We start from the raw sequence: 115,343 nt of genomic DNA on the forward strand, positions 1-115,343 counted from the left end.
CGGCCCGTACCCTAAACCGACTCAGGTGGTCAGGTAGAGAATACCGAGGCGTTCGGGTGAACTATGGTTAAGGAACTCGGCAAAATGCCCCCGTAACTTCGGGAGAAGGGGGGCCATTCTTGGTGATTGGATTTACTCCATGAGCTGGGGGTGGCCGCAGAGACCAGCGAGAAGCGACTGTTTACTAAAAACACAGGTCCGTGCGAAGCCGTAAGGCGATGTATACGGACTGACGCCTGCCCGGTGCTGGAACGTTAAGGGGACCGGTTAGTGATCTTTCGGGGTTGCGAAGCTGAGAACTTAAGCGCCAGTAAACGGCGGTGGTAACTATAACCATCCTAAGGTAGCGAAATTCCTTGTCGGGTAAGTTCCGACCTGCACGAATGGCGTAACGACTTCTCGACTGTCTCAACCATAGGCCCGGTGAAATTGCACTACGAGTAAAGATGCTCGTTTCGCGCAGAAGGACGGAAAGACCCCGGGACCTTTACTACAGTTTGATATTGGTGTTCGGTTCGGCTTGTGTAGGATAGGTGGGAGACTTTGAAGCGGCCACGCCAGTGGTTGTGGAGTCGTCGTTGAAATACCACTCTGGTCGTGCTGGATGTCTAACCTCGGTCCGTGATCCGGATCAGGGACAGTGTCTGATGGGTAGTTTAACTGGGGCGGTTGCCTCCTAAAGAGTAACGGAGGCGCCCAAAGGTTCCCTCAGCCTGGTTGGCAATCAGGTGTTGAGTGTAAGTGCACAAGGGAGCTTGACTGTGAGACCGACGGGTCGAGCAGGGACGAAAGTCGGGACTAGTGATCCGGCAGTGGCTTGTGGAAGCGCTGTCGCTCAACGGATAAAAGGTACCCCGGGGATAACAGGCTGATCTTCCCCAAGAGTCCATATCGACGGGATGGTTTGGCACCTCGATGTCGGCTCGTCGCATCCTGGGGCTGGAGTCGGTCCCAAGGGTTGGGCTGTTCGCCCATTAAAGCGGTACGCGAGCTGGGTTTAGAACGTCGTGAGACAGTTCGGTCCCTATCCTCTGCGCGCGTAGGAATATTGAGAAGGGCTGTCCCTAGTACGAGAGGACCGGGACGGACGAACCTCTGGTGTGCCAGTTGTCCTGCCAAGGGCATGGCTGGTTGGCTACGTTCGGAAAGGATAACCGCTGAAAGCATCTAAGCGGGAAGCCTGCTTCGAGATGAGTATTCCCACCCCCTTTGAGGGGTTAAGGCTCCCAGTAGACGACTGGGTTGATAGGCCAGATGTGGAAGCCCGGTAACGGGTGGAGCTGACTGGTACTAATAGGCCGAGGGCTTGTCCTCAGTTGCTCGCGTCCACTGTGTTAGTTCTGAAATAACGAACGACCGTGTTGTATCCGGTGTTGGTTAATTTCATAGTGTTTCGGTGGTCATTGCGTTAGGGAAACGCCCGGTTACATTCCGAACCCGGAAGCTAAGCCTTTCAGCGCCGATGGTACTGCAGGGGGGACCCTGTGGGAGAGTAGGACGCCGCCGAACAATTTTTAGCCTCAACCCCGAGCTGTAATGGCTCGGGGTTGAGGCATTTTTGCGTCCACGTGCAGTTCACTCCCAGGCCGGCATCAGGCCACTGACCCCTGTGACTTGGCAGGTCGCCGCTGAGGGTAAGGTCAGGGAGCATCGTTCGTACGTTCCTCACAGGAGGCCCCCGGGTGGAGGTCCAGGAGACCCGTGTTCAGACCGACCGGGTACTCACCATCCCCAACATCCTCAGCATGGCCCGCCTCGTCGGTGTGCCCATTTTCCTGTGGCTGATTCTCCGTCCTGAGTTCGGCGGGCCCAAGAGTGATGGCTGGGCATTGCTGGTGCTCATGCTCAGCGGTGTGAGCGATTATCTCGACGGCAAGCTGGCTCGCCGCTGGAACCAGATCAGCAACCTGGGACGGCTGCTCGACCCTGCCGCGGACCGTCTCTTCATTCTCTCCACCCTGGTTGGTCTGACCTGGCGGGAGATCCTGCCGATTTGGTTGACCGCGGCACTATTGGCCCGTGAGCTGATGCTTCTGGTCATGGTCGGAATCCTGCGCAAGCACGGCTATCCGCCGCCCCAGGTGAACTTTCTGGGCAAGGCAGCTACCTTCAACTTGATGTACGCGTTCCCGTTGCTCCTGCTCAGCGACGGTAGCGGCTGGCTGAGCACCCTGGCGTCGATTCTCGGATGGGCGTTCGCAGGGTGGGGTACAACGCTCTACTGGTGGGCAGGAATCCTGTATGTGGTACAAGTCCGCCGGCTTGTGAAGGCGGATGTAGCAGCCGATTGAACTCGTCGATGCGCACCGCGCAGCGTGGCCGGATTGCGTATGACGCCCGAGTGTCCTCACCGGACGGGTGAAGTCGGCTGGACTGTCGACATCTCAAGGAGGGCGCTTCCGACATGAAGGCCGTCGTGATGGCTGGTGGCGAAGGCACACGTCTTCGCCCTATGACCTCAAGTATGCCCAAGCCGCTCCTGCCGGTGGTCAACCGACCGATCATGGAACATGTGCTGCGGCTGTTGAAGCGGCACGGGCTCAGTGAAACCGTCGTCACCGTGCAGTTCCTCGCGTCCCTCGTCAAGAATTACTTCGGCGACGGTGAAGAGCTCGGTATGGAGCTCACATACGCCAACGAGGAGAAGCCGCTCGGCACCGCAGGAAGCGTAAAGAATGCGGAAGAGGCCCTCAAGGACGACACCTTTCTGGTGATCTCCGGGGATGCGCTCACCGACTTCGACCTGACGGATCTGATTAATTTCCATAAGGAGAAGGGCGCACTTGTCACTGTGTGCCTGACCCGTGTGCCGAATCCGTTGGAGTTCGGCATCACCATCGTGGACGAAGAAGGAAAGGTCGAGCGCTTCCTGGAGAAGCCGACCTGGGGCCAGGTTTTCTCGGACACCGTGAACACGGGTATCTATGTGATGGAACCCGAGGTCTTCGACTACGTCGAGGCAGATGTGTCGGTCGACTGGTCCGGTGATGTCTTCCCCCAGCTCATGAAGGAGGGGAAGCGGGTCTACGGCTATATCGCCGAAGGCTACTGGGAGGACGTGGGCACTCACGAGAGCTATGTAAAGGCCCAGGCGGACGTCCTCGAAGGCAAAGTCGAAGTGGACATCGACGGGTTCGAGATCTCTCCCGGTGTCTGGGTGTCCGAAGGTGCCGAGGTGCATCCCGACGCCGTACTCCGAGGTCCGCTCTACGTCGGCGACTACGCCAAGGTGGAAGAGGGCGTGGAAATACGGGAGCACACCGTCGTCGGTTCCAATGTGGTCGTCAAGACCGGTGCTTTCCTGCACAAGGCTGTCATCCACGACAACGTGTACATCGGCCAGCAGTCCAACCTGCGCGGCTGCGTGATCGGGAAGAACACCGACATCATGCGGGCCGCCCGCATCGAGGACGGCGCCGTCATCGGGGATGAGTGCCTCGTCGGTGAGGAATCCATCATCCAGGGCAATGTGCGGGTGTATCCGTTCAAGACCATCGAGGCGGGTGCGTTCGTCAACACCTCGGTGATCTGGGAATCCCGGGGCCAGGCGCATCTTTTCGGTGCTCGCGGAGTCTCCGGAATCCTGAATGTCGAAATCACCCCGGAGCTGGCCGTACGGTTGGCCGGCGCGTACGCCACCACGCTCAAGAAGGGCTCCACCGTCACCACCGCGCGTGACCACTCGCGTGGTGCGCGTGCCCTCAAACGGGCGGTGATCTCCGCCCTTCAGGCCAGCGCCATCGACGTACGGGACCTGGAGAACGTGCCGCTGCCGGTGGCCCGGCAGCAGACCGCCCGCGGCAGTGCGGGCGGCATCATGATCCGGACCTCGCCCGGTGTGCCCGACTCGGTCGACATCATGTTCTTCGACGAGCGCGGGGCGGATCTCTCCCAGGGCAGGCAGCGCAAGCTGGACCGGGTGTACGCACGCCAGGAGTACCGCCGCGCCTTCCCCGGTGAGATCGGGGACCTGCACTTCCCGGCGAGCGTCTTCGACTCGTACACCGGCTCCCTGCTCCGCAACGTGGACACGACGGGGATCGCGGACGCCGGGCTCAAGGTCGTGGTCGACGCGTCCAACGGCAGTGCCGGTCTCGTCCTGCCCAGCCTCCTCGGACGGCTCGGTGTCGACGCTCTTGTCATCAACCCGGGACTGGACGAGTCACGGCCGACGGAGACCGCCGACACCCGTCGCGCCGGGCTGGTCAGGCTCGGTGAGATCGTGGCCTCGGCGCGGGCGGCGTTCGGAGTGCGGTTCGACCCGGTGGGCGAGCGGCTCTCCCTCGTGGACGAGCGTGGACGGATCATCGAGGACGACCGCGCTCTGCTGGTGATGCTGGATCTGATCGCGGCCGAGCGGCGCAGCGGACGCGTCGCGCTGCCGGTCACGACCACGAGGATCGCCGAACAGGTCGCCGCCTACCACGGGACGCAGGTGGAGTGGACGACCACTTCGCCCGACGACCTGACCCGGGTGGGCCGCGAGGACTCCACCATCTTCGGCGGCGACGGACGCGGTGGATTCATCATCCCCGAGTCCACCAGCGTCTTCGACGGCACCGCGGCCTTCGTCCGGCTCATCGGCCTGGTCTCGCGTACGCAGTTGACGCTCAGTCAGATCGATGCCCGGATTCCGCGTGCCCATGTGCTCCGCCGTGACCTGGCGACGCCCTGGGCCGTCAAGGGTCTGGTCATGCGCCGGGTGGTGGAGGCGGCTGCCGACCGGTCCGTGGACACCACGGACGGGGTGCGGGTCGTCGAACCCGACGGCCGCTGGGTGATGGTGCTGCCGGCCCCGGCCGAAGCCGTCACTCATCTGTGGGCGGAAGGGCCGGACGACGCGTCCGCGCAGGTGCTGCTCGACGAGTGGTCGGCGATCGTGGACGGCGCAGGTCAGTGAGGTCGTAGCGGTGTACCGGACGGCCTGACCCCGGGCCGTCCGGTACACCGATGGGGCCATTGGGAGCCTGTGGCTGCGACGTGCGACGATGTGCGGCATGCCGAAGCAGCCCCCCGTTCGGAGCGCAGCCTCCCCGCCGCCGCGCCCCGATGCGTCGATGTCGCTGCTCAACAACGTGATGGACCACAGCCTCGACGACGGCTACGCCGAGGCCACCGCCCGGCGGCGGGCCGAGGGCAGTGTGGGGATGCCGCGTTCACTGCGGGCCAAGCTCGGTCTCGCCGCGGGTCTTGTGCTCGCCGCGGTCGTGGTCACCGTGGGCGCCGCGCAGGCCAGAGTGACTGCGCCGGTGGTCGCGAAGGAGCGCCAGGAGCTCATCGACCGTATCGACTCGGAGACTTCGTCCGCCGATGCGGAGCAGAAGAAGGTCGACGGGCTGCGCGACTCGGTGGGTGAGCAGCAGCGCAAGGCACTCCAGAAGCACGGGGGCGACCAGGGCGGTCCGGTGGCGCTGCTGTCCGGAGCGACAGCGGTGCACGGGCCCGGAGTGAAGCTGGTCATCGACGACGCCAAGGACAGTTCCCAGAGCGACGGCGGGGGGCCGCGCGAGAGCCCCGGGTTCTCCGACACGGGGCGGGTACGGGACCGGGACATGCAGCAGTTCGTCAACGCGCTGTGGCAGTCGGGCGCCGAGGCGATCGCCATCAACGGCCAGCGCCTGACCGCTCTGTCGGCGATCCGCGCCGCGGGTGACGCCATACTGGTCGACAACAGGCCGCTGGTACCGCCGTACACGGTGCTGGCGGTGGGGGACGGGAAGCAGTTGCTCAGCGAATTCGATGACAGCGTCGGCGGACAGTACCTGAAGGTCCTGAAGGACAGCTATGGCATCCGCACCAGCAGTTCCGACCAGGCCGACGTGCGCCTTCCTGCGGCCGCGAGCCTGATCGTACGTACAGCAAAGCCGAAGGCCGCCGGCACCGACCAAGGCGCGGCCGACACAGGGAAGGGCACATCGTGATCGCCGTACTGGGCCTCGTCGTGGGAGTCGTGGTCGGACTGTTGGTCCGGCCCGAAGTGCCGGCGATGGTCGAGCCGTACCTCCCCATTGCCGTCGTGGCCGCCCTCGACGCGGTCTTCGGCGGTCTGCGGGCCATGCTCGACGGAATCTTCGTGGACAAGGTCTTCGTCGTGTCCTTCCTGTCCAACGTCGTGGTGGCCGCGCTGATCGTCTTCCTCGGCGACAAGCTGGGCGTCGGCGCGCAGTTGTCCACCGGCGTGGTCGTCGTCTTCGGCATCCGTATCTTCTCGAACGCCGCGGCCATTCGCCGGCATGTGTTCCGGGCGTGAGGCCGATGGGTGACGAGCCGATGAGCAACGACGAGAATCCGCCCGACCCGCGGGATCCGGGTGACCCTCGGAGCCCACAGGAGCCACCGCGCGATCCCGGCGGCAGGTCCGGGCGCTTCCCCGGCGCGCTGCCCGCGGAGAAGCCCGCGCAGACACCGCAGGGAGACGCCACGGGGGCGACGCCCGCGGCGCAGCCGAGGCAGGCCGGACGGCAGCGGCTGATCGCCGCCCTCTGGCCACCCCGGGTCACCAGGGCGCAACTCGTCGTCGCCCTGCTGCTGTTCGTACTGGGTCTGGGACTTGCCATCCAGGTCCGCTCCAACAGCGACAACAGCCCGCTGCGCGGCGCACGCCAGGAGGACCTGGTGCGGATCCTCGACGAGCTCGACAACCGCACCCAGCGCCTGGACGACGAGAAGCAGCGTCTGCAGAGCCAGCGCAGCCAGTTGGAGAGCAGCTCGGACCAGGCCGAGGAGGCCCGCAAGCAGACGGACGAGAAAGCACGTCAGCTCGGCATCCTGGCCGGCACGGTGGCCGCCCAGGGCCCCGGCATCACCCTGCTCGTCAACGACCCGCACAAGACGGTCGAGGCGGACATGCTTCTCGACACGGTCCAGGAATTGCGGGCGGCCGGTGCCGAGGCGATCCAGGTCAACGGTGTCCGGGTCGTGGGGGACACCTACTTCTCCGACGCGGGCGGCGGGATCCAGGTGGACAAGGAGAAGATCAGTGCGCCGTACACCTTCAAGGTCATCGGGAAACCGGCCGACTTGGAGCCCGCGCTGAATATTCCGGGCGGAGTGGTGCAGACTCTGGAGAAGGAGCAGGCCACAGCCACTGTGACGCCTGAACAGAAGATCGTTGTGGACGCCTTGCGACCAGCGAAGCGGCCTGACTACGCTCGGTCTTCCGGGCAGTGAGGCGGGGGCGCGTGAGAGCCGCGGGACAAGGCCATGAGGTTGCGGGGGGTCGGCGCACCGATAGCGGGGTGCGTGGTGGAAACTGTCTGGGGGGTACGGACGTTGTAAGGATGTCCGGTTCGGCAGGTGTGTTCATCGAGAGTTCGTCCTGCCCCACGGGCGGGTCTGTTTCGGTCAAGGGGAATCGCCCGTGAAGTTGTTTGGGAAGTTGTTCGGCAAGAGTGCACGTGAGGACAGCGCACGGCACCGCGCCCCACGCCACATGGAGGGCGAGGACCAGGGTGGTGACCGCCCGCTGTTCCGGGACGAGGTGGGGCGGTCCGGTCGCGACATTTCGGGTGATCAGGGTGCGTCGTCTGTTGACCCTGCGGGTCAGGGCCGCATAGGTTTTGGTGAAGCATCAACCTCAAGTACGAGTCGAGGGTTGCCCTCCGATCCGTACGCAACCAACGCCCATGCAGGGCAGTCGCGGCAGGAGGATGCGTCCATGCCGGTTTGCACGAGGTGCGGCCACCACAATGCCGAGGACAGTCGGTTCTGCTCCAACTGCGGAGCGCCGTTGCGCGCCGGGGTGCCCGAGCGGCCCTCGGAGACCACTTCGACGATCTCCATCTCCGGGCTGGAGGCGTACGAGGCGGAGGTGACAGGTCAGACCGCTTCGCCGTCGCTCTCTCCGGAGGCCCAGGCGGCCGTCGACGCCCTGCCCCTCGGCTCGGCGCTGCTCGTGGTCCGCCGCGGTCCGAACTCGGGCAGTCGCTTCCTGCTGGACGGCGATCTGACCACGGCCGGCCGGCATCCGCAGAGCGACATCTTCCTCGACGACGTCACGGTGTCGAGGCGGCATGTGGAGTTCCGCAGGGGCGCCGACGGCGGATTCACCGTCTCGGACGTCGGCAGCCTGAACGGCACGTACGTCAACCGTGAGCGCATCGACGCCGTCGTGCTCTCCAACGGTGACGAGGTGCAGATCGGGAAGTACCGGCTGGTCTTCTACGCGAGCCAGCGGGGCGTGTGACCCGTCAGGGAAGGCCCATGCTGCAATCATCGACGGGCGGTGCCGGCGACGGCACCGCCACCGGGGACGACCGGCTGGTCAGTATCGGCACGGTCCTGAATCTGCTTCGGGAGGAATTTCCCGAAGTCACGATCTCCAAGATCCGTTTTCTGGAGGCCGAGGGGCTGGTCGAGCCGCAGCGCACGTCGTCCGGGTACCGGAAGTTCGGTACCGCGGACGTCGAGCGGCTGGCTCAGGTCCTGCGGATGCAGCGTGACCACTATCTGCCGCTGAAGGTCATCCGGGACCATCTCGACGCACTGGGCCGGGGCGAGCAGATCCAGCTCCCCGCGCCCGGTGCCGTCCGCGAGCCCGAGGACGGAGCTCCGGGCGGCGGCGCGGGTGAACCCACGGCGTCCCGGGTGGGCCGGGACGAGCTCCTCGCGGCCGCCGGGATCAGCGCGGACGACCTCGCCGAGTGGGAGTCGTACGGTCTGCTGTCGCCGCTCCCGGAGGGCGGATACGACGCGGAGGCCGTGAATGTGGCCGGGCTTGTCGCGGATCTGGGCCGATTCGGTCTGGAACCGCGGCATCTGCGCGCCATGAAAGCGGCCGCCGACCGTGAGTCCGGGCTGATCGAGCAGGTCGTCGCCCCCCTTCGGCTGAACCGCAATCCGCAGACCAGAGCGGATGCGGAGACCACCACGAAGGACCTGGCAGCACTGACCGTGCGGCTTCACGCGGCGCTCGTGCAGACCTCTCTCAGGGTCCGGTTGCACTGATCATGGGGGTGCCCGACTACCCAAACCTGCCGGGCACGTCCTAGGGTTGCTGTGTGAACGAGCTCGACGTTGTGGGTGTCCGGGTGGAAATGCCCTCCAACCAGCCGATCGTGCTCCTGCGTGAAGTGGGAGGCGACCGGTATCTCCCTATCTGGATCGGCCCTGGTGAGGCGACTGCGATCGCCTTCGCCCAGCAGGGCATGGCTCCAGCAAGGCCGCTGACCCATGACCTCTTCAAGGATGTCCTCGAAGCGGTCGGCCAGGAGCTCACGGAAGTGCGCATCACCGACCTGCGCGACGGGGTCTTCTTCGCGGAGCTGGTCTTCGCGAGCGGGGTCGAGGTGAGTGCGAGGCCCTCCGACGCCATAGCGCTCGCCCTGCGCACCGGGACGCCGATCTACGGCAGCGACGGGGTGCTCGACGATGCGGGAATCGCCATTCCTGACGAGCAGGAGGACGAGGTGGAGAAGTTCCGCGAGTTCCTCGACCAGATCTCTCCGGAGGACTTCGGGACCAACAGCCAGTGACGCTCCGCTCGGGTCGTCAGCGCATCCGGCAAGCCTTTCCCCGAAGAGGGGCACGCGAAACCACTCTTAGGGTGATTATCACTCGGCGTGCCGAGTGTGGCGATCGTTGACGCACCTCAAGTGACTGCCTACCGTCGAGTGGGCAGTTCAAGGACGGAGGTCGGCGTGAGAAGCACCGGCGAAGATATGGCAGGGGATTTCCCCGGACTGGGTCCGGGGGACGGAGTGCCGTATCCGCTTCACGGCTCAGCGGCCGAAACGACGACCGACACCGTCGGCTACCGGGGACCGACCGCCTGCGCGGCGGCCGGGATCACCTACCGGCAGCTCGACTACTGGGCGCGTACGGGACTGGTCGAGCCGAGTGTGCGGCCCGCCCAGGGGTCGGGTACCCAGCGTCTCTACAGCTTCCGCGACGTGGTCGTCCTCAAGATCGTGAAGCGGTTCCTGGACACCGGTGTGGCCCTCCAGAACATCCGGACGGCGGTCCACCACCTCAGAGACCGCGGGGCCGGCGACCTCGACCGTATGACGCTGATGAGCGACGGTGCGACGGTGTACGAGTGCACCTCGCCCGACGAGGTGGTCGGTCTGCTGCAGGGCGGACAGGGGATCTTCGGGATCGCCGTCGGGGTTGTGTGGCGGGATGTGGAGAGCGCCCTCTCACAGCTGCACGGCGAGCGGGTCGACACCGGCGAGACCCTCATCGGCCACAACCCGGCCGACGAGCTGGCCAGGCGCCGCAACCGCGCCGTCTGACGGGCCTCCGCGCTGCGGGGGCCCGATTGTCAGTGCCGTGAGGCAGCATCGGTGGTGTGAGAGCCGCGCCCACCATCCTGCATCTGGACATGGATGCCTTCTTCGCCGCCGCGGAACAGGCGGCGAAGCCGAGCCTGCGCGGGAAGCCGGTGGTGGTGGGCGGGCTCGGGCCGCGCGGAGTCGTGTCGACGGCCTCGTACGAGGCCCGGGTGTTCGGGGTGCATTCGGCGATGCCGATGGCCCAGGCCCGCCGGCTCTGTCCGAACGCCGCCTATCTGGTGCCGCGCTTCGCGCTCTACCGCGAGGTGAGCGGCCAGGTCATGGAGCTGCTCGGGCGGCTCTCGCCGCTGGTCGAGCCACTGAGCCTGGACGAGGCCTTCGTGGACCTGGAGGCGGGCGGAGTCGCAGACGGCAGGCGATCGGCGAGGCGCGCCGGTGAGCAACTGCGCAGGGACATCCTGGCGGTCACGGGGCTCAGCGGGTCGGTGGGTCTCGCCGGCTCCAAGATGCTGGCGAAGATCGGCTCGGAGCGTGCCAAGCCGGACGGCCTGGTCCTGATAGAACCGGGCACCGAGCGCGAGCTGCTCGCGCCCCTCTCCGTACGGATCCTGCCGGGCGTGGGGCCGGCGACCGGCGAGCATCTGCGCAGGGCCGGGATGACCACCGTGTCCCATCTGGCCGAGGCCGGTGAGGACGAGCTCGTCCGGCTGCTGGGCAAGGCGCACGGCGCCTCGCTCTACCGGATGGCGCTCGGTCACGACGACCGGCCCGTGGTGTCCGAGCGGGACGCCAAGTCGGTCTCGGTGGAGGACACCTTCGACGTCGACCTGCACGACCGGGTGCGGGTGCGGGCGGAGGTGGTGCGGCTGGCCGGGCGGTGCGTGGAGCGGCTGCGGGACGCCGGGCGGTCCGGGCGGACGGTGGTGCTGAAGGTCCGGCGGTACGACTTCTCGACGCTGACCCGCTCCGAGACGCTCCGGGGGCCCACGGACGACCCGGAGGTCGTCCGCGAGGCCGCAGGTCGGCTGCTGGAGGCCGTGGACACCACGGGCGGCGTGAGGCTGCTCGGGGTGGGGGTCACCGGCCTCGCGGACTTCACCCAGGAGGACCTTTTCGCGCAGGCGGCGACGGAGCGGGCTGCCGAGCTGGAGCACGCGGCGGCGGAAGAGGCGGCGCCCGGTCCCGCGGCGCCGCCGGAGCCATCCGCCGACGAGCCGCCGCCCGGCACCGGTCACCGCTGGCTCGCCGGGCACGATGTGCGCCACGACGAGTACGGCGCTGGGTGGGTGCAGGGCAGCGGCGTGGGCCGGGTGACGGTGCGGTTCGAGGATCCGTACGCGACCGTGCCCGGCCGGGTGCGGACCTTCCGGGTCGACGACCCCGCGCTGAGGCCGTCGGATCCGCTGCCGTTGGTCCGGGCTGCCCCGACTGCCCCGACGGGATCCGATGGCCCGTGCGGTGCGGATGGATCCGGCCGACCGGGCGGACCGGACGGGACAGCCGTGGGGGAGGAAGCGGACACCGGTGAGAGGCCCGGAAAGTCCGGGGAAGCAGTGCCTGGCGGGGCGGAGCCGGGTGGTCAGGCGCGTTCTTCTTCGCCCGCGAGCCGGCCGAAGTCCCGGTCGGGGGGCGGCGGCGTGGGGGCCGAGATACCGAGCCCGTAGTGGTGGTAGAGCTGGAGTTCCTGCTCGGGTGAGAGATGGCGGCCGACACCGAAGCCCGGTGCTTCCTTGATCAGCGTGCGGTCGAAGGGCACCCGGAGGGCTTCGCTGACCAGTTCGCTCGGCTTCAGCGGGACGAAGGCGTCCCGGGTGAACAGCCCGGTGCGTACCGCGGCCCACTCGGGCACTCCGGTGGCGTCGTCGAGGTAGACCTCGTCAACCGTGCCGATCTTGAGGCCATTGCGGTCGAACGCCTTGCGGCCTATCAGGCTGCGCGGATCTATGTCGGTCTGCACGGTCCCTCCAACTGATCGCAACGGATCACGATGTCTCCCGCCCCCTGCGAAGGTCTCCCCCTCAGGGAAGTCCAGATCCGGGGCATCGGCCACTCGAACACCGTGCGAAGTGGCTCGCTGGTACGCTGGCCAATGGCTGCTGACCCCGCGCGGGAGAGCCCTTCGGACGCGATGTCCGGGGGCGCCGAAGGAGCAAATCCTCCCCGGAATCTCTCAGGCACACGTACCGCGCGGACGAGGTCACTCTGGAAAGCAGGGCGGGCGTCGGGCGGGCACGTCCGGATCCCTACCTCACCGACGGTGAAAGCGGGCACGTCGAGCGACGGGCCGGTGAAACTCTCAGGTTGAGATGACAGAGGGGGAGGCCGTCCGGGTACCCGTGCCGTGGTACCCCTCGCAGGTCGTTAAGACCAGGAGGCCTCCGCCATGACTGCTCACCGCATTCCGCTCTCCCAGCTGGAGCGTGGCATCCCCTTCGAACAGCGCCACATCGGGCCCGACGCGGGGGCCCAGGCCAAGATGCTCGCCCATGTCGGTTACGGATCGCTCTCGGAGCTCACCGCGGCCGCCGTCCCCGAGGTGATCAAGAGCGCCGAGGCGCTGAACCTCCCGGACGCGCGCACCGAGGCCGAGGTCCTCGCCGAGCTGCGTCTCCTCGCCGACCGCAACCAGGTCCTCGCCCCGATGATCGGGCTCGGCTACTACGGCACGTTCACACCGCCGGTCATCCTGCGCAACGTCATGGAGAACCCCGCCTGGTACACGGCGTACACGCCCTACCAGCCGGAGATCTCCCAGGGGCGCCTGGAGGCGCTGCTGAACTTCCAGACCGTTGTCGCCGATCTGACGGGCCTGCCCACCTCGGGCGCATCGCTGCTGGACGAGGGCACCGCGGCAGCCGAGGCGATGTCCCTCGCGCGCCGCGTCGGCAAGGTCAAGAACGGTGTCTTCCTGGTCGACGCCGACGCCCTTCCGCAGACCGTCGCGGTGATCGAGACGCGCGCCGAGCCTGCCGGTGTCGAGGTTGTCGTCGCCGACCTCAGCGACGGCATCCCGGCCGAGGTGGCCGAGCGCGGCGTCTTCGGCGTACTGCTCCAGTACCCCGGCGCCTCCGGCCGGGTCCGGGACATCGCGCCCGTCATCGAGCAGGCGCACGAGCTCGGCGCCGTCGTCACCGTCGCCGCCGACCTGCTGGCGCTGACGCTGCTCACCTCGCCCGGCGAGCTGGGGGCGGACATCGCGGTCGGTACGACCCAGCGGTTCGGTGTCCCGATGGGCTTCGGCGGTCCGCACGCCGGGTTCATGGCCGTACGTGAGAAGTTCGCACGCAGCCTGCCGGGGCGGCTCGTCGGCGTCTCCGTCGACGCCGACGGAAACAAGGCGTACCGGCTGGCCCTGCAGACCCGTGAGCAGCACATCCGCCGCGAGAAGGCCACCAGCAACATCTGCACCGCGCAGGTGCTCCTTGCCGTGATGGCCGGGATGTACGCGGTCTACCACGGCCCGGACGGCCTGCGTGACATCGCCCGGCGCACCCACCGGTACGCGGCGATCCTCGCCGAGGGGCTGCGCGCCGCGGGCGTCGACGTTGTGCACGGCGAGTACTTCGACACCCTCACCGTACGGACAGCGGGCAAGGCCGCCGAGGTCGTCGCCGCTGCCCGCGAGGGCGGGGTCAACCTGCACCAGGTCGACGCCGACCTGGTCTCCGTCGCCTGCGACGAGACCACCACGCGCACCCAGCTGGCCGCCGTCTGGGCAGCCTTCGGCGCCGATGGCGACATCGAGGCGCTCGACGGGCGGACCGCCGACGCGCTGCCCGCGGGGCTGCTGCGCCAGGACACCGTCCTCACCCACCCGGTCTTCCACCAGCACCGTTCCGAGACGGCGATGCTGCGCTACCTGCGCAAGCTCGCCGACCGCGACTACGCGCTGGACCGCGGCATGATCCCGCTCGGCTCCTGCACCATGAAGCTCAACGCCACCACCGAGATGGAGCCGGTCACCTGGCCCGAGTTCGGTGCGATCCACCCCTTCGCCCCGGTCGAGCAGGCGCAGGGATATCTGACGCTCATCCGCGAGCTGGAGGAGCGGCTGGCCGAGGTCACCGGATACGACAAGGTCTCCCTCCAGCCCAACGCGGGCTCGCAGGGCGAGCTGGCCGGTCTGCTGGCCGTGCGCGCCTACCACCGGGCCAACGGCGACACCGCACGCACCGTGTGCCTCATCCCGTCGTCGGCGCACGGCACCAACGCCGCCAGCGCCGTGATGGCCGGGATGAAGGTCGTCGTCGTGAAGACCCGCGAGGACGGCGACGTCGACGTCGAGGACCTGAACGCCAAGATCGAGCAGTACCGCGACGAGCTGTCCGTGCTGATGGTCACCTACCCGTCGACCCACGGGGTCTTCGAGGAGCACATCACCGACATCTGCGCCGCCGTGCACGACGCGGGCGGTCAGGTGTACGTCGACGGCGCCAACCTGAACGCACTGGTCGGCCTCGCCAAGCCCGGCAAGTTCGGCTCGGACGTCTCGCACCTCAACCTGCACAAGACCTTCTGCATCCCGCACGGCGGCGGCGGCCCCGGTGTCGGCCCCGTCGGCGTACGGGCCCACCTGGCGCCGTACCTTCCCAACCACCCGCTCCAGCCGGCCGCCGGCCCCGCGACGGGTGTCGGTCCGGTCTCGGCCGCCCCGTGGGGCTCGGCCGGCATCCTGCCGATCTCCTGGGCGTACGTACGTCTCATGGGTGGCGAGGGGCTCAAGCGGGCGACGCAGGTGGCCGTGCTGGCCGCCAACTACATCGCCAAGCGCCTCGAACCGCACTACCCGGTGCTGTACACGGGCCCCAAGGGGCTGGTCGCGCACGAGTGCATCGTCGATCTGCGGCCGCTGTCGAAGGCGACGGGTGTGAGCGTCGACGACATCGCCAAGCGCCTCATCGACTACGGCTTCCACGCGCCGACGATGTCGTTCCCGGTGGCCGGGACGCTGATGATCGAGCCCACCGAGAGCGAGGACCTGGCGGAACTCGACCGGTTCTGCGACACGATGATCGCGATCCGTGCCGAGATCGAGAAGGTCGCTTCGGGCGAGTGGGCGGCGGACGACAACCCGCTGTGCAACGCCCCGCACACCGCGGCGGCGCTGGGCGGTGAGTGGACCCACGCGTACACCCGCGAGGAGGCCGTCTTCCCGGCCGGCGTCTCGCCCGCCGACAAGTACTGGCCGCCGGTGCGCCGGATCGACGGGGCCTTCGGCGACCGCAACCTCGTCTGCTCCTGCCCGCCGCTGGACGCGTACGACAACTGACGGACATGCGGGAGGGCCGGTTCGGGGATGTCACCCGGGCCGGCCCTTCGTCGTCTGTGCCAGTGCTGTCGCTGTGGCTGTGCAGTTCTGTTTCTGCGGACGTAACAGGGTCAGGCCGCGGTCGCCAGTCCCGAACCCAGGGGGCGGTGCGGCGCGATGATCTGGCCGTCGGGCAGCAGTTCACCGGTGTCCTCGAAGATGAGAACGCCGTTGCACAGCAGACTCCAGCCCTGCTCCGGATGGTGCGCGACGAGGAGCGCGGCCTCCCGGTCGGCGGAGGTGGCAGACGGGCAGGTGGGCTGGTGCTGGCACATGGATGCGTTCTTTCGCTGCGTTGTAGTGAGTGTCCTGCGGCTCGATGCGGATTTCATGGCCGCCCCCCGATCAGTCGGTGATCCCAGTGTTGCCCTACGGACGTCAATCCGCAGGTATTTCACGGCAGCACTTGCTACAGCATAAGGACGCATCACCCGTGCGGACGGTTCAGCTCAACTTGACTGCCTGTTCGGGTGGTTCGGAGGTGGCCCGACCGGGCTAGACCGGATGGGCAGGAAGAGCGCCGCGCCCCGCGACCTGATGTGGTCACGGGGCGCGCGGTGGTGCTCGGCAGCTGTCAGGCGGAAGAGCTGAGCAGCGGGGGTGACAGCCTCATCGTCATCACCGGGAGCAGCTCCGACACCCGGTGCGGGCGGTGCGCGGCGATGCCGGGCGGTGCGGGTGCGAGGGGCACCAGCAGGTCCGTGGGGGCCGGCATCGTGCCGGAGACCGAGGCGTCGGCGCCGGTGTCACCGTGCAGCCACAGCGTCAGCATGTAGAGCTCGGGCACGGACAGCAGCCGGGGCTGGAACGGTGTGTCCATCGCCTCGGCCCGGCGCAGCGCGCTTCCGGTGGCGGTCGCGTACGGGCCCTCGAAGAAGTGCGAGAAGGTCCAGCCGTCGGCGGTGAGTGTGGTGTCCGCGGCGGCCACGGCGCGATCGCCGCTGCGGATCAGGAAACGCCAGCCGGTGAGCCGGGTACGTGGGGTCCCGCCGCTCGGCATGATCTGGTCCAGTACGTAAACAGGAAGGGGCAGTTCGGGGGTGAGCGGCCCCGGGGCGGAGCGGAGAGCCGGGGTTCGGGCCTCGCGTACGGCAGTGGGGGAGCCGAGTGCCGCGAGGACGCTGCGCAGGGCCGGCGCGGGAGCCGGAGGGACATACAGCGGCATGATGTGGTCGCCTCTCACTTCGGAGACACGTTGATGCGTGGGCTGTGCGGACAGCACTGTCAGCAGGCAGGGGCAGAGGGGGGCCGTGGGGCGTGGAGGGGTACCGCACTCTCCGGGGGCCGGGGCGCCAACTCTCTGCCTCGTCTGCGGAGTTTATACGACACGTGTTCACGCGGGGTTTCAACTAGCTGACGCGGATATTGCAAACAAGTTGCTATTCGGTCTTTCTCCTGCGGAGATTATCCCGGTTTAGCGTAGGCGCGCTCCTGTGGCCTCACGGTTCCCCGTGCGAGTGGTCGGCCGAAAACCGTCGGTCGTTTTCATCGGGTCACGGAGTCGCACAGGCTTGGAAATTGCACCGGGCGTCTGCCCGGCGAATGTGCCAAATGTCATGTGCCACACGTCATCTTCTCGTCACCTTACTCGCTCCGGAATCCGGGCGGGGGGAGTTACGGATCACCGGGTGTGGGCATTATCGACCGTGACCCGGGCGGCCGTTGCCGCCGCACACGCGTGGAGGGGTGCCCCGATGGGGGAGAAGCTGGAGGCGGACGGTGTCGATCCGTCGGGCAGGCAGCGGTACCGGAGGAAGCTGCAGCAGTGTCTGGAGGTACTGGAGAGACTATTGGAGGAGAAGAGGTTCGACCGCCCGAGAAATCTCATGGGGATGGAGATCGAACTCAATCTCGCGGGCGCCGACGGCATGCCCCGGATGATGAATGCCGAGGTACTCGACCGCATCGCGAGCCGTGATTTCCAGATGGAACTCGGGATGTTCAATCTCGAAGTGAATATTATCCCGCACCGGTTGGGCGGCCGTGTCTTCGACCAGCTCGCCGAGGAGCTCCGTACCGGTCTCGCATACGCGCACAGAAAAGCGGCCGAAGTCGACGCGGGGATCGTGATGATCGGAATCCTGCCGACGCTGGAGCTGCAGGATCTCGGCGCCGCGAACCTCTCGTCGGCCGACCGCTACACCCTGCTCGACGATCAGATGCGCGCGGCCCGCGGTGAGGACTTCGACCTCGACATCACCGGCGTCGAACGGCTGACCTGTTCCTCGTCCTCGATCGCGCCCGAAGCGGCCTGTACCTCGGTGCAGTTGCACCTGCAGGTCACCCCGGCGCGGTTCGCCGATGTGTGGAACGCGGCGCAGGCCGTCGCCGCCGTGCAGGTCGCGCTGGGTGCCAACTCGCCGTTCCTGTTCGGCAAGGAGCTGTGGCGGGAGTCCCGGCCCCCGCTCTTCCTCCAGGCGACCGATGTGCGCCCGCCGGAACTCCGGGCCCAGGGGGTGCGGCCGCGTACCTGGTTCGGTGAGCGCTGGATCGACTCGGCGTACGACCTCTTCGAGGAGAACCTCCGGTACTTTCCGCCGCTGCTGCCGCTGTGCGACGACGAGGACCCGCTGCGGGTGCTCGACGACGGCGGGGTGCCGGGCCTTCAGGAACTCGTCCTGCACAACGGGACCGTCTACCGCTGGAACCGCCCGGTCTACGACGTGGCCGACGGCGTGCCGCATCTGCGGGTCGAGAACAGGGTGCTGCCCGCCGGCCCCACCGTCACGGATGTGATGGCCAACGCGGCCTTCTACTACGGGTTGGTGAGGGCGCTCGCCGACGACTCCCGCCCGGTGTGGCGCCGGCTGCCCTTCGAGGCCGCCGCGCGCAACTTCGACGCGGCCTGCCGGTACGGGATCGACGCCGAACTGGAGTGGCCCGGGCCCGGGCGCTCAGGTGGCGTCACGGCGGTGCCCGTGGTGCGGCTCGTCAGGGACGAGCTGCTGCCGCTGGCCGCCGCCGGGCTCGACGCCTGGGGGATAGAGGCCGCGGACCGCGACCGCTGCCTGGGTGTCATCGAGGAGCGGTGCAGGCGCCGTACGAACGGCGCATCCTGGCAGGTGGACACGTTCCACCGGGCGCTGGAGACGGGGCTCGGGCGGCGCGAGGCGCTGGCGCTCACCACCCGGCGGTACGCCGAGCTGATGGCGGGCGGCGAACCGGTGCACTCCTGGCCGGACGGTGTTCCGGCAACCGCGAGGGCTCGCGGGCGGTGAGCGCGCCGGGGACGGTGACGGCTCGCGGGCGGTGAACGCGCGGCGGGGCGCTGCCCGCCGATGCCCGGCCGGCCGGTCAGCGCCCGGTCGGTGCCCGGTCAGCGCCCGCCGACCGCCATGACCGCTTTCAGCAGGACCGAGTTGATCTGAGAGGGGTCGCTCACCTGGTACCCCGCGCCACCCGTCGCCCTGGCGACCTGCTCGACCTCGGTCCTGTCCGTGTCGGGGCCCACCGCGATCATGATGAGCGGCACGGGGCGCTCGGGATCGGTGAGCTCCCGGAGCTTGGCGATCAGGGCGCTGCGGGAGATGCCGTGGTCGTCCTCGTTGACGCCGTCGGTGAGCACCACCACCGCGTTGAACTTCCCGCGGGCGTAGGTCTTCCGGGCATCCTGGAACGCCGCCAGCGTGGTGTCGTACAGACCGGTGGCGCCACCTGGCACGGGCCGCAGCGCGGAGAAGGCCGCGGCGAGCCGGTCGCGCTGGGTCCCGCCGCCCCGGGCCGGACCGCCGAGGCGGACCGTCGGTACGCGCTTGCGGTAGTCGCGCGTTCCGTCGAGGTGTGTGGCGAAGTCCCAGAGCCCGATCTCGTCCTCCGGCGTGAACTGGTCGAGGGCCTTGAGCAAGGACGCTCTGGTGATGTCCATCCTGGTCTGCCCGCCCTTTCCCGGCACCGGGGTGGACATCGAGCCCGACGCGTCGACGACGGTGGTCAGCCGGGCACTCTGGACCGTGATGGTCCACATGCCGAGCGTCTCGTCGAGAACGTCCTCGGACGGCGGCTCCGGGGAGGCGTCGGTGTACGGCTGCGGGGTGCGCCCGCCCGCCGCCTCGACCCGGCTCGTCGTCGCGGGACGGTCCGGGATCCTGAAGCCCTGCCGGTCCAGCACGGTGCGGCTGACGCCCTCGCCGAGATAGGTCATGAACCGCATCGCTGCCCGGCTCTGATCGGTGGTCAGCGCCGCCTCGTCGACCACTGTGTACGGGTAGTCCAGCTGGGGTGTGCCGTCCTTGGGGTAGAAGAGCCGCAGCTTCCGGGCGCCGCCCCGCGACGTGTTGTGCGCGAAGGCCGCCTGCTCGGACAGGACCAGGGCCTGGTTGCGGTGGGGGTCGTCCTTCTCCGTACCGGACCCGTCCTGCGCGAGTGTGGCGAGCACCTTGGAATCCGCGTCCGAGATGCGCCGGGACAGCACCTTGGCGGTGGCGGCGACCTGGGTGTCGCCACTCGCTGCCTGGCCCGGTGACTGGGCGATGCTGCTGAGGGCGAGCAGCCCGGTGGCGCTGCGGGCCGGGTCGGCCGCGCCGATATGGATCTTGCCCGAGCCGGTCGCAGCCGCGGTGAGCCCGGCCCAGGTGTAGGTCTTCTCCGGCCAGCCCAGCGCCTTGGCGGCCGAGGGCACCATGGCCAGGGTGACCGGGGACTCCGCGATGCTGGACGCGGGTGTGAGCGGGACGTTCTCGCCGGTGTCCTGGGCCCGGTCCACCCATGCCCCGGAGTCCGGCAGCCATATCTGGTACCCCGGCTCGGCGCTGCTGGTGCCCAGATCGTGCGCGACCTTGTACGAGTCGCGTGCTGTGACCGTGATGTCCAGGCACTGGCCGTCCGACTGCACATGGTCCTCGCGGGCCCGCTCGGCAGCCGTGCGTACGGCCGGGGTGATATCGGGCGATGCCACCATGCGCAGTTTCACCGCGGAGCCGTGGCAGGGACCGGAGAGCCCGAACACGCCGCGCTCGACAGCCACGCCCGTGCCCGCTGCCGCACCGAGGACGAGCACGGTGGCGATGGCGACGGTACGACGCCGCCGTGCACCGGAACGGGGCCGGGTTGCCGGTGCCGTGAGGTCATCGGGCAAGCTGTGACGTCCCATGCGGTGGTGCTCCTCCCCTGAAGGACGAACAAGGAAAAGGGGGAGCGCGCCACCGAATTGGCGCCCGTCCCCCGGCCTGTCGTGCACGATCTTCGTACCTGTATTCGAGACCCTAGTGGCACGGTGGTGGGGATGAGGCGCGATTGGCCAACTGGAGGCAGGTGTGCAGGCGGAGGGCGAGCGCGTGGCTGATTTTGTTCCCACACAGGGGGTGCCGCAGCGGTTCTTGCGGTCCGAGACGGTGCTGGTACTCGCACTCTCGCTCGGCGCGAGCGGCGTTTCGGCACTGATCAGCTTTATCGGGGCACTGACGAAACCAGGAGGGCTCAAACACCAGGCCGCCAATCTCAACGGGTCGTACGCGCCGGGGCGGCCATGGCTGGATCTCGCCTGGCAGCTCTTCGGGATCGCGACGGCCCTGGTGCCGGTCGCGCTGGTGGTGCATCTGCTGCTGCGCGAGGGGTCGGGCCTGCGTGCGATCGGCTTCGACCGGACACGGCTCCGGGCCGATCTCGGCCGTGGGGTACTGATCGCGGCGGGGATCGGCAGTGTGGGCCTCGCTTTCTATCTGGGCGCGCGGGCCACCGGGTTCAACTTGACCGTGGTGCCGGAGTCGCTGCCCGATGTGTGGTGGAAGATCCCGGTACTGATCCTCTCGGCGGTGCAGAACGCCGTACTGGAGGAAGTCATCGTCGTCGGGTATCTGCTGCGCAGACTGGGGCAGTTCGGGTGGACCCCGATCGCCGCTCTGGCGGCGAGCGCGGTGCTGCGCGGTTCGTACCACCTCTACCAGGGGGTCGGCGGGTTCCTCGGAAATGTGGCGATGGGCGTGGTGTTCGTGCTGCTCTACCGGCGGTGGGGGCGGGTCGGACCGCTGGTCGTCGCGCACTCGCTGCTCGACATCGGGGCGTTCGTCGGATACGCGCTGCTGGCCGGGAAGGTGGGGTGGCTGCCCACCGGGTGAGCGGCCACCCCACTGCGGATCGGCGCTGCGGCGGCCGGCCCTCTCGCGGTGCTGCGACGGATGGCCCGTCCCGGCGCTGTGAGGGGGCCGGCCGTCCTTCTCAGACGTGCAGTTCGCCGTCGATGACGGTGACCGCGCTGCCGGTGAGCAGCGTCCGGTCGCCGCGCAGTGCCGTCCGTACGAGACCGGAGCGGGCCGAGGCCTGGAGGCCCGTCAGGTCGTCGCGGCCCAGCCGGGCCGACCAGAACGGGGCCAGTGCGGTGTGCGCGCTGCCGGTCACCGGGTCCTCGTCGATGCCGACGCGGGGGAAGAAGCAGCGCGACACGTAGTCGTAGCCGAGCGAGGGGTCGTCGGCCTCGGCGGTGGCGATGATGCCCCGCCGGGAGTGGGCCTTCAGCGCCGCGGAGTCGGGCGACAGTGAGCGGACCGTCTGCTCGTCGGCGACCTCGACGAGCAGGTCCCCGATGTGCGGCCCGGTGTCCCTCACCCCGGTGATCCGGGCCCCGAGCGCCTCACTGAGACCGGCCGGGACGGCTTCCTCGGTGAGCTGCGACGTGGGGAAGTCCAGCGTGATCGCGCCGTCCTCGCGGGCCGTCGCGGTGAGCAGTCCGCAGCGCGCCGCGAAGCGGACGGTGCCGGTCGCCGCGCCCGATGTGTGCAGGACATGGGCGGTGGCCAGGGTGGCGTGGCCGCACATGTCGACCTCGGTGGCCGGGGTGAACCAGCGCAGCGCCCAGTCGGCCTCGCCGCCGGCGGGCAGCGGGTGGGCGAATGCGGTCTCGGAGAGGTTCACCTCCGCCGCCACGCTCTGGAGCCAGCCGTCGTCCGGAAAGGAGTCGAGGAGCAGCACCCCGGCCGGGTTGCCGGCGAAGGGGCGGTCCGTGAAGGCGTCGACGATTCGTATGCGCATGGGACAGACCGTAGGCGCGGGGCAACACCGCAGGCCAAGGCCACTCGCGGGGGAGTGGCCCGGAAAAGATTGCTAAACGAACAGTCCCGATATATCGTTGACGCATCGCGACAGATCAACGATGTAAGGAAGTGAGTGCGATGCGTTCCCATGGACACGCACACGGACATGGACACGGCGGCCCCGGCCGTCACGGCGGGGACTTCGAGGAGCGCCGCGGCGCCTTCGGGTCGTTCGGTCCGCCGTTCGGCGGCCCGTTCGGCGGGCGCGGCGGCAGAGGCGGACCCCGGGGGAGGGCGCGCCGCGGTGACGTACGCGCGTCGATCCTGGCGCTGCTCAAGGACCGGCCGATGCACGGTTACGAAATGATCCAGGAGATCGGCGAGCGCAGCGGCGGGGCCTGGCGCCCGAGCCCCGGCTCCGTCTATCCGACGCTCCAGCTCCTTGAGGACGAGGGGCTGATCGCCAGCGAGAGCGAGGGCGGCAAGAAGCTGTTCACGCTCACGGAGCCGGGGCGCACGGCGGCCGACGAGGGTCCGGACGCTCCCTGGGAGGGGGCCGGACGCGGCGGTGACTGGGAGACGGTGAACGAGATCCGTCAGGCCGGCTTCGGTCTGATGGAAGCGTTCGGCCAGGTGTTCCGGACGGGTACGCCGGAGCAGCGCAAGAAGGCGATGGCCGTGATCAGCGAATCCCGGAAGAAGCTCTATCTGATTCTGGCCGATGAGGATGAGGACTGAGACCGGTCCAGCGACCGAGGCGGCGCCCCCACGGACATCCGTGGGGGCGCCGCTGTCGTACGGGGCCTGCCGGGCTCAGGTCACCAGGCCGGCGAGTTTGCGCAGGGACTCCTGGAGTGCGGCGGTCGCCGAGTCCTTGAGCTTGCCGGCCATCAGCGACACGGCGGCCCCCGTGAACTCGCCGTCGATCCGGACCACAGTGGCGTCGCCCTCCGGGGTGAGCGAGTAGCGCATCGCGAGGCTGACACCCATCGGGCCCTTGCCGCGGGTGACCAGCAGGGCCCCGGGCGTCAGCTCGTCGACCGTCCAGTTCACCTCCGCGGGGAAGCCCATGAGCTTCATGTTCTCCTCGAAGGTGGCCCCCACGGCGAGGTTGGCCGGGCCGCCCTTCGGGAAGCTGGTGTGTGTCGCGTTCCACTCGCCGTACGCGCTGAAGTCGGTCAGCTGGGACCAGACCTTCTCGGCCGGTGCTTCGATCCGAGCCTCGGCGCTGACTTCGGCCATGCGACCACCCCTTCTCGTCGGGTTGTGATGTCGCGGAACGTAGCCCCTGGGCCCGGAACATTCAATACTGATGAACCGTCAGGTCTCATCGGCCGGTCCGCGGGTGGACGGAGGGGCGGGCCGGGGGAGCCCGGCGTGTGCGGACACAGCGGCCCGGGTGTGCGGACACAGGGGGGCGTGCGCCCGTTTCGCGCGCAATCGCCGTCTCATCCGTAAGGAGGAGAGTCCCGGCGGGCGTGCCCAACTTCCGTCGGACGGGTAAATGCTCCCCGGCGGGGATGTTCCGGGCGCGGGTGGCTGATGAGCTGGGAGATGTGCATAGCCCTACCCAGCCGGACGACCAGCCCGCCCCGTCCCGAGCCGACATCGAAGCCAGGCTCACCGTGGAACTGGCGACGGTCGTGGCGGGCGCACGCCGGCGTGCGCTGCGTGACGGCGACCGGCAGATCGACACGGCCCATCTGCTGCACTCGGTGATCGAGACCGACCCCGAGGTGCGGGCAGCCTTCGAGGGCGGCCCCCAGGTGGCCAGGGTGCTCGGCTATCTCGTGCAGCGCAGCATCGGCTACGGGCTGCGCTGGCAGGGGTCGGTCGAGGACTCGGGGGCCGTTCCGGTGGTGACCGAGCCCGGGGTGGCGGGCTGGTCGCCTGCCGCTGTCGCGGCCATGGAGGGCGCCCTGGAGAGAGCGGGGAAGGACGGGAACCGGCGGGCGAGCGGGCTCGATCTGCTGGCCGCGCTCGCCCGCGACCGCGAGTGCCGCGCCGTGGAGGTGCTGGGCCGCGCAGGAGTGGACGCGGAGTTCCTCGCGGGGCGCCTGGAGGGCGGCATCCGGCAGACCCGTCGGTGGTGACGCGCCCGATCCCACCTGCGATGATGTGCCGATGCGTGCGTCTCGGGGAAAGAGCGTCGGCCTGGGACTCGCCCTGGTGTCGGCCTTCGCGTTCGGTGGATCGGGTGTCGCGGCCAAGCCGCTGATCGAGGCGGGTCTCGACCCGCTGCAAGTGGTCTGGCTCCGGGTGGCCGGGGCCGCCCTGGTGATGCTGCCCGTCGCCTGGCGCCACCGCGACCTCGTACGGCGCAGGCCCGCGCTGCTCATCGGCTTCGGACTGCTCGCCGTCGCGGGCGTCCAGGCCTGCTACTTTGCGGCCCTCTCCCGTATCCCGGTCGGTGTCGCCCTGCTGGTCGAGTACCTGGCGCCCGCGCTCGTCCTGGGCTGGGTCCGGTTCGTGCAGCGCAGGCCGGTGACGCGCGCCGCCGCCCTCGGGGTGGTGCTCGCGGCCGGGGGGCTCGCCTGTGTGGTCGAGGTCTGGTCCGGGCTGAGCTTCGACGCGATCGGGCTGCTGCTCGCGCTGGGCGCCGCCTGCTGCCAGGTCGGCTACTTCGTCCTGTCGGACCACGGCGGCGACGGCGACGACCGGACCGACCCGCTGGGCGTCATCGCGTACGGACTCCTCGTCGGCACGGCCCTGTTGACGGTGGTCGCCCGCCCGTGGCGGATGCACTGGTCACTGCTCGCGAGTCAGGCGGACATGAACGGGACGCGGGTGCCCGCCTGGCTGCTGCTCGGCTGGATCGTGCTGATCGCCACCGTCGTCGCGTATGTCTTCGGCGTGGTCTCGATCCGCAGGCTCTCCCCGCAGGTGGCCGGGGTGGTCGCCTGTCTCGAAGCGGTCATCGCGACCGTGCTCGCCTGGGTGCTGCTCGGGGAACATCTCTCCGCGCCGCAGATCGCGGGCGGGGCGGTGGTGCTGATCGGTGCGTTCGTCGCCCAGTCCTCGGCGCCGAAGCCCCCTTCGGGCCCGGTGGCGGGCGCAACTCCCGCCGTGGGGGCCGAGTTGCCCGCAGCGGAGCGGAGCGCGAACCCGTGAACGAGGCCTTCGGCTAGGGTTTGGCCATGCATCTCACCGTACTGCCGCCCCCCGCTGCATAGCGCGGGCGGCCGCATCCACTGACGGAGACCGGGCTCGGGTTGTTCCCGAGCGGCTCGTCGCTGCCCGCGCACGGAGTTCAGCGACCGCCCTTTCTCAGTCTTCCCTCATGGAGCACGTACATGACGCATACGCCGAACCCTGCCGCCGGGCTGTCCGTCCGCCGGAGTCTCATCTATCTGTCCGTGGCCGGAGCGGCCTGGGGCACCGCGGGGGCCGGGGCCTCGCTGCTCTACCGGGCCAGTGATCTCGGGCCCGTCTCCCTCACCTTCTGGCGCTGCGCCGGCGGCCTGGTGCTGCTGCTCGCCGTGCGGGCCGTGCGCCGCCGACCGCGCGGTGTGCCCCGCCCCGCCGAACCCCGCACGCGTCCGGCTCTGCGCACCGCTGCCACCGGCCTGGCGTTCACGCTCTTCCAGGTCGCCTACTTCGCCGCGGTCCAGCTCACCGGGCTCGCCGTGGCCACCGTCGTCACCCTCGGCGCCGGGCCCGTGCTCATCGCCGTCGGTGCCCGGCTGACCCTGGGGGAGCGGCTGGGCGCCGGCGGGATCACCGCCGTCGCGGGTGCGCTCGGCGGACTCGTGGTGCTCGTCCTGGGCAGTGGCAGCGGAGCCGTACGCCCCGCCGGGGTCGGCTGGGCGCTGCTCTCCGCCGCCGGATACGCGGCGATGACCCTGCTGACCCGGTGGTTCGGCCGGAGCGGTGGCGGCGACCCGTTGTCGACGACGGCCTGGTCCCTCGCCGTCGGTACCGTCGTCCTGCTGCCGCTCGCCGTGGCGGAGGGGCTGTTCCCGCACACCGTCGATCTTGGCAGGGTGGTGGGCCTGCTGGCCTATGTGGCCGCGGTGCCCACCGCGCTCGCGTACGCCCTGTACTTCACCGGGGCCGCGGTCGTCCGGTCCGCCACGGTCTCGGTGATCATGCTGCTGGAACCGGTGAGCGCGGCGGTCATCGCTGTCGCCCTGCTCGGGGAGCGTCTCACCGCGGCCACCGTCCTCGGCACGCTGCTGCTGCTCGCGGCCGTAACCGGTCTCGCGTACGGGGAGATGCGGGCGGCCGCGGCGCGGCGCCGCCCGGTACCGGTCTGAGCCGGTCCGGGGCGGCGGCAGCGTCTCGCCCACGCTTCCCGGAGCGGGGTCAGTGCCGGTCGAGGTAGTCCGGCAGGGCGATGGCGGGGTCCAGGTCGTCCGACGGGACCGGTGCGCCGTATCCGCGGGTCAGCGGTACGACACCCGACCAGTACGGGAGGCTGAGGTCCTCGGGCTCGTCGTTGGGGCCGCCGGCGCGGACCTTGGCGGAGACCTCGTCGAGGTCCAGGCGGACCACAGCAGTTGCCGCCAGCTCCTTGGCGTTCGCCGGGCGTGAGTCGTGCGACCGGCCGGGCACGGCCTGCTCGACGATCGCGTCGAGAGCGGTGCGCCGTTCGTCGGCGCCGGTGACCTGGCGGGCCGTGCCGTGGACCACCACCGAGCGGTAGTTGATCGAGTGGTGGAACGCGGACCGGGCCAGGACGAGACCGTCGACATGGGTGACCGTCAGGCAGACCGGGATGCCGGGGTCCGCGTCGCCGGCCGCCCGCAGCGGGCGGGAGCCCGTCGAGCCGTGGATGTAGAGGCGCTCGCCGACCCGCGCGTACAGCGTCGGCAGCACGACGGGCGCACCGTCGCGGAGGAATCCGAGGTGGCAGACGTATCCCTCGTCCAGTACCGAGTGCACCAGTTCACGGTCGTACGAGGCCCGCTCCCGGGAGCGGGTGGGCACGGTCCGCGCGGTCGGTACGTAGGGCGCGTCCTGCTGCCGGGGAGAGGCCGGAGGGGTCTCGGACATCGCGTTCTCCATGTTGCGTACTCCATTGCATTAGTGCATAATCTCGTTTGTGCTAGGAGAATATGGGATCGAAGGGCGCCGTGCAACGGACATCGCGGCGAGCGTGGAGCGGGCGGTCAGCTCCGGTGCGCTCGCGCCGGGGCAACTCCTGCCGCCGTTGAGGGAGTTGGCGGAGCAGTTGGGTGTCAATCCGAACACCGTCGGCGCTGCGTACCGGACCCTCCGCGACCGCGGAGTGATCGCGACGGCGGGCCGCAGGGGGAGCCGGGTGCGGCCCCGGCCGGCCAGCACGGCGCGTGAATCGATCAGGGCCGACATCCCCGCCGGCGTGCGGGACCTGGCGTCGGGCAATCCCGACCGCGCCCTGCTGCCCCCGCTCGCCGGGGCTCTGGCGGTCGCGGCCGCGCGCAGTGACGAGCGGGCCGTGCTCTACGGGCAGGCGGGCGTCGACCCGGAGCTCGAACGGCTGGCGCGCGCGGCCCTCGCCGCCGACGGCGTGCCCGAGGGGCCGGTCGCCGTGGTGTCCGGTTCGCTCGACGGGATCGAACGGGTGCTGGCCGCGCACCTCAGGCCGGGTGACTCCGTCGCCATCGAGGATCCGGGCTGGGGCGCCCTGCTGGATCTCGTACCGGCGCTGGGGCTGCGCGCGGTGCCGATGGGGCTCGACGGCGAGGGGCCGCTGCCGGGAGAGGTGGAACGGGTGCTGCGCGAGGGGGCGCGCGCGCTCGTGGTCACCGCCCGTGCGCAGAATCCCACCGGCGCCGCAGTGAGTTCAGCGCGCGCCGAGGTACTGCGGACCGTCCTGCGTGACCATCCCGGCGTCCTGCTGATCGAGGACGATCACGGGCACGGGATCGTGGATCTGCCGCTGAGCCCGCTGGCGGCGGTGGCGGACAACTGGGCTTTCGTACGGTCGGTGTCCAAGGCGTACGGGCCCGATCTGCGGCTCGCCGTGCTGACCGGTGACGCGGTCACCGTGGACCGGGTGCTGGGCCGTCAGCGGCTCGGCCCCGGCTGGGTCAGCCATCTGCTCCAGAGTGCGGTGGTCCAGCTGTGGAGCTCGGGGGCCGTCGATGTCTCCGCGGTCTCGCTGTCCTACGGGCGGCGCCGGGAGTCGCTGGTCAGGGCCCTGGCCGAGCGGGGCATCGACGCCTGCGGCCGGAGCGGGATGAATGTGTGGGTGCCGGTGCCGGACGAGACCGGGGTGGTGGCGCGGCTGCTGCACTCCGGCTGGGCCGTCGCCCCCGGCGCCCGCTTCCGGATGGCCGCGCCGCCGGGGGTGCGCGTCACGGTCTCCACGCTGGGCCCGGACGACATCGGTCCGGTCGCGGACGCCGTCGCGTCGGCGGCCGGACCCGCGCCGGGCAGGCGCTACGACTGACCGTGCCCGGCAGGCGCTACGGCTGGCTGCCCCCGGCCGACGTCACAGCTGACCGGCCCCGCCGCCCGGCCCGGCGCCTCATCGGCCTGCTCTGTGTCAGGGCGGCGCCGGCCAGCACGATCACCGCGCCGACCGGGGTGTTCCACCCGATGTTCTCGCCCAGCACTGCCACGCCCGCCGCGGTGGCGATCACCGGGATGAAGTACGTGACCATCTGGGCGGTGGTCGGGCCGACCTCGGCCACCAGGCCGTACTGCAGCAGCAGGGCGACACCGGTGCCCAGCGCGCCGAGGGCCGCGACGGCGAGCAGCGGCACCACCGGGAAGGACCTGGGCAGCGCGGTGAACAGCGGGGTGACCAGGGCGAGTTCGACGGTCGCCACCAGGAGCTGCGAACCGGTGAGGGTGAGATGGGAGCTGCCGGTGCCCGCCAGGGTGCGCCGTACGTAGATCCAGCCGACCGGGTAGCAGAGGGACGCCACCAGGGCCATCGCGGTGCCTCTGAAGTCCAGTCCGGAGAAGCCCTGCCAGACGCCGAGCACCGTCAGGACACCGAGGAATCCGACCCCGAGCCCGGCGACCCTGCGGCGGGTCGGGCGGTCCTCGGAGAGCGCGACGAGAGAGAGCGCCATGCCCCACAGCGGGGAGGTGGCGTTGCAGATCCCGGCGAGCGTCGAGGGGATCGTCTGCTCGGCGTAGGCGAAGAGCGAGAACGGCGCCGCGTTCAGCAGCAGGGCGGCGACCGCGAGATGCCCCCAGGTCCGCGCCCCGCGCGGCAGTCGCTCGCGCCTGAAGGCGATCGCCGCGGCCAGCACGGCGGTGCCGAAGAAGAGGCGGCCGAAAGTGACCTGGAACGGCGCGTAGCCGCCGGTGCCCACCTTGATCAGCAGAAAGCTGAAGCCCCAGATGAGCGAGAGCAGGGCGAAGCGGATGCGCCAGTCGACAGCGGGGCGGCGGGTGGTGGGCGGCGGTGCGATGACCGGTGCTGACACGGTCCTGGCGGGAGTCGCGGTGCTCATACGGACCACTCTGGACCGCGCTATCTCGTAGCACAAGCGAGATTACGTGGAGTGGTTGCCTTAGCATTGCTTACATGTTGAATCTGGAGCGTCTACGCATCCTCGACGCGGTGGCCCGGCACGGCTCGGTGAGCGGAGCGGCCGACGGGCTGCACGTGACCACCTCGGCCGTCTCCCAGCAACTGGCCAAGCTGGAGCGGGAGGCGGGGCAGCCGCTGCTCGCCAAGAACGGCCGGGGGGTCCGCCTCACGGACGCGGGGCGGCTGCTCGCCGACCACGCCGCCCGGATCCTCTCCCAGGTGGAGCTGGCCCAGTCCGATCTGGAGGCCCAGCGCGGCCGGGTGGTCGGGGAGCTGCGGATCTCGGCCTTCCCCACCGCTGCCCGCGGGCTGCTCCCCGGAGTGCTCGCCTCGCTGCGGGCCGGCCATCCCCAACTGGCGGTCTGCTCCCAGGAGCTGGAGGGCGAGGACGGTGTCCGGGGTGTGGTGCGCGGCGACCTCGATGTGGCCGTGGTGCTCGACTGGTACAACAAGCCCACGGCGATGCCCGAAGGGATGGCCAAGCGTGCGCTCTTCGACGACATCGCCGATATCGCGGTGCCCGCGGACCATCCGCTGGCCGGCGCGGCCGAGGTGGAGCTGGAGGCGTTCGCGCAGGACGAGTGGATCACCTGGCCGGAGGGCGAGTTCTGCCGCGAGTGGCTGATGTTCACCCTGGGGGGCAAGGGGTTCGAGCCGCGGATCTCCCATGTCGCGGGTGAGCACCCCACGCAGATGGCACTGGTCGCCGCCGGGCTCGGGGTCGGTGTCGCGCCGCGGCTGGGGCGGGGCCCGGTGCCGGACGGCGTGCGGGTCGTCACCGTACGGGACGCGCTGCGGCGCCATGTGTACGCGATCTGGCGCGCCGACGCCGACCGCCGGCCCTCCATCCGGGCGGCGGTCGACGCGCTGTACGCGGCCGGTACGGGTCTGGAGGGCGCTGGCCCGGACGGAGCCGGTGGCTGAGCGAGGCCGGGTGGCGCGCGGGCTCAACGGCCCACCGGTCAGCCGAGTTCGCCCAGCCGGGTTTGTCAGCCGAGTTTGCGGAAGTCCCAGGAGACCACCGCGTCCGGGGTCAGCCGCAGCCAGGCGTGGCGCCCGTCGTACGGCATGAGGTCCATCCCGAAGTTCTTGCGCGCGAACAGCTTCTCGGGTGCGTCGAGTTCGGGGCAGGGCTCTCCCGTACGGGGCGCCTCGCCGACCGTGACCGCGCTGCCGGAGAGTTCCACGCCGCGCAGCTCGCCGTACTCCTCGCCGTCGTCGACCACCACGGCCAGGCGCGGGTCCCGGGACAGCTGCGACCAGCGGCGGCTGCGGGTCAGCGAGTAGAGCCAGAGCGATGTGCCGTCCCAGAGGAACCAGAGGGCGCCGACGTGCGGACGGCCGTCGGCCGAGACGGTGGCCACCCGGCAGGTGCGCCGCTCGCCGAGGAAGGTGTCGCGCTCCGCGTCCGTCATCATGATCCTGCGGCCTCGGCGCTGGGTGTCGGTCATGGGGCGTCTCCCGCCGTTTCGGCTGTATCTGACTGTGTGTCAGGAATCAGGTGTCAGAAATCATGGAGTCTCTTCCTTCATGACGCAATGGGCGTTAGCCTCGCGCGCCCGGCCCTGCCCGGTGGGCCGCGTTCCACGAGAGGTGAGGGCCCATGCCGTCGTCCGAACAGCTTGCGCAGCAGCTCGACCCCGCCACGGCGGTGCTGCTCACCGTCGAGTGCCAGGAGGGCGTGGTCGGCCGGGACAGCGCCCTGCCCGAACTGGCCGCCGAAGCAAGGTCGTCGGGGGCCCTGGGACGCGTCGCCCAACTGGTCGCCCGCGCACACGAAACAGGGGTGCAGGTGGTGCACGCGGTGGCGGAACGGCGCCCCGACGGGCGGGGCGCCAACCGGAACGCCCGGCTCTTCCGGGCGGCCGGCCGGCTCCCCGTCCAGCAGCACACGGGCTCACCGGCGGTCAGGGTCGCCGAGCCGGTCGAGGTGGCGGACGAGGACCTCGTCGTACGGCGGCTGCACGGACTCTCGCCCATCGCCGGCACGGACGTCGACGCGCTGCTGCGCAACATCGGCTGCCGCACACTGGTCGTCACCGGGGTCTCCGCCAATGTCGCCATCCCCAACGCCGTCTTCGACGCGGTCAATCTCGGCTACACGGTGGTGGTTCCGGCCGACGCCATCGCGGGGGTGCCCGCCGACTACACCCCCGCGATGATCCGCAACACCCTCGCGCTCGTGGCGACGATCACCACGACCGACGACGTACTCGCGAGCTGGAAGCAGTCCGGGATTCCGGCGGGAGACTGATCAGGACGCGTCGGCAGTCCGTGCCAACGCCCGCTGGATGAAGTCGAGTTCCAGGGCCAGCAGCCGGTCCGCCACGCCTTCTGCATGGACGAGGTGCCCCGCACCGGACAGCGGCAGGACGGTGTGCGGCCGGCCTGCGGCCAGCAGTGCGGCCGACAGGCGCAGCGTATGGGCGGGCGCCACATTGTCGTCGGCGAGTCCGTGCACCAGCATCAGCGGCCGGGAGAGCCGGTGCGCGTGGGGGAGCAGCGAGGAACGTTCGTACCCCTCGGGCTGGACGTCCGGGTGGCCGAGGAAGCGCTCCTCCCAGTAGCTGTCGTACAGCCGCCGGTCCGCGGGTGCGGCGCCCGCGACCGCCGCGTGGAACACATCCGGGCGGTGCAGCACCGCCCCGGCGGCGAGATAGCCGCTGTACGACCAGCCCCGGATCGCCACCCGCCCCAGATCCAGGGCGTCGTACCGTTCCGCTGCCGCGTGCAGGGCGTCGACCTGGTCGTCGAGCACCGGCCCCAGCCGGTCGCCGACGATGGCCCGCTCCCAGGCGATGCCCCGGCCGGGGGTGCCGCGTCCGTCCGTGGCCAGTACGGCGAAGCCCTGCTCGGCGTACCACTGGCAGACGGCGGTGTACCAGCCCCGCCCCCTGGTCACCACTTGCAGGCCGGGCCCCGCGTAGGGGCTGAGCAGCACCGGCAGCCGTTCCTGCCCCGGCGCGTACCAGGAGGGCAGATGCAGGCGGCTGCGCAACTCGCGTGCGCCGAGGGTGAGATGGACCGGCGCCGGGATGACGAGCGGCTCCTCGGTGAGCACCGCGATCCGCCCGTCCGGGCGCCCGGCCCGGCGCACCGTCACCGACTGGCCGTTCTCCGTCATGCTGTCGACGACCAGCGTGGAGCCACCGGCGGCGGCCGTGTGCACACCGGGGTCCTGCGTCAGCCTGACGAACCCGGGCCCCTCCTCGTACGTCCAGACATGGACCTCTGTCGGCTCCTCGCTCGCGGTGAAGAAGACCCGCTCGCCCACCGAGCCCACCACTTCGCGCACATACAGGCCTTCGGGACTGATGGCGTCGCCGATCCGGATTCCGCGCACATTGCCACGGACCCAGGGCAGGATCCGGACACCTCCGGGGGTGTGCGGCGGTGTGCCGGGCTGGAATCGCACCCAGTTCTCGTCGGACATCCGGGACAGCACCTCGTACCCGCCGCCCGCCGGGTCGGCGGCGACGACCCACACCGTGCGCTGGTCCCGGGTCTGGAGGACGGCGACGGGCCCGGCACTTCCCCAGGACGCGGAGACCAGGTACTCGAAGACGGGGGCGGTCCAGGCACCGGGCGGGGTCTGCCCTTCGGGCACCGCGTGGGGCAGCGGGAGGGGGGTGCGGTCGCCCCCGGTGCTGATCACGAGCAGCGAGGTCTCGGCGTTGGGGGTGCCGGCCGCCGGGTAGCGGATGGCCACGGGGGGCTTCTCCGGGTCGGCGGGGTCGGCGATGTAGCGGCGGCGCACCATCGAGGTGTCGACCCGGGCGACGAGCAGCGCGTCGCTGTCCGGGGACCACCAGTACCCGCGCGACCTGCCGATGGAGGCGGTCGCACAGTAGTCGGCGAGACCGTAGCCGACATCGGCGTCCTCGGGCGCGGCGAGCAGCCGGTCGGCTGTCCCGTCGGTCCGTACGACGTGCAGGGCGCCGCCGGTGACGTATGCGATCAGGGTGCCGTCCGGCGAGGGCCGGGCGTCGGTCACCGGTCCGGCGGTGCGGATACGGAACGGGGCGGCGGTGGCCGACGCGTGCTCCGGGGCGTCCGGCGGGCTGTCGGGACGGCGCTCCGGGCCGGACTCCGCGCGGACGGTCCAGAGTTCGCCGTCCGCGGCGTAGGCGACGACCCGTGCGTCCCGGTCGGCGGCGTACGCGGTCACGCCCCCCGAGGGCGCAGGGTGACCGGCGAGAAGACGCTCCTGCCCGTCCTCGTACATCCAGAGGAGACCGCGTGCGTCGGTGCCGGACGCGGACCGTACGAACAGCACGCGTTCGCCGTCCGGGGAGACGGTGAACTGCCGGGGGGTACCGAGGGTGAAGCGGCGGGTCCTGGCGAACTGGCGGGGGAATCCGTTGATGTCCATGGCTCCATGTGCTTTCCGTGGGTGTGACCGGGAGGAACAGAAAGAACGGGCGGGAACAGAAGAGGGAGGGAACTGAAGAGGGCGAGAACAGAGGAAACAGTCCGGAACAGAGAAAGATCGTCGCCCTCTGTCCCCCGGAGCGACCCGGCGGAATCGCGCCGAAATCACAGCAGCCCCTCTCACGACGGTGCGTGGGAGGGGCGCTTCCGGGGACCGTCGAGGCCGACGATCTCGGTGTGTACGTCTTATCGCTGTATGCCTTGGGGGACCGGGCTGCCGGGTGCGAGGCGCCTGAACGGCAGGCTCTCCCCGCGCCGGGCCGCGGGTCTGTCCTGGGTGTGCCGGAAAACCTATCAGTGGGGCTGCCCGGCGAGGTGACCGGGTCCGCCAGGAGGCAGGGTGTACCGGGTGCCGGTCAGCTGAGCGTGCTCAGCGCCGCCGGGTCGTAGGCGGCCAGCTCACCGAACCGCCCCTCCAGCACCTTGGCCGCCCACTGGGGGTCGTGCAGCAGCGCACGGCCCACGGCGACCAGGTCGAACTCGTCGCGCTCCAGGCGGTCGAGAAGGTTGTCGATCCCCTTGACCTGCGAGCCCTCGCCGCGGAAGGCGCTGCTGAACTCGTTGTCCAGGCCGACCGATCCGACGGTGATGACCGGCTTGCCGCTGAGCTTCTTCGTCCAGCCGGCGAGGTTGAGGTCGGAGCCGTCGAACTCCGGCTCCCAGTAGCGGCGCGTGGAGGCGTGGAAGACGTCCACCCCGGCTCCGGCCAGCGGGGTCAGCAGGGCGTCCAGCTCCTCGGGGGTCCCGGCGAGCTTCGCCTCGTACGACTGCATCTTCCACTGGGAGAAGCGGAAGATCACCGGGAAGGTCGGCGAGACCGCCGCGCGGACCGCGGCCACGATCTCGGCTGCGAACCTGGTGCGGGCCACCGCGTCACCGCCGTACGCGTCGGTCCGCCGGTTGGTCCCCTGCCACAGGAACTGGTCGATGAGGTAGCCGTGGGCGCCGTGCAGTTCGACCCCGTCGAAGCCGATGCGCTCGGCCGCGGCCGCGGCCTCCGCGAACGCGCCGATCACGTCGTCCAGGTCCTGCTGCGTCATGGCCTTGCCGTCGTCCCCGGTGCCTTCGGGGAGGCGGAGGCCGGAGGGGCCCATGGCCGGGGCGTCGGGGAACGGGGGCCGCCCGGCGGTGCGGGCCATACCGATGTGCCACAGCTGCGGCACGATCGTGCCGCCCGCCGCGTGCACGGCGTCCGCGACCTTCGCCCAGCCCGCGAGCTGGTCATCGCCGTGGAAGCGCGGAACGCGGTCGCTCTCCCCGGCCGACGCGTGTCCGACATAGGTGCCTTCGGTGACGATCAGGCCGACACCGGCGGCGGCCCGGCGCGCGTAGTACGAGAGCACGTCATCGCCCGGTATGCCGCCGGGCGAGAACTGCCGGGTCATCGGCGCCATCGCGATCCGGTTGGGGACGGTCAGGCCGTTCAGGACGACGGGCCGGGACAGGATCTGCGCCGCACGGCTGGCGGAGGCGGTGGTGGTCACTTTGACGGGCTCCTCGGGAAACGGCTGACCGGAACTGGCACGCGGTGTGCCGTCGGGGTCAACCGGAGACAGGCTCCGGTCATTCCGCCATTCTGTTGTGACCCCGGATACGTCTGCGAACCCGGCGTTCCGCGGTGGCCCCGAAGCCACCGGGGAACAACGTCCATGACCCCGGATGCTTCCGCCGATGCCCGTACCCCGTCAGCCCCGTACCCCGTCAGCCCCGCGCGCCGGAGCCCTCGCCCAGGGTGGCGCCGAGCGCCGCACGGTCGACCTTGCCGTTGCCGTTCAGCGGCAGGGCGGCCAGCCGGGTGAGGACGGCGGGCACCATATAGGCGGGGAGGCGGTCGCGGAGCGCCGCGCGGACGTCGTTCGCACTGTCGGCGGCCCCTGTGTAGGCGGCTGCGATCTCGGTGCCCGCCCGGGTCGCCAGCGCGACGGCCGCCGCGTCGCTCACGCCCGGCTGACCGCGCAACGCCGCTTCGACCTCGCCCAGTTCGACCCGGTACCCGTGCACCTGGACCTGCTGGTCGCTGCGCCCGATGTGCACCAGCGGCAGGTCACGCGACCCGGCGCCTTCGTCGGGCGGCAGCAGGGCGACGCGGTCGCCGGTGCGGTACCAGTGCGCGTCGGTCAGCGCGGTGGCCGGATCGTACGGGGCTCCGTCGGCTTCGAGGAACCGGCCGGCGTTGTTGTCCGGGTCGAGGTAGCCGGGGAAGCGCTGCGGACCCCGTACGCACAGCTCGCTCCCGAACAGACGGTGTTCCATCCGGGGGTTCAGGGTGCCGATCGGCACGGTGCCGTTGGCGGGAGCCGGCCAGCGTTCCGGGTCGTTGGGCAGCCGGTACGCGGTGCACGTGACGGTCAGTTCGGTCGGACCGTAGGCGTTCTCCAGGGAGCTGCCGGGGGCGGCCCGCTGCCACGCCCGCGCCTGCTGGAGTGTCAGCGGCTCCCCGCAGAACATGCTGGCCCGCAGCGTCGGCATGCTTCCCGGGCCGAGCGCGCGCAGCCGCTTCGCGAGCGAGATGACCGACGGCACGGAGTTCCAGTGCGTGATGGCGTGCCGGTTGACGAAGCGGACCGGCGCCAGCAGATCGGCGCGGGCCGGTACGACCAGGGCGGCGCCGCTTCCCCATGCGGTGTACATGTCGAAGACGGAGGGGTCGAAGGTCAGCTCGAAGGTCTGCGAGAAGCGGTCGCCGGGGCCCGCCGCGCAGCGCGGTACGGCGTGGGCGAGGTAGGCGCAGATGTTCCGCTGCCGGATGGGGACGCCCTTGGGGACCCCGGTGGACCCTGAGGTGAACATGATGTACGCGAGGTCATCGGGACCCGCCCCCGCGGCGGACGGCTCCGGCGCGGGGGAGTCCAGGCGGCGGAGCAGCTCACCGTCCGTCATCTCTGTTGTCCGCACGCCCAGTTGGCCGGGGTGCTCGGCGGTTCCGTCACTGAGGACCCTGTCCAGCGACGCCTGGCGCACGATCCCGGCGTTGCGCTCGGCGGGGAACGCGGGACCGAGCGGAACCACGGCGGCGCCGATGCGCTGGATGGCCAGGTATCCCGCGTACGCGACGACGCTGCGCCCGGCCAGCAGCCCCACCCTGCGCGGCGGCGCCCCGTCCCCGCCACTGACGAGCGCCGAGGCCAAGTGGTCGGCGAGAAGGGAGAGTTCGGTGTACGTCAGCTCGGTGTCGCCGGTCTCCAGCGCCGTACGGTCGCCGTGGGCCGCGACCGATGCCGCGAACCAGTCGTCGAGGGTGTGCCGTGGGGCGGGCATGTTCACGGTCTGTCCTTGTCGGATGTCGGGGTCTCGCCGGATGCCGGGGTGCTGCCGGACGTATCGGTTCCGCACACGCCCGGTGCGGGGCGCGTGGAGAACGCGCAGCTGAACGGGGTCTGTGACCGGTCGCGCAGACTGATCCAGCGGTACGCGCCCCAGTGGCCGTGCCGGGAGCCGGGACGTACGTCGATGGTCCAGGGGCGGCCGGAGACACCCGCGCCGCTGGCCTTCACACAGGCCTCCTGGACGGTCCACACCCAGGCGACCTCCTCGGCGGCCCGCTCCGGCGGCAGCGCGGTGACCCGGTCGGCGTGGCCGTGCAGCACCCGGCGGGCGAACGGGGCCGACACGGATTCCGCGGGCTGCTGGAGATCCACCCCGACGGCGCGCCCGACGGCGACCCCGGCCGCGACCGCGCCTCCGCTGTGCGACACGCTGATCCCCACCCCGGGCAGTCCCGCGATACGGGGTCGGCCGCGCTCGTCCGCAGCGATGCGGGCCCCGTCGGCCGCCGGGTGGACGGCGGTGATCAGCCGGCGCAGCAGCCCGCGCCCGGCGAGGAATTCACGGGCGCGCCACTCGGGCAGCAGGGCCGCGCGGCGCAGATCGTCCCGGTGGGTACTCGGCGGGGTCCGGTCGGCACCGGCCTCGGCCACCCAGACCCGGTCCGCGACCTCCAGCACGGTGTTCACCGCAGTACGTCCGGCCGCGCGGGCTCGGCCAGGATGCTCTCGGCGGCGTCGGCCAGCGCGCCGAGCACCACCTCGTTCGCACCGCCGCCGATCCCGAACAGCGCGGCCTGGGCGCGTACTTCCTGGATGCCGCCGGTGGTGAAGCCCGCCGCGCCCCACAGCTGACCGCATTCGGCCAGCACCTCGCTGACGGTGGCGCCCGCGGCCGCCTTGAGCGTGGCGGCTGCCGTCGTGTCGTACCGGGACACCACGGGCTCCCCGAACTCCGCCACCAGCGCCTGGAGTTCGCGCAGCCGCAGCAGGCAGCGCGCGAACCGCTGGCGTACGGATTCCAGGTCCCACAGGGTGCCGTCCCCGTGCGCGCGGGCGGCCAGATGGCGCCGGGTGTCCCGCAGGGTGCGGCGGCACAGGGACACGCCCCACTGTGCGCCGGCGAGCCGCTCGGTGGCGATATGGCGGGCGAAGAGCGGCAGTCCGAAGCCGGCCCGGCCCACCACCTGGTCCCGCCCGACCCGTACACCGTCGAAGGTGAGGTGGCCGGCGCCCGAGTCCGCGAAGAGCGCCGAGTCCGCGGGGGTCACCGCCACGCCCGGTGCGTCGGCCGGCACCAGGACCCAGGTGAAGTGGGTGAAGTGCCGCCCGGGGCGGTGCCGGGCGAGGACGAGGTGGTGACCGGCGGTGGTGGCGTTGGCGATCCAGTTCTTCCCGCCCGTCACCACCAGGGCGTCGTCCTCGGTCCGCACCTCGGTGCGCAGCGCCGTGAGATCGGTCCCCGCGGTGACGTCACTCGCTGCCAGCGAGACCGCGGTCCGGCCCGCGAGCGCCTCCTTCAGGGCGGACCGGGCCGCGGGCGCGGTACCGGCCGCGAGGACCGGCAGCGCGGTGGCGAGCTGAACGCTCACCGACAGCGTGGCGGCGATCGAGAAGCGGGCGTCCACGGCGGCCAGCAGCCCGTCGAGACCGTCGAGATCGGCCCCGGCCCCGACCGAGCCGTCACGGTAGGCGCGGGGGGTCAGACCGCCCCGGCCCAGCGCCGCCCAGACCCGGTCGCCGCTCGCCGTGGCGGGCAGCGCGTCGAGCGCGGTCCAGTCGGGGTCGCCCGGCCGCTCCTGGCGGGATGTGTCAGGCAAAGTTCACCCCCTGGTCCCGGAGCGCCAGCCGGCCGTCGGCGAGGTGCAGCCGGTCGTTGCTGTAGTTCAGCGCCGCCGAACGCAGATCCCGCAGGGCGCGTTCGAGGTGGGTGGGGGAGTCCTTGAGATAGCCGTGCCGCAGCCCGAGCGCGGTGACCAGGCCGTCCACCGCCGCGTGGCACTCGTCGGCAGCGGTGATCTTCAGCGAGTTGAGCAGCAGCTGACGTGCCGGCGCCGAGAGGTCGCCGCCCGACTCCACCACCCCCAGCGCCCGGGTGAGCAGCGCGTGCACCGCCTCCAGACGCTGCCGGGACCGGGAGATCCGGGAGAGCAGGAGTTCCGACGTCAGGTCGAAGCGTTCGCGGCCCGCCGGGCTGCGCAGCAGTCGCAGGACACGGGAGAGGGCGCCGGCCGCCGTGCCGAGCCACACGGCCGACCAGCCCAGATGGGCCAGCGGACCGAAGACCTGGGCGGCGATCTCGTGGAACCCGCCGTGCTCGCCCACCACTTGGCGGGCCGGCACGCTGCCGGACAGCTTGAGCGCGCCGCTGTGGCTGGCCCGCATCCCCATCGGCTGCCACTCCCCTGAGCCGCTGATGCCGAGCTGGCTCCGGTGCGCGTACACCAGGGACACATCGCTGTCGGTGACGGCGCCGGGGCTGCGCATCGTGATGAGGAAGCCGTCGGCGTACCCGCCGCCGGTCACGACCGGCGCGAACCTGTCGATCACCAGCTGCCCGTCGCCGCCGGTCAACTGGGCCTGAGCGCTCAGCAGATGACCGCCCTTGCCCGCCTCGGTCGTCACCGACGCCAGATAGATCCCGCCCTTGGCGATGTCCGGCAGCAGCTCGTCGCGGAGCGCCCGGTCGCCGTACCGGACGATGGCCTCCGCCTGCTGGCAGTGCATCGCGAAGATCATGCCCACCGACATGTCGCTGCGCCCCAGCGTCTGCGCCGCTGCCACCAGGTCCGCCACGGTGCCGCCGAGCCCGCCGTGCGCGGCGGGCACCATGAGTCCGAGCAGACCGGTGCTGCGGAGGGCGTCCAGGGCCTCGACGGGGAACTCCGCGTCCCGGTCGGTCCGCGCCGCGTGCTCGCCGGTCACCGCGGTCACCTCCGCGAGCGCGGCCGTCAGGTCCAGCGGGCCGTTCGCCGCGGGCTCCGTGCTCATGCGCCCACCTGGCCGGCGGATCCGTCGGAGAGCTGCGCGGAGATCACGTGCCAGAGGCTGCCCGCGGTGGCGAACGTCGTGTCGTTGAGCTCCTCGTCGGGCAGGGATATCCCGAAGGTGTCCTCGACGGAGAACAGCAGCTCGATGGCTTGCATCGAGTCGACGCCGAGCCTGCGCAGATCCGTGCCGGGGGTGATGACGACGTCGGGTCCGGCGTTCTTCAGGAAGGGGCGGAGCAGTTCGGTGAATCGGGAGTCCATGGCGGAGCCTCTCGGGTGGGACGGTGAGACGAAGGGGCTTACGTTCGGATCAGGCCCGATCAAGGAGCGGGGCGTGGTCAGTGGGCGATACGGCACAGGTCGTCGACCCGGCGGAGGTTCTCCGGTACGAGGTCGGCGGCGGCGAACTCCGTCCCGAGGTCGTCCTCAAGGCGCTCGATGATCTCGATCAGCCGGAAGGAGCCGAACGAGGCGAACGAGTCGAAGGCAGCACCCGCCAGCAGTTCGGCCTCGGAGACGCCGAGCACGGCCCCGGCCACGGCAGCCACCCGCAGGCGCAGCGCCTCGTCCGGCGGGGCGGGGGACGCGGACGGTTCCGGGTGGATTGCCAGGTCGGCCGCGAGTACTTCGCGCAGGCGCTCCACGAGCTGCGGCGGTTCGGCCCTGCCCCGCGAGACCCGGCGGTGGGCGAGATACGTCTGCTCGACGACCTTGTCCCAGGCGCGCAGCTGCGCCTCCTCTGCGTCGCTCGCCGAGGACCGGCCGGAGTAGAGCTCGCGGTATTTCGCGTGCAGCCGGCGGCTGCGGGCCAGCAGCCAGGTCTCCACCGTGAGCTGCTCGACGGCGCGCGCCCGGTCCGGCCAGGTCTCGTACGCGCCGAGGTACTCCCGTACCGCGTCGTCGTCCGCGGTCAGCACGGGCGGCAGCGCGGTGAGCGGCGGCAGGTCTCCCGGGCCGATCCCGACCGCGTCGGCCGGTCCGATGCCCGCCAGATCCGCGTCGGAGAGGACCCAGCGGCCGGGCACCGCGGGCCCCCAGGTCGTCTCGCTGCGGTAGGCATCCGTGATGTGCCAGCCGTCCGGCCCGGCGGTGAGCAGGAAGCTGTGCTCCATGTGCGCGTGCCCGTGGTACGGCAGCCAGGGCAGCCGGAACGAGTCCGCGATCACATAGTGGGTGGAGCCGCGCCGGGCGACGGCGGCCGGCAGTTCGGACCCGGACAGCCGCTCACGCCGTTCCGCGCGCAGTCCCAGCAGGCCGGGCAGCGTGCTGAGTTGCTCGTCCGGCGGGGGTTCCACTGTCGGCAGCCCGTCGGGCCGCTTCCAGGTACGGAAGTCGAGGGCCGCCCCCGCCCGCAGATGGGTCCCGGCGCCGTGGTGGTGGTCCGCCAGTACGGCCAGATTGACCTGCACACAGTCCAGCAGGCCGGTGTGGACCGAATCGAAGTCGAAGTGCTCCGGCCCACCGGGGCGCGGGGCGCCCGTACTCGGTATGTCCGTATCCGCCATGTCCGCTCACATTCCTTGACTCATCGGTCCCTGCTGCGCCGGCCCGCGCCCTGTTTCCCGTCCGCCGCCAACGGTCAGAGCCACGGCGGGAGTACGGGCAGTCCGGCTGTCGACGTGAGGCCCGTACCGCCCGACCGGCCCGCCAGCCAGGCGAGCGCGTCCGCCGGCGTACCGGTGACGTCCGGGCCGCCCGTGCCGAACCGGCCGAGGACATCTCCTCCGGTGTCGCGCAGGGTGAAGTCCGGTACGCCGTCGGCCTCCGCGTAGTAGCCGAGCACGTCGGCCAGGATGATCTGCCGCGCCGACGCGGGGATGTCGTCCCATCCGTAGCCGATGTCCAGGTCCACATGGTGCAGTTCGAGTTCGCGCAGCCGGATCACCAGAATCCGCTGCGGGGTGCAGAGTTCCCCCGTGAAGGGCCTGACCGTCGCCTGCCACGCGGCGGCGGGCAGCGTTTCGATCGTGTGCTGGAAGTGCTCGGCGCTCTCCCGGACGTCGGTCAGCTGGACCGCGGCGGGACGGCCTGCGCCCGCCTCGATCTCGGTGTCGCGGGCCCCGCGGTTCGCGTACTGGGGTGTCTCCACCCCGGTCCGCGCCCACTCCAGCAGCCGTTCCAGTGCTGGGGCCTGGCGTGCCAGATGGCTCAGGACATGGCCGCGGGTCCAGCCGGGCAGCCGGGACGGCTCCGGGACGTCCTGGTCGCGGAGCCCGGTCAGCCCGGCCAGCAGCCGGTCCGCCGCGGCGGCGATCTCCTGGAACGACTCCCGGGTGGGGGCGATCTCCTTCAACGGGACTCCTTCTGCGTCTGCGTCTGCTTCTGCATCTACGTGGACGTGCGGTTCGGTTCCGGGCTCAGCTCTGTTCCGGGCTGCTCTCCGCTCGGAGTGGTCTGCCGCTGTCCGGCCGGGTGAGCCGGGCGAACCCGTCGGCGATGGTGGACAGCGTGGCCGCGATGTGCGGGAGGCGCGCCGGATCGTCGGCCAGCAGGGCCTCTTCCTGCTGCCGCTCGTCGCCGTACAGCAGGCTGGTGGCCGCCTTGAACCGCAGCGCGTGCGGCCGGTCACCGAGCAGATGACCGCCCAGGACGACGATCCCGGAGTCGTCGAGCAGCCGTGCCGCGAGGGACGCCGAGTCCGTGATGCCGCGCGCGGCCAGCCGGTCGCGCAGCGGCTCGAAGTCCGGATAGACGTAGAACCCGCCGGCCGGCGGCCGGCACTCGGCCCCCGCTTCGACCGCGATCCGGTGCACCGCCCGCGCCACCGCACCGTGCAGCCGGGCGCTCGCCCGCTTCCTGGCGACGATCTCCGGGGGCTCCGCGAACGCGTACTCCGCGACCTGCTGCATCGGCCCCGCGAGCGTCGACCACAGCTCGCTGGCCGCCGCGACCACGGAGTCCCGCAGCAGTTCACCCGCCTCGCCCGCGGGGAACCGCGCGGCGCCGATGCGCCAGCCGCCCAGCCCCAGCGTCTTGGAGAGACCGGTGGTGACGACGGTGCGCTCCGGGGCCACATCCGCCGGGCTCAGGAAGGGCGTGGCCCGCGGGTCGTGGACGATGTCCCGGTAGATCTCGTCGGAGACGATCAACAGGTCCTCGGCCTGCGCGACCGCACAGATCTCGCGGACCGCGGCGGGCGGCGCGAGCGTCCCGGTCGGGTTGTCCGGCAGCGTCAGCACCAGCAGCCGGGGGTCGCCGCCGGTCCGTCTGGCCCGCCGGATCGTCTCGCGCAGCGCACCGGGCTCCGGCATACCGCCGTACTCCCGTGGGATCGGCACCCCGAAGACCTGCTTGCCCGCGTACGCGGCCTGCGGCGCATAGGTGTTCCAGGCGGGCTGCGGCAGCAGCACATCGCCGGGGACGGCGAGCTGTACGGCCATCAGCAGCGGCTTGCTGCCGGGGCCGACCACGATCCGGTCGGCGTCGGTCGGCAGCCCGCGGCGTGCGAAGTACCCGGCGACGGCCGCCCGTACGCCCTCGGCGCCCGCCACCGGGCCGTACGCGGAGCGGGACGCGCCGATGGCCAGCTGTTCGGCGAGCTGCGGCAGCACCGGCAGTCTGGCCTCGCCGAACGCGAGGTGGATCAGGGAGTCCCCCCGGGCCCTGCGCCGGTCCACCAGCTGGTTCAGCGCCAGGTTCGGGGAAGGCGGTGCGAACGTCACTGCGGTCATGTCCGGTTCCTCTCCGGCAGCCCGTGCGCGCCGTCACCCGCGGGGCCGGACGTTCCGGCACCGCCCGGGGCGCCGCCGCGCACGGCCGCCGCGATGTCTGCGGGGGTCGAGGGGTCGAGTTCCAGCTCGTCGAGCCAGGCGGCGTCCGGCGAGTAACGCGCCCGGAACGGCCTGCCCACCAGTGCGGGATCGCGAGCCTGGAGCATCCGCAGCCGGAAGAACGCGCCCTCGGCTGTCTCCTCCACCCCGTCGACCACGACCTTGCCCGGCGTCGCCGACATGACGGGCCCCCGCACCGTGCGAGCCAGGCCCGGCAGTGTGCGGTACGCCTCGGTGAAGATGTCCGCCGCCCTGGCGAGCGGCACCTTGAAGTAGTCGTACGGTCCGGTGTCCCGCTCCACGAACAGGTAGTACGGCACCGCCCCGGCCGCCAGTTCCGCACGCCACAGCGCGCTCCACACCCGGGCGTCGTCGTTGACGTGCCCGATCAGCGGGGCCTGGCAGTAGACGACCGCGCCGGTGGCCCTGATCCGGGCCACGGCCCGGCGCGCGAGGTCGCTCTCCAGCTCCCGCGGGTGGCTGAAGTGCGCCATCACGGCGAGCTGCCGCCCGGACGCCACCACGGACTCGAACAGCCGCAGCACCTCGTCGGCGTCCGGGTCGGTGACGTACCGCTGCGGCCAGTAGGCGACGGACTTGGTGCCGATCCGGACCGTACGGACGGACTCGACGCCCAGCAGCGGTTCGATGTGGGCACGCAGCCGCTCCGTCGACATCACCATCGGGTCGCCGCCCGTGACCAGGACGTCGTGCACCTCGGGATGGCCGCTCAGGTACTCGATGAGCCCCGACGGGTCGGGGGCCGCGAAGCGCAGATCGGCGTCGCCGATGAACTGCGCCCAGCGGAAGCAGTACGTGCAGTACGCGTGGCAGGTCTGCCCCTGGCCGGGGAAGTAGAGCACCGTCTCGCGGTACTTGTGCTGGAGCCCGGGGAGCTGGACGCCCTCCTGGCTCGGCACGTTGAGCTGCTGCTGGCCGGACGGATGCGGATTGAGCCGCTCGCGGATGTCCCGTACGGCCTCGCGCAGCAGGAGCTTGTCCGACGGGTCGCCGGAGAGCTTGGCGAGCTGGTCCTCGTCGGAGCGCGCCAGCATCCCGCTCTGCGGGAACGTCAGCTGGAACATGGGGTCTTCGGGGACCCGGTCCCAGTCGATGAGGTGTGACAGCACATATTCGTTGACCCGGAACGGCAGCACGAGCGACACCCTGCGCACGGTCTCCGTGATGTGTTCGGGCAGCCCGAACCGCCGGGCGATGTCGTCGATGTGGCGCGGCCCGAACGCCCGGAACCTGTCGGGATCCCGCTGTCCGGCCGGCATCAGTTCGGGCCTCCTGTCCGGTTCGGTTTGCGGTACAGCTCGTCGCCCAGGACCAGGAAGTCGAGGTCCATGGAGCGGAACGCCCGCACCGCGTCGGCCGCGGTGTTGACGACGGGTTCGCCCTTGTCGTTGAAGGAGGTGTTGAGCAGCACCGGTGGCACACCGTCCCGCCGCAGGCCGTCCAGGGCCGCCCCCACCGCCGGTGCCTCGTCGCCGTGCAGCACCTGCGGGCGGGTGGTGCCGTCGACGTGCACGACACCGGGTGCGACACAACGCCCGAGTTCGGTCGCCCTGGCCGCGCCGAGCATGTAGCGGCTCAGATGCTCCTGCTGCTCCCAGAGCAGGGCGCCGTAGTCGGGCCGGGTGACCCCCGCGAAGGGGCGCCACTGCTCGCGGTTCTTGATGGAGTTCACCCGGGCGTGCACCGCCGCGGTGTCCGGTACGGCGATGATCGACCGGCGGCACAGCGCACGCGGCCCGACCTCCGCCCGGCCCTGGGCGACCGCCCCGACCTGGCCGTCGATGAGCAGTGCGGTCAGCTCGTCGGTGTCGAGGTCGCTGCGGAGCAGTCCCGAAGTGTCCGGCCTGCCGGGTCCGTTGGTGTGGTCGTAGCCGTGAATGTCGGTGCCCAGATAGGGGCTGAGCGCCCCGGTCCGCCGCTTCGGCGGCCGTACGGTCCAGGCGGCTCCGAGCGCGACGCCCGCGTCGTGCGGCACCGGCGGGACGTACAGCGGTCCGGGCAGCGTGCCGTTGGTGCTGCAGTTCAGCGCCACGCCGCCGCTCATGCAGAGCTGTTCGACACCGGACGTCTTGCGGGTCAGCGCCGCGAGATGACTGACGGTCTCCTCGATGAGCCGCTGTGCGGTGTAGGCCACGAGAATCGCGCGGGGGTCATCGGTGAGTGCCTCCTCGGGGGCGCTCGGCGCGTCGGCGCCCGCGATCCGGGTGTAGCGCTCCCGCCACCGGGCGACCGTCGTGTCGTACTGCTCCCTGATCTCGTCGGCGGTGGCGTGCCCGGTGCTCTCCGCCAGCGGCTCGACGGCCAGCCGGAAGTCGTCGGCCCGGATGTCGACCAGGGACTCGACGTCAAGACCGGCGGCGCGGCCGTACGCGGCGAGACCCATGGTCTTGCCCGCGTTGAGGAAGGAGAAGCCGAGCCAGGTGGACGCGGCGTCGTAGGCGTAACCCAGCGACGCGGTGCGCTGCCAGGTCCGCTCCAGGCGCGGTTCGGCGCCGTCCTCGTACGTCCAGATGGTGGAGGACTCGTTCTCGCCGTGCCCGTCGACTACCAGGACCCCGGCCCTGGAGAAGGGCGAGGCGTAGAACGACGAGGCGGCGTGCGCCTGGTGGTGGGGTACGCGGACGACCTCGGGGGTGCGATCGCCGAAGTCCAGGCCGACGGCGTACGCCAGGAACTCCGCGTCGGTCGCGAACCGGCGCGGGTACAGCTGCTCGCTGTCCCAGCCGAGCGCGACCATATCGATGTCGGCGGCGGAGATCCCGGCCTGTTCCAGACAGAACCGGGCCGCGCCCAGCGGTTTGCGGTAGAGCGAGTGCCGGCGCCGGTTGCACCGCTCCTCCTCGGAGAAGGCGACGATCTCACCGTTCCCGTCGATGAGGCAGGCGGCGCTGTCGTGCCACCCGGCGGGAGGGGCGTTGACTCCAAGAATCCACGTCATGCGCGTCTCTCCTCGTTGGCTGTGGTCAGTCACGGAAGTCGGGTGAGGGTGTGGCGCACGGCACGCTGGGCGCGGCCGAGCGCGGCCGCGCACTCGTCCGGGCTGTCGCCGACGGCGATCAGCGCGGCGAGGCGGGGCACGATGCCGCGTGGGGGCAGCAGCAGTTCGCTGCCCGGGGCGACGAGCGGGACCGCTTCGACGATGCCGGGTTCGGCAGCGGCGGCGGTCAGATCGAGGGAGTCCACAGTGCAGTCGTGCTCGGGGTAGACGAAGCGGACCTCGGCGCAGCGGTCCCGGGTTTGGGTGAGGTCGGGGGTGCGGCCGAGCGCGATGTCCACGGCGGCCGTGACCGGGCAGACGCCGGTGGCGAGCGTCCCGAGCAGCGGGATGAAGTCGCCGCCGAGCCGGCCGTTCACCTCCACGACGCGCGGCCCGGTGCGGGTGAGGCGCAGCTCGGTGTGGGTCAGGCCGGTGCGGACACCGAGGACCGTATGGGCCCGCGCCACCACGGACCGCACCTCGTCGGCCCAGGGCTCGTCGCGCCAGGGGGCGACCCGGTGGCCGGTCTCCTCGAAGTACGGGGCGAATCCGAGCTGCTTGTGCGCGACGTTGACGATGCGGACCGCCCCGTCGGAGACCGCGCAGTCCACACTGATCTCCGGGCCCTCCAGATACTCCTCGACGATCGCGCCGTCCAGGGCGCTGATGCCGGGGAACGAGGAGGTGCGCGCCTGCTCGAAGGAGCGGGCGAGCTGTTCGGGGCCGTCCACGAGGCTGACCCCGATGCTGCCGGCAAGCCCGCGCGGTTTGACCACGACCGGCCAGCCGAGCGCCTCGGCGGCCTCCGCAGCCTCCGCCCGGCTGTGCACATGGCGGTACGCGGCCGAGGGGACCCCGGCCGCGCCGAGCAGCCGCCGGGTGGCCAGCTTGTCGCGGCAGCGCCGGGCCGCCTCGGGGCTCATATGCGGCAGCCGCAGCAGCCGTGCCACCTCGGCGGTGGTCTCCAGGAGGGTCTCGTCCCAGGTCAGTACGGCGCCGGGTCCTTCATGGCCGTCCAGCAGTTCCGCCACGGCCCGCGCGGTGGCCGTGGCATCGGAGGTGTCCGCGGTCCGGAACCGGTCGCCCACATAAGGGCGTTGCCAGTCGACGGCGGTGCTCTGGACGAGGGCGGCCTCGACCCCTGCGGCGACGGCGCTCAGCGCGTACGAGCGGTAGGGCGGATTGCCGCAGCCCACGACGGCGAGCCGGCCGGGCCGCCGGACGTCGACGGGGGCGCACACCAGCGAGGCTTCCCGGATCGTGCGGCGGACGGCCTCCGTGACCCCGGCGCTGTCCCGCCCGCGGAACCGGAACCGGATGCCGGCGTTCTCGTACCCGCCCTCGCTCAGCAACGCCCCGTCGTGCGGGCGTACTTCGGCGTACGGTCCGGGCGCCGCGTCGGAGGCCCGGGGCCCGGTCGCCGAGAGGACCCGGCAGGGCATCGGCACCGAGGGCGGCACCAGCAGCCAGCCCGCCACATCGGCGGGTCCTTCGAAGGCGGGCGCGGATCCGTTCCCGATGCCCGTCTGCTGGGCGACGGCCACCGCCATCAGGTCGATACCGTGCACCTCACGCCAGATGAAGGGCACTTCGGCGCCGCCCGGCCTCGCCCCGATCTCCAGGACGGTCAGTGCGCCGCTCCCGCTCTCGAAGAGCTCCAGATGGAAGACCGCGGGCCCGGCGAAGAGGGCACCGGCCGTCGCCGCGGCGATCTCTCCGATCCGGCCGAGGAGTACGGGGTCGTCGATCTCGACGGAGCCGAGTGCGGCGCCTGCGGTGAACTCCAGACAGGTGCTCAGATAGCGGGACGCCCGCCACGCGCCGAGGCCGTCCCCTGCGTCCCCCGTGTACACGCCGTCGACGTGCAGCACCTCGTCGGGCAGCCACGGCTGTACGAGCATCTCGGTGTCGCGCGGGAACGCGTACGCCCGGAGCGCGTCGGGGGAGTCGAGCCGCCGGATTCCGGCACTGGCCGTGCCCCGCCGCGGTTTGACCAGCACCGGCCAGCCGTGCCGGGCGGCGAAGGACCCGACCGCGGCGTGGTCCGGCGCGTCGGCCGTCGCGGGGACGGGGACGCCCGCGGCCGTGAGCCGCTGGGCCATCAGCAGTTTGTCCCGCAGGGGTTCCAGGTCCTCGCTGCGCTGTCCGGGCAGGCCGAACTCGCCGCGCAGATCGGCGGCCAGATCGAGATCGGTCTCCTGGAGCGCCACGATGCGGGTCGGCGGCCCGGTCTGCTCGGCCAGCGAGCCGATCGCGTCACGGACCTGTTTGACGTTCTCCGTGCTGTCCACGAGCCGTACGCCCGCGGCCTGTTCGTGCGGCAGATGGCGGGCGGCCCGTTCGGTGGTGACGTAGCTGACGCGGTGGACGGCGTGGTCCAGATACGCGGCGTAGTCGGCATACCGGTCGGTCCAGCGGTGGATGACCATCACGTGTTCGGGCACTGAGATGCCTCCTGGGGCAGGAACGAGCACGGGCGGGGCGGGGAAGGCGGTACCGGGGCGGCGGGCCGTCCGGCGCGTGGTCGGGGTGGGGGCGGCGGCGCCCCGCCGGGCCGACGGCGGTGGCGCGTCCGGGTGCGCCGGGCGTTCCGTGCCGGACGGCGGTTTCGCGGTGCTGACCGTGGGCCGGTCAGCACTCTCCGGCGGCGGACAGGAGCGTGTGGTGCATGTCCCACAGCAGTTCCGCACACTGCTCGCGGCCGATGTCCTTGGCGGTGAGCCGCGCCGACAGACCGGACGCGCTCTCCTGGACGCGGGCGTAACAACGCGGGCCGATCGAGGTGAAGGGCTCCTCCCAGGTGATGGCGGGCTCGTCAATGGGTGCCGGTTCCCCGGAATCGGGAGGCTGCCGCTCCGGCAGGGTCACGTAGTTGAAGGCACAGGCGGGTTCGGGCGCCCCGGGTCTGCCGGCGAGCAGCGCGGCCACCGCGGTGACGTCGTGCGCACCGTGGCGGAAGGCACCGAGGCTGCTCCAGTGCGTGGCGGATGCCAGCTTGCGCAGGTCGTCCTCGCGGGCGCCCTCGATCAGGGCGGGCACCCACTGGTTCATCGAGGTGACCACGTGCTTCCAGCGGGCGGAGAAGCGGTTGGCGCTCATCAGCTGCACCAGCAGGGCGTCGGTGCCGCAGATCCTGGCCACGCTGCGGGCGTAGGCGGCGAGGACGACGCTGGAGGGGGACACCTCCGCCGCAGCCGCGACCGTACGGGCGGCGGCGCGGGCGGGTCCGGAACGCAGGGTGGCCTGGACGGCACCGGCACCGGCCGTGGCCGGCAGGGCGACGGGCGGTGCCCGGTCGAGAAGCCGGTCCCAGTGGTCGAGTGCGGCGCTCTGCCGGCGCAGGCCCGCGGGCGTGAACTGGTCGGCGGCCAGCTCGGCGGGGCCGGGTGCGGGGGCAGGTCCGGCTCCGGACGGGTCCGTGAGCGCCCCGGTGAACTCCTGGTGCAGCACTTCCTCGGCCCAGGCGTCAGCGGCGATGTGGTGTTTGACGAACAGCAGGTGGGAGGCGGTCCCCGCCCGGGTCAACAGGGCGGCCCGCCAGCCGTGTTCATCGCCGAGGCGGAAGCGCAGGGAGGCCGGGCCCGTGACGAAGTCCCCGGGTGGAGTGCCACCCGTCTCGACCACCAGCAGCGAGTCGGAGAAGTCATCGTCGGGCGTCAACTGACCTGGTGAGCCGGGATCCTGGAGGTCGTAGCGCGTCCTCAGCGACGGATGGCGGGCGACAACGGCCCGCAGGGCCGTGCGCACCTTCTCCGTGCCGACGCCGTGGGGGAGCGCCCAGAGCGCGGCGTTGTTCGCCTCGTGCCACCGGGCGCTCGGCAGATCCCGGATGTCGTGCCAGACCGAGAGCTGGCCCAGCGAAAGCGGTCCCGCCACAGACATCCACCCCCTCCATAGACATGGGCCAAGACTTTCGCATCGTGAAATCAACTTTCCACGCACCGCTGACGCTGCCACACACTGTTGAAGCCTGTCCAGGTTGAACGGCCCCCCGCCGCCCCTTCGCTCACCGTTCATCACCCCACAACACCGGTCTGGAGAAAGGGAGTTGGGACTTCGTGAAAATTGACCGCACTCGCACTCCCGCGCGTGGCGCGCCCCTGTACCGGTCGCGGAGTGAGCCACATCACATGCCATCCCCGGCGTCTCCGTGAGAGTCTGGGCCCGCCTTCGGAAGTAGGTTTCCGCGATGCGAAATATGCGGAGTCGGATACGAGAAGAGCGCGACGGTAACCGTCGGCCGGGTCCCGCGCGGCGCGCTCCCGCGCCCGGCCGACCTGCCGGAGAGGCGGAAGGGCCGGCCCGCCCCCGGACCATCGTTCCCGCACCAGACGAGGGGCCTCAGCAACGTGACGCAACAGCCGTACCACCAGGCCGGTGACGCCGGGGAGTTCCTGCACGACTTCCTGCTTCGTGCGGTGGGGACGACCCCGGACCGCCCGGCCGTGGTGGAGTCCCCCCGGCCCGGGCAGACCACCGTGACGACCTACGGCGAACTCGGCTCCCTGGTGCACACCTACACCGCGGCGCTGGATGAACTGGGCATCGAGACCGGCGCCCGGGTGATTCTGGAGGCCGAGACGACCGCGCTGTCCGTCGCGATGTTCCTGGCCTGCTCACGGGCCGGCCTCACCTTCATCCCGGTGAGCCCCGAAATGCCGGGCCGGCGGCTGCTGTCCATCATCGCGACCGCGCGGCCCGCCCTCCACCTCCAGGCGGCGGACGGCGAACGTGCGGACATCCCCCACGAGGTCGGGGCGGCCAGGTTCGGGCCCGGAGGGCTGGCCGTGGAGCGGATGCCGGACTGGCGTACCCCCCGGCGGCGTACCCCCTGTGTCACCGACCCCGCCTACATCATCTTCACGTCCGGTACCACGGGGCGGCCCAAGGGCGTCGTGATGAGCCACCGGGCCGTGGTCGCCTTCTACCGGGGCATGCTGGCCCACCGCCTCGCCACCCCCGACGACCGGATCGCCAGCACCTCGCCCCTCCAGTTCGACTTCTCGCTGCTCAACATCGGCCTGGCGCTGGGCAGCGGAGCATCGGTCGTCCCCGTCCCGCCGCGACTGGTGCGCTGGCCGAGGCACTTCCTGCGGGTGCTCCGGGAGACCGGGGCGACCCAGGTCAACGGCGTACCGTCGATCTGGCGCCAGGCGCTGCGGTACGAGCCCGCGCGGCTGGCCGCGCTCCAGGGGCTGCGCCGCGTCCTCTTCTGCGGCGAGGTGTTCCCACCGGCCGAGCTGCGCCGGCTCCAGGAACTCCTGACACGGGCGGAGTTCACCAACTGCTACGGCAGCACCGAGTCGATGGCCTGCTCGTTCGAGCCGGTGCCCCGCCCGCTCCCCGAGACGGCGGACCAGCTCTCCATCGGCATCGCCCATCCCGGCGCGGAGCTGCTTCTCGTCGACGGCACGGGCGAGATCGTCGAGGAGCCCGGCGTACCCGGCGAACTCCATCTGCGCAGCCCCGCGCTGTTCACGGGGTACTGGGACGACCCGGTGGCCACCCGGGCCGCGCTGGTGCCCGATCCGCTGTCCCCGCAGTCGGGCCAGCTGGTCCTGCGCACCGGCGATCTGGGCGTACGGGGCAAGGACGGGGAGTTCTACTTCTGCGGCCGGACCGACTCCCAGGTGCAGATCAACGGCAACAGGGTCGAACTGGGCGAGGTGGAGCAGCAGTTGCAGGCGTACCCGGGTGTCACGGCGGCCGCCGTGCTGGCGCTTCCGGGGCCGGACGGCGGGCAGCATCTGACGGCGTTCACCGTGCCGGCCACGCGCCGGACCTCCACTGACGGGCCCCACGGCGAGGCGAACGCGTGGGACGCGGGCGCCCTGCGGGACTTCTGCGCGCGGACGCTGCCCCCGTACATGGTCCCGCAGGAGTTCCACCTGGTGGACACGCTGCCCACGACGGCGAACGGCAAGGTCGACCGCGTGGCGCTGGCAGCGGGTGTCGGTGCCGTACCGGAATCCGGTGGCGGCTCCGTAGAGGGCTCACCGGGCTCACCGGATTCAGCAGGCGCGCCGGATTCCACAGGACGGCCGCCCGGGATTCCCGTCCGGGCCCCGGCCGTTCTGCGCGGGTGCGGTCGCTGAGTCCGCCCGGTCCGCGGTGATCCGGCACCGAACCCGCCCCGTAGGAGAGAACTTTGAGCAGAACCGACATGCCAGCGACCCGCCCCGCCGAGCAATCGGAGAGCCGGCTGCGCACCTTCGTACGGGTCCGCGCGGGCGGGCTGCCCGGGGCTTTCTGGGTGCTGTGGGGCGGGACCCTGGTCAACCGGCTCGGCTCCATGGTCAATCCGTTCCTCAGCCTCTATCTGACCGGGATCCGCGGAGTCCCGATCGGCACCACCGGGCTCATCCTCGCCACGGCCGGCCTGGGGTCGGTCATCTCGCAGCCGCTCGGCGGGTTCATCGCCGACCGCTTCGGCCGCCGGGTGGCCCTGAGCGGCGGCATGCTGGCGAACGGCGCGACGCTCCTGACGCTCGGACACGCCCACAGCCTCGGCGTGCTCGTCCCGGCCTGCTTCGTGCTCGGCATCACCATCGACTTCTTCCGCCCCGCCGCCCAGGCCCTCGTCGCGGACACCGTCCCCACCGCCGACCGCACCCGTGCCTTCGGTCTGCTGCTGTGGTCGGTCAATCTCGGGTTCTCGATGGCGATGGTGCTGGGCGGCTACCTCGCCTCCCACGGCTACCAGTTGATCTTCTGGCTGGACGCCGGAGCCTGCTCGGTCTTCGCCGTACTGGTGTGGCTCGCCGTCCCCGAGACCCAGCCACCCGCCGGCGAGCACAGCCCCGGCGGATTCCTCACCCCCGTGCGCGACCGCGCGATGCTGGCCTTCGCCGGCATCATCGTGGTCTACGCGACCGTCTTCCAGCAGGCTTTCGCCACGCTGCCCCTGGCGATGCGGGGCGAGGGCCTGTCCAGTACCGCGTACGGCACGGTCATGGCGGTCAACGGGCTGGTGGTCATCGCCGCGCAACCCCTGATCGGCCACCGGCTCGGGGCCTTCGACAAGAGCCGGGTGCTCGCCACCGGCTTCGGCGTCGCCGCCGTCGGTACGACCGTGATGGTGTTCGCCTCCACGACCCCCCTGTACGGGCTCGCCATCGGGGTGTGGACGCTGGGGGAGATCCTGGTCTTCGCGATGACCGCGTCCGTCGTCGCCGACCTGGCACCGCCTCATCTCCGTGGGAGATACAACGGGTTGATCGGGATGGCCTGGGGTACGGGCTTCCTGCTGGCGCCGGTCGCGGGCACCCGGCTGCTGCTCGTCGGCCCGACGACGCTCTGGCTGACCAGCGCGTGCCTGTGCCTTGTCGCGGCGGCGGGCCAGCTCTCGCTCGCTCCGGTCCTGCGCCGCAGAACGGCGCAGTGAGCACTCACCTCACCGACCTCCTCGAAGGGGACCCCACCGTGCAGAAGGTGCTGCTGATAGAGGCCGACGTATCCGCGGGCGAGGACATACTGACCGCGGCGGCGGAGCTCGGCGTCGAGGCGCATGTCGCCACCCACGAGGACGTGTTCCGTTCCTACCGGCCCGAGTTGAAGGCGAAGATCAGCGGCACCGTCTTCACCGACTTCGCCGATCCGCAGACCGCTCTCGACGACCTCGCCCGTTTCTGCCGGGAGACGGGTATCGACGGGATCGTGGCCTGCTGGGAATTCCTCTCGCCGCTGGCCACCCGCCTCGCGGACCGGCTGGGGCTCCCCGGCCATCGCCCGGAACTCGCCGACGCCTGCCGCAACAAGCGCCTCATGGCCGAGGTGTTCGCCGCCCACGGGGTTCCCGCCCCGCGCACCGTCGTGGCCCGGGACCCCGGGGAACTGGCCCGGCGCGTGGCGGAGAGCGGTCTCGGCTTCCCCCTCGTCGTCAAACCGGCGGAGAACGCGGCATCCATCGGGGTCTCGGTCGTACGCTCGGCCGCGGAACTCCCCGAAGCCGCCCGGCTGGCCCAGTCGCAGACCCACAAGACCTCGCACGGTCTGGCCCTCGACATCACGCTGCTGGCCCAGGAGCACGTGGACGGCGACGAGTTCAGCGTCGAGTCCGTCATCTTCGACGGCGAGATCCACCATCTGACGATCACCGAGAAGCTCACCACCGGAGGGACGAGCCGCGCCGAACTGGGCCACACAGTGCCCGCGGACACCGCACCCGCCGTCGGCGCGGCGCTGTACGCGGCGGCCACCGCCGCGATCCAGGCGCTGGGGCTCCGCAACGGCGTCGCCCACACCGAGGTGAAGGTCAGCAGCGGGGGAGCGCCCAAGGTCATCGAGGTGGGCGCGCGGCCGCCGGGTGACCACATCATGCGGCTGGTCAGGGAAGCGCTCGGCATCGACGAGGCGCGTGCCTGCCTCCAGACGGTGCTGGGCCGGCGGCCGGATGTCGCACCTCGGCGCCGCGCGGCCGCCGCCATCCGGTTCATCACCGCTCCGGGGGCCGGAGTTCTCCGGTGGACCAGCGCGCTCCCCTGCGGCGACCACGTGATCGCGACGGCCATGTCGAAGATGCCGGGTGACGAAGTGGGCGGCCCGTACGACAACATGGGCCGCATCGGACAGATCATGCTCCGCGGAGCCACCGCGGCGGAGGTCAACAAGGTGGCGGCCGAGGCCATGGAGGCGATCACGGTGGAGATGGTGACCCAGTGGTGAGGGGCACGGAGCCCTGCACGGTGCCCGGTGCCCGTCCGGCCGGGTACAGCACCGTTTCCACGTCTCTGGCCCTGCACAGTGACCGGCGACTGAGCGAACGCGTGGCCGCCGCCGCGCCGCTCGGCTCCGGCATCGGCGGAAGCTCGGCACTGCTGGAAGTCGCCGGTACACCGGTCTTCGTGAAGCGGGTGCCGCTGACTGAGCGGGAACTCCGTCCGGATCACGTCCGCTCCACGGCAAACATCTTCGGTCTGCCTGCCTTCTGCCAGTACGGCATCGGTGGGCCGGGTTTCGGGGCCTGGCGCGAGCTCGCCGCTCACACCATGACCACCAACTGGGTGCTCGCAGGGCAGTACCAGGGCTTCCCGCTGATGTATCACTGGCGCGTACTGCCGGGCGCGGCCCCGGCCCTTCCGGAGGAACTCGCCGACGTGGAGCGGGCCGTGGCCTATTGGGGAGGCGGGCCGGAGGTGCGCGCCCGTATCGAGGCCCTTGAGCAGGCCCCGGCGAGCCTGCTGCTGTTTCTGGAGTACATCCCACAGACGCTGCACGCGTGGCTCTCCGAGCAGGTGCGGGCCGGTGACGAGACCGCCGGCCGGGCCTGTTCCCTGGTCGAGAAGGAGCTGGTGGCCGGCACCTCCTTCATGAACGACCGCGGGCTCCTGCACTTCGATGCCCACTTCGAGAACATCCTGACCGACGGCCGTCGCCTCTACTTCGCGGATTACGGCCTGGCTCTCTCGTCCCGGTTCGACCTGTCGCCCGGCGAGGCGGACTTCTTCGACAGGCACCGGACGTACGACCGCGCCTACACCCTCAGTTACCTGGTGAACTGGCTGGTCAGTGGCGTGTACGGGTGCGCGCGGCCGGAGCGGGAGGCCATGATACGCGCGTGTGCCGCAGGGGAACGTCCCCCGGCGGGCCCGCCAGAGGTGACGGCGGTCCTCACCCGCCATGCGCCGCTGTCGGCGGTCGTGACGGACTTCTACGGCAGGCTTCAGGACGAGAGCCGGGACATTCCGTACCCGGTGGAGGCGATCCGCCGGATCCTCGATTCACGCGTCTGCTGAGAGCCCATGCCCCGAGAGGGTGGCCGGTACACGAAGCCGCGGAGTTGAAGCGGACCCTGCGGCGGCGCATCCTGGACACGGCAGGCGCAGGGGAGCCATCCGATGCCGTCGGCAGCCTCCAGCCATGAGACGGGGCGTATGAACATCGACGACGCCGTTCCGGAGCAGGGACAGGCCGGAGGACACCCGTCCCAGTGGGCCGTGATCACGGTTGACGAACAGGGTGTCGTCACGGGATGGAGCCCGGGTGCCCGGCATCTGCTCGGTTACGCCGACACCGAGGCCGTCGGAGGGCCGATGGCGCGCTTCCTCGATCCGGCCACGGCTCCCCGCTTCTGGACATTCCCCGCGGACCGCAACGACTGGGCGGGTGAGATCACGGCGCAGCGGCAGGACGGCGGCCGGCTGACCCTGACCGCCTCCGGCCACCGGTTCGCCGGCCACGGCGCACGCCGGCAGTGGGTCCTGCTGCTGGCCCTCCCCGGGCCGCCGCACCCCGCGGAGGAGGAACGGCCCCTGCTCGACTGGGTGTTCGCGGGATCACCGTTCGCGCTGACGGTCTACGGCCGGGACCTGCGGTGCAGGCAGCAGAACGCCGCCATGTCCCGTCTGACCGGAGAGCCGGAGGGTGACCGGCGGGGCAAACGCCCCTCCGAGTCGTTCTCCGGCCCCGACGTACAGGACTGGGAGAACCGCCTGCGCCGGGCGATCGAGACCGGTGAACCGGTCCCTGACACCGAGCTCCACGCCCACGTGCCCGCCCACCCCGGCCAGGACCGCATCTACACCGCCTCCGCCTTCCCCCTCCATGACCGGCACGGAGCCGTTCTCGGCATCTGTGCGACAGCCACCGACATCACCGAGCAGCACCGGGCCCGTCAGACACGGGCCCTGCTCAATCAGGCCAGTACCCGCATCGGCAGCACCCTGGACGTCATGCGCACGGCTCAGGAACTGGCCGACGTCGCAGTCCCCGGGATCGCCGACTGGGCCAACGTCGACCTGCTGGAGACCCTGCTCCAGGGCGAGGAACCCACGCCTTTCACCGCCGGGGTGGAACTGCGCCGGGCCGCGAACCGGTCCGTACACGAGGGATCCCCGGAAGCGCTGCACCAGGTGGGAGACGTGGGCTTCTACCCGGCGGACTCACCACCCGTCCGCTGTATGGCCACCGGAGAGTCCGTCATCCACCGGATGACGGACCGCGCCGCCGTCTCATGGCTGGCGCAGGACCCGGTGCGTGCCGACAGCTTCCGCCGGCACCGCTTCCAGTCGGTCATGGTCGTCCCCGTGCGTGCGCGGGGGACCGTCCTCGGCATCACCGTCCTGCTCCGGCGCTCCGGAGAACCTTTCACGGACGACGACCGCCGCCTGGCGGAAGAACTCGTGGCGCGGGCCGCCGTCTGCCTGGACAACGCACGGCGCTTCCAGCGTGAGCGCACCGCCGCCCTCACACTCCAGCGAAGCCTTCTCCCGCACCGGCTGCCCCCGCAGACCGCGGTCGACACGGCCTGGCGCTACCTCCCCGCAGGCAGCCAGTCCGGCGTCGGCGGCGATTGGTTCGACGTCATCCCGCTGTCCGGCGCCCGCGTCGCCCTGGTCGTCGGCGACGTCGTGGGCCACGGCATCGCCGCGGCCGCCACCATGGGCCGCCTCCGCACCGCGGTACGCACCCTCGCCGACGTCGACCTGCCCCCGGACGAACTGCTCACCCACCTGGACGACGTGGTCACCCGCCTCGCCACCGAGGGCCGCACCCCCGACGCTGCCGCCGGGCTCGCGGCCACCTGTGTCTACGCCGTCTACGATCCCGTCTCCCACACCTGCTGCATCGCCCGCGCCGGGCACCCTCCGCCGGCCGTGATCGCGCCCGACGGCACGGTGGAATACCTCGAACTGCCCCTGGGAGCCGCACTGGGACTCGGCAGCCAGCCCTTCGAATCCGCCGAGGTCGACCTCGCCGAAGGCAGCCTGCTGGCCCTCTTCTCGGACGGCCTGATCAACTCCCACGAGAACGGCACCGACGACGGGCTCCGCCTGCTGGGCCGCGTGCTCGCCCAACGCACGCCCTCGCTGGACGAGTTGTGCGACAGCGTGCTCAAGGACCTGCTCCCGGCCCGCCCGGCCGACGACGTAGCCCTCCTGATCGCCCGGACGCGAGCCCTCGCCGCGGACCGTGTCGCGGTACTTCCGGTGCCGGCCGACCCCGCGTTCGTGACCTCGGCCCGTTCCTGGGCCACCCGTCAGCTGAACGAGTGGGGACTGGACGATGAGGCCTTCGTCATCGAACTGGTCGTCAGTGAACTGGTCACCAACGCCATCCGTTACGGTCGGGTGCCCATCGAACTCCGGCTGATCCGGGACCAGTCGCTCATCTGTGAAGTGTCCGACAGCAGCAGCACCACCCCCCATATGCGACGGGCCCTGCTCTCCGACGAGGGGGGCCGCGGTCTGCTCCTGGTCGCTCAGCTCACTCAGCGCTGGGGCACACGCCACTCCCACGAAGGGAAGACGATCTGGTGCGAACAGCCGCTGCCCGCGGACGCCGCCGCACACTGAACCACTGGGTTGCCTACAGATGAGCCCGGTGAGGATGAGGGACCTTATTTGGTCACATCCCGCAGATCCACACGGGCTTTGTCCCAGGTCAACTATAATGGGCCGCAGAAAGAGTGCTCTCTATGCACTGCGGTGTTGCCAAGGCAATGATTCTCAGACAGGGCAGATCTTCTCCATGACGGGTGACCCGAAGAGCGACGCCGCACCTGCCGGGCGCGGGAGCCGGCGACTCGCCGAGACTGTGGCGGGGCTGATCGAGAAGGACATCGTGAAGGAGGGCTGGCGCACCGGGTCGGTCCTCGGATCCGAACGGGAACTGATCGAACGCTACGGCGTGAGCCGCGCCGTGTTCCGCGAAGCCGTGCGGCTCATCGAGCATCACCAGATGGCGCGTATGCGTCGTGGTCCGGGTGGTGGCCTCGTCGTCACCGAACCGGATCCCGGCATCGTCCGCGATGCCGCGCGGGTCTATCTCCGGCACGCGGCCGTCAGCCGGCGCCAGCTGTTCGAGGCGCGGATGGCCCTCGAACTCGCAGGTGTCACCACGGCGATCGAGAACCTGACAGAGTCCGGAATCGCCCGCCTGACGGACGCGCTGGCGACCGAGCAGGAGCTGATCGACCGCGGTGTGACACTCGGGCACGCGCGGAACCTCCACAGTGTGATCGCCGAGTTGGCGGGCAATCCGGCGATCACCCTCTTCGTCGAGGTGCTGGCCCAGCTCGACCAGGACATGGTGCAGGACGAATGGGAGTCCGGCGACCAGCCGGACGAGGGCAGCCGCGATGCCGCGGTCAAGTCCCACCAGGCGCACAGGGCGATGGTCGCGGCGATCGTGGCGGGCGACGCTCCGCTCGCGCAACACCGGATGCGGCGGCACTTGCAAGCCGTGGCGGAGCTCCTGAAGAACGAGTCGTAGCCACAAGTCCCCTGGGAACCGCCCGAAGACCCTCGTCGTATAAAAAGTGCACTCTTTATCGGCGAGGGGGAGGGGTTGTGCTCACGTCATGCTCCCGGCTAGGCAACTTACGTCTGATCCACTGCCGGGCTAGACCTTGTTCGAGTAATGAGTACACTGAACTGAAGCTGAGCAGAACGGGATACGCGGAGCGCAGTTGTGTCGTGGGCTCCGGTGCGGACAGCGGGATCGGCGATGGGGTCGATCGGTGTGCGGCCGGCCACGTCGCGATGCCGCGGATGAACCAGCACTCGCGAAAGGGACGTCCTCATGAACTCGCAGACCGGGCCGCACCACCAGGCAGACGACCTTCTCCGCAACCTCGGCGTTCCCACCAGGGGCGCGGTGTACGACCTGTCCTCGGGCTGGTGGCGGCACATGCCCACCTTTGACGGCTATCCGCGTTTCGAGGTCCTCACCTACAGCTCGCCGCAGGGCCAGCGGGCGTCGCAGCGGTTCCCGTTCGACAACCCCGATGAGAACCAGGTCCAGATGGGCTATGTGTCCGAGCTCATGTCGGGCAGCCTGCACACCGGGACCCATATCGACGCGCTCTGCCATGTGACGTGCGGGGAGAACGACGAATGGCACGGGGGCGTGTCGGCGAATGAGGCGCTGGGCGACTACGGCGCCGAACGCGGGGACGCCTCCGAGTTGGCTCCCATCATCGGAAGAGGCGTTCTGCTGGACGTCCCCCGAGCGCTCGGCCTCGATGTACTGCCGCCCCACTTCGCGATCGGTGAGCAGCATCTGCGGCAGGCCGCGGACGCTGCCGAGGTGACGATCCAGGCCGGGGACATCGTGCTGGTGCGGACGGGGCAGATGAAGTTCTGGCCCGACATCGACCTGGTCCGCAAGCACGGCGACGGCAGTGGTGTGGCACTGGACGGAGCGCAGTGGCTCGTGTCGCAGGGCGCCGGTTATGTGGGCGCGGACACCATGTCCTTCGAAGTGAGGCCGTCGACGGTGCCCGGGAACCAGCTCCCGGTGCATCTGTACCTGCTCCATGAGCAGGGCATCCACATCATGGAGTGGGTCAACTGCGAGGGCCTGGCGGCCGACGCGGTCTCCAGCTTCCTCTTCGTGGGCCTTCCGCTGACCATCCGCGGCGGCACAGGGTCGCCGCTCCGGCCGATCGCCGTGGCGTAACCGGGCGGGGAGGCGCGTCAACATGCACGGGATGGTCTTCTCCGAGCTGACTCCGGTGGCGTTCGCCGCGCGCGCCGCCAAAGTGTTCGCCGACCGCCTCGCGGTCGTCGACGGTGACATGCGGTACTCCTATGCCGAGCTCTGGCAACGGGCACAGGCGCTGGCCGGCGTGCTGGACGGGCACGGAGTGCGGCCGGGGGACCGGGTCGCGGTACTGGCCCCCAACACCCATGTGCTGCTGGAGGCGCACTACGGAGTGCCCCTGGCCGGCGCGGTCCTCGTGGCGCTCAACACCAGGCTGGCGCCCGCCGAGATCGCCTACATCCTCGACCACAGCGCCCCTGGCGTGGTGATCGTGGACGCCGCATGCCGTGACCTGCTGACCGAGGCGCTGAAGCACAGCGAGATCCGGCCGGCAGTGATCAACTCAGGGCGCCCGCAGGACGAGTACGAGTCCTCGCTGGCGGCCGCCACCCCGAGGGCGGTGGCGGTCACCGACGAGAGATCCCTGCTCTCGATCAACTACACCAGCGGTACGACCGGCCGGCCGAAGGGAGTGATGTACCACCACCGTGGTGCCTATCTCCAGGCGCTGGCGATGGCCTACCACGCCAAGTTGGACACATCGGCGCGATATCTGTGGACGCTGCCGATGTTCCACACGAACGGCTGGTGCTTCCCGTGGGCGGTGACCGCGGCCGGGGCGGTGCACCACTGCCTGCGCAAGGTGAACCCGTCGGACATCTGGCATGCCATCCGCGAGAGCGGTGTCACCCACTTCTGTGCCGCACCCACCGTGCTGGCCATGCTGGCCGAGGACCCCGCCGCGGCAGCACCGGTCTCCCACCCGGTACAGGTGTTCGTCGGGGGTGCGCCGCCGTGGCCCGCACTGCTTGCCAGGATGAGCGCGCTCGGCATCGGGATCCGTCATCTCTACGGACTCACCGAGACGTTCGGGCCGGCCGTCGTGTGTGACCCGCAGCCCGAGTGGCGGGATCTGCCGGCCGAACAGCGCGCACCGCTGATGGCACGACAGGGCATCGCCAACATCATCGCCGAACCGCTGCGGGTGGTCGATTCCGACGGTGCCGATGTGCCGGCTGATGCCAACACCCTCGGCGAGATCGTGCTGCGCGGCAACGACGTGATGCTCGGCTACTACCGCGACGACGAAGCGACCGCGGCCGCGGCGACCACCGATGGCTGGTTCCGCTCGGGCGACCTGGGCGTCATGCATCCGGACGGCTATGTCGAGCTGCGTGACCGGGCCAAGGACGTCATCATCTCCGGCGGCGAGAACATCACCTGCGTCGAAGTGGAGAGCGCGCTCGCGGAGCACCCAGCGGTGGTCGAGGCCGCGGTCGTCGGCACGCCGCACCCGAAATGGGGTGAGGTTCCGATCGCGTACGTCAAGCTCCGTGCCAACGCGTCGGTCACGGAAGCAGAACTCGTCACCTTCGTGCGGGCCAGGATCGCGGGGTTCAAGGCACCACGCCAAGTGGTCTTCGGCGAGCTGCCCAAGACGTCGACGGGAAAGATCCAGAAGAACCTGTTGCGGCAGCGGTCCGCTCATGCCGCGACCGATCAAGCCCCCTGCCAGTGACGTGACGGCATCCGGGATCCCGCAGCTGGGCCGCGGGCCGGAAGAACATGATCAAGAGCAGTGAATCAGGAGAGTCATGATCAAGACCAGGAAATCGCTCGCGTTCGCGGCCGCCTTGGTGGCCCTGGTCGCCGGCGGTTCGGTGGCCACGGCTGCTGCGAGTACGACCGGCGGCCGGGGTGCCGTCGCCACCTCGGACGCGGGGCGGGGGACGCCACAGCCGCGGGTCATCCGGGCGACTCAGGATGCCAGGGTGGCGCCTCTGGACCCGCCGTCGGCGTTCGGGCACGCGACCGTGCTGGAGGGGCCTGCCCTCGGACCCGACGGGCAGCTGTACTTCGTCGACTTCACCGCACCTGCGGGAAAGCCCAAGATCCTCCGGTACGACCTGCGGACGAAGGCCGTCAAGCCTCTCTACACCGACGCCACGAGCCGGTTCTCGTCCCTGCAGTTCAGCCCGGCCGACGGGAAGATCTACGTCACCGACTACGACCACGGGAAGATCGACCGGCTCAACCCCGACGGCACCGGCTTCACCACTGTCTTCTCGGGTCCGGTGGACGGCCGGTCGATGGTGCCCGACGACATCGCCTTCAACAAGGCGGGGGACATGTACATCACCGACTACCAGGGCTCGCTGAAGAAGCCCGACGGCCGGGTCGTACGTCTCGACGCCGACGGCAGCAACCCGATCGTCCTGCAGGACGGCCTGTCCGATCCCAACGGCATCTCGTTCACCCCGGACTTCTCCGGCCTGTGGGTGGGCGAGTACAACCTCGGCCGGGAGAACTACTTCACTCTGGCGCCCGACGGGAAGAGCTTCACCGGAGGCGGAGTCGGGATGTCCGCCAATGTCGGCACCGCCGGCTTCGACTCCAACACCGTCGACTCCGCGGGCAACGTGTACCAGGTGGTGCTCGGCGCCGGGAAGATCCTCGTGTGGAACCGGACCGGAGACCTGATCGCCACGATCGCCATTCCGCAGAAGCCGAAGCCGGAACTCCTCGTCAGCAACCTGGTCATCAAGCCGGGCACCACCCACGGGTACATCACCGTGGGCGGCGACAACGGCGGCTACATCTATAAGTTCCGTGCGCTCGCACCGGGGATCCCGCAGTCCAACGGCGGAGGCGCCTGAGAGCTCCGCACACCATGCCTGCGCGGCCGGCGACGGTGAACACGTAGCCGGCCGACGCCGGATGGACGCTTCCGCATGAGCCGACGGCGGCATCGCTTCCCGGGCCGGACACTGTTGCAGTGTCCGGCCCGGGAAGCGATGCCGCCGTTCGACGATGTACGGGTACGGGCGGGGCGACGCGTTATCCCTCAGCGCCGTGGCCCGCGGTTTCGGCCAGCGCTTCCGCGCGCACACGCCGGCGATCGGGCTTGCTGTTCGGGGTGAGTGGGATCGCGTCGAGCAGGCGCAGGTTCTTGGGGATCTTGTATCCGGCCAAATCCGCCCGGCAGAAGCTGCGCAGCTCCTCCAGATCAACCGTCTTGTCCTGGACGGCCACGATGCCGGCTTCGACGCGCTCCCCCCAGTGCCCGTCGGGCAGGCCGTACACCACGGCGTCGGCCACCAGCGGGTGACGGAGAATCACTTCCTCCACCTCCCGTGGGTAGACGTTCTCACCACCGCTGATGATCACCTCCTTCGTACGCCCGGCGATGAACACCCAGCCGTCCTCCGTCCGTGAGGCACGGTCACCGATGTGCACGCCATCGGCCCGGAACGTCTCCTCGGTCTCCTCCGGCATTCCGTAGTACCCGTGGGCCTGCCAGGGGCAGGCGACCACGAGGTCGCCGACGACACCTGCGGGGACCTCGCGGCCGTCCCCGTCGAGGATCCGGACGACCGCGCCGGGGAGCGGCCTGCCCACACCGGTGAACCGGCCGGCCAGCAGGTCTTCGTGGTCGAATCCCATGACCGAGCCGAATTCGGTGGCGCCGAATCCGGCACGAATCCTGGCGTTGGGGAAGTCACGCAGCAGACCGCGTACGAAGTCGTCCGTGGACGGGGCCGACCCGAAACGGATCGCCGTGACGTTCTCGCGGCGGGTGGTGGCGAAGTCGGGGTGTCCGCGCAGCGCGGCGAACATCGTCGGCGCACCCATCAGACGGCTGGCGCCACGGTCGATGGCAGCGAGCGCGGAACCGGCGTCGAACCGCCGCTGGATCCAGACCTCCCCACCCGCGAGCAGGGGGGCCAACAGGTTCGTGCCCAGCGTGATGTGGAAGAACGGGGAGAAGAACAGCTCGATATCGGTGACCGTTCGCGGGTTCCCGTGTGCGCAGGTGTTGAGCCAGAGCCACAGGCTGCGATGGGTGTGGAACACGCCCTTCGGCGTTCCGGTCGTGCCGCCGGTCGCGAAGATGACGGCCGGGGCGTCCTCGGCCGGGGGTGCGAGAGGCTCGCCGTGGGCCGCCAGCGGGGCGGTCCGGTCCGCGATGGGCATCCGGTCGGCGGCGGCCGGCAGCTCGATGACCCGGCAGCCCGTCTCATGAGCCAGGGACGTATGGGCGGGGTCCGCGATCACGGCACTCGGGCGGAGTGTGGCGAGGTAGGAGCGTGCTTCCGGCCCGGTCAGGCGGTCGTTGAGCGGTGCGGCCACCAGGCCGGCGGCCATGGCGCCGAGGATGACCACCGTGTGCGGTATCGACGGCTCCATGGCCGTCACGACCCGGTCGCCGGGGTGCAGGCCGGCGCGCCGCAGCCCCAGGGCAACGGCATCCATCGCCCCGACCAGCTCGGTAAATGTCAGTTCGCCGGAGTCGTCACGCAGCGCTCGTCCATGGGCCCCGTGCGGCCCGGCGCCGATCGTGCGCAGCCAGTTCGGCAGTGTCAGTACATCAGCCACGGAGTTGCTCCCTTGGTCGTCAGCCGGCGCAGTCAGCGCGAGAGTTTCCGCCAGGCTATCGGCTAAAACGGCAATTGAGTGCCATCTTCTTACATTGATTGGTCAGTTCGCGCTCGGCTCCGGACTCCCGGCGTGCGCGTGTCGGGACCGCCTCCGGGCCCCTGGTGGGTCGATCGATCCCTCGCCGTAAGTCCTGCGTGCTGACGTGGCACTGCCGATCACCGGGCCGAGCGGGCCGAAGCTGCGACGCCCCGCCTTCGGTCGTGCGAGAGGCCTTGCCGCTGGCCCAATAAAGTGTACTCTTTTCTCTAGAGCGCCTTGCTCCTCGGATGGGAGCGACCGACGTGGCACCACGGGATGCGCTCGCTCCTCAAGGTGCAGCGCGGGAGGCGCACGACCGAACACGGGGAGGGACTGATGGAATTCGCTTTGAGTGAGGCCGACACGGCGTTTCGGAGCGACCTCGTCGGCTTTCTTGACCAAGAACTGGCCGACGGATGGAACCGCTCCGAGCACGGTCTCGGCAGCGCGGTGTACACCGACTTCTCAAGAGGCTTCGTGCACACCCTGGCGGCCAAGGGGTGGCTCACCCCGCACTGGCCGCCGGAGTACGGCGGCGGTGGCCAGGGGGCGTGGCAGCACTTCGTGCTCGGCGAGGAGATGTGGAAGCGGGGGGAGCCCCGCGGCCCGCAGTACATGAATGTGAACTGGGTCGGCCCCTCGATCATCAAGTACGGCACGGAGGAACAGAAGAAGGAGCTCCTGCCGCCGATCACCCGGGGCGAAGTCTTCTGGTGCCAGGGCTTCTCCGAGCCGGAGGCGGGTACCGACCTGGCGTCCCTGCGGACCCGCGCGGACCGCGACGGTGAGGACTACGTCCTCAACGGCCAGAAGATCTGGACGTCGTATGCGAACGCGGCCGACTACTGCTTCCTCCTGGCGCGCACCGGTTCCGTGTCGGACGGCCGGAACGGGATCTCCGTCTTCCTGCTGCCGCTGAAGACGCCGGGCGTCGAAGTCAGGCGCATCGACGGGTTCGTCGGGGACCACTCGTTCAACGAACTGTTCCTCACGGACGTCAGGATTCCCAGGAACTGCCTGCTCGGCGAGGAGAACAAGGGCTGGGACATCGTCCGCCGGACACTCGCCTACGAGCGCGTCGGCGCCCCGCGTTACGCGCGTGCGGCTCTTGTTCTCGACGGGCTCGCCGACTGGTGCCGAACGGCCGGCCTGCTCACGGATCCCGGCGTACAGGAGCAGTTCGGCGATGCGCGAGCGCTCTGTGAGGCTGCTCGTGTCCTTGTCTACCGAGTCATCGACGAGCGGGCCAAGGCGAAGGAACCCTCGCCGCTGGCCTACCAGGCCCGCGCGGCGATGGTCCAGGCCGAGCGTGCGGTCGGCGACCTCGCGCTCGATGTCATGGGAAGCGAAGCCCTGGTCGAGAAGTCGCCCGGCGATGCGCAGTTCCGCAACTCGCTCGGCGCCGGCATCGCCGCAGGGAGCTACGAAGTCCAGCTCAACCTGATCAGCCGCCTGATCCTGAAGCTGCCGAAGGAATAGACGTGGATTTCGAACGATCGGATACGCAACACGCGCTGCTGGACGCACTGGGCACCCTGCTGAGCCGGCACGCCGGCACCCAGCGTTGCCGAGAGCTCGCCGAGCGCGGGGCATACGACCACGAGCTCGAATCCGAGCTGCGCGCGGCCGGCTTCCTCGACGTGTTCGGCGAGGACGGCGCGGGGCCGCTGGAAGCCACCCTCGCGGTCGAACAGATCAGTGCCGAACTCGGCGCGATCACTCCGGTACCGCATCTGCTCGTGCTGCCCGCGCTCGGGCTGCCGGTACCCGAGGGCCCGGTCGTCCTGGCCGGCGGCGACGGGTCGGGCCCGGTGCGGTACGGCAGCGAGGCCAGGCAGATCCTCACCGCCGGGGCTGATCGGTGCGCTGCGGCGGAGCTGAGTCCTGACGACGCGGAGCCGGTTCCGTCGGCGTACGGCTATCCGCTGGCCCGGGTGGTTCCGCGCCGCGCCGAGGACCTCGCTCCCGGGACGTCACAGACGATGATGAACTGGTGGCGTGTCGGGGTCTGTGCCGAGGCTCTCGGGATGATGCAGAGGGCGTTCGACCTCACCGTCCAGTACGCGAAGGACCGCACCGTGTTCGGGCGCGCCCTCGGTTCGTTCCAGGCGTTGCAGCACCGTCTCGCCGAGGTGAGCGTGCTGGTCGAAGGGGCGCGCTGGCTCACCTACGAGGCGGCGTTCCGTGGCGCCACCACGGAGTCGTCGGCTGTCGCCGCCGCGCACACGATGGCCGCACTGAACCGGCTGACGCGGGAAACACACCAGATCACGGGTGCTGTCGGGCTGACCAGGGAACACGACCTCCACCTCTGGACGCTTCGCCTGCAAGCGCTCAGAGCGGAGCTCGGTGGACTGCGCGCGCACCGGCGTGCCGTGGTGACATCTCGCTGGGAAGTCGCGGCGGCATGAGCGAACCTGTCACGTTCACCCCGGATCAGGAAGCGCTCGCCGGGTCCGTCCGGAGCTACTGCGCGGCCCGGTGCCCCGAAGAAGTCCAGCGTGCGGGTTCGGATTCGTTTCCCTGGCCGTTCTGGTACGGGCTGGCCGAACTCGGCGTGCTGTCGTTGGCGGTGCCCGGTGAGGAGGGCGGGGCGGGTGAGATCTCCGCCGTCGCCATGGAGCTGGGACGTGCCTTCGCGCCAGGGCCGTTGGCGGCCACCGTCTTCGCGGCACATACGCTGCCGTCCGCGCACTCGCTCCCCGTGGTCTCCGGCGACAGCCTGGTGTCCTGGGGATGCCCCCCGCTGATGCCCTGGTCGCCGGTCGCCGACGTCTTCATCGAGACGGACGGCGAGCGGGCCTGGCTCGCGCGTCCTGCCGGTGAGGTGAACCCGCTGGAGACCCTCGGCAACGAGCCATGGGGACGTGTTCCGCTGGAGCGCGTTCTCCCCCTGGAAGGCGTTCGGGAGGGAACGGACCTCTCGAACATGGCGCTCGCCGGGTATCTGTGGGGCGCGGGGAAGCGCGTGCTGGACGCCGCGGTCGAGCACGCACGTACGCGAGTCCAGTTCGGCCGCGCCATCGGCACCTTTCAAGCCGTCGCACATCCCATCGCGAACGCCGGCCTCGGACTTGAGGCCGCGGAGAAGCTGATCAAGGTCGCCGCGCGGGCCGTCGACCACGGTCACCCCCAGGCGTCCGGCCTCGCGTCCGCCGCGCGGCTGTCCGCATCGAGAGCCGCCATGGACGCGGCTTTCGTCTCCCACCAGACGCACGGTGCCATGGGCTACTCCGTGGAAGGGCCGGTCGGCCACATCGCGCAGCGCATCCGGCAGCTCTCCATGTTGCCGTCACATGCGAACGAAACAGGCGAACAGGTATTGGCGATGTATTCGGAGAGTGGTCGGGAATGACGCAGGACCAGGATCATCCGGCGGACGTCGAAGAGCCGGAGGTGCTCTTCGAGAAGCGTGAACACGTCGCGTACATCACGCTCAATCGACCGCACAAGGGAAACTCCCTGACCGGCACGATGATGCCGCAGATGAAGGCCGTATGGAGTGAGGTCAGGGACGACCCGTGGATCCGGGCGGCCATCGTCACCGGCGCAGGTGACCGGCACCTGTGCACCGGCGCGGACGTGAACGTCGTCGCCGGCCGGGGCGGCATGAGCACCGGCACGGGGCCGCTGACCGACGAGGTCTTCTGGTCGCCGCGGCAGAACCGGGTGTGGAAGCCGGTCATCTGCGCGGTCAACGGCCTGGCGGCCGGAGCCGGGCTGCACTTCGTGGTCGACGCCGACATCGTGGTCGCATCGGAGCAGGCGAGTTTCATGGACACCCATGTCAATGTCGGCCTGGTGGGGGCGATGGAGAACATCGGTCTCGCCAAGCGGCTGCCGCTGGGCTCCGCGCTGCGGATGACCTTGATGGGCAAGGGCTACCGGATGCCGGCCGAGCGCGCGTACCAGCTGGGGCTGGTGGACGAACTGGTCGCCCACGGACAACTCATGGACACAGCCGAAGAGATGGCGCAGTGCATCGCCAAGAACTCGCCGGCCGCGGTGTCGCTCTCGCAGCAGGCGATCTGGGGGTCGCTGGAAATGGGATACACCCAGGCGTGCGAGTACGGATGGTCGCTCCTGCGGATGCACTGGGCACACCCCGACTCGAAGGAAGGCCCCCGGGCGTTCAGCGAGGGGCGCGAACCGAAGTGGACCACCGCGGCCGGCAAGGACGACTGACATGGACTATGGATTCACCCCCGAGGAGGAGGCGTTTCGCAGCGAGGTACTGGAGTTCCTCGCCGACTTCCAGGGGCTGGACGGCTACTTCCACCGCCGTGAGGGCACGGGGGAGGGCGTACGGAGGGTCTACCGGGCGCTCGGGGAGCGCGGTTGGCTGTCACTGTCCTGGCCCGCGGAGTTCGGTGGCGGGGGGTTGTCACCCGCGTACGAGTTCATCCTGTGGGACGAGATGGCCTATGCGCGGGTCGCCCGGCCGCCGATGGGTCCCGGCCTCGTCGCCAAGGCGCTCATGACCCACGGGACGGCCGAGCAGTGCGAACGCTTCCTCCCGGGGCTCCGGCTCGGACAGATCAACTTCGCGCTCGGCTATTCGGAGCCGGACGCCGGTTCGGATCTGGCGGCAGTGCGGACCCGGGCGACGCGAGCCGGTGACGACTACGAGATCAACGGCGCGAAGTGCTGGACATCCAACGCCCACTGGGCCGACTGCATCTGGCTGCTCTGCCGGACCGGAGCCCCCGACAGCAGATCGCGCGGACTCAGTGTCCTGATCGTCCCCCTGGACCAGCCCGGCGTCTCGGTCTCCCCGATCCCGACCCATGACGGCGGTCGCCTGAACGAGGTCCGGTTCGACGGCGTACGGGTCCCGGCCGGGAACCGGGTCGGCGGCGAGAACGACGGGTGGCAGGTGGTCGCGTCCGCGCTCGCGGTCGAACGACATGTCCAGTTCCCGCCGAAGCGGCTGCGAAGGGACCTCCAGGACCTCCTCACCTGGACGGAGAAGTCGGGCCTGAGCCACGATCCCGTCGTCCGCCGGCGGCTGTGCGACCTCGCTGTGAAAGTGGCGGAGGCCGAGGCGCTGGCGCTGGCGCTGCTCGGCGAGATCATCAGCGGTGAACCCTCGGCGGTCCCGGCGGCGTACCACAAACTGGCCGGCACCCTGCTCGCCCAGGAGATCGCGCGTTCGGCCATGGAGTTCGGATCGGGCGAGGCGCTGATCAGGGACACCGATGTCGAGTTCATGTGGCGGCAGGCGATCCTGGAAACCGTCGGCGGCGGAACATCGGAAATGATGCGCGGACTCATCGCACGACAGGCGTTCGGGCTCGACAGCAAAGGCTGAGAGCCGTCGCGCAGTTGCCGGTCACAGGAAAACTGATCCAGGTCTCGCTCATGTGAGGCCCGTTCTCCCGGAAATCACCGAGGAGAACGGGCCCTGCACACACCGCGGAAACCGCTCATCGTTCACCAACCCGCAACATCCCTCACGCTCAAGGGAGTCAGGCATGTCCGCTGCACCCTCCGCGTCGTCCCCGGAAAGCCCCGAGAGATCCGCAGGGTCCGGGATACCACCCACGGCAACGGATCCCGCACTGCTGCGCAAAGTGGCACTGTCGAGCCTGCTCGGCACCGTCATCGAGTACTACGACTTCCTGCTCTACGGCACGATGGCAGCCCTGGTCTTCGGCCCGTTGTTCTTCCCCGAGTCGAACTCCACGGTCGGCACGATCGCCTCGTTCGGGACACTGGCCGCCGGCTATGTCGCGCGGCCCGTCGGGGGCGCTGTCTTCGGGCACTTCGGCGACCGGCTCGGACGCAAGACCGTGCTCATCGTGACGATGGTCCTCATGGGCGCGGCGAGCTCCCTGATCGGACTGCTGCCCACGTACGCGACGATCGGCGTCGCGGCTCCCGTGCTGCTGATCCTGTTCCGTATCGTCCAGGGCATCGCCATCGGCGGTGAATGGGGCGGCGCCACGCTGATGGTCGTCGAGCACGCCGACGCACGGCGCCGCGGCCTGTGGAACGGCGTGATGCAGATGGGGTCACCGATCGGATTCCTCCTGTCCAGCCTTGTGGTCACCGCGATCACGCTCCTTCCCCAGGACCGGTTCATGGCGTGGGGCTGGCGCATCCCGTTCCTGTTCAGCGCGCTGCTGGTCGGCATCGGCCTGTATGTGCGCATCAGCGTCACGGAGAGCCCGCTGTTCCAGCAGGCGGCGCGGGCCCGGGATGAGCAGGCCGCGGCACAGCCACCCCGTATCCCCCTGGCACAGGTGCTGCGCGCGCCGCGTGTCCTCGTCCTCGCCTGCGCGGTCGGCATCGGCCCCTTCGCCCTGACCGCCCTGATCGGGACCTTCATGCTCACCTACGCCAAGGCCGTCGGGTATGAGACGTCCGACGTGATGACCGGCCTCACGGCCACCTCGATCACCGGGCTGGTGGCCATCCCGTTCTTCTCCGCGCTGTCGGACCGCGTCGGCCGCCGGGCGGTGTCGATGGGGGGCGCCGCAGGTATCGTCCTGCTCGCTTTCCCGATCTACGCCCTGATCAACACGGGGTCCGTCGCTCTGCTGATCCTCGGCATGGTGCTCGGGCAGGTGGTGCAGAACGCGATGTACGCACCGCTGGGCCCACTGCTGTCCGAGATGTTCGGCACCCAGGTGCGCTACACCGGAGCATCCATGGGCTACCAGCTGGCCGCACTGATCGGCGGTGGCTTCACTCCGCTCTTCGCGAGCAGCCGGCTCTCGGCTTCGGGCAGCATCTCCAGCACCCCCCTCGCCATCCTGGCCATCGTCTGCGGGCTGATCACCGCACTCGCCATCTGGCGCACCGCCGAAACCCGCGGCCGGGACCTGTCCGAGGACCCGGGCGCGGAGCCACTCGGTCAGGTGACGCAGGGCGTGCTGGACAGATCGACCGGCGGAGAGTAGACAAGCACGCCAAGCTCCTGGTGAGTACGGGTCATCCTGTTCGAGAACCCGTCCGCCAGGAGCTTCGCCATGTTGTACGTCGGTACCGATCTACGAGTGAGGCGTGTGTGCGGAGCTTCTCCGGAACGGATCACGGGAAGCCGGACATACGCGGCCCGTGGCATTACCTGCTGTGGATGGCGGCCGGACATCGCCGCCTCCTGTTGTCCGACTGTGTCTTCAACATGATGTGGTCGGGCGGACTGGCGCTGACACCGGCAGTGATCGGCCAGGCCATCAACACCGGCCTGGTGGCGAAGGACCAGACAGCACTCGTCCTGTGGGGCCTGGCGATCCTCGGACTGGGCATCGCCACGGCGCTGTCCGCCCTGTTCGTGGAGCGCCTCGAACTGCGGCTGAAGGTCGAGCCCGGGTACGAGACCATGCGGCTAGCCACCCGCAAGGCATGTGAACTGGGCACGACGCTCGACCGGAAGTCCTCGGCCGGCGACCTCGTCACGGTGGGCGTCTCGGACATCAGCCTCATCGGCCAGACCCTGGAGGTCGGCGCCCGCGGTGTCGGCGGAGCGGTCGGGTTCGTCGTCGTCGCCGTACTCATGCTGTTCGCCTCCTGGCAGGTCGGCCTGCTGGTGCTGGTCGCGGTGCCGGTCATCCTCTTCATCACCACCCGCCTGGCCCGCACCCTGCGCAGCAGGCAGAGCCATCTCCGCACACAGCAGCGAGAACTCACCGACCAGTCCGTCGACATCGTGCGAGGACTGCGGGTCCTGCGCGGAATCGGCGGCGAGGAGCTGTTCGCCGACCGGTACCGTGACGGCTCGCAGCGCCTCAGGTCCGTCGCGCTGCAACAGGCGCGGGCCTCAGCGCTCCTGGGGGCGGCCAGGACGTTCCTGCCGAGCCTGCTGCTCGCCGGAGTGGTGGCCCTGGCCGGGGAGCTGGTACTGACCGAGCGGCTGAGCGCCGGTCAGATGGTGGCCTTCTACGGGTTCGCCACGTACCTGGTGATTCCCACCAACCAGATCACCTTCGCCGTCTCCAAGGCCATGCAGGGCCATGTGGCCGCCACGAACGTCATCCGGCTGCTCCGGACGGAGCCCGACGTCGGCCCGGGCCCCGCATCGGGCGCGATGCCCGGCACCGGTGTCCTGGCCGACCCCGAATCCGGCCTGCGGGTGCCCGCCGACGGCCTGACCGCCGTCGTCTGCTCCGCGGGCGACTCGGCCGCCCTGGCCGACCGGCTGGGACGCTACATCGAGTCCGGCGCGACGTACGCCGGACGCCCGCTGGCCGAACTGCCGTTGGCCGGGGTGCGCGAGCGGATCCTCGTCACCACCGCCGACGAGCACTTGTTCGCGGGACCACTGCGCCGCGAACTGAACCCGACGGGCAGGCCGGACGGCTCCGGCTCCGGCTCCGACGACCAGCTGTGGGCGGCCGTCGACGCGGCCGCCGCCCGGGACATCGTCGAGGCGCTGCCCGAGCGGCTCGACACCCATGTGGCCGCGGGCGGCCGGGAGTTCTCAGGGGGCCAGCAGCAGCGCCTGCGGCTGGCCCGCGCCCTGATGGCCGATCCGGAAGTCCTGGTCCTGTCCGACCCGACCAGCGCTGTCGACGCGCATACGGAGAGCAGGATGGCTGAGGGAATCGTGCACTTGCGCCAGGGCAGGGCCACCGTCGTGTTCACGACGAGCGTCCTGCTGCTGCACCGGGCCGATCACGTGGCGCTGGTCCTCGACGGCACGGTGGCAGCCGAGGGATCCCATGAGTCGCTGATGGCGGACGCGCGCTACCGGTCCCTGGTCGAGCGCTGGACGGCCGTCGCATGAGCGCGCTGCCTGTTGCCACGAGCCGCGAACTCCGCGCGTATGTGCGGCGCGCCGTCCTGACCAACCGCGCCGAGTTCGGCCTGGTGATCGCCTTGCAGGCGTGCTCGGCGGCCACCGGGCTGTTCGCCCCGTGGCTGCTCGGCACCCTGGTCGCGGACGTGACCCAGGGCAAGGACACGGTGGAACGTCTGGTTCTGCTGATCCTCGGCTGTCTGGCGGGCCAGGCCGTGCTGGTACGCCTCGCGGGGTACGCGGCCGCCGCGCTCGGCGAGAAGATCCTCGCCGCACTGCGCGAGGAATTCGTGACGGACCTGCTGGACCTGCCGCCCGAGGTCGTCGAGGACGCGGACAGCGGTGACCTGATCACCCGGACGACCCGGGACGTCGACCTGCTGTCCAACGCCATCCGGGCCGCGATCCCGGCGACCCTGACCTCGATCGGCATCGTCGCGTTCACCCTCGGTGCCCTGGCGCTGATCAGCCCGGTCCTGCTGCTGCCGTGCCTGGTCCCCGTCCCGGTGCTGGTCGGCGCGGGCCGCTGGTACCTGCGCCGGGCGCACCAGGGGTATCTGCTCCAGGCCGCCTCCTACTCCCGGCTGACCGAGAGCCTGGCCGAGACCGCCGAGGGCGCCCGTACGGTCGACGGGCTGCGACTGACCGCCCGCCGTATGGACCAGCTCAACGACGACATCGCCCACTCCTACGCCGCCGAACGCCACACCCTGCGGCTGCGGAACGTCTTCCTCCCGCTGTGCGACACCAGTTACGCCCTGCCGGTGGCCGCGATGCTGATCATCGGCGGCTCGCTCTACCTGCACGGAGTGGTATCCCTGGCCGCTGTCACCGCGGGCACGCTGTACGCCTCGCAGCTGCTCAACCCGCTGGACCAGCTGATGTTCTGGCTGGACGAGCTCCAGTCGGCGGGTGCCGCGCTGGCCCGGCTGCTGGGTCTCGCGCGGTTCCGGGGCGCGGCCTCCGTACCGGCGCCCCGGACCCCGGCCGCGGCGCCGCCGGACGGGCACGGCGGCGCGGCCGGGCCGCCGGACATCGAGGTACGGGATCTGCGCTACGCGTACCGGCCGGAGCACGAGGCGCTGCGCGGTATCAGCCTGACCATCGGGCAGGGCGAATGGCTGGCCGTCGTCGGGCCATCGGGCGCCGGTAAGACGACGCTGGCCAAGCTGCTGGCCGGTATCTACCGACCACCCAGCGGCGGCGTCACCATCGGCGGCCGGGACATCGCGGACCTGCCACCCGCCGAGCGGCGCGGCACGGTGGCTCTGGTGACCCAGGAGCACCACGTCTTCCGCGGCACGCTGCGCGACAACCTGACCATCGCGCGGCCGGACGCGGGAGAAGACGAGATGGCGGCCGCCCTGAGGGCGGTCGACGCATGGGACTGGGCCGAGGCGATGGGCGTGGACACCCCGGTCGGGCCCGGGGGACAGGCGCTGGACCCGGCGAAGGTGCAGCAACTGGCTCTGGCCCGGCTCATCCTCGCGAGTCCGGACGTCCTGATCCTGGACGAGGCGACCTCACTGCTGAACCCCTCGGCCGCGCGGCACCTGGAACGGTCGCTGGCCGCCGTCACGTGCGGCCGCACCGTGATCGCCGTGGTGCACCGACTGCACACCGCCCGGGACGCCGACCGGATCGCGGTTCTCGAAGACGGCCGGATCACCGAATTCGGCCCGCACGAGGAACTCCTCGCCAGGAACGGCGCCTACGCAGGGCTGTGGCGCGCCTGGCAGGGGTAGAGCGTGTGAACACGACGACAGCCCCGTGCAGTTGGCGCTAGGTGTATTGCCCTGTGAGGTTGGGGACGCGGGTGGCGGGTGGTTTGCCCTTGAGCGCGGTGTGTCCGCGGTGGTGATTGTAGGTGTGTAGCCAGGCGGGGTAGGCGTCGCGTCGTTCTTGTTCTGACTGGTAGGGCTTTGCGTAGGCCCACTCGTCGAGGAGGGTGCGGTTGAGGCGTTCGACCTTGCCGTTGGTCTGTGGCCGGTAGGGCCGGGTTCGCTTGTGGGCGATCCCGGCTGCCGTCAGGGTCTCGTGCCAGAGGTGGGACTTGTAGCAGGCGCCGTTGTCGGTCAGGACGCGTTCGACGGTGATCCCGCACGAGGCGAAGTAGGCGTGTGCCCGCTGCCAGAACCCGGTGGCGGTCTCTTTCTTCTCGTCGGTGAGGATCTCGCTGTAGGCGAGGCGGGAGTGGTCGTCGACGGCGGTGTGGATGTAGCTGTATCCGGTGCCGGAGCGGGTCTTGCGGCCGGCCGGGCGTCCGAGGGTCTTGTGGCCGCCGCCGTTGGGGATGTTGCCGAGCTTCTTGATGTCGACGTGTACGAGTTCGCCGGGCCGGTCGCGTTCGTAGCGGCGTATGACGCGGCCGGTGGCCCGGTCCAGATGGGCGAGCCGGGCCAGGCCGAAACGGACCAGTATCCGGTGCACGGTCGAGGGCACCAGGCCCAGCAGGTGCGCGATGCGGGCCGGTCCCCACCTTCGTGAGAGGCGGACTTTGATGACCCGGCGTTCGGTCCGGGTCGGAGTGCGCCGGGGGCTGCGGTGAGGGCGGCTGGAACGGTCACTCAGCCCGGCCTCGCCGAGTTGGCGGTAACGCCCGGCCCATCGCTGGGCGGTGGTCGGCGAGACCTGGAAACGCTCCGCTGCCCGGCGCAGAGGCCATCCGTCATCGACCACGCAGCGGGCCACCCGCAGACGTCCGGTCTCGGTCAGAGGTGCATTACGGTGAGGCATGAGGGCCTTTCGGGCTGGTGTAGACGTCGCAATCCACACCGAACCCGGAAGGCCCTCCCCCTTCAAGATCCCTTAGCCGAGATCTCGCTCACCCGTCCACAACCTCCTCGGACAGAACAGCTAGGGCCTGTCGTCAAAGTGCCGCCTGCGCAGCCGAATTCAGCCGCCGACCGATGAGGAAGCAGCACTCATGGACATCCGCCCGTGCCAAGAAGGCGATCTTGAAATCCTGGAGAGGCAGATGCCCTCACCCGGACAGACACACCGCCATGCGATGCGCTTCGAAACGCAGGAGCAAGGTCTCAGTACCTTCCTGGTCGCCTGGGCCGACCGGATCCCCGTCGGGACAGCACAGATTCTGTGGCACGGATGCAGAGCACCCGAAGTGCACGACCGCTTCCCGGAATGCCCTGAGCTGAACGGCCTGGGAGTCTGGCCGCCGCAGCAACGGTCACAGGGCATCGGGAGTGCCATCATCCACGCGGCGGAGACCCAGGTGCGGCGCAACGGCTACCACCGGTTCGGCTTGGGTGTGGACGACCAGAACCACCGTGCGGCCTCCCTCTACCTCCGACTCGGCTACCACGAAACCGGCTGCCGCTACCTCGACCGCTACCACTACCTGGACGACGAAGGCTTGCGCCATGAGGTCGCCGACCCCTGTAGGTTCCTGGTCAAACAGCTCACCGGACAGCCCGGCTGACACCAACGCCGAGCACTGAACGGCGCACGAGCCCGCCCGCCCGCGGTGGTGCGTGCGCGGCGATCTTGCGCCAGGCTGGGGTCCGAACCGTTCCGCCGACGGCGCCCGATCCGCGCCTGTCTCCGGCGGCACGGCGAACGCCACTGGAGGTGATGGGTGGACCAGGGCCCCGCGGACCGCGGCATGGACCACGAAGAGCCGGGCCGCGGTGACGTGGCACGGGACAGCGGCCACCCCTCCGGCGCGACGTCCGGGGCGAGCGGTCCGGGCCCGGCGGATGCGGCCGGGGTCCTGCCGCTGGCCTCCACGGCCGGGCGCGGTGTGCTGGCCTGCGCGGTGCTCGGTTCGGGCATGACGATGCTGGACGGCACGGTGGTCAACGTCGCGCTGCCGCGGATCGGAGCCGACTTCGACGTACCGCTGTCGGCGCTCCAGTGGACCATCACCGCGTACATGCTCCCGCTCGCCGGGCTGATCCTGCTCGGCGGCGGGCTCGGAGACCGCTACGGGCGGCGCCGGATCTTCATGATCGGCGTGGCGTGGTTCGCGGCGGCGTCCGTGCTCTGCGGGCTGGCGCCGAACGACGGAGCGCTGATCGCGGCCCGCGCGTTGCAGGGGGTCGGCGGGGCGCTGCTCACGCCCGGCTCGCTGGCGCTGGTGCAGGGCACCTTCCGCGCACAGGACCGTGCCAAGGCGGTCGGGCTGTGGTCCGGTCTGGGCGGCGTGGCGACCTCCGTCGGGCCGTTCCTGGGCGGCTGGCTGGTGGACGGGCCGGGCTGGCGGTGGATCTTCTACATCAACGCGCCGCTCGCACTCGCCGTGCTGCTGCTCGCGGTCCGCTGGGTGCCGGAAAGCCGCGACTGGCAGGCGACCGGGCGGTTCGACGTGGCCGGCGCCGCGCTCGCCGCCCTCGGCCTGGCCGGCATCACGTACGCCCTGATCGACGCGACCGGCGGTTTCGGGCCGACGGTGATCGCGGCGGTGCTCGCCGGGCTGCTGTTCACCGCGCTGTTCGTACGGCGGGAAGGCAGGACCGGGCATCCCATGCTCCCGCTGGGGATGTTCCGGGTGAAGCTGTTCACCTCGGTCAACCTGGTCACCCTGTGTCTCTACGCGGCGATCGGCGGGGTGTTCTTCCTGCTGCCCACGCAGCTGCAGAACGGCCTGGGGTACGAGGCGCTGGCCGCCGGGGTGGCCTCGCTGCCGATCACCATCCTGATGATGCTGCTGTCCGGCCCGGCCGGCGCCCTTGCGCAGCGGATCGGCCCGCGCCCGCTGCTCACCCTGGGGCCGCTGGTCGCGGCGGTGGGTCTGGTCCTGCTGCGCCGGGTGCATCCCGGCGGCTCGTACTGGGCGGACGTACTGCCCGCCGTGGTGGTCCTCGGATTCGGCATGAGCATGTTCGTCGCACCGCTCACCGCGACGGTCCTCGCGTCCGTCGACGTACGGCGGGCCGGAATCGCCAGCGGCGTCAACAACGCCGCCGCCCGGGTCGCGCAGTTGCTGGCGGTGGCCGCTCTGCCCCTCGCGGTCGGCCTGTCCGGCAGCGGATACCGCACCGTCTCCACGGTCGACCACGCCTTCGGCGAGGCGGTACTGATCTGCGCCGGGCTCATGGTGCTGGGCGCGGCGGTCTCGTGGTTCACGGTGCCGCCCGACGTGCTGCGGCCCGCCGAGGACACCCCGCACGCTCGCCCGGAGTGCACCGTGCACGGCGCCCCGGCGCTCCCGCCGCTGGAGCCCGGCCGACGCCGCGACGCCGGCCCGCTGCCCGGTCCCGGTGGGCCCCCGGGCCCCGAGGGGGACGGCGCCGCGCCCGCCTAGACTGCTGACAGCGAGCGGATGGACGGACCGGCAGGGCGGTGGGACGGTGGCACGACAGGACACGGCGCCGGGCGAGGACGCCTCCCCGCCCGGCGGACTTCACCAGGTGGCGGACACTCTCGGCTATCTCGCCGGACGGTGGCGGGTCGAGCGGACCGTTTACGACCTTTCCCAGGACCGGCACGGCACCTTCCGCGGTACGGCCGACTTCACACGCGGGGAGCCCGGCGCGGAACTGCGGCACGTCGAGCGCGGCGAGTTCACCTGGGGCGGGGTGACCCGGCCCGCATCCCGCGAGCACCTCTTCGAGCGGGCCGGCGACGGGGCGGCCTTCGTACGGTTCGCCGACGGCCGCCCGTTCCACCCCCTGGACCTGCGCGACGGACGGTGCGTCGCCGACCATCCGTGCGCCGAGGACGTCTACCGCGGCGAGTTCAGCGTGCTCGCAGCGGACCGCTGGCGGGTGGTGTGGACGGTACGCGGCCCGACCAAGGATCTGCGGCTGGTGACCCTGCACCACCGGATCTGAGACCGCAGGCGAAGAACAGGAGCACGCGGCTGACGAACTCCCCACGCTCAGTCCGGTGGTTGAGGAGGCATGCCCGGCCGGGTCCATGGCTGGGGTGCCGCTCGCCGGCGCAGATGCCCGCTGACCGGTTCGCGGGGGACGGCGGGTGCCGGTGCGGGGGGTGCGGTGGCGGGGAATGAGGACGAGGGCTGGAACGGGTTCACCCATGAACCTGTTCCAGCCCTCGCCAGGACCTGAGTCCTGCCGTCCCCGCTTGGGGGTTGGCCGTCCCACGGACTCAGGTGGTCGTGGGGTGTGGGGGTTCCGCTTGGTCAGTAGGCGGAGTTGACGTTGTCCATCGAGCCGTATTTGTCGGCGGCGTAGTTGGCTGCGGCGACGATGTTGGCGACGGGGTCGGTGAGGCTGTTCTTGGTGCCCTTGACGTGGTAGGTGTCGAAGGTGGGCTGGATGACCTGGAGGAGTCCCTTGGAGGGGATGCCGTTCTGGGCGTTGACGTCCCAGTTGTTCTGGGCGTGGGGGTTGCCGCTCGACTCGCGCATGATGTTGCGGTGCAGGCCTTCGTAGCTGCCGGGTATGTGCTTGGCCTTCATGATGGCCAGTGATTCCTTGATCCAGCCGTCGAGGTTGTTGCTGTACTTCGTGCTCTTGACGATCGCGGAGACGGCGTCGACGTGCTTGGCCGTCGGGGCCTTCTTCGCCGCGGCGTGGTGGGCGGCCTGCTTGGCGTGGGCGGCCTTGGCCGCGTGGTCGGCCTGCTTGGTGATCTGGGCGGCGGTGACGGCCGAGTCCGCGGCGGGTGTGGTGGGGGTGTGCTCGGCGGCGTGGGCGTGCGGGGCCAGGGTCAGGGCGCAGGCGGCGGCTGCTGCGGTGGCGATGGTGGTGATGGTGGTCTTGCGGAGGTTCAGGGTGTGGCGGGTGGTGGCAGTCATGGGTGTACCTCTCCATTCGGGGACGTCGTTTGGGGAGGCCGACTGGGGGGTCGGCGACACGGGTGGGCCGGTGGGGGCCGTGGTGCGTGTCGTGGGGCCGGTGTCTGGATGGCGGGCGGTGTGTTCGCCCGGTCCGGCGCTCGGCTCCCCGGTACGTCCAACACCTTGCGAGACCGCCTTGGGCGTTGGCAATTGTGTGACCTACTACCCCAGATAGCGACAAACCGGACAGGGGTGGGGTGGGGCCCGCAATGAGCGGGAAAGGTCCGCCGTGTATCTACTAGGTGTCGTCCTGTGTGACGCGGGCCCTATGCCCGGGCTCACACATCACCGGTCCCGACACCCCTGATTCCTACTCCGCGTCACCACCCGTACACAGCAAATCCCACTCATCCTGCCCTTTATCGGGGCCGCCGCGAGGACACCCTCCAACAACCGAAACGGCCCGCCGGGTAGCCGGCGGGCCGTTATGAAAGATCGAGGTCAGGTAAGGAGAGGGGGTCGGGCCGTGGCCCGGGCTTGCCGTGCTGTGAGGGGGTTGGTCAGCCGTTCGCGAGGGCCTTCACGCGGTCGAAACGCCCATTGAACCGGTCATGGTCACCGACCGCCGCTCCCTTGGAGGTGTACTGCCAAATGGTCTGGTACTTCCAGCCCGCCGGCAGGGCTCCGACGGATGAACCGTAGTGCGGCACCCACAGCGGATTGGTCCTGCCGAACCCGGAGTTGTTCCCTGTGCAGGACTTCCACCAGTTGGTGGAGGTGTACAGGACGACATCCCGGCCGGTCTTCGCCTTGTAGGTCCTGGAAAAGTCCCTCACCCAGCTGACCATGCCCTGGTGGCTCAGTCCGTAGCAGGAGCTGCCGTAAGGGTTGTACTCCAAATCGAGAGCGCCGGGCAGGGTCTTGCCGTCCTTGGACCAGCCGCCGCCGTGCGCCAGGAAGTACCGGGCCTGGGTGGCGCCGCTGGAGGTGTTGGGAGTGGCGAAATGGTAGGCGCCCCGGATGATGCCGGCCTTGTACGACCCGTTGTACTGCTGGGTGAAGGACGGGTTCTTGTAACTGGTTGACTCCGTCGCCTTGACGTAGGCGAACCTCACGCCGGAATTCCGCAGCGGGGACCATGCGACGCTGCCCTGGTAACTGCTGACGTCGACGCCCTCGGTACCCCGGGGGGTGGTGAGTTTGACGCCACTCCTGCTGGTGTCCTCATGTCTGAGGATCTGGGAGCCGGCGAAGTCGTCCCCGGGGTGAGAGGGCTCGGGGACGCCGGTAGCGGCGGCTGCGGTACTGGACAGCACGAGGGCAAGGGCAGGAATACCCACGGCCAGAGCGGCTAGGACAGTCGACATCTGGCGAGGTGTGGCGGGCACAGACATGAGACGCCTCCAAGGGTCGTGCCCAGCCTGCGCGGGTTCGGAGGAACACACCGTGAGGCGCGCGGAGGGCGCGGCTCATATCACCCGATACGTCGTACGGCGGACGGCGATCCGAACGCCGGAGCGGACGTGGTGCGGAGGCAGAGGTCCGGTGCCGGAACGGCCTCCGGCCGCTCACCCCCGACTGGCGCGCTCGGATATTGTGATCACTTCATGCCGGAGGCGATGGCAAGGTTGAAGAGTCGGGTGGCCCAGGAAAATGCTGAGTGAGGTGACCGCGACCCGCTATGTCACGCCCTTGCGTGAGGGCGGATCGCTCCCCGGGATCGTCGAGGCCGACGACCTCGGTACGTACGTCATGAAGTTCACCGGCGCCGGGCAGGGCCGCAAGACGCTGGTGGCCGAGGTCATCTGCGGTCAGCTCGGACGCAGGCTCGGGCTGCGGGTGCCCGAGCTCGTGCAGATGCAGCTGGACCCCGTCATCGGGCTGTCCGAGCCGGACCAGGAGGTGCAGGAGCTGCTGAAGGCCAGCGGCGGGCTGAACCTGGGGATGGACTACCTGCCGGGATCGCTCGGCTTCGACCCGCTCGCCTACCAGGTCGGTCCCGAGGAGGCCGGGCGGATCGTCTGGTTCGATGCGGTGATCAACAACGTCGACCGTTCCTGGCGGAACCCCAACATGCTTGTCTGGCACGGCGATCTCTGGCTCATCGACCACGGCGCCACCATGATCTGGCACCACAACTGGCCGTCCGCGAAGAACTACGGCAGCAAGCCGTACGACGCGTCCGACCACGTCCTGGCGACCTTCGCCCCCGATGTGGCCTCCGCCGCCGCCGAGTTGGCGCCGCTGGTCACCGAGCAGCTGCTCACCGAGGTCGCCGCCGACGTACCGGAAGCCTGGCTGGAGGAGGAGGCCGGCTTCGGTACCACCGACGAGCTGCGGCGCGCATATGTGGAGGTTCTGCTGGAGCGGGCCGCCTCCGTGCACACCCGGATCACGTTCGGGCCGCAGACCCCCACCGGTCCGTCCCGCGCCCCGGGCTGGCTCTCCGAGCGCCTCGCGCCCCCTGTACGGCAGCGGGACGAGAAGAAGGACGGCACCCGATGACCGGGTCTGAACCCGGTCGCCGGGACGTCTACGAGTACGCCCTGGTGCGGGTGATGCCGCGGGTCGACCGTGGTGAGATGTTCAACGCGGGGGTCCTGGTTTACTGCCGGGCCAGGTCGTTCGTCGCCGCACGTACACATCTGGACGAGGCGAAGCTGAGGATGCTCGACCCGCACGCCGACGTCGTCGGGGTACGCGCCGCGCTGCGCGCCGTCGAAGGGGTCTGCCACGGCGGAGAGGCCGCAGGACAGGCGGGCCCCGACGACGCGGGGCGCCGGTTCCGCTGGCTGATCGCACCCCGTTCGACGGTCGTACAGCCCGGTCCTGTGCACACCGGACTGACCGCCGACCCGGCCGCCGAGGCCGACCGGCTGCTCGGGCTGCTGGTGCGCTGAGAGGGTGGCACCCGGTGTGACGTTCACTGCTGACCCCGTCTGCCGTTGACACCGGGTGCCAGGCCTTCTAGCGTCTCGTCTGCTGAAGGTACTAAGCGGTTGCTCAGTGATCTGGGGCCGCGATCCGAGGGCGAGGAGAGCCAGTATGTCCACCACCGAGCAGCGCGTTGCCATCGTGACGGGGGCCGCGCGCGGCATTGGCGCAGCCACCGCCGTACGTCTGGCGGCGGAGGGCCGCGCTGTCGCCGTACTCGACCTCGACGAGGCGGCCTGCAAGGACACCGTCGAGAAGATCACCTCCGCGGGCGGCCGGGCCATCGCCGTGAGCTGTGACGTCTCGGACAGCGCCCAGGTCGAAGCGGCGGTGGCCCGGGTCGCGGAAGAGCTCGGCGCCCCGACGATCCTCGTCAACAACGCCGGTGTCCTCCGCGACAACCTGCTCTTCAAGATGAGCGAGTCCGACTGGGACACGGTCATGAACGTCCACCTCAAGGGCGCGTTCCTGATGTCCAAGGCGGTCCAGAAGCACATGGTGGACGCCAAGTTCGGCCGGATCGTGAGCCTGTCCTCCAGCTCGGCGCTGGGCAACCGCGGCCAGGCGAACTACTCCGCCGTGAAGGCCGGTCTCCAGGGCTTCACCAAGACGCTCGCCAAGGAGCTCGGCAAGTTCGGCGTCACCGCCAACGCCGTCGCTCCCGGCTTCATCGTCACCGAGATGACCGCGCAGACCGCGGCGCGCGTCGGCATGGGCTTCGAGGAGTTCCAGGCCGCCGCCGCCACCCAGATCCCGGTGCAGCGCGTCGGCAGGCCCGAGGACATCGCCAACGCCATCGCCTTCTTCACCGGCGAGGACGCGGGATTCGTGTCCGGACAGGTCATGTACGTCGCCGGCGGCCCGCTCAACTGATCAGGGAATTACGGGAATCACAAGGGGTTCAACGGACATGACTGCACAGGACAGCGGGAAGGTCGCGCTGATCACCGGCGCGAGCCGCGGCATCGGATACGGCATCGCCGAGGCGTTCGTCGCCCGCGGCGACCGGGTCTGCATCACCGGCCGCAACGAGGACGCGCTCAAGGCGGCGGTGGAGCGGCTCGGTGCCGACCGGGTGATCGGCATCGCGGGCAAGGCCCATGACGAGGCGCACCAGGCGGCGGCCGTCGAGCGGGTCATGGAGGCATTCGGCAGGGTCGACCACCTGGTCAACAACGCCGGTACCAACCCGGTGTTCGGCCCGATGGCCGACATGGACCTGAACGTGGCGCGCAAGGTCTTCGAGACCAACGTCATCTCGGCGCTCGGCTTCGCCCAGCAGACCTGGAAGGCGTGGCAGAAGGAGAACGGCGGCGCGATCGTGAACATCGCGTCCATCGCCGGTGTCTCCGCCTCGCCGATGATCGGCGCGTACGGCATGAGCAAGGCCGCGATGGTCAACCTCACGCTCCAGCTGGCGCACGAGTTCGCCCCGGTGGTCCGGGTCAACGCCATCGCGCCCGCCGTGGTCAAGACCAGGTTCGCCGAGGCGCTGTACGAAGGCCGCGAGGCGGAGGCGGCCGCCGCGTACCCGATGGGCAGGCTCGGAGTGCCCGCTGACATCGGGGGCGCCGCCGCGTTCCTCACGTCCGACCAGTCGGGCTGGGTCACCGGTCAGACCCTGCTGCTCGACGGCGGGATGTTCCTCAACGCCGGCGTCGGCTGACGTCCGCTAAGCCTGCTCACCGCACGGCCCCGGACATCCGTCCGGGGCCGTTGTCAGTGGTCGCCGGTAGGTTCTGTGATGAAGAACGGATCGCACACCGGAGGTTGTTGACGTGACCGGAACCGACATGCTGCCCGCATCCTGGAGCGGCGTCCTCGGCGATGAGCTGGAGAAGCCCTACTTCAAGGAGCTGACGGCGTTCGTCGAGGAGGAGCGGGCCAGGGGACCGGTCTACCCGCCGCGCGACGAGGTCTTCGCCGCGCTGGACGCCACGCCGTACGACCGGGTGAAGGTGCTGATCCTCGGCCAGGACCCCTACCACGGCGAGGGCCAGGGCCACGGTCTCTGCTTCTCGGTGCGCCCGGGCGTCCGTACGCCACCCTCCCTGCGGAACATCTACAAGGAGATGAAGGAGGAGCTCGGCCACCCGGTCCCGGACAACGGCTATCTGATGCCGTGGGCCGAGCAGGGCGTCCTCCTGCTCAACGCGGTGCTCACGGTGCGCGCGTCGGAGGCCAACTCGCACAAGGGCAAGGGCTGGGAGAGGTTCACGGACGCGGTGATCAGCGCGGTGGCCTCGCGGCCCGACCCCGCGGTCTTCGTCCTCTGGGGCAACTACGCGCAGAAGAAGCTGCCGCTGATCGACGAGGAGCGCCACGTGGTGGTGAAGGGCGCACACCCCTCGCCGCTCTCCGCGAAGAAGTTCTTCGGCTCGCGGCCGTTCACCCAGATCGACAAGGCGGTCGCCGAGCAGGGCCACGGGCCGATCGACTGGCGGATCCCCGACCTGGGCTGACGGGGATCACCGGAGGTTGCCGCTAGCGTCGGTGGTACGCCGGGATAGACCGGACATCTGTGTGCGGCGACAGGAGGCAGCGGTGACGGAGTCGCAGCGGGAGACGTCGGGGGACGTCGTCATGGGCAGGATCGGACAGGTGATCATGCTGCTGCACGGAGGCGACCGGGAGGAGGCCCGCAACCGGTTCGCCGGGCTGTGGGACGAGATCGGCGAGTCCGGCGACGCGCTGCACCGCTGCACCCTCGCGCACTACATGGCGGATGCCCAGGACGACCCCGAGGACGAGCTGCTCTGGGATCTGCGGGCACTGGCCGCGGCCGAGGGCCTTGACGACGAGCGCGTCGGCCGCCAGGACACCGCGGTCGCCGTCCGGGGCTTCTACTCCTCCCTGCACCTCAACCTCGCGGCCGACTACCTGAAGCTGGAGCGCAGAGAGGCCGCGCGCGTGCATCTGGGGCGTGCGCGGTCCGCGACGGGCGAACTGGCCGACGACGGCTACGGAGACGGCGTACGGGCGGCGATCGAACGGATGGAGTGGCGGCTGGGGGAGGGGTGAGGGATGAGGGATGAGGTGGCAGGGCGAGGGGGCTCGTGCGTCACCGGCCGTACGTCTGGTGGCAGATCCGCGCCTGGGGGCTGTCCGGCGACCAGCCTCCGTAGCCTTCGCCGAGCGCGCAGACATCCGACGTGGTGCCGGACGGGTGGACCGGGTGCTTCTGATACCGCCGCGGAGCCGGCTGCGCCCGGTGGACGCGGCGGGGGTGCGCCGTACGGGGGCGTGCGGGCCGGACCGTGTGGCGGGCCGTCGCCGGACCTGTACCGGTACCGCGCCCGGCTTCGCCGCCCGGGCGCGGTACGGGCGGGGCGCCCCGGTGGCCGGACCCCTTTCCGGGAGGCACGGTCTCCAGGGCCTCGACCGGGGGTCCCTGCGCGATCTGCGGGCCGGTGTGCTGCGCGTGGTGACCGGGCGTACGGGACGGTCCGGGCGAGGGCGCGGGCGCCGGAGGGACGGCCACACAGCCGGAGGCGGCCGAGACGGCTGCACCCAGCAGGGCCAGAGTGATGATCTTCGTTCGGTGCACCCGTCCAACTCTGCCGCCCACAAGGGCCGTTCCGGGTACCGGAAGCGGAGATTGGCCCCACACGGGTGACCCGGCAGATCCGGACGGAAGCCCCTAGGGGCTGTCCGGCGCATCGTGTCGCAGACGCGGGGTTTGGTACGCCCATCTGCGGCGTTGTCGTCGGTTGCCGACTCCCCCAGCCTCCGGCCGGGGGGACCCCCATCGCGTCGACGCCCTCCTCCGCCTTGCAGCTGGACGCACCAAACCCCGCTCACCGGGACCGATCAGGCACCGGTTCATTCCTGCGACCTGATCCGCCGGGCAGCCCCTAATCGCCGGTGACGCCGTCGATCCGCTCGCGCAGCAGATCCGCGTGACCGTTGTGACGGGCGTACTCCTCGATCATATGGGTGTAGATCCACCGCAGATTGAACTGCTCGCCCCGCCGGCTGAGCCCCTTGGACAGGTCGTCCAGCGAGTGGCGGGCCGCCACCTCGCGGGCATACGCGATCTCCCGCTGCCAGGTGCTGTACGCCTCGTCCCAGGTGTCCGCATCGGTGAGATGGAACTCCCCGTCCGGGTCTTCCTCGCTGTAGTAGAGCGGCGGGGTGTCCTCGCCCTCCAGCACCTCGCGGAACCAGCCCCGTTCCACCTCGACCATATGCCGTACGAGCCCGAGCAGGGACAGCTCCGAAGGCGGCACCGAAGCCTCACGCAGCTGCTTGTCGTCGAGCCCGGCGCACTTGTGAGCCAGGGTGGCGCGGTGGTAGTCCAGCCATCCTTCGAGCATGGTGCGTTCGTCGGCCCTGAGCGGCGGTTCCTGGCGTTCCTGAGTCGTCATGCGGAGCATCATCACCCACGGGTCGGCGGCCCCGCCATGCTTTATCGGTGCCGGGCATTCCGGTGCTGCGCTCCTTCGCGGACATCGCCGGTCGGCAGCCGCCGCGGCGCACGTATGCTGCCCAGACACACGGCACCGGGAACGGCACCGGGACACGACAGGCCGGTCAAGAGCGTCGGTCAACGGGGTCGGCCGCCAGGCCGGTCGGCAGAGCGGCACATCGGCAGACGGACAGATCGAAAGACGGATAGGGAGACCCCTGTGAAGGTCGGCTGTATCGGGCTCGGGGACATCGCGCAGAAGGCATATCTGCCGGTACTGACGGCCCTGCCCGGGATCGAACTGCATCTTCAGACCCGGACCCCGGCGACCCTCACCCGTACCGCCGAGACCTTCCACATCCCGGCTGACCGGTGCCACACCGACCTGGACTCCCTGCTCGCGCAGGGGCTTGACGCCGCGTTCGTCCACGCGCCGACCGGTGTGCACCCCGAGATCGCGAGCCGGCTGCTCCGGGCGGGCGTGCCGACCTATGTCGACAAGCCGCTCTCGTACGAACTCGCCGAGTCCGAGCGGCTGGTGGCCCTCGCCGAGGACCGCGGTGTGAGCCTCGCCGTCGGCTTCAACCGGCGGCTGGCACCGGGCTACGCCCAGTGCGCCGACCACCCCCGCGACCTGATCCTGATGCAGAAGAACCGGACTGACCTCGCGGAGGACCCGCGCACCCTGGTGCTCGACGACTTCATCCACGTCGTCGACACCCTGCGCTTCCTGGCGCCGGGCCCGGTCGAGCACGTCGACGTGCGGGCCCGGATCCGTGCGGGGCTGATGCACCACGTGGTGCTCCACCTCTCCGGTGACGGCTTCTCCGCGATCGGCTCGATGAACCGGGTGAGCGGCTCCACCGAGGAGATCCTCGAAGTCTCGGGCCACGGCACCAAGCGACAGGTCGTCAATCTCGCGGAGACCATCGACCACAAGGGGCAGCCGACGGTCCGCCGCCGCGGCGACTGGACACCGGTGGCCCGCCAGCGTGGCATCGAGCAGTGCGTGACGGCCTTCCTCGACGCCGTGGCGGCGGGCAAGCTGCTCAGCGCCAGGGACGCCCTGCTGACCCATGAACTCTGCGAGCGTGTGGTCCTGCGGGCTCAGGCGCAGGCCGTCTGACCGAGCGCAGCCCCTCGACGGCGCACAGCACGGCGAGCACGGCCAGCGCGCCGTGGACCGGCCAGTCGCCGAACCTGACATAGAGCGTCGTGCCGTGGGCCAGCGGGATGTCGTACACCTGCGCGGTGCTGCGGCCGGTCCCCAGCCAGGGGCCGACCCGGTCGCCGCCGGGGCCGTACACCGCGCTCACCCCGGTGAGCGTGGCGTGCACCATCGGGCGGCCGCTCTCGGCCGCCCGCAGCGCGGCCAGCGACGCGTGCTGCTCGGGCGCCCAGCTGTGCTGGAACGACGAGGTCGACGACTGGGCCACCAGGAGCTGCGAGCCGTCCCTCGTCAGCTGCCTGCTCATGTCGGGGAACGCCGTCTCGAAGCAGATCAGCGGCCCCACCCGGAGCCCGCCGGGCAGCTTCATGACGACCTGGTGTGTGCCGTGCCTGCGGTCCTCGCCCGCCGCCCGCCCCACCGAGGTGGCCCAGCCGAGCACCGAACGCGCCGGAATGTACTCGCCGAACGGCACCAGCCGCATCTTGTCGTAGCGGTCGCCGGTCAGCCCGGACGGACCGACGAGTACGGAACTCTTGTAGATGCCCGGCGCGTCGGACCGTCTGGCGTCCACATTGACCAGGATGTCCGCGCCGGTCTCCCGGGACAGCCGGGCGATACGCGCCGTCAGATCCGGGCGGGCGGCCAGGTCATGACCGACGCTGCTCTCGCCCCACACCACCAGGTCGATGTGGCGGCCGGTCAGCTGCCTGGTCAGGGCCTCACTCCGGGCGAACCGGTCTTTGATTTCCCGGGTGACTCCCGGCTGGACGACCGCGATCCGGGTCCCGCCCGACGTCTCGGGGCGCGGTGCCCACACCCAGACGGCCCCGGTGAGGACGGCGCAGGCCAGCACCCCGGCCACCGCCGTCGTACGGGCCGACTCGACCACCAGCAGTGCCACGGCTCCGGTGTTGACCGCCACCACGAGAAGGCTCACCAGCCAGACCCCGCCCACCGAGGCGAGCCGCAGAGCCGGGGCCACCTGCCACTGGCTGGAGCCGAGCAGCCCCCACGGACCGCCGAGCCCCTGCCAGGACCTCACCAGCTCGACCATCAGCCATCCGGAGGGCAGCACGACCAGAGCGGCTGCCACCCGCGCGGCGCTCGCCGCCCCGCCCAGCATCCAGCGGACCAGCCATCCCCAGGGCGCCCAGAGCAGCCCGAGCAGCGCGGCCAGCACCACGATGAAGACATTCAGGCTGGGAATCAGCCAGTGGTGCACGGCGATCATGAACCCGGTGCCGCCGAGCCAGCCGTCCAGGGCGGCCCGCCGCCCGGTGGGCGCAGCCCGTACCAGCAGCATCCAGGGCACCAGGGCCACATAGGCGAACCACCAGAGGGACGGCGCCGGGAAGGCGAGCATCGGCAACCCCCCGGCCAGCAGCGCCGCGGCGCCGCGCCACCAGGGCGAGCGACCGGCTCTGCGCAGTCGCTCCAGCGGAATCTGCATCCAGCGCCTCCTCGCTCCCGCCCGGTGAGCAGCCTCGTGCGGACAGTCTCCGCCGAGTTGTCGCTTCCCGCGGTTTGTCGCTTCCCACAGTGTGGGGGAGCAGGACGGCTACCGACAGTGCGCCCGCACACGCACGGCGTGTCAGATTCCGCCCGGCGCACCGGGTGTGCGCCGCCACTTCTCCTGTACGACGACGCCGAGCAGCCGCCAGCCGCTCTCCGTGCGCACCAGGCTGAAGGCGTAGCGGCCGCCGGAGACGAAGTCCGGCGCGGTCGGTCCTGCGGCGCCTGGGGAATCCCCACCGGCACCCGCATCACCGCCCTCGTCGGACGACCGGGACTTCAGCCGCATCGGGTTGAGGTAGTCGGCCTGGAGCTCCGCCCGGTCCCCCGGGTAGCCGCCCAGATCCTGGAGCCGCAGCCGCCGGTTGACGATCAGGTGCTGGCGTACCGGAAAGAGCCGCATCGTCTCCGCGAGCCAGTCGGCGACCTCCGCCGCGGGCCCCTCCACTCCGCCCGCCGCGCGGTAGTCGGCCCGGCCGTCCGGTGCGAACAGGGCCCGGTAGTCGGCCCATTCACCGTCGTCCACGGCCACCGCGTAACCGGTGATCAGTTCGTCGATGTCCAGCCGGTCCATCACGGTAGCGAGTTCCACGCGCTGAGTCATCGGCTCAGTCTCCGGCACCCGGTGCCCCGGGCCAAGGGGTTTGCAGGGCTGCCTCGGCCCCACCGCACGGGACCGCGCCTGGCAGCACCACCCGACAGCCTGCTCGACATACCGCGCCGGACCGGGGAAGAGTGACGCGGATGACTGTACGTATCGAACGCAACGGCCCCGTCACCACCGTGGTGCTCGCACGGCCCGGGGCGCGCAACGCCGTCGACGGCCCCACCGCTCGCGCGCTGGCCGATGCCTTCCGCGCCTTCGACGCCGACCCCGACGCGGCGGTGGCCGTGCTCTGGGGCGAAGGAGGCACCTTCTGCGCGGGGGCCGATCTGAAGGCCGTCGGCACCCCGCGCGGCAACACCGTCACCGCCACCGCCGGCGAAGGGGACGGCCCGATGGGGCCGACCCGGATGCGTCTCGGGAAGCCGGTGATCGCCGCCGTCTCCGGTCATGCGGTGGCCGGTGGACTGGAACTCGCGCTCTGGTGCGATCTGCGGGTGGCCGACGAGGACGCCGTGTTCGGGGTGTTCTGCCGCCGCTGGGGTGTGCCGCTGATCGACGGCGGGACCGTACGGCTGCCACGCCTCATCGGTGAGAGCCGGGCGATGGACCTGGTCCTGACCGGCCGACCGGTCGGCGCGGCCGAGGCGCACGCGATCGGACTGGCCAACCGGGTGGTCCCTGCCGGTACCGCACGGGCGGCCGCGGAGGAACTCGCCGCGTCCATCGCCGCGTTCCCGCAGACCTGCCTGCGCGAGGACCGCCTCGCGCTGCTGGAGCAGAGCGGCCTGTCCGAGGCCGACGCACTGGAGGGCGAACTGCGGCACGGCCGGATCTCGCTCGCGCAGATGCGGCGCGGGGTGGACGAGTTCGCCGCGGGCGCCGGGAGGCACGGCTCGTTCGGCCCGCCGTCTCCCGGTGCGTGACGATCCGGGTGACGTGCCCGCACATCGCCCGGGCGACCGGCAGTTGACGTGCCCGCACACCCCCGCACACCCCGCCCACCCCCGCACACCCCGCTCACCCCGCACCCCCCGCCGCTGACCCGTCCCGCACGTCACCCGCTGGCAGTTAGCCGCCATGGCGCCTATCCGCCAGCCCATTCACCCCACGGCCACCGCGAGCGCCCCGAGACTCTTCGCAGTGCCCGGGACCACCACCCCCGTCAGCCCGGGCCCCCGGAGAGAGGGGCACCATGACCAGAGCACCTGCGTGGCGAAGAGCCAGATGGATCTCCGCCGGACTCGCGCTCGCACTGCTCCCGGCAGGCCAGGCGCTCGCGGTGGCAGGAGCGGGCAAGACCCCCGCGCCGTCCCGCACCGCGCCGCCGTCCGCCACCGCCCATGCGACACACACCGTCACGCTGATCACCGGTGACCGGGTGACCGTCACCGACCTCGGTGGCGGCCGCAGCACGGTCTCCGTCGAGCGCCCGAAGGGCGCGACCGGAGCCGTCCGCAGCCAGACGTCCAACGGCCGGGTCACCGTGCTGCCCGACGAGGCGCTGCCCTACCTCCGCTCGGGCGTCCTCGACAAGCGGCTCTTCGACGTCACCGGCCTCATCGAGCAGGGCATCGGCACGGCCAAGACCGGCGGGCTGCCGCTGATCGTCACGTACGGCAAGGGCGTCCGCAGCGCCGCACCGACTGGTGCCACGACCGTCCGGGCCCTGCCGAGCGTCGGCGGCGCCGCGGTGCGGGCCGCCACATCCGGCACCTTCTGGAAGTCGCTCACCGACTCCCGTACCCGGCAGGCCGGTTCGTTCGCCGACGGGATCGGGAAGGTCTGGCTCGACGGCAAGGTCAAGGCCGACATGGCCGAGAGTAACGCGCAGATAGGCACCCCGGCCGCCTGGCAGGCCGGACTCACCGGCAAGGGCGTCAAGGTCGCCGTCCTGGACACCGGTGTCGACGCCGACCACCCCGACCTCAAGGGCCGGATCAGCGCGTCCAAGTCCTTCATCGCCGGGGAGGAGACCACCGACCGCAACGGCCACGGCACCCACACCACGTCGACCGTGGGCGGCAGCGGAGCCGCGTCCGACGGCAAGGAGAAGGGCGTCGCCCCGGACGCCGACCTGGCCGTCGGCAAGGTGCTTTCCGACGAGGGCTCCGGCACCGACTCCGAGATCATCGCGGGTATGGAGTGGGCCGCCAAGGACATCCACGCCAAGATCATCAGCATGAGCCTGGGCTCCCAGGAGGCCAGCGACGGCACCGACCCCATGGCGGCGGCGGTCAACACCCTCTCCAAGGACACCGGCGCCCTGTTCGTGGTCGCCGCGGGCAACTCCGGCGCCCCCGGCTCCATCGGCTCGCCCGGCGCAGCCGACTCGGCGCTCACCATCGGCGCGGTGGACTCCGCCGACCAGCCCGCGTACTTCACCAGCCAGGGCCCGCGCCTCGGCGACAACGCGCTCAAGCCCGACCTGTCCGCGCCCGGCGTGGACATCCTCGCCGCCCGCTCGCAGTACGCCGAGGGCACCGGCCCGTACCAGACCATGAGCGGGACGTCGATGGCCACCCCGCACGTGGCCGGCGTCGCGGCGCTGCTCGCCCAGAAGCACCCCGACTGGACCGGGCAGCAGCTCAAGGACGCGCTGATGTCGACGTCGAAGACGCTGCCCGACCCGGTGTACACGCTGGGCGCCGGCCGGGTCGACGTCCCCGCGGCCACCACCGCGAGCGTCACCGCCACCGGCAGCGCCGACCTCGGCTTCTACTCCTGGCCGTACGGGGACGACAAGCCGGTCACCCGCACGCTGACCTACGCCAACTCCTCCGACACGCCGGTGACTCTGGCGCTCGCCGCCGACGGAGCAGCCGACGGCGTCGTCAAGCTCGCCGACACGAGCCTGACCGTGCCCGCGCACTCCACCGCACAGACCACCGTCACCGGGGACGGCGCCAACGCGCCCGTCGGCAACACCTCGGGGCAGATCACTGCGAGCACCGGCGGCAAGATCGTCGCGCACACCGCCTTCGGCCTGGTCAAGGAGGAGGAGCGGTACTCCCTCACCGTCCATGTGAAGGACCGGGACGGCGCGCCGACCGCCGCGAACCTCGCCGTACAGGAACTGGCCGAGGGGACCGACCCGGAGAACGCGACCGTCGGTGAATCCGGCACCCTCACCCTGCGGCTGAAGCCCGGCACCTACTCGGTGGCGTCCTTCCTCGACGTACAGGGCGCCAAGGGCAAGGACTCGCTCGGCCTCGGCTTCCTCACCGACCCGCAGATCGTCGTCGACCGTAACCGTGAGATCACCCTCGACGGACGCCAGTTGCACCAGATCACGGCACAGGTGCCCCGGCGCACCGAGACCCGGCAGCTGCTGATGGAGTTCGACCGCAAGGCGAACGGCGCCGACTTCGGCGGAGCCGTACAGGTGCCGCTCACGTACGACAGCATCTTCGCCGCGCCCACCAGGAAGGTCACCGACGGCACCTTCGAGTACCGCACCGTCTGGCGCCTCGCCAAGCCCCTGCTCGAAGCGGTCGCGGACGGCAAGCGGATCGGTGACACCGTCGTACAGGCCGGCTCCACCGTCCTCGAAGGCAGTCACCGGGTCGGCGTCGCCGACCTCGGGACCGGCACCGCTGCCGAGTACCAGGGCAAGAACGTACGTGGCAAGGCCGTTCTGGTCCGCGCCACGCCCGATGTCACCCCGCAGCAGCTCACCGCCGCCGCACAGCAGGCCGGAGCGGTCTCGCTCTTCGTCACCGACGACACGCCGGGGCGCCTGGCCGCCTGGTTCGGCGCGGACGACGGCTCGGACACGCCTCTCCAGGTGGCGTCCGTGAACGCGGCCGACGGCGCCCTGCTGGCCGCCACCGCACGCCGCCACGGCACGGTGGAACTCACCGGCACCCGCTACACGCCGTATGTCTACGACCTCTCCGACGGCCACCCCGGGGCGGTCCCGAAGGACCTGACGTACAAGCCGGGCAAGAAGGATCTCGCCACCCTGGACACCGAGTTCTACGCCGCCAAGCCCGTCGACGGCGGTGAGTTCCGCTACTCGCTCACCGGTACCTTCCCGGTCGGCTTCGGTTTCCTGGAGCGCACGCACTACCCGGCCGAGCGCACCGACTACGTCAGCACCGGCGCGGGCCAGACCTGGGAGCAGTCCGTCACCGCGGGCCCGACCTCGCTGGAGGAGCGCAGCGGTCTGGTCGCCTACAAGGGCGGCAGCCACACCGGACTCGACTGGTTCAAGCCCGTGCTGCACCCGTGGCTCGGCACCGGACTCGGCTGGGGTCAGCAGCGCACCGGCAACGACCTCCAGTTCAACACCCCGGGCTGGGGCGATTCCGGCCCCGACCACACCGGATTCGGCGACGTCTGGAACGACGACTCCATGACCCAGACCACCGATGTGTACGCGAACGGGGTCCAGGTCGACCACAGGACCGGCTCGGGCGCCTACGCCTGGGGCGCCGACCCGGCCGAGACCACGTACAAGGTGGTCACCGACACCACGCGGTCCCCGGCCACCTGGGTACTGTCCACCAAGGGCCACTCGGAGTGGACCTTCAAGTCGGCCGAGACCCCGGCGGACCACGCCACCTATCTGCCGCTGCTCAACCTGGGCTTCGGCCTCGACACCGACTCCGCCGGTGACGTCCGCGCCGGGCGCACCCTGCCCGTCTCCATCAGCGCCGAGTACGTCAAGGGCGCCCCGGACACCGGGACGATCAAGTCGGGGGCGCTGGAGGTCTCCTACGACGACGGCAAGACCTGGACCTCCGTCGGGCTCAGCACCGCTCACGGCGAATCCGCCGTCTGGAAGGGCTCGCTGCGGGTGCCCAAGGACGCCGGGTACATCTCGCTGCGCGCCTCCGCCAGCGACGACCGGGGCGGCTCGGTGAAGCAGGAGATCATCCGCGCGGTGGGGGTGAAGTAGCGGAAACAGTGCGTCTCCGGACCTCTGAGGCCTTTCGGCTGGATCGGTCCGGATCAGGAGCCCGGTACGGCGCAGGCCGTACCGGGCTCCGCACGGACCAGAGAGTCCAAGGTCACAGTGGTTCTCCCAACTGCGCACCTGGCCCCCTCGCCTAGCATCTGAGCATGACGGTCCTGCCCGACAACGGGTTCCCCCTGGCCGCCGGATTCCCGCATGCGACCCATGAGCAGTGGCAGCGCCTTGTGGAAGGTGTGCTGCGCAAATCGGGTAAGGATGTCCCGGGTACGGCGGCGGAAGAAGCGCTCTGCACCGCACTGGATGACGGTCTGGTGGTCCAGCCGCTCTACACCGCGCCGGACGGCGGCGGGGGTGAGCAGTCCGGGGCCACCGCACCGGCCGGGCTCCCGGGGTTCGCCCCGTTCACCCGCGGCGGCACCCCGGCCGGCCGTGTGGCCGGTGGCTGGGACGTACGCCAGCGGCACAGCCGGCCCGATGCCTCGCGCACCAACGCGGCCGTGCTCGCGGACCTGGAGAACGGCGTCTCCTCCGTATGGCTCACCGTGGGCGATGGGGGAGTTCCCGTGGCCGGTATCGGCGCGGCTCTCGAAGGCGTCCATCTCGACCTGGCGCCGGTCGTCCTCGAAGCGGGCGCCGAATTCGACGGCGCCGCAAGGGAATTGCTCCGGCTCTTCGACGAGCGGGGCGTCGCCCCCGAAGCGGCGCTCGGCTCCCTCGGCGCGGACCCGCTCGGCCATGCGGCCCGCACCGGTGCGCACGACGCCGTGGCCGGGCACACCGCGCAGGCCGTCGCGCTGGCCGAGCTGTGCCACCAGCGGTATCCGCAGGTGCGGGCGCTCGTCGTGGACGCACTGCCGTACCACTCGGCGGGCGGCTCGGCGGCCCAGGAGCTGGGCTGCTCGCTCGCCACTGCGGTGGCGTACCTCCGCGGGCTCACCGCGGCCGGACTCGACGTCGCAGCGGCCTGCGGACAGCTGGAATTCCGCTACGCGGCCACCGCCGACCAGTTCCTGACGATCGCGAAGCTGCGCGCCGCCCGCCGTCTCTGGGCCCGGGTGGCCGAGGCGAGCGGCGCCCCGGCGGCCGGGGCGCAGCACCAGCACGCGGTGACATCCCCGGTGATGATGGCGCGGCGCGACCCGTGGGTGAACATGCTGCGGACGACGGTCGCCTGTCTGGCGGCCGGTACGGGCGGCGCGGACGCAGTGACCGTGCTGCCCTTCGACCACACGCTGGGCCTGCCGGACGACTTCGCCCGCCGCATTGCCCGCAACACGTCGACGATCCTGGTCGAGGAGTCCCATCTGGCCCGGGTCATCGACCCCGCGGGCGGCTCCTGGTACGTGGAGCGGCTCACCGACGAACTGGCGCAGGCGGCCTGGGAGTGGTTCCAGGAGATCGAACGCGCCGGGGGCCAGGAGCAGGCCCTGCGGTCCGGGCTGATCGCCGGACGGCTGGCGGCCACCTGGGAGCGGCGCAGCGAGAAGCTGGCCGGACGGAGCGAACCGGTCACCGGCGTCAGTGAGTTCCCGCAGCTGGTCGAGCGCGCCGTCGTCAGGGACCCCGCGCCCGCCGCTCCCGGCGGCGGCCTTCCGGTGGTCCACCGCGACGACGCCTTCGAAGCGCTGCGGGCCCGTTCGGACGCCCATCTGGCCGCGACCGGCGCCCGCCCACGGGTGTTCCTGGCCACACTCGGCCCCGCGGCCGCGCACACCGCGCGGGCCGGCTTCGCCGCCAACCTCTTCCAGGCGGGCGGCATCGAACCGGTCAACGGCCCGGTGCCGGGCGCCCCCGACACGGCCGCCGCGGCGTTCGCCGACGCGGGCACCACCCTGGCCTGCATCTGTTCCAGCGACACCGTCTACGCCGAACAGGCAGCGGACACCGCTGCCGCGCTGAAGGGCGCCGGGGCGCGGCAGGTGTTCCTCGCCGGCCGCCCCGGAGACCGGCGCGACGCGTATCTGGCCTCCGGGGTTGACGAGTTCGTCTTCGCCGGAGGAGACGTGGTGGCCGTGCTGACCTCCGTCCTCGACCGTATGGGAGTGGCGTAATGCAGATCCCGGACTTCACCGAGATCGAACTGGGGCCTGGCGGTGCCTCCGCCACGCCCACCGACGAGCAGTGGCGGGCGGCCGTGAAGGAGTCCACCGGCCACAGCGTCGACGAGCTGGTCTGGCAGACCCCCGAGGGCATCCCCGTCAAACCCCTCTACACCGGCCAGGACACCGAGGGGCTCGACTTCCTCGGCACCTACCCGGGCATCGCGCCGTACCTCCGCGGCCCCTACCCGACGATGTACGTCAATCAGCCCTGGACGATCCGTCAGTACGCCGGATTCTCCACCGCCGAGGAGTCGAACGCCTTCTACCGCCGCAACTTGGCGGCGGGTCAGAAGGGCCTCTCGGTCGCCTTCGACCTGCCGACGCACCGCGGGTACGACAGCGACCACCCGCGTGTCACCGGCGACGTCGGCATGGCGGGCGTCGCGATCGACTCGATCTACGACATGCGGCAGCTCTTCGACGGCATCCCGCTGGACAAGATGTCGGTGTCCATGACGATGAACGGAGCGGTACTGCCCGTACTGGCGCTGTACATCGTCGCCGCCGAGGAGCAGGGCGTACCGCCGGAGAAGCTGGCCGGGACCATCCAGAACGACATCCTCAAGGAGTTCATGGTCCGCAACACCTACATCTACCCGCCGAAGCCCTCCATGCGGATCATCTCCGACATCTTCTCCTACACCTCACAGAAGATGCCGCGCTACAACTCGATCTCCATCTCCGGCTACCACATCCAGGAAGCGGGCGCGACAGCCGATCTGGAGCTCGCCTACACGCTGGCCGACGGCGTGGAGTACCTGCGGGCCGGTATCGCCGCCGGGATGGACGTCGACGCCTTCGCACCGAGGCTCTCCTTCTTCTGGGCGATCGGCATGAACTTCTTCATGGAGATCGCGAAGCTGCGCGCGGCCCGGCTGCTCTGGGCCAGGCTGGTCAAGGAGTTCGACCCGAAGAACGCCAAGTCCCTGTCGCTGCGCACCCATTCGCAGACCTCCGGCTGGTCGCTCACCGCACAGGACGTCTTCAACAACGTGACCCGCACCTGTGTCGAGGCGATGGCCGCCACCCAGGGTCACACCCAGTCGCTGCACACCAACGCACTCGACGAGGCGCTGGCCCTGCCGACCGACTTCTCCGCACGGATCGCCCGCAACACCCAGCTGCTGCTGCAGCAGGAGTCGGGCACCTGCCGGGTCATCGACCCGTGGGGCGGCAGCGCGTACGTCGAGAAGCTCACGCACGACCTGGCGCAACGCGCCTGGCAGCACATCGAGGAGGTCGAGGCGGCCGGCGGCATGGCGCAGGCCATCGACGCGGGCATCCCCAAACTCCGGGTGGAGGAGGCGGCAGCCCGCACCCAGGCGCGTATCGACTCCGGGCGTCAGCCCGTCGTCGGTGTCAACAAGTACCGGGTGGAGACCGACGAGGAGATCGACGTACTCAAGGTCGACAACTCCTCGGTGCGCACCCAGCAGGTCGCCAAGCTGAAGCGGCTGCGCGAGGAGCGCGACGAAGCGGCCTGCCAGGACGCCCTGCGGGCGCTGACCGATGCCGCAGGCCGCGACCCCGGGCCCGGACTTGACGGCAATCTGCTGGCGCTCGCGGTCGACGCGGCGCGGGCGATGGCCACCGTCGGTGAGATCTCCGACGCCCTGGAGAAGGTCTACGGGCGGCACGCGGGACAGATCCGTACGATCTCCGGTGTGTACCGGACCGAGGCAGGGGAGTCGCCCTCCGTGGAGCGGACGCGCCGGCTTGTGGACTCCTTCGAGGAGGCCGAGGGGCGCCGTCCGCGCATCCTCGTCGCCAAAATGGGCCAGGACGGCCACGACCGCGGCCAGAAGGTGATCGCCACCGCCTTCGCCGACCTGGGCTTCGACGTGGACGTCGGCCCGCTCTTCCAGACGCCGGGCGAGGTGGCACGGCAGGCGGTCGAGGCGGACGTGCACATCGTCGGGGTCTCCTCGCTCGCCGCGGGACACCTCACGCTCGTCCCCGCGCTGCGGGAGGAGCTGGCAGCGGAGGGCCGGGAGGACATCATGATCGTCGTCGGCGGGGTCATCCCGCCCGCGGACATCCCGGCCCTGCACGAGGCCGGCGCCGCCGCGGTCTTCCCGCCGGGCACCGTGATCCCGGACGCGGCGTACGACCTGGTGGTCCGGCTCGCCTCCGCACTCGGGCACGAGCTCTGACATGGCGCCGCACATCGATCCGGACCGTTATGCCCAGGGCGTCATCGACGGGTCACGGGCCACTGTCGCGCGGGCCATCACGCTGGTGGAATCCTCCCGGGCGGACCACCGGGCCCTCGCCCAGCAGTTGCTGACCGCGCTGCTCCCGCACGCCGGGAAAGCACGCCGGATCGGGATCAGCGGGGTGCCCGGCGTCGGGAAGTCCACCTTCATCGACGCCTTCGGCACCCTGCTCACCGGTCTGGGCCACCGGGTGGCGGTGCTCGCCGTCGACCCCTCGTCCAGCAGGACCGGCGGCTCCATCCTGGGCGACAAGACCCGGATGGAGCGGCTGGCCGTGGATCCGGCGGCCTTCGTCAGGCCCTCACCGACCGCCGGCACCCTCGGCGGAGTGGCCCGCGCCACCCGGGAGGCCATGGTGGTGGTGGAGGCGGCCGGCTACGACGTCGTCCTGGTGGAGACCGTCGGGGTCGGCCAGTCCGAGACCGCCGTGTCGGACATGGTGGACTCCTTCCTGCTGCTCACCCTGGCCCGCACCGGCGACCAGCTGCAGGGCATCAAGAAGGGTGTGCTGGAACTGGCCGACGTCATCGCCGTCAACAAGGCGGACGGCCCGCACGAACGCGACGCGCGCTCGGCCGCCCGCGAACTCGCGGGCGCGCTGCGGCTGATGCACCCGGCCGACGCCGCGTGGACCCCGCCGGTGCTCAGCTGCAGCGCCCGGGAGTCCCTCGGTCTCGACACCGTGTGGGAGCGGCTCGAACAGCACCGCAAGGTCCTGGACGCGTCCGGCCGGCTGGCCGCCAAACGGCGTGACCAGCAGGTCGACTGGGCCTGGACGATGGTGCGCGACGGGCTGCTCAAGGAACTGCACGACCACCCGGACGTCAAGCGGCTCGCCCCGCTGCTCGAACAGGAGCTGCGCGGCGGCACCTTGACGCCGACGCTCGCCGCCGAGCGGATCCTCGGCGCGTTCCGGGGGGCGTCACCGGGCTGAGACGGCTGACATGCTGTTGCTCAGCACCTATTGCTCAGCACCTGTTGCTCAGCACCTGTTGCTCACCGCCTGTTGCTCACCACCTGCTGCTCACCACCTGCGGTTCACCAGGTGGTGAGCAGCAGGTGGTTGACGAGCAGGGCGAGGAGCGCCTGCAGCGTCAGCCAGCGGCGCCGGTCCGCGGCCGGGAGCAGGGCCGCCGCGGGCAGCATCCAGAGCGCGAAGGGAATCCAGATGCGCTCCGTCTCCGCCTTGCTCATGCCCGACAGATCAGCGAAGAGCAGTGCGAGCAGGACGGCCAGGGCGAGCATCCCGAGCCGGTCGGCGGCGCCGTCCCGCCCCCCGCGCCAGCGGCGGACCGCACCCGGGAGCGAGGCCCCCGCGCGCCGCAGTCCGGCCACCGAGGCCAGTCCGGTGATGACCACGGTGCAGGCGAGGTTGCCCCAGACCCAGTAACTCTGCGGCCGGTCCCCTCCTACGCCCTGGTAGTAGCGCTGCACCAACAGGCCGTACGCCTCCCACCAGTTGAAGCCCGCAAGCGTGAACGCGAGGGCGACGAGCGCCACTCCGGCCAGCGCGGGCGCCAGCGGGCGGGCGTTGCGGGCGAGGAGGAGGACCACGACGGCCGGCACCGCGAAGAGGGTCAGCCCGTACGAGATGTAGAGGGTCCAGCCGAAGAGCAGTCCCGCCGCCAGCGCGACGAGTGCGGGGGCGCGGACCGTACGGGTGGCCGCCAGGGCGAGCAGGGCGACCGCCCAGGCGGCGACCGCCGCGAAGTAGCCGTCCGCCGACGTCCCGATCCAGACCGCGGCCGGTGCCAGCACAAGGAAGGGCGCCGCCCGGCGCGCGGTCCGCTCGGAGGCCAGCGCGCGCAGCGCCACCAGCACGGCGACCGCCGCCGATGCGCCGACCGTGATGCACCAGACGCCGGCCCAGCCACCGCCGCCCAGCCCGATCCGGTCCAGCCAGACGAAGGTCAGCGTGGCACCCGGCGGATGCCCCGCCACATGCGCGGGCCAGTTGTGCGGGTGCCCGATCAGGATGTGCTGGTTGAAGGTGCGCAGCGTCGGACCGATGTGCGCGAACCGGTCGATGACACTGAGGTACTCGTTCCTGTTCACGAGCCGGTTCGCGACGCCCCGCTGCCAGCCGTCCACCAGGGCCAGCGACCAGATCCAGGCCAGCGACGTGCCGTACGCCACCAGGGTCAGCGTCCGCCAGGACAGCCGGGCGGCGAGCACAGGACCGTGGACGATCACCCCGGCCGCGACGGCGAGCGCCGCGGGAGTGCCGGGACCCACATGCGGGAGCCAGTCGGCCAGCAGCGGCGGCCACGCCACGTGCAGGGTGCCGTCGGCGTTCTGGATGACGGTGCCGACGACGGCGGCCACGGCAACGAGCAGCGCTCCGGCGATCGCGGCGATGACGTCGGGACGCCGTCCCCGGCGCGCCGGGGACACGGGCTCGGTGGACTTCTCAGCGAGGGGGGCGGGGGCTGTCACAGGCCCACGCTAGGCCGCGGGGCTGCGGGAAACACCGAGGCGAAGCCGTCCGTCACCGAACCGTCAGATCTCCTCGCGGGGGCCGCCCGACGTCAGAGTTTCGTCATCGGTTCCGGGCCCCGCAAGGCCGGTGCACCGGCTTAACGTCGGGGCGCGGCCGTGGACGACCACCGCCGGAACCGTCCGGGAAGTGCCATGCGCGCCAAGCCGAATGCCCCGCAGATCCTCTCGCCCGCCGCCCCCGAATTCTGGCGCAGTCCGCTGCGCGGGCCATGGCTGACGGCGCTGCTCGGCGTCGTCCTGCTGGCCGGGATCACCGTCCTGGTCGTGACGGGCCTGCTGTCCTACGCCGCTTACAACCCGGATCTCGCCGCCGTCAACGACAAGACCCCGGACAAGGGGCTGCTCGGCCTCTATCTCTTCGCATGGCCCACCCACCCGCACTGGCTCTACCGGCTCACCCAGGGCGTGCATGTGACGCTCGGCGTCGTGCTCGTCCCGGTGCTGCTCGCCAAGCTCTGGTCCGTCGTCCCGAAGCTCTTCGCGCTGCCGCCCGCCCGGTCGGTGGCCCACGCACTGGAGCGGATCTCGCTGCTCCTGCTGGTCGGCGGGGTGCTCTTCGAGTTCGCCACCGGCCTGCTCAACGTCCAGCTCGACTACCTCTTTCCCGGGTCGTTCTACAGGCTGCACTTCTACGGCGCCTGGGTGTTCACCGCCGCCTTCGCCGCGCATGTGGCTCTCCGCCTCCCCATGGCGGTGCGGGTGCTGCGTGAGAGGGGGCTGCGGGCGCCGCTGCGGGAGCCCGTGGTCCGGCAGCAGGAGCCCCCCGACAACTCCGGCCTGGTCACGCCACGCCCAGCGGCGATGACGCTCTCCCGGCGCGGTCTCCTGGGGCTGGCCGGCGGCGGATCGCTCCTGCTGTTCGCGGTCACGGCGGGCCAGAGCATCGGCGGACCGCTGCGCCGGGTCGCCCTGCTCGCCCCGCACGGCGGCGGGGAACCCGGGCGCGGCCCGAACGGTTTCCAGATCAACAAGACCGCGGCCCTGGCCGGCATCAGGTCCCGGGACACCGGCGACGGCTGGCGGCTGGAGGTGCGGGGCCCCCGGGGATCGGTGCGTCTGACGCGCGAGGAGCTGCTGCGCCTGCCGCAGCACGGCGCGCACCTTCCCATCGCCTGCGTGGAGGGCTGGTCGACACCGGACCAGGGCTGGCACGGCGTACGGCTCCGGGATCTGGCCGCCCTGGTCGGCGCGGGGGACCGGCCACCGGGGGTGCTCGTACGGTCCCTCCAGCGGCACGGTTCCTTCCGGGTGGCCGCGCTGCGGGACAACCAGGTGCGCGACCCGGGATCGCTGCTGGCGCTGCGCGTCAACGGCGCCGATCTCTCGCCCGACCACGGTTACCCGGCACGGATCATCGTCCCGGCGGCTCCGGGCGTGCTCAACACCAAATGGGTGGCCTCGCTGACCTTCGGGGAGCTGTGATGCGGCGGTTCGAGCGCCGGTACGGGGCAGGTCCGCTGCAGCTCGCCGTGCTGCTGGTCTCCTTCGCGGTGGCGGGATACGCGGGGGTCCGGCTGCTGGCGGGCGACTGGTCCGGGATCGTCGTATGGTTCGCCGGCGCGGCCCTGGTGCAGGATCTGGTGCTGATTCCGCTCTACTCACTGGCCGACCGGGCCCTGCGGGCGCTGCCCGGCGTGGTCCGCGGAGGGTGGACCAACACGCTCAGAGTGCCGGCGGCGCTGTCCGGACTGCTGCTGCTCGTCTGGTTCCCGCTGATCCTCGGCCCGCCAGAACGCTACGGGCGGGCCACGGGGCTGCCCGGCGGAGTGTTCCTGACCCGGTGGCTGCTGATCACGGCGGCGCTCTTCGCGCTCTCGGCCGGCTGGAGAGCGGCCAGGGCGCTGCGCCGATCGCCGATTACGGCATTTGGGGCATATCGTGGGAAGCGTAAGCGACTCGGGCAATAGGGGGTCGTAATGGTGGCAGTACTTCTGACCGCGATAGTGGTGATCCTCTGTTGCGCCGCTGTGTACGGAATCTCCGCGGCGCGCGTGATCAAGCAGTACGAGCGTGGTGTGGTCTTCCGGTTCGGCCGGCTGCGCGAGGCGGAACGGCTGCCGGGATTCACCACGGTGATCCCGGGCGTCGACCGGCTGCACAAGGTGAATCTGCAGATCGTGACGATGCCGGTCCCGGCCCAGGAGGGCATCACGCGGGACAACGTGACCGTACGGGTCGACGCGGTCGTCTACTTCAAGGTGGTCAACGCGGCCGACGCGGTCATCGCCGTCGAGGACTACCGGTTCGCCGTCTCGCAGATGGCGCAGACCTCGCTGCGTTCGATCATCGGTAAGAGCGATCTGGACGATCTGCTGTCGAACCGCGAGAAGCTGAACCAGGGCCTGGAGCTGATGATCGACAGTCCGGCCATCGGCTGGGGTGTGCAGATCGACCGGGTGGAGATCAAGGACGTGTCGCTGCCCGAGACGATGAAGCGGTCGATGGCACGGCAGGCCGAGGCGGCCCGTGAACGGCGTGCCCGGGTCATCAACGCCGATGCCGAGCTCCAGGCGTCGAAGAAGCTGGCCCAGGCCGCCGAAGTGATGTCCGAGCACCCGGCCGCCCTCCAGCTCCGTCTGCTGCAGACGGTGGCCGAGGTCGCGTCCGAGAAGAACTCCACGCTGGTCCTGCCGTTCCCGGTCGAGCTGCTCCGGTTCCTGGAGCGGGCACAGCGCTACCCGCAGATGCCGGGGGCGGAGCCCGAAGCGGAGACCGGCACGGCGAAGTCCGGTACCTCCGCGACCGAGGCGGTGGAGGCCGCCGTACCCGGGCTCTCCGCCGAAGAGGTCGAGGCGGCGAAGCTGGACCTGACCACACTCGGGATCCCGCTGCCGGGGCTGGAGGCGCTGGAGCGGTCCCGGCCGGCGGAGCCCGGTCCGTCCGGGGAAGCGGAGGCGGAGTCCGACCTGCCCGTACCGGAGGACGAACCGCCGGTACGGGAGGACGAGCCGCCCCTCGGTCCGGACGAGGGGTCCGGAACGGGCAAGTGAACCGGTCGGTGAACCGGCAGCAAGCGGACCGGCAGCGCGTGAACCGGCGGGTGAACCTGTAAGTGACGGCGCCCGGTTCAGTACGGTGCGGTGCGGTGATCCGGTCCTAACGCGCCCTGCTCCGCCGCCCGTTCCCCGCCCCCTCAGCCCCCGGCCGGACCCGCGTCCGGGCTGAGCACCCCCGTACCGACCAGGACGAACAGGGCGACACCCAGCAGGATCCGGTAGACCACGAACGGCATGAAGCTCCTCGACGAGATGAACCTCATGAACCACGCGATGACCGCGTACCCCACGGCGAACGCCACGACCGTCGCCAGCAGCGTCGGCCCCCACGGCGTCCCGCCGCTCCCGGCCGCGTCCTTGAGTTCGAAGGCCCCGGAGGCGAGGACCGCGGGGATCGCCAGCAGGAACGAGTACCGGGCGGCCGCCTCACGGGTGTAGCCCATGAGTAGACCGCCGCTGATCGTGGCGCCCGAGCGGGAGACGCCCGGGACCAGCGCGAGCGCCTGGCAGAGCCCGTAGACCAGCCCGTCCCGGACGGTCAGCTCCTCAAGCGACCTGCGCTCCCTGCCCGCCCTGTGCCTGCCGCCGCTCTCGTCGCGGGCGGCCAGCCGGTCGGCCGCGCCCAGCACCAGGCCCATCCCGATCAGGGTGCAGGCGATGACCCGCAGGTCCCGGAAGGACGTGTCGATCTGGTCTTTGAGCAGGATCCCCAGCACACCGATCGGGATGGTCCCGACGATGACGAGCCAGCCCATCCGGGCGTCGTGGTCCGCGCGCAGCGAGCGGTCGGTGAGCGAGCGGAACCACGCCGAGACGATCCTGGCGATGTCCTTGCGGAAGTAGATGATGACCGCGGCCTCGGTGCCTATCTGCGTGATCGCCGTGAAAGCCGCACCCGCGTCGGGCCAGCCCGCGAAGGCTGAGGCCAGCCGCAGATGGGCGCTGGAGGACACGGGCAGAAACTCGGTCAGCCCCTGCACGAATCCGAGGACGAACGATTCGAACCAAGACATGGGTGGGGGCCGTCCAAAGGATCAAGGGGCTGATGCGCAAGGAACGTAACCGCCGAAGGTGTACGGCCGTCGACCCTCTCGCGTACGGACGGCCAACGGCCCCCGCCACGGCCCCGCCACGGCCCCCGGACGGGGTCAGTGGCCGCGCAGCCGGTGCCGCTTGCGCCAGGCGATCCACGCGGCGCCCGCCCCGGACACCACGATGAAGCCCATCGAGACCAGGAACGCCGGAGAGGTGGGCGAGGACGCCCGGCTGCCCGCCACCACGTACGCCGCCGTGTTCGGGACCGACCCGAGCCCGGTGGCCACCAGGAACGGCAGCCACCCCATCCGCGACACCGCCGCGCAGTAGTTGGCGGCGGCGAACGGCACCCCGGGGAAGAGCCGCAGCGCGAGCATCGAACGGAAGCCGTGCCGGCTCAACTGCCCGTCGGCCGCCGTCAGCCAGCGCCCGCGCAGCAACGGCCGCAGCGCGCTCTGGCCGAGCAGCCGGCCGAGGCCGAAGGACACGCCGGCCCCCAGCACCGTCCCGGCGACGGCCGCGCCGAGCCCGGCCTGGCTGCCGAAGAGGGCGCCCGCCGCGAGATTCAGCAGCGGCCTGGGCACGAAGGCGGCCGTGCAGGCGCCGTACGCGACGGAGAACAGCACGATGGCCGAGATCCCGCTGAGTTGTGGCGGCCAGCCCGCCGCGAGCAGCCGCTGCGGCTGGAAGAGGAGCATCAGGGTCGCCGCGGCCACCAGCAGCACCACGAGCAGGGAGAGCCGGGACCACGGCGAGGCAAGTGCCCTGACGCAGCGCACGGTCAGTCCGGCGGCGGGTCGGGCAGCGGGCTCCAGCATCCCGGGAGACTAACCGACACCCGGGTGTGATCGTCGTAATGGCTCCGGGCTTCCGGCGGCGCGGGGCGCTCCGCGGCTCATCACGGGCCGTCAAGGATTCCCGGACGAGCGGGAAAACCGGTCGACGTACCGACGGCGCCGGGGGGAGGATCAGGGCATGTTCCGGTACGCCTTCCTCGCAGCGCCGTCCGCAGTCGCGGACGCGCCGAAGGCTGCCGGTCTCCCCGATTACGCCGCACCTGCCGCAACGGCCGTGCACCGTGCGGCCGTTGCCGCAGCGCTCCTCGGCGGCGCCCGAAGCTGACCCTTCCCGGACTGTCCGGCGGACCCCGCAGGGGGAGGGTCGGCCGGATCCGGGGGTCCCGCCACACTTCGGTATTTCCCGAATTTCGCGAGGAAGAAAAAGGCCATGCCCAAGACGGCATACATGCGTACCGAGCCCCGCCTCAACATCGGCACCATGGGCCACGTCGACCACGGCAAGATCACCCTGACCGCTGCCATCACCAAGGTGCTCAGCGACCGCGCGGACAGCAGTACCTCCTTCATCGCCTCCGACCGGATCGACCGGGCGCCGGAGGAGGCGCAGCGCGGCATCACCATCAACATCACGCAGGTGGAGTACGAGACCGACACCCGCCACTGCGCCCACCTCGGCACGCCGGGACACGCGGACTACGTCAAGAACATGGTCACCGGCGCCGCCCAGCTCGACGGGGCGATCCTCGTCGTCTCCGCGCTCGACGGGGTCATGCCGCAGACCGCGGAGCACGTCCTGCTGGCCCGTCAGGTCGGCGTCGACCACATCGTCGTCGCCCTCGACAAGGCGGACGCGGGGGACGAGGAGCTGACCGACCTGGTCGAGCTGGAGGTCCGTCAACTGCTCTCCGCCCATGGATACGGCGGGGACGCGGCCCCGGTGGTACGGGTGTCGGGGCTGAAGGCGCTGGAGGGCGACCCGCGCTGGGCGGCCTCGGTCGAGGCGCTGCTCGACGCGGTGGACACCTATGTGCCGATGCCCGAGCGGTACACCGACGCGCCGTTCCTGCTCCCGGTGGAGAACGTACTCACCATCACCGGGGTGGGGGATGTAGGCGGTTTCACGTTTCGAATGGAGTGCGGTGGGTGTGTTGAGGGGCTACGCGCGGCCGGGGTGGAGAACTGGCCGTTCCATCGCGCATGACGGTCCTGCACAGAGGGGGCGCTCTTGTCAGAGTCATCGGACCCTTGCACTCTGTAATACGTCGAGGTGTAACTCGATCCGTGCCGGGGGGAGCAGCGGATGACGGGGTACGAGAACGGCGACTTATCCGGGCGGGGGCGGTCCGCACGGCAGGCCCTGGGGGACAAGGTCCTGCTTCACACGCGCACCGCGGAGCCGCCGGCGGACGATGGGGCCGGCTTCGGCGGGATCATCCTGTGCGGCACCAAAGCCCTCGCGGAGACCAAAGACGCGCAGCGCCATCTCGCCGATGAACCGCTCCTGCTCGACCCGGCTCTGTACGAACAGCACACGGCCGGCGCCCACGAGTCCTTCCTTCAGACCCGGCCACGCTTCGCACCGGCGGGTCTTTACCCCGAGCCGGCCACCTCGATGTACCCAGGGTCCGAACAGCTCGACGCCGGCGCGACCGCCGTCCTCACACCCACCCGGTACTTCGAAGCAGGGGACACTGCGGCCGTGGCGGAAGCCACCCGCCGTATGAAGCAACTCGACCCGGACACCGTCATCTTCACCGTCCCGCTCGACGCACGGTGGCTGCGGAGCGACGACATGGCCGGCTTCCTGATCCGCACCCTCAACCGAGTGCCACACCTCAAAGCCATCGCGCTGGGATCTGTCGACGAGCCGCTTCCGGACCGGGACACCGCACTGCGCCTGCGTGCACTCATGTCTCGCATCAACAGCACTGGCCTCATCCGGACCGGCCTCTCCGGACTCGACGCCCTCGCTCACGGCGCGACCTTCGTTTCCATCGGAGTCCAGCCGGCCTGCCGCACCTTCCGGCCGCCGGGAGCTGCCGGGACGCCCGGCGCCAATCCCTCCGGAACGCGCCGGGCCCGCGTCCTGCACCCCGCCCTCATGGAGTACTTCCATGGCGACCGGCTCGCCCATTTCTACGGATTCTCCGACGCACCCGAGTGCCACTGCGACGCCTGCAACGGCCTCAGCCTCGCCCGCTTCAGCGATGACGCGGAAGACGTCCAGGCCGCAGATGAGCACAACGTCGCCACCTGGCTGCCATGGGCGCAAGAACTGCAGAGAACTCCAGCAGGTCCTCAACGCCGAAGGCTGTGGCAGAAGCGCTGCTGGAAAGCCATCGATGGCAGGGGAGAAATAGTGCGCCGATGGAGGCTCGCCAGGGCCCCTGAACCCCCTGCCGCCCTTATGCAGTGGGCGGTCGCAGAGGACTGACTTCCCCGGGCCCCCCGACCCGGCCCGACGCCTGCTCATAAGCATGCTCGGTGAACCGCCACCCGGCGGCCGTGCCGGCCACGTCCGCCAGCGGCTGCACAGGAACCAGCACCTGCGGCTCACCGGCACCCTGCCAGTGCACGACCCCCGTGCTGAAATGTGCCGCCTCCTCCAGCAACTGCTCCGACCCTGCCGGGAGGCAGTCCAGCCAGATGGCCTGTGGCGCGTACGCGCCGAACGGCATCACATGCAGAGCCTCCAAGCCAGCGGTTTCGCTGCGCACCACGGCCAGATCCACCCACAACGGCAGTGTCGCCGCCCGCTCCACCATGTCCGCCCGCTGCTCCACCGCTCCCGCCGGCCACCCCTTGGACAGCCGACGCCGGTCCCTGCCCTCCAGCATGGCCAACGGCACCGGCCTGCCAACGGGCAGCTTCAACAGGGTGTCCAGCAGCCAGAGATCATTGAGGGGCTCGGCGTTCGATGCAGCTCGTCGGCGGTGTTCCGCCTCGTCGAGCCGGTACACCAGCACCACCCTCACACCCCACAACGCGACCTCGGAGACTCGGGCACCCGACGGAAGCTTCCCGCCCAACGCGGCCTCAACCACCCGCCATGCGCGCTCATCAGCCGACGCGAACTCGGACATGACCCACAACCTCATCCTTCTCGACGACCTCAAGCACCCAACCACGTCAACAACGGATGCCGGAACTTTTCACGGGTATCGGTCACCTGCTGCGCCGAGACGGCGTACAACACCACACGATCAACGATCAACGATCGACGCGAGTACGTATGGCTGTCAGAGGCAGATGCACGGCTGAACACCGGGGCGCCGTGCCGGAAAGAGGGCAGGTCAGGGGTGTAGCGCTGCCCAACCGAGGAAGCGCAGCGCGGGTTTGTCGACCGGGTCGGCCCAGATCAGTGCGCCGTCTGCAAGGCCGGGCACTGTGCCGCCCTGCCCCGGGCGGGGCTTCAGCCGGCCAGTGCCCGGCTCCAGGGCTTCGATGACGTCTCCGAGCAACTCGGCCAGGGCCGTTCCGCCCGGTGTCTGCGGCTCGTCCTCCATGGACCAGGCGCCGAGCCGGCCACCGTCACAGTCGATGGTGGCCCCCATCCACGGCTCGTTCACCTCGTTCGTGGTGATCGGAAGCCACAAGCGGCCCCAGCCATCGAAGGAATCGGCCAGATCATCACGCAGTTCCAAGGCGGTGTCGATCGGCATCAGCGCATACCCGTCGAGGAACGCGCCCGCACCGGTATCGATGTCATCGGCGACTCCGTCAGCCAGCCCCCACAGCGTCCGCAGATCCGGGTGTATGGGGAAACCCAGACGCTGCTCGGCCCGTGTGATCTGCTCCTTCGGGACACCCGGCCGCAGGGTCTCGGCAGACTTCGGTGCCTGTTCTCCCAGCCACCGCACGATCCAGACCCACGCCTCTTCCACATTTCGTTGACTGCTCATCCCGCCAACCTATCGGCGGGCAGGGACGCATCCTCGGCAGCTCGGGCAGATCAAGCTCGGCGACACGGAGGGCACAATGGGACGGTGAACGAGGCGATACCGGTGATCCGGGACGTGGACCACGGCACCGCGAGGCTGCTGCCCGACGTCGACCGGGAGCGGGCCTGGCTGCTCACCGTCGACGGCGCGCCCCAGTCGTATGTGGACCTGGACGATCCGGCGTATCTGGAGTTCGAGTACGCGCGCAGGCTCGGCCACGTCGTGGACTGCGCGGCCGGCCCCGGAGAACCGCTCGATGTCGTGCACCTCGGCGGGGGCGCCCTCACACTGCCCCGCTACGTGGCGGCGCTCCGGCCGGGATCGCGGCAGGACGTGGTGGAGGCGGACCGGGGACTGGTCGCCCTGGTCGCCGGGGAGCTGCCGCTGCCGCACGGTTCGGGGATCACCGTGCATGCCATGGATGCGCGGGGCTGGCTGGAGGGCAGACCCGCGGCATCGGCCGACGTACTGATCGCCGATGTCTTCGGCGGCTCCCGGGTGCCCGCGCACCTCACATCCGTCGAGTACGCGCGGTCGGCCGCCCGGGTGCTGCGCGACGGCGGGGTCTACGCGGCGAACCTCGCGGACGGCGCGCCTTTCGGCTTCCTGCGCACCCAACTCGCCGCATTCTCCGAGGTGTTCGCCGAGGTCGCGCTCATCGCCGAGCCGTCGGTGCTGCGCGGCCGGCGCTTCGGCAACGCGGTAATCGTCGCCTCGCAGACCGAGCTGGACACCGCGGCGCTGAGCCGCCGTACGGCCTCGGACGCTTTCCCCGCGCGGGTCGAGCACGGTGCGTCGCTGGCCCGGTTCACCGGTGGCGCCCGGCCGGTCACGGACGCGGAAGCGGTCGCCTCACCCGAGCCGCCCGACGGAGCTTTCAGCGTCGGCTGACGGCGCGGCGCCGGGGACGCGCTCCGGGGCGAGGACGTCAGCAGCGGTGTCAGCCGTGGCCGTACCCGAAGCCGCGAGGTCGGCGGCTGTCCGGTCCGCAGCCGTGCGGCGCGTCAGATTCCGTACGTCGGGCACACACAGCACCGCTGCTGTCAGCAGGGCCACCAGCCCCGCGCACCCCCACAGCGAGGCTGTCCGTCCGAACGCCTGCTCCGCGGGGCCCGCCAGGGCCGTGGCCAGCGGGAGCATCGCGAGCGAGCCGAGCCAGTCGTAGGCGGAGACCCGGGAGAACTTGTCCTCGGGGATCTCCTGGTGCAGCGCCGTCATCCAGGAGACGCCGAACGTCTCGACCAGTACGCCGCTGAAGAACATCACGCACACCAGAGCGGCGAACGGGACGGGCACGGCGAGCGCCGCCGACGGCAGCGCCAGCGGGAAGACACACAGCGTCCCGGTCAGCAGCAGCCGGCGTGGTTTCCAGCGCGTCATGATCAGTGCCCCGCCGACCGTGCCCGCGCCGAAGGCGGCGAGCGACAGCCCCCAGGGGCCCGCGCCGCCCAGCGAATCCCGCGCGACCAGTGGCCCGTACACCGCCTCCGCGGCGCCGATGACGGCGTTGACCACGGCGAACTGCAGGATGATGCTCCACAGCCAGGGCCGCCCGATGACCTCGCGCCAGCCCTCCCGCAGATCGGCGAGCATCCCGCCGCCCGGTGCGCGCGGAGCGATATGGCTGACGTCGAGGAAGGCCCGGAGCGAACCGGCGACGGCGAAGGCCGCCGCGTCGACGGCGAGCACCCAGCCCGGTCCGATGGCGGCGATCAGCGCGCCGCCCAGCGCGGCGCCGCCGATTCCCGCGCCCTGCATGGCCATCCGGTAGAACGCGAAGGCCCGGCCGGCCTCTTCTCCCCGGACGGTGGACAGCAGCATGCCCTCGGACGCGGGCGAGAAGAACGCCTGGCCCGTACCGCACAGCGCGGTGAGCACCATCATCTGCCAGAGCGGCGGGTGGCCGGTCAGGACCAGGATGGCGAAGGCGGCCTGGGACACGCAGTTCAGGCCGTTGGCCGCGACCATCACCCGGTGGCGCGGCAGCCGGTCGGCCAGCGCTCCGCCGATCAGCAGGAAGAGGACGAGGGGCAGTGTGCGGGCCGCGGCGAGCAGGCCCACGTCGCTGCTGTCGCCACCCGCGTCCAGCACCGCGAACGCCGAGGCGATCAGGGCTCCGTTGCTGCCCAGGCTCGTCACCACGGCGGCCGCCGTGAGCAGGGTGTAGTTGCGCCCGGCCCACGCGGGGCGGCGGGAGTGCGGAGGGGCGGCGGCAGGAGACGTCACTCTGGGACTATCGCTGCCGTCGCCCCTCCATGCCAAACGCCTGGGCGATGCCGATCCATTCGAAAACCGGGCGCAATCAGGCGGATTGGGTCAGATCGGGTCGGATTCCGTCAAGAACCGAGCCTCAGTCGTCGCTCGCGCCCGTGGGCTTGCCCGCCA

96 protein-coding genes, 2 rRNA genes, 1 pseudogene and 1 riboswitch (2 of these 100 running past the window's edge) are annotated in these 115,343 nt (G+C 70.6%); of the genes and pseudogenes, 61 read left to right on the forward strand and 38 right to left on the reverse strand.

Annotation, left to right across the window (positions count from 1 at the left end):
* The 12 genes from OG385_RS29150 to OG385_RS29205 form a co-directional block, all read left to right on the forward strand.
* A 23S ribosomal RNA gene (locus tag OG385_RS29150) occupies positions 1-1,314 on the forward strand (it extends 1,809 nt beyond the left edge of the window).
* 78 nt (positions 1,315-1,392) lie between these two features.
* A 5S ribosomal RNA gene (gene rrf / locus OG385_RS29155) occupies positions 1,393-1,509 on the forward strand.
* A gap of 173 nt (positions 1,510-1,682) precedes the next feature.
* Positions 1,683-2,291 (forward strand): CDP-alcohol phosphatidyltransferase family protein, encoded by a 609-nt coding sequence (locus OG385_RS29160; RefSeq protein ID WP_266859152.1) that lies wholly within the window; start codon positions 1,683-1,685, stop codon positions 2,289-2,291.
* 113 nt (positions 2,292-2,404) lie between these two features.
* Complete coding sequence (locus tag OG385_RS29165) at positions 2,405-4,900, forward strand: mannose-1-phosphate guanyltransferase (RefSeq protein ID WP_266859154.1); 2,496 nt, start codon at positions 2,405-2,407, stop codon at positions 4,898-4,900.
* A 97-nt stretch (positions 4,901-4,997) separates the two neighbouring features.
* On the forward strand, positions 4,998-5,921 hold the full coding sequence (locus tag OG385_RS29170; RefSeq protein ID WP_266859156.1) for a DUF881 domain-containing protein: 924 nt from the start codon (positions 4,998-5,000) through the stop codon (positions 5,919-5,921).
* Positions 5,918-6,250 carry a small basic family protein gene (locus OG385_RS29175; protein ID WP_164266945.1) on the forward strand — a complete coding sequence of 111 codons (333 nt, stop codon included), beginning with the start codon at positions 5,918-5,920 and terminating at the stop codon, positions 6,248-6,250. Before OG385_RS29170 ends, OG385_RS29175 begins: the two co-directional genes overlap by 4 nt.
* Positions 6,251-6,270: 20 nt before the next feature.
* Positions 6,271-7,170, forward strand: coding sequence for a DUF881 domain-containing protein (locus OG385_RS29180; protein WP_266859158.1), 900 nt, complete (start codon positions 6,271-6,273; stop codon positions 7,168-7,170).
* An 82-nt stretch (positions 7,171-7,252) separates the two neighbouring features.
* Positions 7,253-8,185, forward strand: a complete 933-nt coding sequence (locus tag OG385_RS29185; RefSeq protein WP_266861248.1) for an FHA domain-containing protein — start codon at positions 7,253-7,255, stop codon at positions 8,183-8,185.
* Positions 8,186-8,202: 17 nt separating this feature from the next.
* Complete coding sequence (locus OG385_RS29190; protein ID WP_266859159.1) at positions 8,203-8,946, forward strand: MerR family transcriptional regulator; 744 nt, start codon at positions 8,203-8,205, stop codon at positions 8,944-8,946.
* 53 nt (positions 8,947-8,999) lie between these two features.
* Positions 9,000-9,473 (forward strand): bifunctional nuclease family protein, encoded by a 474-nt coding sequence (locus OG385_RS29195; protein WP_164266948.1) that lies wholly within the window; start codon positions 9,000-9,002, stop codon positions 9,471-9,473.
* Between the two features lie 120 nt (positions 9,474-9,593).
* Complete coding sequence (locus OG385_RS29200) at positions 9,594-10,232, forward strand: MerR family transcriptional regulator (protein ID WP_266859160.1); 639 nt, start codon at positions 9,594-9,596, stop codon at positions 10,230-10,232.
* 56 nt (positions 10,233-10,288) lie between these two features.
* Entirely contained in the window at positions 10,289-11,896 is a 1,608-nt protein-coding gene (locus OG385_RS29205) for a DNA polymerase IV (protein ID WP_266859161.1), read from the forward strand.
* Here OG385_RS29205 and OG385_RS29210 read toward each other — a convergent pair.
* Positions 11,812-12,189 (reverse strand): PRC-barrel domain-containing protein, encoded by a 378-nt coding sequence (locus OG385_RS29210; protein ID WP_266859162.1) that lies wholly within the window; start codon positions 12,187-12,189, stop codon positions 11,812-11,814. The genes OG385_RS29205 and OG385_RS29210 overlap by 85 nt on opposite strands.
* Before the next feature lie 140 nt (positions 12,190-12,329).
* Positions 12,330-12,428, forward strand: a riboswitch (glycine riboswitch).
* A 187-nt stretch (positions 12,429-12,615) separates the two neighbouring features.
* On the opposite strand from OG385_RS29210, the gene gcvP reads away from it, so the two are divergent.
* Positions 12,616-15,501: an aminomethyl-transferring glycine dehydrogenase gene (gcvP, locus tag OG385_RS29215; RefSeq protein WP_266859164.1), complete on the forward strand. Its 2,886-nt coding sequence runs from the start codon at positions 12,616-12,618 to the stop codon at positions 15,499-15,501.
* Between the two features lie 110 nt (positions 15,502-15,611).
* Here the strand turns inward: gcvP and OG385_RS29220 are convergent, their stop codons facing one another.
* Both OG385_RS29220 and OG385_RS29225 read right to left on the reverse strand, forming a co-directional pair.
* Entirely contained in the window at positions 15,612-15,815 is a 204-nt protein-coding gene (locus tag OG385_RS29220; protein ID WP_323183871.1) for a DUF5999 family protein, read from the reverse strand.
* Between the two features lie 299 nt (positions 15,816-16,114).
* Positions 16,115-16,705 carry a hypothetical protein gene (locus tag OG385_RS29225; protein WP_266859166.1) on the reverse strand — a complete coding sequence of 197 codons (591 nt, stop codon included), beginning with the start codon at positions 16,703-16,705 and terminating at the stop codon, positions 16,115-16,117.
* Between the two features lie 529 nt (positions 16,706-17,234).
* Between OG385_RS29225 and OG385_RS29230 the strand changes: the two genes are divergently transcribed.
* Complete coding sequence (locus OG385_RS29230; RefSeq protein WP_266859167.1) at positions 17,235-18,758, forward strand: glutamate--cysteine ligase; 1,524 nt, start codon at positions 17,235-17,237, stop codon at positions 18,756-18,758.
* Between the two features lie 98 nt (positions 18,759-18,856).
* Here the strand turns inward: OG385_RS29230 and OG385_RS29235 are convergent, their stop codons facing one another.
* Entirely contained in the window at positions 18,857-20,629 is a 1,773-nt protein-coding gene (locus OG385_RS29235) for a substrate-binding domain-containing protein (RefSeq protein ID WP_266859169.1), read from the reverse strand.
* 184 nt (positions 20,630-20,813) lie between these two features.
* Between OG385_RS29235 and OG385_RS29240 the strand changes: the two genes are divergently transcribed.
* Positions 20,814-21,593, forward strand: coding sequence for a CPBP family intramembrane glutamic endopeptidase (locus tag OG385_RS29240; RefSeq protein WP_266859171.1), 780 nt, complete (start codon positions 20,814-20,816; stop codon positions 21,591-21,593).
* A 100-nt stretch (positions 21,594-21,693) separates the two neighbouring features.
* Here OG385_RS29240 and OG385_RS29245 read toward each other — a convergent pair whose 3' ends face one another.
* The gene (locus tag OG385_RS29245) at positions 21,694-22,503 is read right to left on the reverse strand and encodes a PhzF family phenazine biosynthesis protein (RefSeq protein WP_266859173.1); all 810 of its coding nucleotides are present in this window, start codon (positions 22,501-22,503) and stop codon (positions 21,694-21,696) included.
* Between the two features lie 140 nt (positions 22,504-22,643).
* Here OG385_RS29245 and OG385_RS29250 point away from each other — a divergent pair, with 140 nt between their 5' ends.
* Complete coding sequence (locus tag OG385_RS29250) at positions 22,644-23,243, forward strand: PadR family transcriptional regulator (RefSeq protein WP_266859175.1); 600 nt, start codon at positions 22,644-22,646, stop codon at positions 23,241-23,243.
* A 75-nt stretch (positions 23,244-23,318) separates the two neighbouring features.
* Here the strand turns inward: OG385_RS29250 and OG385_RS29255 are convergent, their stop codons facing one another.
* Positions 23,319-23,747, reverse strand: coding sequence for an SRPBCC family protein (locus tag OG385_RS29255; protein WP_266859177.1), 429 nt, complete (start codon positions 23,745-23,747; stop codon positions 23,319-23,321).
* A gap of 278 nt (positions 23,748-24,025) precedes the next feature.
* On the opposite strand from OG385_RS29255, the gene OG385_RS29260 reads away from it, so the two are divergent.
* From OG385_RS29260 to OG385_RS29270, 3 genes are all read left to right on the forward strand, one after another.
* Positions 24,026-24,598 carry a Clp protease N-terminal domain-containing protein gene (locus OG385_RS29260; RefSeq protein WP_266861250.1) on the forward strand — a complete coding sequence of 191 codons (573 nt, stop codon included), beginning with the start codon at positions 24,026-24,028 and terminating at the stop codon, positions 24,596-24,598.
* A gap of 31 nt (positions 24,599-24,629) precedes the next feature.
* Positions 24,630-25,616 (forward strand): DMT family transporter, encoded by a 987-nt coding sequence (locus tag OG385_RS29265; RefSeq protein ID WP_266859178.1) that lies wholly within the window; start codon positions 24,630-24,632, stop codon positions 25,614-25,616.
* Positions 25,617-25,798: 182 nt separating this feature from the next.
* Positions 25,799-26,761 carry a DMT family transporter gene (locus OG385_RS29270; protein ID WP_266859180.1) on the forward strand — a complete coding sequence of 321 codons (963 nt, stop codon included), beginning with the start codon at positions 25,799-25,801 and terminating at the stop codon, positions 26,759-26,761.
* 49 nt (positions 26,762-26,810) lie between these two features.
* Here the strand turns inward: OG385_RS29270 and OG385_RS29275 are convergent, their stop codons facing one another.
* Complete coding sequence (locus tag OG385_RS29275; RefSeq protein ID WP_266859182.1) at positions 26,811-27,500, reverse strand: pyridoxamine 5'-phosphate oxidase family protein; 690 nt, start codon at positions 27,498-27,500, stop codon at positions 26,811-26,813.
* Between the two features lie 49 nt (positions 27,501-27,549).
* On the opposite strand from OG385_RS29275, the gene OG385_RS29280 reads away from it, so the two are divergent.
* Entirely contained in the window at positions 27,550-28,881 is a 1,332-nt protein-coding gene (locus OG385_RS29280) for an aminotransferase class I/II-fold pyridoxal phosphate-dependent enzyme (protein WP_266859184.1), read from the forward strand.
* A gap of 16 nt (positions 28,882-28,897) precedes the next feature.
* On the opposite strand, the gene OG385_RS29285 is transcribed toward OG385_RS29280, so the two are convergent.
* A complete protein-coding gene (locus OG385_RS29285; RefSeq protein WP_266859186.1) occupies positions 28,898-29,935 on the reverse strand; it encodes a DMT family transporter in 1,038 nt (345 codons plus the stop codon).
* A 38-nt stretch (positions 29,936-29,973) separates the two neighbouring features.
* On the opposite strand from OG385_RS29285, the gene OG385_RS29290 reads away from it, so the two are divergent.
* Positions 29,974-30,903 (forward strand): LysR family transcriptional regulator, encoded by a 930-nt coding sequence (locus OG385_RS29290; RefSeq protein WP_266859188.1) that lies wholly within the window; start codon positions 29,974-29,976, stop codon positions 30,901-30,903.
* Between the two features lie 65 nt (positions 30,904-30,968).
* Here the strand turns inward: OG385_RS29290 and OG385_RS29295 are convergent, their stop codons facing one another.
* On the reverse strand, positions 30,969-31,430 hold the full coding sequence (locus OG385_RS29295; RefSeq protein WP_266859190.1) for a pyridoxamine 5'-phosphate oxidase family protein: 462 nt from the start codon (positions 31,428-31,430) through the stop codon (positions 30,969-30,971).
* Positions 31,431-31,582: 152 nt separating this feature from the next.
* Between OG385_RS29295 and OG385_RS29300 the strand changes: the two genes are divergently transcribed.
* The gene (locus tag OG385_RS29300; protein ID WP_266859192.1) at positions 31,583-32,233 is read left to right on the forward strand and encodes a cysteine hydrolase; all 651 of its coding nucleotides are present in this window, start codon (positions 31,583-31,585) and stop codon (positions 32,231-32,233) included.
* On the opposite strand, the gene OG385_RS29305 is transcribed toward OG385_RS29300, so the two are convergent.
* From OG385_RS29305 to OG385_RS29370, 14 genes are all read right to left on the reverse strand, one after another.
* The gene (locus OG385_RS29305; RefSeq protein ID WP_266859194.1) at positions 32,234-34,351 is read right to left on the reverse strand and encodes a prolyl oligopeptidase family serine peptidase; all 2,118 of its coding nucleotides are present in this window, start codon (positions 34,349-34,351) and stop codon (positions 32,234-32,236) included.
* Between the two features lie 415 nt (positions 34,352-34,766).
* Positions 34,767-35,894 (reverse strand): NADH:flavin oxidoreductase, encoded by a 1,128-nt coding sequence (locus tag OG385_RS29310; protein ID WP_266859196.1) that lies wholly within the window; start codon positions 35,892-35,894, stop codon positions 34,767-34,769.
* A gap of 217 nt (positions 35,895-36,111) precedes the next feature.
* On the reverse strand, positions 36,112-37,668 hold the full coding sequence (locus OG385_RS29315) for an AMP-binding protein (RefSeq protein WP_266859197.1): 1,557 nt from the start codon (positions 37,666-37,668) through the stop codon (positions 36,112-36,114).
* 2 nt (positions 37,669-37,670) lie between these two features.
* Complete coding sequence (locus OG385_RS29320) at positions 37,671-38,363, reverse strand: 4'-phosphopantetheinyl transferase superfamily protein (protein WP_266859198.1); 693 nt, start codon at positions 38,361-38,363, stop codon at positions 37,671-37,673.
* On the reverse strand, positions 38,360-39,493 hold the full coding sequence (locus OG385_RS29325; protein ID WP_266859199.1) for an acyl-CoA dehydrogenase family protein: 1,134 nt from the start codon (positions 39,491-39,493) through the stop codon (positions 38,360-38,362). The genes OG385_RS29320 and OG385_RS29325 overlap by 4 nt, the downstream gene beginning before the upstream one ends.
* Complete coding sequence (locus OG385_RS29330; RefSeq protein WP_266859200.1) at positions 39,486-40,664, reverse strand: acyl-CoA dehydrogenase family protein; 1,179 nt, start codon at positions 40,662-40,664, stop codon at positions 39,486-39,488. Before OG385_RS29330 ends, OG385_RS29325 begins: the two co-directional genes overlap by 8 nt.
* A complete protein-coding gene (locus tag OG385_RS29335; RefSeq protein ID WP_266859202.1) occupies positions 40,661-40,924 on the reverse strand; it encodes an acyl carrier protein in 264 nt (87 codons plus the stop codon). The genes OG385_RS29330 and OG385_RS29335 overlap by 4 nt, the downstream gene beginning before the upstream one ends.
* 77 nt (positions 40,925-41,001) lie before the next feature.
* Positions 41,002-42,168 carry an acyl carrier protein gene (locus tag OG385_RS29340; RefSeq protein ID WP_266859204.1) on the reverse strand — a complete coding sequence of 389 codons (1,167 nt, stop codon included), beginning with the start codon at positions 42,166-42,168 and terminating at the stop codon, positions 41,002-41,004.
* A gap of 74 nt (positions 42,169-42,242) precedes the next feature.
* Positions 42,243-42,956, reverse strand: a complete 714-nt coding sequence (locus tag OG385_RS29345) for a maleylpyruvate isomerase family mycothiol-dependent enzyme (protein WP_266859206.1) — start codon at positions 42,954-42,956, stop codon at positions 42,243-42,245.
* Between the two features lie 64 nt (positions 42,957-43,020).
* Positions 43,021-44,334, reverse strand: coding sequence for a pyridoxal phosphate-dependent aminotransferase (locus OG385_RS29350; RefSeq protein WP_266859209.1), 1,314 nt, complete (start codon positions 44,332-44,334; stop codon positions 43,021-43,023).
* The gene (locus OG385_RS29355; RefSeq protein ID WP_266859211.1) at positions 44,331-45,713 is read right to left on the reverse strand and encodes a KamA family radical SAM protein; all 1,383 of its coding nucleotides are present in this window, start codon (positions 45,711-45,713) and stop codon (positions 44,331-44,333) included. The genes OG385_RS29350 and OG385_RS29355 overlap by 4 nt, the downstream gene beginning before the upstream one ends.
* Positions 45,713-47,392, reverse strand: a complete 1,680-nt coding sequence (locus OG385_RS29360; protein WP_266859213.1) for a carbamoyltransferase C-terminal domain-containing protein — start codon at positions 47,390-47,392, stop codon at positions 45,713-45,715. Before OG385_RS29360 ends, OG385_RS29355 begins: the two co-directional genes overlap by 1 nt.
* A 29-nt stretch (positions 47,393-47,421) precedes the next feature.
* Positions 47,422-49,875 carry an ATP-grasp domain-containing protein gene (locus tag OG385_RS29365; protein ID WP_266859215.1) on the reverse strand — a complete coding sequence of 818 codons (2,454 nt, stop codon included), beginning with the start codon at positions 49,873-49,875 and terminating at the stop codon, positions 47,422-47,424.
* Between the two features lie 187 nt (positions 49,876-50,062).
* A complete protein-coding gene (locus OG385_RS29370) occupies positions 50,063-51,313 on the reverse strand; it encodes a condensation domain-containing protein (RefSeq protein WP_266859217.1) in 1,251 nt (416 codons plus the stop codon).
* Positions 51,314-51,780: 467 nt separating this feature from the next.
* Between OG385_RS29370 and OG385_RS29375 the strand changes: the two genes are divergently transcribed.
* The 9 genes from OG385_RS29375 to OG385_RS29415 all read left to right on the forward strand — a co-directional run bounded on the left by OG385_RS29375 (position 51,781) and on the right by OG385_RS29415 (position 64,572).
* Complete coding sequence (locus tag OG385_RS29375; protein ID WP_266859219.1) at positions 51,781-53,526, forward strand: AMP-binding protein; 1,746 nt, start codon at positions 51,781-51,783, stop codon at positions 53,524-53,526.
* Positions 53,527-53,594: 68 nt separating this feature from the next.
* The gene (locus tag OG385_RS29380) at positions 53,595-54,815 is read left to right on the forward strand and encodes an MFS transporter (protein ID WP_266859221.1); all 1,221 of its coding nucleotides are present in this window, start codon (positions 53,595-53,597) and stop codon (positions 54,813-54,815) included.
* Positions 54,812-56,095, forward strand: coding sequence for an ATP-grasp domain-containing protein (locus OG385_RS29385; protein ID WP_266859222.1), 1,284 nt, complete (start codon positions 54,812-54,814; stop codon positions 56,093-56,095). The genes OG385_RS29380 and OG385_RS29385 overlap by 4 nt, the downstream gene beginning before the upstream one ends.
* A 20-nt stretch (positions 56,096-56,115) precedes the next feature.
* Positions 56,116-57,165 (forward strand): protein kinase family protein, encoded by a 1,050-nt coding sequence (locus OG385_RS29390; RefSeq protein WP_266859224.1) that lies wholly within the window; start codon positions 56,116-56,118, stop codon positions 57,163-57,165.
* A gap of 138 nt (positions 57,166-57,303) precedes the next feature.
* Complete coding sequence (locus OG385_RS29395; RefSeq protein ID WP_266859226.1) at positions 57,304-59,724, forward strand: SpoIIE family protein phosphatase; 2,421 nt, start codon at positions 57,304-57,306, stop codon at positions 59,722-59,724.
* 175 nt (positions 59,725-59,899) lie between these two features.
* Positions 59,900-60,643: a FadR/GntR family transcriptional regulator gene (locus OG385_RS29400; RefSeq protein WP_266859228.1), complete on the forward strand. Its 744-nt coding sequence runs from the start codon at positions 59,900-59,902 to the stop codon at positions 60,641-60,643.
* Positions 60,644-60,952: 309 nt separating this feature from the next.
* Positions 60,953-61,831: a cyclase family protein gene (locus OG385_RS29405; protein ID WP_266859229.1), complete on the forward strand. Its 879-nt coding sequence runs from the start codon at positions 60,953-60,955 to the stop codon at positions 61,829-61,831.
* A gap of 22 nt (positions 61,832-61,853) precedes the next feature.
* Positions 61,854-63,434, forward strand: a complete 1,581-nt coding sequence (locus OG385_RS29410; protein ID WP_266859231.1) for an AMP-binding protein — start codon at positions 61,854-61,856, stop codon at positions 63,432-63,434.
* Between the two features lie 76 nt (positions 63,435-63,510).
* Positions 63,511-64,572: an SMP-30/gluconolactonase/LRE family protein gene (locus OG385_RS29415; protein WP_266859233.1), complete on the forward strand. Its 1,062-nt coding sequence runs from the start codon at positions 63,511-63,513 to the stop codon at positions 64,570-64,572.
* A 181-nt stretch (positions 64,573-64,753) separates the two neighbouring features.
* On the opposite strand, the gene OG385_RS29420 is transcribed toward OG385_RS29415, so the two are convergent.
* The gene (locus OG385_RS29420) at positions 64,754-66,292 is read right to left on the reverse strand and encodes a class I adenylate-forming enzyme family protein (RefSeq protein ID WP_266859235.1); all 1,539 of its coding nucleotides are present in this window, start codon (positions 66,290-66,292) and stop codon (positions 64,754-64,756) included.
* 417 nt (positions 66,293-66,709) lie between these two features.
* On the opposite strand from OG385_RS29420, the gene OG385_RS29425 reads away from it, so the two are divergent.
* From OG385_RS29425 to OG385_RS29460, 8 genes are all read left to right on the forward strand, one after another.
* On the forward strand, positions 66,710-67,852 hold the full coding sequence (locus OG385_RS29425) for an acyl-CoA dehydrogenase family protein (RefSeq protein ID WP_266859237.1): 1,143 nt from the start codon (positions 66,710-66,712) through the stop codon (positions 67,850-67,852).
* Between the two features lie 2 nt (positions 67,853-67,854).
* Entirely contained in the window at positions 67,855-68,784 is a 930-nt protein-coding gene (locus OG385_RS29430; protein WP_266859239.1) for an acyl-CoA dehydrogenase family protein, read from the forward strand.
* Entirely contained in the window at positions 68,781-69,728 is a 948-nt protein-coding gene (locus OG385_RS29435; RefSeq protein ID WP_266859241.1) for an acyl-CoA dehydrogenase family protein, read from the forward strand. Before OG385_RS29430 ends, OG385_RS29435 begins: the two co-directional genes overlap by 4 nt.
* Positions 69,725-70,558 (forward strand): enoyl-CoA hydratase/isomerase family protein, encoded by an 834-nt coding sequence (locus tag OG385_RS29440; RefSeq protein WP_266859243.1) that lies wholly within the window; start codon positions 69,725-69,727, stop codon positions 70,556-70,558. Before OG385_RS29435 ends, OG385_RS29440 begins: the two co-directional genes overlap by 4 nt.
* Position 70,559: 1 nt before the next feature.
* On the forward strand, positions 70,560-71,684 hold the full coding sequence (locus tag OG385_RS29445) for an acyl-CoA dehydrogenase family protein (RefSeq protein WP_266859245.1): 1,125 nt from the start codon (positions 70,560-70,562) through the stop codon (positions 71,682-71,684).
* Between the two features lie 262 nt (positions 71,685-71,946).
* Positions 71,947-73,278: an MFS transporter gene (locus OG385_RS29450; protein ID WP_266859246.1), complete on the forward strand. Its 1,332-nt coding sequence runs from the start codon at positions 71,947-71,949 to the stop codon at positions 73,276-73,278.
* A 176-nt stretch (positions 73,279-73,454) separates the two neighbouring features.
* Positions 73,455-75,104: an ABC transporter ATP-binding protein gene (locus OG385_RS29455; protein ID WP_266859248.1), complete on the forward strand. Its 1,650-nt coding sequence runs from the start codon at positions 73,455-73,457 to the stop codon at positions 75,102-75,104.
* Entirely contained in the window at positions 75,101-76,861 is a 1,761-nt protein-coding gene (locus OG385_RS29460) for an ABC transporter ATP-binding protein (RefSeq protein ID WP_266859250.1), read from the forward strand. The genes OG385_RS29455 and OG385_RS29460 overlap by 4 nt, the downstream gene beginning before the upstream one ends.
* 37 nt (positions 76,862-76,898) lie before the next feature.
* Here the strand turns inward: OG385_RS29460 and OG385_RS29465 are convergent, their stop codons facing one another.
* A complete protein-coding gene (locus OG385_RS29465; RefSeq protein ID WP_266855514.1) occupies positions 76,899-77,852 on the reverse strand; it encodes an IS481 family transposase in 954 nt (317 codons plus the stop codon).
* Positions 77,853-78,042: 190 nt separating this feature from the next.
* Between OG385_RS29465 and OG385_RS29470 the strand changes: the two genes are divergently transcribed.
* From OG385_RS29470 to OG385_RS29480, 3 genes are all read left to right on the forward strand, one after another.
* Positions 78,043-78,555: a GNAT family N-acetyltransferase gene (locus tag OG385_RS29470; RefSeq protein ID WP_266859252.1), complete on the forward strand. Its 513-nt coding sequence runs from the start codon at positions 78,043-78,045 to the stop codon at positions 78,553-78,555.
* 183 nt (positions 78,556-78,738) lie between these two features.
* Positions 78,739-80,379 (forward strand): MFS transporter, encoded by a 1,641-nt coding sequence (locus OG385_RS29475; RefSeq protein WP_266861252.1) that lies wholly within the window; start codon positions 78,739-78,741, stop codon positions 80,377-80,379.
* A gap of 46 nt (positions 80,380-80,425) precedes the next feature.
* The gene (locus tag OG385_RS29480) at positions 80,426-80,908 is read left to right on the forward strand and encodes a DUF6314 family protein (RefSeq protein WP_266859254.1); all 483 of its coding nucleotides are present in this window, start codon (positions 80,426-80,428) and stop codon (positions 80,906-80,908) included.
* Positions 80,909-81,219: 311 nt separating this feature from the next.
* On the opposite strand, the gene OG385_RS29485 is transcribed toward OG385_RS29480, so the two are convergent.
* Entirely contained in the window at positions 81,220-81,837 is a 618-nt protein-coding gene (locus OG385_RS29485) for a transglycosylase SLT domain-containing protein (protein WP_266859255.1), read from the reverse strand.
* Between the two features lie 542 nt (positions 81,838-82,379).
* Positions 82,380-83,186: a lysozyme gene (locus tag OG385_RS29490; RefSeq protein ID WP_266859256.1), complete on the reverse strand. Its 807-nt coding sequence runs from the start codon at positions 83,184-83,186 to the stop codon at positions 82,380-82,382.
* A 286-nt stretch (positions 83,187-83,472) separates the two neighbouring features.
* Here OG385_RS29490 and OG385_RS29495 point away from each other — a divergent pair, with 286 nt between their 5' ends.
* The 6 genes from OG385_RS29495 to OG385_RS29520 all read left to right on the forward strand — a co-directional run bounded on the left by OG385_RS29495 (position 83,473) and on the right by OG385_RS29520 (position 87,774).
* Complete coding sequence (locus OG385_RS29495) at positions 83,473-84,324, forward strand: HipA family kinase (RefSeq protein WP_266859257.1); 852 nt, start codon at positions 83,473-83,475, stop codon at positions 84,322-84,324.
* Complete coding sequence (locus OG385_RS29500) at positions 84,321-84,719, forward strand: DUF3037 domain-containing protein (protein ID WP_266859258.1); 399 nt, start codon at positions 84,321-84,323, stop codon at positions 84,717-84,719. Before OG385_RS29495 ends, OG385_RS29500 begins: the two co-directional genes overlap by 4 nt.
* A 145-nt stretch (positions 84,720-84,864) precedes the next feature.
* Positions 84,865-85,626, forward strand: coding sequence for a 3-oxoacyl-ACP reductase FabG (gene fabG, locus OG385_RS29505; protein WP_266859259.1), 762 nt, complete (start codon positions 84,865-84,867; stop codon positions 85,624-85,626).
* A gap of 37 nt (positions 85,627-85,663) precedes the next feature.
* The gene (locus tag OG385_RS29510; RefSeq protein WP_266859261.1) at positions 85,664-86,419 is read left to right on the forward strand and encodes an SDR family oxidoreductase; all 756 of its coding nucleotides are present in this window, start codon (positions 85,664-85,666) and stop codon (positions 86,417-86,419) included.
* 112 nt (positions 86,420-86,531) lie between these two features.
* On the forward strand, positions 86,532-87,215 hold the full coding sequence (ung, locus tag OG385_RS29515; RefSeq protein ID WP_266859263.1) for a uracil-DNA glycosylase: 684 nt from the start codon (positions 86,532-86,534) through the stop codon (positions 87,213-87,215).
* Between the two features lie 121 nt (positions 87,216-87,336).
* A complete protein-coding gene (locus OG385_RS29520) occupies positions 87,337-87,774 on the forward strand; it encodes a hypothetical protein (protein ID WP_266861254.1) in 438 nt (145 codons plus the stop codon).
* A gap of 40 nt (positions 87,775-87,814) precedes the next feature.
* On the opposite strand, the gene OG385_RS29525 is transcribed toward OG385_RS29520, so the two are convergent.
* Both OG385_RS29525 and OG385_RS29530 read right to left on the reverse strand, forming a co-directional pair.
* Entirely contained in the window at positions 87,815-88,300 is a 486-nt protein-coding gene (locus tag OG385_RS29525) for a hypothetical protein (protein WP_266859265.1), read from the reverse strand.
* 307 nt (positions 88,301-88,607) lie between these two features.
* Positions 88,608-89,120 carry a DinB family protein gene (locus OG385_RS29530; protein ID WP_266859266.1) on the reverse strand — a complete coding sequence of 171 codons (513 nt, stop codon included), beginning with the start codon at positions 89,118-89,120 and terminating at the stop codon, positions 88,608-88,610.
* 261 nt (positions 89,121-89,381) lie between these two features.
* Between OG385_RS29530 and OG385_RS29535 the strand changes: the two genes are divergently transcribed.
* Entirely contained in the window at positions 89,382-90,287 is a 906-nt protein-coding gene (locus tag OG385_RS29535) for a Gfo/Idh/MocA family protein (protein WP_266859268.1), read from the forward strand.
* Here OG385_RS29535 and lnt read toward each other — a convergent pair.
* Positions 90,211-91,782, reverse strand: a complete 1,572-nt coding sequence (gene lnt / locus OG385_RS29540) for an apolipoprotein N-acyltransferase (protein WP_266859270.1) — start codon at positions 91,780-91,782, stop codon at positions 90,211-90,213. The genes OG385_RS29535 and lnt overlap by 77 nt on opposite strands.
* A gap of 141 nt (positions 91,783-91,923) precedes the next feature.
* Complete coding sequence (locus OG385_RS29545; RefSeq protein WP_266859272.1) at positions 91,924-92,448, reverse strand: nuclear transport factor 2 family protein; 525 nt, start codon at positions 92,446-92,448, stop codon at positions 91,924-91,926.
* Positions 92,449-92,588: 140 nt separating this feature from the next.
* On the opposite strand from OG385_RS29545, the gene OG385_RS29550 reads away from it, so the two are divergent.
* The 5 genes from OG385_RS29550 to meaB all read left to right on the forward strand — a co-directional run bounded on the left by OG385_RS29550 (position 92,589) and on the right by meaB (position 102,621).
* Positions 92,589-93,374, forward strand: coding sequence for a crotonase/enoyl-CoA hydratase family protein (locus OG385_RS29550; protein WP_266859273.1), 786 nt, complete (start codon positions 92,589-92,591; stop codon positions 93,372-93,374).
* A 269-nt stretch (positions 93,375-93,643) separates the two neighbouring features.
* On the forward strand, positions 93,644-97,351 hold the full coding sequence (locus OG385_RS29555) for a S8 family serine peptidase (protein WP_266859275.1): 3,708 nt from the start codon (positions 93,644-93,646) through the stop codon (positions 97,349-97,351).
* A gap of 164 nt (positions 97,352-97,515) precedes the next feature.
* The gene (locus OG385_RS29560; protein ID WP_266859277.1) at positions 97,516-99,420 is read left to right on the forward strand and encodes a methylmalonyl-CoA mutase family protein; all 1,905 of its coding nucleotides are present in this window, start codon (positions 97,516-97,518) and stop codon (positions 99,418-99,420) included.
* The gene (gene scpA, locus OG385_RS29565) at positions 99,420-101,624 is read left to right on the forward strand and encodes a methylmalonyl-CoA mutase (protein WP_266859279.1); all 2,205 of its coding nucleotides are present in this window, start codon (positions 99,420-99,422) and stop codon (positions 101,622-101,624) included. The genes OG385_RS29560 and scpA overlap by 1 nt, the downstream gene beginning before the upstream one ends.
* Before the next feature lies 1 nt (position 101,625).
* On the forward strand, positions 101,626-102,621 hold the full coding sequence (gene meaB / locus OG385_RS29570; protein ID WP_266859281.1) for a methylmalonyl Co-A mutase-associated GTPase MeaB: 996 nt from the start codon (positions 101,626-101,628) through the stop codon (positions 102,619-102,621).
* A gap of 104 nt (positions 102,622-102,725) precedes the next feature.
* Here the strand turns inward: meaB and OG385_RS29575 are convergent, their stop codons facing one another.
* On the reverse strand, positions 102,726-104,123 hold the full coding sequence (locus OG385_RS29575; RefSeq protein ID WP_266859282.1) for a hypothetical protein: 1,398 nt from the start codon (positions 104,121-104,123) through the stop codon (positions 102,726-102,728).
* Between the two features lie 195 nt (positions 104,124-104,318).
* Between OG385_RS29575 and OG385_RS29580 the strand changes: the two genes are divergently transcribed.
* The 3 genes from OG385_RS29580 to OG385_RS29590 are packed head-to-tail and all read left to right on the forward strand — an operon-like array spanning position 104,319 to position 107,176.
* Complete coding sequence (locus OG385_RS29580; protein WP_266859284.1) at positions 104,319-105,608, forward strand: molybdopterin-dependent oxidoreductase; 1,290 nt, start codon at positions 104,319-104,321, stop codon at positions 105,606-105,608.
* Positions 105,608-106,093: a hypothetical protein gene (locus OG385_RS29585; protein ID WP_266859285.1), complete on the forward strand. Its 486-nt coding sequence runs from the start codon at positions 105,608-105,610 to the stop codon at positions 106,091-106,093. The genes OG385_RS29580 and OG385_RS29585 overlap by 1 nt, the downstream gene beginning before the upstream one ends.
* Positions 106,094-106,102: 9 nt before the next feature.
* A complete protein-coding gene (locus OG385_RS29590; RefSeq protein ID WP_266859287.1) occupies positions 106,103-107,176 on the forward strand; it encodes a slipin family protein in 1,074 nt (357 codons plus the stop codon).
* 143 nt (positions 107,177-107,319) lie between these two features.
* Here the strand turns inward: OG385_RS29590 and OG385_RS29595 are convergent, their stop codons facing one another.
* Entirely contained in the window at positions 107,320-108,195 is an 876-nt protein-coding gene (locus OG385_RS29595) for an undecaprenyl-diphosphate phosphatase (RefSeq protein WP_266859288.1), read from the reverse strand.
* A 135-nt stretch (positions 108,196-108,330) separates the two neighbouring features.
* Positions 108,331-109,035, reverse strand: a complete 705-nt coding sequence (locus tag OG385_RS29600) for a TVP38/TMEM64 family protein (protein ID WP_266859289.1) — start codon at positions 109,033-109,035, stop codon at positions 108,331-108,333.
* Between the two features lie 157 nt (positions 109,036-109,192).
* On the opposite strand from OG385_RS29600, the gene OG385_RS29605 reads away from it, so the two are divergent.
* The 3 genes and pseudogenes from OG385_RS29605 (at position 109,193) to OG385_RS29615 (ending at position 111,451) form a co-directional block, all read left to right on the forward strand.
* Positions 109,193-109,339, forward strand: coding sequence for a hypothetical protein (locus OG385_RS29605; RefSeq protein ID WP_266859291.1), 147 nt, complete (start codon positions 109,193-109,195; stop codon positions 109,337-109,339).
* Between the two features lie 105 nt (positions 109,340-109,444).
* Positions 109,445-110,116, forward strand: a pseudogene (locus OG385_RS29610) (GTP-binding protein); the annotation flags it as partial.
* A 201-nt stretch (positions 110,117-110,317) separates the two neighbouring features.
* Positions 110,318-111,451 carry a hypothetical protein gene (locus tag OG385_RS29615; protein WP_266859292.1) on the forward strand — a complete coding sequence of 378 codons (1,134 nt, stop codon included), beginning with the start codon at positions 110,318-110,320 and terminating at the stop codon, positions 111,449-111,451.
* Here the strand turns inward: OG385_RS29615 and OG385_RS29620 are convergent.
* Both OG385_RS29620 and OG385_RS29625 read right to left on the reverse strand, forming a co-directional pair.
* Complete coding sequence (locus OG385_RS29620; protein WP_266859293.1) at positions 111,423-112,100, reverse strand: hypothetical protein; 678 nt, start codon at positions 112,098-112,100, stop codon at positions 111,423-111,425. The two genes, OG385_RS29615 and OG385_RS29620, sit on opposite strands and share 29 nt — an antisense overlap.
* 210 nt (positions 112,101-112,310) lie before the next feature.
* Positions 112,311-112,919, reverse strand: coding sequence for an SMI1/KNR4 family protein (locus OG385_RS29625; RefSeq protein WP_266859294.1), 609 nt, complete (start codon positions 112,917-112,919; stop codon positions 112,311-112,313).
* An 84-nt stretch (positions 112,920-113,003) separates the two neighbouring features.
* On the opposite strand from OG385_RS29625, the gene OG385_RS29630 reads away from it, so the two are divergent.
* Entirely contained in the window at positions 113,004-113,849 is an 846-nt protein-coding gene (locus OG385_RS29630; protein WP_266859295.1) for a spermidine synthase, read from the forward strand.
* Here OG385_RS29630 and OG385_RS29635 read toward each other — a convergent pair.
* A complete protein-coding gene (locus OG385_RS29635) occupies positions 113,811-115,184 on the reverse strand; it encodes an MFS transporter (RefSeq protein WP_266859297.1) in 1,374 nt (457 codons plus the stop codon). The two genes, OG385_RS29630 and OG385_RS29635, sit on opposite strands and share 39 nt — an antisense overlap.
* Positions 115,185-115,308: 124 nt before the next feature.
* Positions 115,309-115,343: the end of a hypothetical protein gene (locus tag OG385_RS29640; RefSeq protein WP_266859299.1), read on the reverse strand. The gene runs 1,015 nt beyond the window's last position; only the last 35 of its 1,050 coding nucleotides appear in the window; its start codon lies beyond the right edge, outside the window; its stop codon occupies positions 115,309-115,311.

This window comes from Streptomyces sp. NBC_01306 (assembly GCF_026340465.1).
Taxonomy (GTDB): domain Bacteria; phylum Actinomycetota; class Actinomycetes; order Streptomycetales; family Streptomycetaceae; genus Streptomyces.

Coding starts and splice junctions, on each gene's coding strand:
- OG385_RS29300 (WP_266859192.1), top strand. CDS start 31,583: ATGCCGTCGTCCGAACAGCTTGCGCAGCAGCTCGACCCCGCCACGGCG.
- OG385_RS29275 (WP_266859182.1), bottom strand. CDS start 27,500: ATGTCCGAGACCCCTCCGGCCTCTCCCCGGCAGCAGGACGCGCCCTAC.
- OG385_RS29270 (WP_266859180.1), top strand. CDS start 25,799: ATGACGCATACGCCGAACCCTGCCGCCGGGCTGTCCGTCCGCCGGAGT.
- OG385_RS29395 (WP_266859226.1), top strand. CDS start 57,304: ATGAACATCGACGACGCCGTTCCGGAGCAGGGACAGGCCGGAGGACAC.
- OG385_RS29485 (WP_266859255.1), bottom strand. CDS start 81,837: ATGACTGCCACCACCCGCCACACCCTGAACCTCCGCAAGACCACCATC.
- OG385_RS29425 (WP_266859237.1), top strand. CDS start 66,710: ATGGAATTCGCTTTGAGTGAGGCCGACACGGCGTTTCGGAGCGACCTC.
- OG385_RS29590 (WP_266859287.1), top strand. CDS start 106,103: ATGGTGGCAGTACTTCTGACCGCGATAGTGGTGATCCTCTGTTGCGCC.
- OG385_RS29245 (WP_266859173.1), bottom strand. CDS start 22,503: ATGCGCATACGAATCGTCGACGCCTTCACGGACCGCCCCTTCGCCGGC.
- OG385_RS29235 (WP_266859169.1), bottom strand. CDS start 20,629: ATGGGACGTCACAGCTTGCCCGATGACCTCACGGCACCGGCAACCCGG.
- fabG (WP_266859259.1), top strand. CDS start 84,865: ATGTCCACCACCGAGCAGCGCGTTGCCATCGTGACGGGGGCCGCGCGC.
- OG385_RS29550 (WP_266859273.1), top strand. CDS start 92,589: ATGACTGTACGTATCGAACGCAACGGCCCCGTCACCACCGTGGTGCTC.
- OG385_RS29225 (WP_266859166.1), bottom strand. CDS start 16,705: ATGCCGCTGTATGTCCCTCCGGCTCCCGCGCCGGCCCTGCGCAGCGTC.
- scpA (WP_266859279.1), top strand. CDS start 99,420: ATGCAGATCCCGGACTTCACCGAGATCGAACTGGGGCCTGGCGGTGCC.
- OG385_RS29340 (WP_266859204.1), bottom strand. CDS start 42,168: ATGGCGGATACGGACATACCGAGTACGGGCGCCCCGCGCCCCGGTGGG.
- OG385_RS29500 (WP_266859258.1), top strand. CDS start 84,321: ATGACCGGGTCTGAACCCGGTCGCCGGGACGTCTACGAGTACGCCCTG.
- OG385_RS29495 (WP_266859257.1), top strand. CDS start 83,473: ATGCTGAGTGAGGTGACCGCGACCCGCTATGTCACGCCCTTGCGTGAG.
- OG385_RS29350 (WP_266859209.1), bottom strand. CDS start 44,334: ATGACCGCAGTGACGTTCGCACCGCCTTCCCCGAACCTGGCGCTGAAC.
- OG385_RS29250 (WP_266859175.1), top strand. CDS start 22,644: ATGCGTTCCCATGGACACGCACACGGACATGGACACGGCGGCCCCGGC.
- OG385_RS29290 (WP_266859188.1), top strand. CDS start 29,974: ATGTTGAATCTGGAGCGTCTACGCATCCTCGACGCGGTGGCCCGGCAC.
- OG385_RS29625 (WP_266859294.1), bottom strand. CDS start 112,919: ATGAGCAGTCAACGAAATGTGGAAGAGGCGTGGGTCTGGATCGTGCGG.
- OG385_RS29605 (WP_266859291.1), top strand. CDS start 109,193: ATGTTCCGGTACGCCTTCCTCGCAGCGCCGTCCGCAGTCGCGGACGCG.
- OG385_RS29170 (WP_266859156.1), top strand. CDS start 4,998: ATGCCGAAGCAGCCCCCCGTTCGGAGCGCAGCCTCCCCGCCGCCGCGC.
- OG385_RS29530 (WP_266859266.1), bottom strand. CDS start 89,120: ATGACGACTCAGGAACGCCAGGAACCGCCGCTCAGGGCCGACGAACGC.
- OG385_RS29560 (WP_266859277.1), top strand. CDS start 97,516: ATGACGGTCCTGCCCGACAACGGGTTCCCCCTGGCCGCCGGATTCCCG.
- OG385_RS29230 (WP_266859167.1), top strand. CDS start 17,235: ATGGGGGAGAAGCTGGAGGCGGACGGTGTCGATCCGTCGGGCAGGCAG.
- OG385_RS29360 (WP_266859213.1), bottom strand. CDS start 47,392: ATGACGTGGATTCTTGGAGTCAACGCCCCTCCCGCCGGGTGGCACGAC.
- OG385_RS29265 (WP_266859178.1), top strand. CDS start 24,630: ATGCGTGCGTCTCGGGGAAAGAGCGTCGGCCTGGGACTCGCCCTGGTG.
- OG385_RS29545 (WP_266859272.1), bottom strand. CDS start 92,448: ATGACTCAGCGCGTGGAACTCGCTACCGTGATGGACCGGCTGGACATC.
- OG385_RS29165 (WP_266859154.1), top strand. CDS start 2,405: ATGAAGGCCGTCGTGATGGCTGGTGGCGAAGGCACACGTCTTCGCCCT.
- gcvP (WP_266859164.1), top strand. CDS start 12,616: ATGACTGCTCACCGCATTCCGCTCTCCCAGCTGGAGCGTGGCATCCCC.
- OG385_RS29220 (WP_323183871.1), bottom strand. CDS start 15,815: ATGTGCCAGCACCAGCCCACCTGCCCGTCTGCCACCTCCGCCGACCGG.
- OG385_RS29315 (WP_266859197.1), bottom strand. CDS start 37,668: ATGCCCGCCCCACGGCACACCCTCGACGACTGGTTCGCGGCATCGGTC.
- OG385_RS29475 (WP_266861252.1), top strand. CDS start 78,739: ATGGACCACGAAGAGCCGGGCCGCGGTGACGTGGCACGGGACAGCGGC.
- lnt (WP_266859270.1), bottom strand. CDS start 91,782: ATGCAGATTCCGCTGGAGCGACTGCGCAGAGCCGGTCGCTCGCCCTGG.
- OG385_RS29260 (WP_266861250.1), top strand. CDS start 24,026: ATGTTCCGGGCGCGGGTGGCTGATGAGCTGGGAGATGTGCATAGCCCT.
- OG385_RS29555 (WP_266859275.1), top strand. CDS start 93,644: ATGACCAGAGCACCTGCGTGGCGAAGAGCCAGATGGATCTCCGCCGGA.
- OG385_RS29335 (WP_266859202.1), bottom strand. CDS start 40,924: ATGGACTCCCGATTCACCGAACTGCTCCGCCCCTTCCTGAAGAACGCC.
- OG385_RS29455 (WP_266859248.1), top strand. CDS start 73,455: ATGGCGGCCGGACATCGCCGCCTCCTGTTGTCCGACTGTGTCTTCAAC.
- OG385_RS29400 (WP_266859228.1), top strand. CDS start 59,900: ATGACGGGTGACCCGAAGAGCGACGCCGCACCTGCCGGGCGCGGGAGC.
- OG385_RS29330 (WP_266859200.1), bottom strand. CDS start 40,664: ATGAGCACGGAGCCCGCGGCGAACGGCCCGCTGGACCTGACGGCCGCG.
- OG385_RS29370 (WP_266859217.1), bottom strand. CDS start 51,313: ATGTCTGTGGCGGGACCGCTTTCGCTGGGCCAGCTCTCGGTCTGGCAC.
- OG385_RS29600 (WP_266859289.1), bottom strand. CDS start 109,035: ATGCTGGAGCCCGCTGCCCGACCCGCCGCCGGACTGACCGTGCGCTGC.
- OG385_RS29490 (WP_266859256.1), bottom strand. CDS start 83,186: ATGTCGACTGTCCTAGCCGCTCTGGCCGTGGGTATTCCTGCCCTTGCC.
- OG385_RS29445 (WP_266859245.1), top strand. CDS start 70,560: ATGGACTATGGATTCACCCCCGAGGAGGAGGCGTTTCGCAGCGAGGTA.
- meaB (WP_266859281.1), top strand. CDS start 101,626: ATGGCGCCGCACATCGATCCGGACCGTTATGCCCAGGGCGTCATCGAC.
- OG385_RS29620 (WP_266859293.1), bottom strand. CDS start 112,100: ATGTCCGAGTTCGCGTCGGCTGATGAGCGCGCATGGCGGGTGGTTGAG.
- OG385_RS29440 (WP_266859243.1), top strand. CDS start 69,725: ATGACGCAGGACCAGGATCATCCGGCGGACGTCGAAGAGCCGGAGGTG.
- OG385_RS29305 (WP_266859194.1), bottom strand. CDS start 34,351: ATGGACATCAACGGATTCCCCCGCCAGTTCGCCAGGACCCGCCGCTTC.
- OG385_RS29355 (WP_266859211.1), bottom strand. CDS start 45,713: ATGCCGGCCGGACAGCGGGATCCCGACAGGTTCCGGGCGTTCGGGCCG.
- OG385_RS29405 (WP_266859229.1), top strand. CDS start 60,953: ATGAACTCGCAGACCGGGCCGCACCACCAGGCAGACGACCTTCTCCGC.
- OG385_RS29415 (WP_266859233.1), top strand. CDS start 63,511: ATGATCAAGACCAGGAAATCGCTCGCGTTCGCGGCCGCCTTGGTGGCC.
- OG385_RS29510 (WP_266859261.1), top strand. CDS start 85,664: ATGACTGCACAGGACAGCGGGAAGGTCGCGCTGATCACCGGCGCGAGC.
- OG385_RS29380 (WP_266859221.1), top strand. CDS start 53,595: ATGCCAGCGACCCGCCCCGCCGAGCAATCGGAGAGCCGGCTGCGCACC.
- OG385_RS29460 (WP_266859250.1), top strand. CDS start 75,101: ATGAGCGCGCTGCCTGTTGCCACGAGCCGCGAACTCCGCGCGTATGTG.
- OG385_RS29580 (WP_266859284.1), top strand. CDS start 104,319: ATGCGCGCCAAGCCGAATGCCCCGCAGATCCTCTCGCCCGCCGCCCCC.
- OG385_RS29180 (WP_266859158.1), top strand. CDS start 6,271: ATGAGCAACGACGAGAATCCGCCCGACCCGCGGGATCCGGGTGACCCT.
- OG385_RS29520 (WP_266861254.1), top strand. CDS start 87,337: ATGGGCAGGATCGGACAGGTGATCATGCTGCTGCACGGAGGCGACCGG.
- OG385_RS29465 (WP_266855514.1), bottom strand. CDS start 77,852: ATGCCTCACCGTAATGCACCTCTGACCGAGACCGGACGTCTGCGGGTG.
- OG385_RS29435 (WP_266859241.1), top strand. CDS start 68,781: ATGAGCGAACCTGTCACGTTCACCCCGGATCAGGAAGCGCTCGCCGGG.
- OG385_RS29470 (WP_266859252.1), top strand. CDS start 78,043: ATGGACATCCGCCCGTGCCAAGAAGGCGATCTTGAAATCCTGGAGAGG.
- OG385_RS29190 (WP_266859159.1), top strand. CDS start 8,203: ATGCTGCAATCATCGACGGGCGGTGCCGGCGACGGCACCGCCACCGGG.
- OG385_RS29410 (WP_266859231.1), top strand. CDS start 61,854: ATGCACGGGATGGTCTTCTCCGAGCTGACTCCGGTGGCGTTCGCCGCG.
- OG385_RS29585 (WP_266859285.1), top strand. CDS start 105,608: ATGCGGCGGTTCGAGCGCCGGTACGGGGCAGGTCCGCTGCAGCTCGCC.
- OG385_RS29295 (WP_266859190.1), bottom strand. CDS start 31,430: ATGACCGACACCCAGCGCCGAGGCCGCAGGATCATGATGACGGACGCG.
- OG385_RS29615 (WP_266859292.1), top strand. CDS start 110,318: ATGACGGGGTACGAGAACGGCGACTTATCCGGGCGGGGGCGGTCCGCA.
- OG385_RS29595 (WP_266859288.1), bottom strand. CDS start 108,195: ATGTCTTGGTTCGAATCGTTCGTCCTCGGATTCGTGCAGGGGCTGACC.
- OG385_RS29255 (WP_266859177.1), bottom strand. CDS start 23,747: ATGGCCGAAGTCAGCGCCGAGGCTCGGATCGAAGCACCGGCCGAGAAG.